The organism is Corynebacterium sp. CCUG 51687, from assembly GCF_024453995.1.
GTDB lineage: Bacteria > Actinomycetota > Actinomycetes > Mycobacteriales > Mycobacteriaceae > Corynebacterium > Corynebacterium pseudogenitalium.
Map to the genome: position 1 here is coordinate 113,692 of NZ_JAGPYT010000003.1, position 113,836 is coordinate 227,527.

The window sequence follows — 113,836 nt, forward strand, 5'->3', positions numbered from 1 at the left end:
CATCCCGGACTCCAAGCCACTCGACGTGCTGCTGCAAGAGATGCAGCGGGTGAACACGCACATCGCCATCGTGATCGACGAGTTCGGCAACGTCGCCGGCCTGCTCACAATGGAGGACCTCCTGGAGGAAATCGTCGGCGAAATCACCGACGAATACGACGACGACGAAGACGCCCCAATCGAGTTCGTCGCCGCGCGCACCCTGCGCGCCCAGGCACGCCTGCCTCTCGACGACCTCGTCGACTTCCTCGCCGACAACCTCGACTACGAGCTCGCCTTCGAGGAGGACGTCACCGACTCCGTCGACACCGTGGCAGGCCTGCTGTCCTACGAGCTGGGCCGCGTGCCGCTGCCGGGCTCCGCCATCGTCCACGACGGCCTACGCTACACCGCGGAAGGCGGCCGCGACCGGCGCGGACGCATTAAGACCCGCAGCGTGCTCATCGAGGTCCCCGAACCCGCCGAAGCACCCATGGAAGATTCAGACGGGGGTTCTGAAGACAAGTAGCCGTCAGGTTTGTACGCTTATCCCCATGAGCAATATCTTGTCGATCCAGTCCGCCGTCTCCTACGGCCACGTAGGCAACTCCGCCGCCGTCTTCCCACTGCAGCGCATTGGCCACGAAGTGTGGCCCGTCTACACCGTCAACTACTCCAACCACACCGGGTACGGCTCCTGGAAAGGCCCAATGATCCCAGCCACGGAGGTTGCGGCCATCATCGACGGCATTGAGGAGCGCGGGGCCCTCCCGCGTGTCGACGCCATCCTCTCCGGCTACCAAGGCGGCGACGACATCGCCGACGTCATCATCGATACCGTCGCCCGCGTCAAAGCGGTCAACCCTGACGCCATCTACGCCTGCGACCCAGTCATGGGCAGCGCTAAATCCGGCTGCTTCGTCTCCGACAACATCCCGCCCCTCCTGCGCGATCGCGTCGTCCCCGTCGCCGACCTCATCACCCCCAACCAGTTCGAGCTCGGCTACCTGGTAGAACAAGACGTCACCGACCTCGACTCGACACTCCGCGCCGTCGACGCCGCCCGCGAAATGGGCCCCTCCACCGTCCTGGTCACCTCGGTTGAGCGCGCCGACGCCCCCGCCGACACTATCGAAATGATCGCCGTCGACGACCACGGCAAGTGGATCGTGCGCACCCCACGCCTGCCATTCAAGCGCAACGGCTCCGGCGACGTCACCGCAGCCCTCTTCACCGGCCACTACCTGCGCGGCGGCAACGCCGCCGACGCCCTGGTCAAGACCGCCAGCTCCGTCTACGACCTGCTCAAGCGCACCTACGACGCTGACTCCGCCGAACTCCTGCTCGTCGAGTCCCAGGACGCCTACGCCAACCCGCAGCTGCAGTTCGAGGTTGAGGCGCTCTAGCCGTTTGCGCCCGCGTTTTTCGCACGCTTCCACCTCCATTTTGCTTAAAGCGTGCGATTAAAAGCGTGCGATGCAGGTCGCGTATTTTCTCCCAATCCGGCCGATTTCACTGACCAGCATCGCACGCTTTTAATACCTCGACCGGAACGTTTTCGAGGTGAAGCCGGGTGCACCCGGATGCACACCATGGTGTGCAAAGCACGGAAAACCCTGATGCCGGGACCGCATGCCTGCCACAATGAGGCACATGGATATGGGGGACTGGAAAACACGGTTGCGCTCCGAGTTTGTTGACATTCGGAGCTGCGTGAACGTGAGCCGCGAGGTGCGGGAGCGCTTGGATTCCGGCGAGCTGGTGAGGTTGTCGTCGGGGTTGGCGGTGCCGGCATCAATAATTGAAAAGGTCCCGAGGTACCAGCGTGATTGGGCGAGGAGCTTCGCTGTCGGTGCGGTTGCGCAGACTGCGGTTGTGACGGGGCGGGCGGCGGCGCACCTGCTGGGGATGTGGACGGTCAATCAGCCGATGCCGCAGGTCTCGATGTTGACGCACAACCCGCCACCGAAGCCAACGCGGCAGCCAGGTGTGCGCTACGTCCGGTCGCGATTCCGGCCGGATGAGGTGGTGCGAGGCCAGCACCTCAACACGACTACTCCGTACCGGACCTTTTTGGAGATCGCACGGGAAGCCGGGTTCAAACATGCGCTCGTAGCTGCGGACTGGCTACTCTATTCACGCACGCTTATTGCGCCGCAGCTAGCGCATTTAATGCGCACGACTCCCCGGTTTCGTGGGATTGGTGCAGCTCGAAAGGCTGTCCAGTACGCTGTGCTTGGTCCGGAGTCTGCGCCGGAGTCCTATGCTCGGGCAGTGCTGCTAGATGCAGGCTTCAAGAATGTGTTGCCTAACGTATGGATCGATTCGACGCGCTACCGTGTGGACCTTCTCGTTGAGAATGCGCTGATCATTGAAATCGATGGGAACGTGAAGTACCTCGGCTCTGACGTGGACACAGCGGATGTGCTCTTGAAGGAGAAACGCCGCGCCGATACCTTGCGCAATCTCGGCTACGAGTTGGTCCGCTTTTCGCCCACTGATGTCGAAGGCAACCCCGCCACCTTCTTATCGACGGTCCACTCCGCCCTGAACCGCGCCCGCCGATAGTGTGCCGCCTGTTTCGCCGCCTTCTTCGCGAGCTTCTCGCGCCCATTTTGCTCAAAGCGTGCGATTAAAAGCGTGCGATGCAGGTCGCGCATTTTCTCTCAACCCGGCCGAATTTCACTGACCAGCATCGCACGCTTTTAATACCTCGGCCGGAACGCAACCTCCAGGAGAGCACTGCAAAATGAGGTCGTTTTGTGGCCGTCTTGAGGTCACAACTGTCTTCAGTTTGTGCCCGTTTTGCTCAAAGCGTGCGCTTAGAAGCGTGCGATGCAGGTCGCACGTTTTCACCTACCCGGGTCGATTTTCGGCGACCTGCATCGCACTCCTTTAACACTTCGACCGGAGCTAAAACGAAACAAAAACCGCAGAAACCCTTTGAAGATTGTGAATGCTTTTGAAAGTTTTGAAGTTTGTGAATTGTTTTGAAGTTTGAACAGCGACAACACGGCACTGCCAACCGCACCGCACAGGGTAGACTTTTGCACCATGAGCGAAAACTTCCCGGAGTTCCCAGACCTGTCCAACGCACCAGCTGACACAAACGCGAATCCAGGCGCGAACCCAGTACCAAGTACCAGCGACTACGCCGGCTTCACGCAGACCCCGGAGGGGTTTCGGTCGGGCTTTGTGAGTTTTGTGGGCAGGCCGAATACGGGCAAGTCGACGCTGATGAATGCGTTGGTGGGGGAGAAGATTGCGATTATGGCGGATCAGCCGGAGACGACGCGTCGGCCGATTCGTGGGGTGGTGAATCGGGAGGATGCGCAGGTGATTGTGGTGGATACGCCGGGGGTGCACCGGCCGAGGACGTTGTTGGGGCAGCGGCTGAATGAGATCGTGAAGGATACGTACCAGGATGTGGACGTGATTGGGTTTACGGTGCCTGCGGATGAGAAGTTGGGGCCGGGGGATCGCTACATTTTGGAGGAGATTCGGGCGGCGAAGCCGAAGACGCCGATTGTGGGCATCGTGACGAAGTTGGACAAGGTGCCGAAGGACGTGGTGGGGGAGCGTCTGTTGGCGATGCACGAGTACTTGGGGCAGGACGTGGAGTTGGTGCCGGTGTCTGCGAAGGACCGGGTGCAGCTGGACGTACTGATGGATGTGCTGGTGAGCAAGCTTCCGGAGGGGCCGCGGTTTTATCCGGTTGATCAGGTGACGGATGAGGGCGTCGAGGCGCGGATTGAGGAGTTGATCCGTGAGGAGGCGCTGAGTGGGCTGCGTGAGGAGTTGCCACACTCGGTGGCGGTGCAGATTGATGAGATGCATCCGGATCCGGAGCGCCCGGATCGGATGATGATTTATGCGGTGATGTTTTTGGAGCGTCCTGGCCAGAAGCGGATTATTGAGGGGCCTGGTGGGCGTCGTTTGAGTGGGATTGTGCACCGTTCGCGGAAGCAGATTATGGAGCTTGTGGGTCAGAACGTGTACCTGGATGTGCGTTTGAAGGTGTTGAAGAATTGGCAGGAGGACCCGAAGGCGTTGGGGCGTCTTGGCTTCTAGGAGAGGTCGCGGCGCGGGGAGGCCGTCGTGGCGGGATCGTGCGTTTGTGGTGCGCACGTACGATTTCGGGGAGGCGGATCGCGTTGTTGTGTTGTTGACGCGCGATCATGGCTTGGTGCGGGGGGTGGCGAAGGGGGTGCGCAAGGCGCGGTCGCGGTTCGGGTCGCGGTTGCAGCCGTTCGTCGAGGTGGATGTGCAGGTTTATCCGGGCAGAGGCTTATCGACGATCACTAGCGCCGATACCGTTGCGTTTTATGGTCACGCGATCATTGATGACTTCGATAGGTACGCGGCGGGTTGCGCGATGTTGGAGGCTGCGGAGAAGCTGTCCTTTGACCAGGAGGATCCGGAGTTATTTGCGCTGCTACAGGAGGGCTTTGAGCGTCTGCAGTCGCCGACGCACCCGACCTTGGTGCTGGACGCGTTTTTGTTGAAGGCGGCGGCGCACGCTGGCTGGAAGATGAGCCTGTTCAACTGCACGAACTGTCAGGCGCCGGGGCCGCATAAGGCGTTTCACGCGGGGACGGGCGGCGCGGTGTGCACGCTGTGCAGGCCGCCGGGGGCGATGGATGTGGACCCGGAGGTGCTGCATTCGATGTGGCTGTTGGAGCATGACCATGTGTGTTCGGAGGAGTTCGCGGAGCAGGTGCACCGGGCGACGTCTGCTCACCTGCAGTTTTATTTGGGGGCGGGGTTAACAAGTTTGCGAGTGATGAAGCAGGCATAATGTTTCCCATGAGCAGACCGCAGATTTCCCCGGAGTTTATTCCTCGTCATATCGCGTTGGTGATGGACGGTAACGGCAGGTGGGCGCAGGAGCGTGGCATGAAGCGCACCGAGGGCCACAAGCGTGGTGAGGCGGTGCTGCTGGACTGCGTGGATGCCTGCATTGAGATGGGGTCGGTGGAGTGGCTGTCGGCGTACGCGTTCTCGACGGAGAACTGGCGCCGCGCGGCGTCCGAGGTGAGGTTCATCATGGGCTTTTCGCGCGATGTGCTGCACCGGCAGCGCGAGGAGCTGCACGAGAAGAACGTGCGCATTGTGTGGGCGGGTCGACGCCCGCGCCTGTGGCGTTCGGTGCTTCGCGAGCTCGAGGCCGCCGAGGAGCTCACGCAGGACAACACGGGGCTCACACTCGCGATGTGCATCAATTACGGTGGTCGCGCCGAGATTATCGACGGCGCCCGCCAGCTGGCCAAGGACGCTCGGGACGGCAAGATTGCGCCTGGGGATATTACGGAGAAGACGTTCGCGAAGTACATGTACCGCCCGGATATGCCGGACGTGGACCTGTTTTTGCGGCCGAGTGGGGAGAAGCGGACGTCGAACTTTTTGCTGTGGCAGTCGGCGTACGCGGAGATGGTCTACCAGGATAAGCTTTTCCCGGACTTCACTAAGGACGACATGTTCGACGCCGTGTACGAGTATGCGAAGCGGGACAGGAGGTTCGGAGGGGCCGTCGATAAGTTTGATTAGGCCTGGCAGTTGCTGCAGATGCCGTAGATTTCGGCCTCGTGGGCGACGAGCGTGAAGCCGTGCTTTTTGGCCGTGGCTTCGGCCCAGGACTCGACGGGGCCGCCTTCGATCTCCTCGCTGGTGCCGCACTTGACGCACACGAGGTGATGGTGGTGGTGCTCGGTGAGGCAGTGCCGGTAGAGGGTTTCGCCCTCTGGGCTTTGGATGACGTCGACGGCGCCGATTTCCGCGAGCCCCTGCAACGTGCGGTAGACGGTGGTGAGCCCGACTTGCTCGTTGCGGTCGACCAGCGCTGCGTGGATGTCTTTGGCGGGGCTGAACTTGTCAATGTCTTTCAGCGCGTCCACGACGGCCTGGCGCTGGCGGGTCATGCGCGGGCCGAGTTTCCTGACGGGGTTATTCGAGCTTGGCATAGTGCGTCCCAGAGTAGCGGACGGCGCCAATGTGGTGGGGTAGATGCTAAGTGTCTGGGGGATTGGCTACACTAAGCGGGTAGTTTTTGCATCACCCATATATGAGGAGTGTTCATGTCAGCCAGCAAGATCGATACCGTTGTTAACCTTTGCAAGCGCCGTGGCCTTGTATACCCGGCCGGTGAAATTTACGGCGGTACGCGTTCTGCATGGGACTACGGTCCGCTCGGTGTCGAGCTGAAGGAAAACATTAAGCGCCAGTGGTGGAAGCACATGGTGCAGTCCAGGAAGGACACGGTCGGCGTGGATACGTCGATTATTCTGCCGCGTCAGGTGTGGGAGGCGTCGGGTCACGTGGAGGTGTTCACGGACCCGCTGGTTGAGTCGCTGTACACCAACAAGCGTTACCGTGCGGACCACCTGCTGGAGGCCTACGAGGAGAAGCACGGCCACCCGCCGGTCAACGGCTTGGCGGACATCAAGGACCCGGAGACGGGCCAGCCGGGCAACTGGACTGAGCCACGTGAGTTCTCGGGCCTGATGAAGACGTACCTCGGCCCGGTCGACGACAAGGAGGGCCTGCACTACATGCGCCCGGAGACGGCGCAGGGCATCTTTGTGAACTTCAAGAACGTGATGACGTCGGCGCGTCTGAAGCCGCCGTTCGGTATCGCGAACATCGGCAAGTCCTTCCGCAACGAGATCACGCCGGGCAACTTCATTTTCCGTACCCGCGAGTTTGAACAGATGGAGATGGAGTTCTTCGTCAAGCCGGGTGAGGACGAAGAGTGGCACCAGTACTGGATTGATAACCGCCTGCAGTGGTACATCGACCTGGGCATTAACCCGGAAAACCTGCGTCTGTACGAGCACCCGAAGGAGAAGCTGTCGCACTACTCGAAGCGCACCGTCGACATCGAGTACGCCTACAACTTCACCGGCTCCAAGTGGGGCGAGCTCGAAGGCATCGCGAACCGCACGGACTACGACCTGCGCACGCACTCCGAGAAGTCCGGCGAGGACCTGTCCTACTTCGACCAGGCCGCCAACGAACGCTGGACGCCGTACTGCATCGAGCCAGCAGCCGGCCTTGGCCGTGCGATGATGGCCTTCCTTGTCGACGCCTACCACGAGGAAGAAGCCCCGAACGCCAAGGGTGGCACGGATACCCGCGTGGTGCTGAAGCTGGATCGACGCCTGGCGCCGGTGAAGGTTGCTGTGCTGCCGCTGTCCAAGAAGTCCGAGCTTGCCGAGCCCGCTGAGGAGCTCGCCGCGAAGCTGCGCCAGCACTGGAACGTCGACTTCGACACCTCCGGCGCGATTGGTCGCCGCTACCGCCGCCAGGACGAGACCGGTACGCCGTTCTGCGTGACCTTCGACTTCGACTCGCTTGAGGACGGCGCCGTGACCGTCCGCGAGCGTGACACGATGGAGCAGGAGCGCGTCAAGATCGACGAGCTCGAGGCATACCTGGCTACCCGCCTGATCGGCTGCTAGGAGGCACTCGCCATGCATTACGTAAGCTGGGACCGCTCGCAGCGCGACGCCCCGAAGCTGTTGGCTGAGGCCGGCCCGGAGGTACTCGGCGAGTTTACACACGAGTCCGCAACGGTGGGCGGGCAGCAGTGGGACCTGCTGGTCGCCCCTGAGTCCGGCGCGGTGGCGAAGTGTAACGGTGAGACAGTGGTGGAAGCCACCGCTTCTTTGGCGCGCGCGAAGGAGATCCCTGTGCATATCGGGGAGCGCTCCTACGTGCTGGTCAACGAGTGGGGCAAGAACTGGGTGGTCAACGACGCCGCCGGCGAGAAGGTCGCGCAGTTCACCCAGGACCACAACGGGGTGCGCAAGGCAATCCTCGAGTTCGAGGGCGAGACCACCCTGCCCGCCACCGACGTGGCCGGCCTGGCGTGGGTAAGCCGCGAGGTCCTGGAGGCGAAGAAGCTCGGGATTTCGAATGCGCTGATCGGCACGCTGTTGCTGTTCTCGGGAATCATCGTGCTGGTGATGTTCCTCTAATGACCACGTTGTGGTGGCGCGGTGCGGCGCTCGAAGGAACCGATGCGGCGGTGGCAACCGTGGAGGGCGCCACGATCACCGCGGACGGCCACCGCATCACCATGGTGTCGACGTTCCCCGCGTCGCTGCGTGCAGTCGACGAGCGCGGCCAGCGCTACCTGCTGCGCAAGACCAGCCTGACCGTGGCGCGCTACACCGCCGAGTGCGGCGGCAGGCCATACACGGTGCGCAGGACCCGGGGGCGCCGCCGCGACATTATCGACGCCCGCGGCACCACCGTCGCAACGACAAACGGCCACCTCAACGGGGAGTTAGAGGTGACCGTTCTAGGGGACTGCGCCTCCGAGGCGCTCGTGGGGGATCTGCTGTTTATAACGTGGGCGCTCACGTACGTGGATACGCCCACGCGTAGGCTGCTTTACTAGGGCTACTAGCCGGTTAGAAAGTGCCGCCGCGGGTGTTCATCCCGCCGCCACCGCCGCCACCGGAGAAGCCGCCGCCTCCACCGAATCCTCCGCCCCCGAAGCCGCCCCCGCGGTTGCCGCCGCCGGAGAGGATCGATCCCCACAGCACGGCCTGCGCCATGGAGTTCGCGGTATCGCGGGCTTGGGCGCGGCGGTACTGATCCAGATCGTCCTTGGCGGCCTGGATCGCGCGACGCGCGGTGGTGGTTGCCTGGCGGGCGTACTCGATGGCCTCGCGGGTGTTGCTGGTGCGGCGCTGCTGGGCCTCCGCGTACTCGCGCTGTGCCTGGGCCAGCAGCGTGCGCGGCTGCGAGCTGATGATGCGGCCGCGGGAACGAATCATGTCCTCGGCGGACTGGATCTGGGTGGTGGCCACCTGCATCTGCTGGTCGAACATGGTCAGCGCCCGTGACTGGTCGTGGGCGGCGCCCTCGGCGCGTTCGATCTCGGCGTCGAGCTGGGCGTCGACGTCGCTCAAGTCGGCGTACAGGCTCAGCGGGTCGGTGGTGTCGCGGTCGCCGATGTTGGCGATGGCCTCGCGGGCGGTCGCGGTGACGCGGTCGAGGGCGGCCACGTCGATGTCAGCGCCCTGCGCACGTGCGCCCTTAAGCTGCGCGATCTGCTCGATCTCGTCGCGGATTTCCTGGATGAGCGAGGAGAGGTTCTCCTTCGCCGTGCGGATGTTCGCGTCGGCGTGCTCGATGGCGGACAAGTTATGGTCGGAAAGCTCGACGGCGCGGGTGGCGGAGGAGAGGACGTCGAGAAGCGGGCCCTGCTCACCGGCCGGGCGTGTGGCGAGCCCGCGGGCCTTGTCCAACTGCGCCTCGGCCTCGTCGAGGGACTCGGCGGCGAGCTCCACGTTGCCGTCGATGGAGTGCAGCATCTGGGCGGGGTACTGCTCCCGCAGCGCCGCCAGCTGCTGCTTCGCCGGCTCCAGCCGCGAGCGCAGATCCACGGTGCGCTGCATCACCTTCTCGATCTCCTCCGGCGCGCGCATCAGCACACCGCGCATCGAGTTGAACTCCTCCGTCTTTGCGCGCAGCGACGCCTCAGCCGTGCGGGCGGACGTAATGATGTCGATAAGCATGGCGCGGCGCTCCGGCTCGGTCTCCGGGATGGCGTCGTGCAGCGCCTGCTGGGTGCGAAACGCGCGCTGCAAGGCGGTGGTCGCCGAGTTCATCGCGGCGGTAAACGGCCGCACGCGGTCGGCGCCGAACTCAGAGGTAGCCAGGCGCAGCTCCTCCTGGCCCTGCTGCACGGACTCGTCGGCAGCGACGAGCGCCTCCTGCGCCACCGCGTCCAGGGTGGCGGTAGGCAGGCGGTTCAGCGAATCAGCATCGCCGGGTGCAAGCTCGCGTGCCGACGCCACCTGCGCCTCCCTGTGCTGCTTATTCTTACGACGCGACACCGCCCAGTACCCGCCACCGGCAACCGCGGCGAGCCCGGCACCGCCGGCAATCAGGCCAGTTGCCTCGCCGCCGTCTGAACCCGAACCCGTGCCACCCGAACCAGCACTAGCGCTGCCGGCCGCCTCAACCGCGGCCAGCGCGGCACCCGCCCAGTCAGACTGCACCAACCTCGCGTACGCCGCCTGGTCAATCGCGTCCGCCTCCGCAGACGACCACTGCTCCCCAGTAGTCACGCTGTAGGCGCGCTCATCCGGCGAAATCGCGATGACTGCCGTGTTCGGCCCGTTGGCCCGCACCGCATCCTCCGTCCACTGCGACGGCGGCGTGCCCGCAAAAGAATCGAGGAACACCACCCGCACCGAACGGCCCTTCTGCGCGCTGACCTGCGCGATAGCGTCCTCAACCTGGGAAATTTCCCCAGGAGTCAGGACGCCAGCTTCGTCGGTGACTGGCGTCGTCAACAAGCTGGGCTGAAGTGCCAGCACAGACACGGACGGCGCTGCAGCCTGCGCCACCGGGGCGACGGCCAACAACGCGCCCCCAACGAACAGCGGGGCAGCGGCCAAGAGACGGTAGTTGCGCTTAGTCATGCCAATGAGGGTAGTCGCTCACGCAGAAACGTGCCGGAACCGTTTACGCTCAGAAGGCGTGTACACCTATAACGCCGCAGACGTCGAACGCCGCGCCCCCGAAGCCCCCAAAGGGGCCCAAACCGCGCCCCACGCAGACACCCGCGACGCCTTCGCCCGCGACCGCGCCCGCGTTCTCCACTCCGCCGCGCTACGACGCCTCGCCGACAAAACCCAAGTCGTCGGACCCCGCGACGGCGACACACCACGCACACGCCTGACCCACTCGCTGGAAGTCGCGCAGATCGCACGCGGTATCGGCACCGGACTCGGCCTCCACCCCGACTTGTGCGAAATGGCCGGCCTCACCCACGACATCGGCCACCCGCCCTACGGCCACAACGGCGAAAACGCCCTCAACGAAGTCGCCCCCTGCGGCTTCGAAGGCAACGCACAAACACTGCGCATCCTCGCGCGCCTCGAACCAAAAATAATTATCGACGCCACCACCTACGGCCTCAACCTCACCCGCGCCAGCCTCGACGCCGCCACCAAATATCCGTGGACCCGCACCAACCCCGACGGTTCCACCAACCGTAAATACTCCGCCTACGACGAAGACGCCGACATACTCGCCTGGGCACGCGCCGGGCACACCGATTCGCGCCCACCCATGGAAGCCCAAGTCATGGACTTCTCCGACGACATCGCCTACTCCGTCCACGACGTCGAAGACGGCATCGTCTCCTCTCGCGTGTCCCTCCAAGTACTTTGGGACTTCGTCGAGCTCGCAGCCCTCGCCGAGAAAGGTGCCGCCGCGTTCGGCGGCACCGCCGACTCCCTCATCGACGCCGCCGACCGCCTCCGCGCCCTGCCCGCCATCGCCGCAGCCGCCGACTTCGACTTCACCCTCCAGTCCTGGACCCAACTCAAAGCGCTGACCTCACAGCTGGTGGGCCGTTACGTCGGTGGGGTCACGCAGGCAACGCTCACCGACGAAGCAAACAACGTGCTGGGCAGACAGCACGGCAACCTCGTGGTCCCGCGCGACGTGGAGGCAGAGGTCCGTCTTCTCAAGACCGTCGCCGTGCTCTATGTGATGGACGAGCCCGCGCACCTCGCTCGCCAGGACCGGCAGCGCGACCGCATCTTCCACGTCCACGAGTACCTGCGCGCCGGCGCGCCGGGCACCCTGGACACGATGTTCCAGCAGTGGTTCGAGGCCGCCGAGACGGATTTGGAGCGCGAGCGCGTCATCGTGGACCAGATCGCCTCGATGACGGAGTCGCGCCTCGAGCGCACCGCGAAGAAGGCCGCCGCGTTCGACGGCTTCTACTAGAGGTATGCCTCGCGAGATTATTCGGGAAATCGTGAACAAAAGTGCAGTTTTTGTGACTCAGCACACAAGCAAATCTGTTCACAAAATTCCGACTCCGCTCGAGACGACACCTTCTACCTCTACGTGGAGAGGAATCCAGCGATTTGCTCGAGCGCATCCCGCGTGCCAATTTCGCCCGGAAGCCACGGAAGCTCAAGGATCGGCACCGGCAGGTCCAGCAGCTCCAGCGCTCGCGTTTCTACCGCGCGGCGTCCCGCCAAAAAAGAGCCGGCCTCATTTGGCGTGCGGCGGTTCACCACGGCCCCTCCGACGTGCACGCCGTGGGAGGTGAGCTCCTCGTAGAACTCCATCGACTCCATCACGGGAAGGCGTTCGGCGGTCAGCACGATGTGGAAGACGCACTGGGCGGGATCGGTGAGCACGGCGCGGAGGTGCTCGAACTTGCGGCGGCGCTTCAGCAGCGTGGAGCGGATCTGCTGATTGCGGCGGTCGACGGGGGAGCCGCTGTTCCCGGAAGTGCCGCCCATCCCGCGGACGAGCTCGCTGAACTTATCGGACTTATCGCGCCGGGCCAAGAGGCCGTCGGTGTAGGCGGCCATGACCTCGGGAAGCGCCATGAGGCGGGAGGTGTGGCCGGAGGGGGCGGTGTCGAAGATGATGTGGTCGTAGTCGCCGCGCTCTGCGACAAGGTCCGCGATGCGTTCGAGGAGTGCGGCCTCGTGCATGCCGGGGGAGTGCCGTGACATCTCCAGGTGGCGGTCCACTTCGCGGTGGAGGCGTTCGGGCATCATGGCGCGCATCGATTCGCCGACCGCGCGCAGGTGCTGTGAAGTAATGGTTGCCGGGTCGAGCTCGATGGCGTGGAGGTTCGGTTCGAGGGCGGTGGGGGCGTCGTCAAGCGTGGTGCCCCAAATGTGCCCGAGGTTGTGTGCGGGGTCCGTCGAAACTAAGAGGACGCGGCGGCCGCGCGCGGCGAGGCGCACGGCTGTGGCGGCGGAGATGGTCGTCTTGCCGACGCCACCTTTCCCGCCGAAGAACATGACTGGGGCGTCTAGCAACATGAGATCCCGTCGAGTGGTGAGTGTTCCATGCCCATGCGGGTGTGCCAGGCGTGGAAGTCGTCGTAAAGCAGGGGGAGGAGTTCGAGTGTGTAGTAGCTGGCGGGGTTCGGGATGCCGAGCATTTCGGAGGCAACCAGCAGGGTGAACAGGTCGTCCTCCTCGCGCGCGGCGCGGGCGAATTCGCGCCGGTAGGGCGCCTGGTAGAACTCGCTGAGGCCCGCGCCGAGCGCGACCAGCTTACTGCGCAGGCTCATGGACCGGCGTGTCCTCCCACTCGACGGCTGGCTCGCGGCGCGCCTTGCTGATCGCGGTGATCGCCTCAACGATGACCCAGATCGCGCAGATAATAATGACGACGTCGATAGCGAGCAGCAGCCAGTTGCCTGCCTCGAAGAGGGTGCGCAGCTGCAGCACCGCCGCCCACAGTGACATGAGCGTGACGAACGCCAGCGGGATCAGCAGTGGCAGCGTTGGGCGACGCAGCCTGGTCAGGATGACCACCAGGACTGCCAGGGTCAGCCCGGCCATCAGCTGGTTCGTGGTGCCGAACAGCGGCCAGATGATCATGCCGCCGGACCCGTCGAGGCCCGTCGAGAACGTCAATCCCAGTGCGGCACCTACCGCGATGATCGTGGCTGCCAGGCCGGAGAGCTTCACTCCCATAATCTGGCCGATCTCGCCGACGACCATGCGCTGCAGACGCACACCAGAGTCCATCGTGGTCGCAGCGAAGAGGACAGCCATGGTGGCCAGAATCGTGGCCGACAGGGACGTCGGGATGCCCAGGCCCTGGTTCATCAACGCACCGCCGCCTTCGACGAAGGCGTTGACGCCACCGGCGTTCCACTCGTTGTACACGTTCTCCCAATCCGCGATCGTCTTGTAGCCGCCCGTCGTCGCCACAATCGTGCCGAGGGCCAGCAGGCCCTCACCAACCGCACCGAAGTACCCGACGAAGCGCGCGTCCGTCTCCTTATCCAACTGCTTCGCCGACGTACCCGAAGCAACAATGCCGTGGAAGCCAGACACCGCACCACACGCAATCGTCACGAAGAGCAGCGGGAAGATACTCGGCGTGCCCTCCGGCACCGCCTCATTAATCGACGGCGCCACAATCTCCGGACGCACAATAAAGAACGAAGCGTACAGAATAATCAGACCAACAAACAGCTGCAGACCATTGATGTAATCACGCGGCTGCAACAGCACCCACACCGGCAGCATCGACGCAATGAACGCGTACACGAACAGCAAAATGATCCAGATACCGCGGTCCGGAATGCCCATCACCGTCTCCGGCAGCGCGAGCGGCACGCGGTCACCAATCACCATCAGCGCGTACAGCGCCACAACACCAACCACCGACACCAGCGGCAGATTCCACTTCAGGCGGTAAATCGCCTGCCCAATCAGCACCGCGACCAGGATCGCGCCCCACGTCGGAATCACCGCCGACGGCGTCGCGATCAGCAGGTTCGAAATCACCACCGCGAACGCAGTATTCACCATCAGCAGCAGCAGGAAAATCACCACGAGGAAGAGATTGCGCCCACGCGCGCCGATGTAGCGCCCAGACAACGTGCCAATCGACTGGCCCCTATGCCTTTGCGACGCCCACAACGCCCCCAAGTCGTGCATCCCCGCAAAGAACACCGTTCCCAAGGTCACCCACAGGAATGCGGGCAGCCAACCCCAAATCACAGCGACTGCCGGGCCGATAATCGGCGCGGCGCCCGCCACGGAAGTGAAGTGGTGGCCCCACAGCACGTACTTGTTGGTGGGCACGTAGTCCACACCGTCTTCCATAGTGTGCGCCGGGGTCTCATAGCTCTCAGAGAGCTTATAGACCCGCTGGCCCAGGAACTTTGAATAGAGCAGGTACCCGGTGAGCAGCATCGCCAGCCCGATGAGTACGAGGAAGAGCGAGTTCATGCGGTCGCCTTTCTATTAGTGTCTTGAGTCACAACTATGGAAAGTATGCTACACCTCACAGCTCATTTCCGGCGTTTTCTGAACTCTCCCGGAGGTTCTCCTCGGCGACGGCTCGCGTGGGGTGGGTATATGCCTCGCGAGATTGTTCGGAAAATCGTGAATAGAATTGCGCATTTTGTGACTCCAACCACACGCAATTTTGTTCACAAATTCCCGACTCCGCTCGAGAGCGCACATGCCACCCCCAAAATCACCACGCGGGAAGGAGGCCTTCGGGCCGCTCCTCGTCGGGGAATCGGGTCAATTTTGCGATGAAAGCTTCAATGCTCGTGTCGCAAAGGAGGTCGTCGGGGTATTGGAGTGGTTCGCGCGGGCCCCGGCAGATGTCGCAATGCGGGCGGCCGCGGTAGGTGGCGCGCACGGTGTCGGCGATGAGGTTGATCGTGCCGCGGAGGTCTCGGTGGAGTGCTTCCACGGGGACGTGCAATGTGCGGACCCAGCTGGTTTCGGTGGGGGCGCAGTGGTCGTCGAAAAGTGGGGCGTCGGTGAGTGCGAGGGCGAAGTGGGTGCCGTACATGACGCGGTGCGGTTGGGTGTGCCAGTAGTGCGCGGGGAGTGCGTGGTGGGAGAGGAGGGCGGTGGCGAGGTAGCTGAGCTCGGGCGCGATTGGGTGGTGGGTGGCGCGCTCCCAGCAGAGTTGGAGGGTGTTGCGGTCGCGTTGGCGGGGCAGGGCCCAGATGGCTGCGGTGATGGTGTCCTCGTGGCCGCCGATGTGTTTGAGGTGGTTAAGGACTGGGTAGAGCTGCGCGCGTGGCTCCCATTTGAAGATGCCCGCGATGGTTTCGGGCAGGGGTGCGACGCGGATTCCGGCGATGGTGTCGGTGGTGTGGAGGATTTGGCGTCGATAGTGGAGGCCGGGGCGCCATTTGCTGCGGGTGATGGAGGTGCCGTTGGGCAGCGCGACTTCGGTGAGTTCGGGCTGTCGGCCGAGGTGTGGCACGGGGAGGCGGTGGAGGCGCGCGGCGGTGCGCCCAACGATGGCGGCTTTGCGGTTTTCGCGGCCGTGGATGAGAGCTCGTGCGATGCGGCGGGTGTCGGGGTCTAGCGTGCCCCACCACCGCTTTTCGACGGCCCCATACCTCCCAATCCCCACCATAGTCCCGCTCGCGACGGCCTGTTTGTGCCGCTGAGCTAGTACTGTGCGTCCCCGAAGGCTGTGAATGTGTGCGCTGAGCGCTGCGAATTCCCCCATGCGTTGGCAGTGTAGCAATTTTGTTCACAATTTCCCGAGTGTGCTCGAGACGCCACCTTCCCCCAGTTGGTTACCTCGGTTGCACCTCGCAGAAGGTGTCGTAATGGTTGTCGGTGTAGTACCACTCGTCGACGACGCCGTCGGCTCCGCCGCCAGTTACGATCCGTCGCAGCCCGCGGTGGTGGACGCCCGGCGTGTCCACGGTGTATTCGCGGTAGTAGCCGAGTGGCTCTTCGGGGAGGGTGCGCTCGTAATTGCCAAAGCGCGAGTCGTCCTCTGGGTGTGGGTAGGGTCCGCCGGATTCGATGAGGTCGATGGTGTCCCAGGCCTCTGCGGGGAGGTTTGGGCAGGAGGTGGGGTCTCCCGACGCGGCGCCCTCGTTATTGTTGGGCAGGAACGTGTTGATCAGGAGCGCCGCGGCGACAACGACGGCACCGACGGCGGTGTTCTTCGATTTTCGGCTCACGCTGAGTCATTGTGGCACAGGCGCTACGATGTGCGTATGGCTAGGGGCAGAATTCCGGATAGTGACATTGAGGCTATTCGTGAGCGGGCGGCGATCGAGGACATCGTTGGCGAGTATGTGCAGCTCAAACCGGCTGGGTATGACTCGCTGAAGGGCTTGAGCCCGTTTAAGGATGAGAAGACGCCGTCTTTCCACGTCCGGCCGGCGCGCGGGTACTACCACTGCTTTTCCACGGGCAAGGGCGGGGACGTCTTTTCGTTCCTGATGGAGATGGAGCAGATGTCCTTCCCGGAGGCGGTGGAGGCGGTTGCTCAGGAGATCGGCTACCACATTAATTACCAGGGCGGGACAACAGGTGGGCGTGATGTGAAGCCGGGGACTCGCGCGCGCCTGTTGGCGGTGAATAAGGCGGCGCACGAGTTTTACCGTGAGCAGTTGGAGACCCCGGAGGCGGAGGTCGGTAGGAATTTCTTGCTGGAGCGCGGGTTTTCGAAGGAGCTGATTTATCACTTCGAGTGCGGGTACGCCCCGGATGGTTGGGACACGTTGACGAAGCACTTGCTTCGCAAGGGTTTCGACGCCCAAGAGCTCCAGGATGCTGGCATTTCGAGTATGGGGCGTCGTGGGCCGATTGATAAGTTTCGGCGCCGCCTGATTTGGCCGATTAAGGATGTGGCCGGCAACGTGATCGGGTTTGGGGCCCGCAAGCTCTTTGATGATGACCCGATGGGTAAGTACATGAACACTGCGGACACGATGTTGTACCACAAGTCGAAGGTGCTCTTCGGGCTGGATTTGGCCAAGAAGCACATTGCTACGGATCACCAGACGGTGGTGGTGGAGGGCTACACGGACGTGATGGCGATGCACGCTGCGGGGGTGAAGACGGCGGTGGCGTCGTGTGGTACGGCGTTCGGTAAGGATCACATGGCGGTGATCCGCCGCCTCATGCTGGATGACAACTACTTCCGCGGCGAGCTGATTTACACCTTCGACGGCGACGAGGCCGGCCAGAAGGCGGCGATGCGCGCGTTCCAGGGGGATCAGCAGTTTTCGGGGCAGTCGTTTGTGGCGGTCGCCCCCGACGGCCTGGACCCTTGTGACCTGCGCCTTGAGCGAGGGGATTCCGCGTTGCGGGACTTGGTGGCGTCGAGAATCCCGATTTTTGAGTTCGTGATCGAGTCCCTGCTGAAGGACTACTCGTTGGACACGGCGGAGGGGCGCTTGCAGGCGTTGCGACGCACCGTTCCCGTCGTCGCCGGGATCAGCGACAAGGTGCTGCAGACGGAGTACGCGCGCAGGCTCGCGGGCTGGGTGGGCTGGCCGAACCCGGATGAGGTGCTCCAGCAGGTCCGCGAGGAGGCCCGCCGGCCGAAGCAGCAGCAGCGTACCTGGCAGAAGCCGCAGCGCAGTCAGCAGCAGGCCGCGCCGGGTCAGCTGCCCGCGTTGGTGCCCCCGAACCCGCAGGATCCGCTGCTGTGGCCGCAGCGCGAGGCGCTCAAGATTGCGCTGCAGTACCCGGAGAAGGCCGGCAGTTACTTTGAGGGCATTTCGCCGGAGGCGTTTACGAACCCGGCGTATCGGCAGGTGCGTGACGCGATCGAGAAGGCTGGTGGAGTGACCGGCGCGCATGTGGGACCGCAGTTTTTGGCGAAGGTGGCGCAGGAGATGCTGGACCTGGTGGGCCGCAACTTCGTCTCCGAGTTGGCGGTGGAGCCGATGCACCCGGACGACATTGACCATTACGTGGATTCGGTGCTTTCACGCCTGCAGGAGACCCGCGTGGGGGATCAGATCGCGCTGTTGAAGGCGCAGCTGCAGCGCATGCGCCCCTCTGACGACGAGGCAGCCTACAACGCGCTGTTTTCCGACTTGGTGGCGTTGGAGCAGGCGCGCCGCGAGCTCAACGACCGCGCCCTGCGCGGTGGGGCGTACGGGCCGCAAAGCTAGTTGCCCTTAGCTTTGGCCTCCTGCCACAGCCGGTCTTGGGTTTCGGCGTCGACGGGGCCGGAGCTGCCGTCGAAAAGGTAGGGGGAGCGCGCCTTCATCTTGTCGACGAACCCCTGCGCCACCCCCGCGAACCCGAATGCGCCGCGCTCTGCTGCGATTTCGGCGTGGAAGAGGACCTGGAGCAGGACGTCGGAAAGTTCTTTGCGCAGGGCTTCGTCGCCTTCGTTGTCGGTGATGGCGGCGGCGAGCTCCTCGGTTTCCTCGTGGAGGTAGGGCAGGAGCGTTTCGTGCGTCATGGAGCGTTCCCACTGCCCGCGCGTGCGTGCCACGTGCATGACGGACACTGCCTGGTGGACGGGGTCCTCGAGCGAGGGCACCCGTTCGACGTGCTCACCCTTCGCGATGCGCTCCCGCACCACCTCGTCGTCCTCGTTCGTGGTGAGGAGCCAGGGGGAGGGGCCGTCGGGGGCGTCGGCAAGGTCCCACCGCACGGAGACGGGCACTTCCATGGTGAACTGCACTGGTCCGCGGATGCGCTGCGCTACCGAAACGGGCAGCATGTCGGGCCAACGAGGGTCAAGCACGAGGATGGTCATAGTGTGTAACAATAGTCCGCATGACAAACCAGATTGCAGAAGCCATCAAGGCCGTTTCCCCAACCGCGGAAGCCGTCGCGCAAGAAACCGTCAGCTTTTCCCCGATCCGCTGGAAGACCGGCTGGCCGCACAACCTGCGCCGCGTCCCACCCTTCCGTGACGACGCCACCGCGACGCTGACCCGCCGCGAAGTCTTCGCTTTCGCGCAGGATGTGGCGGATTCCGAGTTCGCCCGCGACCAGATCATCGACTTTTTGGGCGCGTCCTTCGCGTTCCAGGGCGGCAAGAACGCGCAGGCGCAGTTGAAGCTGCAGCAGTTCCTGCGCAACAAGGGCAAGGCGAACGCACTGCTGCAGGCGCTGCGTAAGGTCGGCTCCGGGGAGCTCACGCCGGTCCAGCAGTACGAGACCGTCGTGGCTACCGGCCTGCCTGCGAAGTTCGCGTCGGGCCTGATCTATTTCCTGGCCGGCCCGCAGGAGGCCGCCGACGAGAAGCCGCTCATCATCTGCTCCAACCGCGCGAAGGGCGCCGGCCTGGACGTAACCAGCGACTGGTCCGCCGACGAGTACGGCGCCTACCTGGCGGCTATCAAGGCCGGGCGCGACGAGCACGCCCCCGACCTGCCTCTCGACGCGGTAGAATTCGCGTTACGTGAGCACGCCCGCCAAGGATAGGAGACCATCATGAAGGCGCGTACAACGGTTCTTGCTGGACTTACACTGAGCTGCGTGGCGCTAGCCGGGTGTTCGACAGGGAAGTCGACGGACCTGGGCTTCGCAGCCGCAGCGCAGGAGGGCGCACCGTTTACGGTGTCGCAGGTTGCCGGCGAGCAGGCCGAGCGCGCCTACCTCTTCTGCCCGTACACGGACAAGGCGCAGGCTGAGGCCCTGGGGTTTGATCCCGACGATGTCTACAGCATCAACGACAACTCACAGCGCTGGGAGACCTGGAGCGGCATCGGCGTCATCTTCAGCGATGATCGCACACCCGCCATCGAGTGGTTCGACCCCTCAATTATCGACGCCTGCCCCGGCGCCACCACCGGCGATCCCGTCGATGTGCACGCCCCGATTACCCCCACCGTCGAGCCCGTTGAGTTCGCGGGCGACGAAGGCCCCACCGACGTGATCAAGTTGGTGGTGGAGTAGGGGCTTCTTTGGGGATTGTGCGCTAGCGGGGGTGCGCACCACATTCCCTCACAGGTTTTGTCCGACCTGGGCTTTTGCCGCGCTCGCCGATCGGAATCGTGGAATGTGGTGCGCGTGCTGCTTGGACTGACACCACATTCCCTCCCGTGCTTTACGTGACCTGGGGAAACGCAAAAGTCGGCGAAGAAAAACGGGAATTTGGTGCGCAAGCAACGGGGCGAGCGCCTAATACCTAGCGTGCCAGGAGCTGGCCCAAGTCCAGGTTGGAGGACAGCTGCTGCAGCTGCGGTGGGATGTTGGTCTGTGAGCTGCCGAGGAGCTTCGCCCAGTCCTGTACTGGGTCCGGCTTCACGATGCCGCACTCCAGCGCACGGTCCGCAACCGCCTGGACGGTGCCGCCGGACATGACGCGAAGGGCGATGGAGTCGCCGATCTTGCCATTGAGGTTGTTGACCAGCTGCTGGCGGGTGGTGTCCTTGCCGGCGACGCCGGTGCCGTTGAGGGTGACGCGCAGGGTGTTGCAGTTCATGGTCTTGACGTTGCCGTTGACCAGCTGCAGGAGCGAGGTGGCGTCCTGTGCCTGTGCTGCTGGTGCTGCGAGGCCTGCCAGGCCGGTCAGGGCTGCGACGCCGATGGCTGCGATACGGGTGGAAATGCGCATAGGGTGCTCACTTTCAGGTTGTAAATAGGTGCTTGAAAAACAGAACGGGATACACCATACCTGTTACTGGTGTGACGCAAGTGAAAATTGGGGATTACGGGGGTAGTGTAGGATCTTCTGCCATGACGTTTTCTGGCCGTCCCGGCAGGCGTGCGCGCGGGTGTGGGTGTGTGGCGCTGCTTGTCGTTGTCGGCGCGGTGGTGATGGTTGTTGCGTTGGTGGCTTTCCTGCTCAGTGCGCTTGGTGGCCCCGAGCAGTTCGTGCAGCGCCAACCCGTCCCGGAAGACGTACCCCCGGCTGCGACCACGCCACCACCTGCTATCGACGTCCACGCGCCCGGCCGAACCGCCAACGAACTCCACGCGTGGGCTGCCCCTATTGCAGAGGAGATCGGGGTCGACCCGCAGGCGGTGCGTGCTTACGGCAACGCCGCCTTGATCGCGGCGGAGGCCTGGCCTGCCTGCAATCTGCAGTGGAATACGCTCGCTGGCATCGGATGGGTGGAGACCCGCCACGGCACCTATACGGGTAAGAAGTTCGACGCTGGTCGCCTCGACGAGAACGGGGTGGCGCAGCCGCCGATCGTCGGCCCGGCGCTCGACGGCACGGGCAACTTCGCACTCATTTCGGACACGGACGGCGGCGCCCTCGATAGTGATACCGAGTTCGACCGCGCGGTGGGGCCGATGCAGTTCATCCCCGGCTCGTGGGCGATCTATGGCCGCGACGCCGACGGCGATGGGGTAGCAAACCCGCAGCAAATTGACGACGCCGCCCTGAGTGCCGCGAACCTCCTCTGTGCGAACGGGCGCGACCTGTCCACTGCGGAGGGGTGGTCGGATGCGGTGCTGACGTATAACCACTCGCGCGAGTACCTCCACAACGTCCGCGATGCCGCTGCGAACTACGCGCTCACCCAGCGCGCCACCCGGTAGGCGTGCCGCGGCCATGCCGAGAAAGCCACAAAAGTGGGCGAAACCGGGCATGGGCAAAAGGTTTGACGAAGATCACATTCCGAATGGTGTGACCTTAAATGGCGTGGTTGTGAGCCTATCGCTGCACGGAAACGCAGGGAAAGCGCGAGTGTGACGAACACCAACAAGCATTTTTTGTTGCGATCTGGAACAATCGGTAACGGAAATTTGGTTTGGCCAATCTCAAGGAGATGAACTGTAGTGGCTGATATTATGCACGTCTTTGCTCGTGAAATTCTGGACTCTCGCGGTAACCCAACCGTTGAGGCTGAGGTTTTCCTCGACGATGGTGCGCACGGCATTGCGGGTGTTCCTTCCGGTGCGTCCACTGGCGCACACGAGGCGCACGAGCTGCGTGACGGTGGCGATCGCTACGGCGGCAAGGGTGTCCAGAAGGCTGTCAAGAACGTCAACGAGGAGATCGCTGACGCACTGGCTGGCATCGAGGCTGACGATCAGCGTCTGCTCGACAAGGCAATGATCGAGCTCGACGGCACGGACAACAAGTCCCGCCTCGGCGCGAACGCGATCCTGGGCGTGTCCATCGCTGCGGCGAAGGCTGCTGCTGAATCCGCTGGTCTGCCGCTGTACCGCTACATCGGTGGCCCGAACGCTCACATCCTGCCTGTTCCGATGATGAACATCGTCAATGGTGGCGAGCACGCTGACTCCGGCGTTGACGTCCAGGAGTTCATGATTGCTCCGCTGAGCGCTGAGTCCTTCGCTGAGGCACTGCGCATGGGTGCAGAGGTCTACCACTCCCTGAAGTCCGTCATCAATGCAAAGGGCCTGTCCACCGGCCTTGGCGACGAAGGCGGCTTCGCTCCTTCCGTCGACTCCACCCGCGCAGCGCTTGACCTGATCGTTGAGGCAATCGAGAAGGCTGGCTTCAAGCCTGGCGAGGACGTCGCACTGGCTCTGGACGTTGCTTCCTCCGAGTTCTTCGAGGATGGCGTGTACAAGTTCGAGGGCGGCGAGCACACCGCTGAGGAGATGGCCAAGGTCTACGAGGAGCTCATCGCTGAGTACCCAATCGTCTCCATCGAGGACCCACTGCAGGAAGATGACTGGGAGGGCTACGCAAACCTGACCAAGACCATCGGCGACAAGGTCCAGATTGTTGGCGACGACTTCTTCGTCACCAACCCTGAGCGCCTCGCACGCGGCATCAAGGAGCACGCTGCGAACGCCCTGCTGGTGAAGGTCAACCAGATCGGTACCCTGACCGAGACCTTCGACGCTGTGGACATGGCTCACCGCGCTGGCTACCGCACCATGATGTCCCACCGCTCCGGCGAGACCGAGGACACGACCATTGCGGATCTCGCAGTGGCTCTGGGCTGTGGCCAGATCAAGACTGGTGCACCGGCTCGTTCCGAGCGCGTTGCTAAGTACAACCAGCTGCTGCGCATCGAGGAAGAGCTCGGCGACGCCGCTGTTTACGCTGGTCGTTCCGCATTCCCACGCTTCAAGTAATCGCTTGATTCGTACGCACCCCCTGCCGATCGCGCGCTCGCGCGTGGCAGGGGGTGTCGCGTTTTTCCCTGCTGTACACTAATGAGCACTATGAGCACTGGCACGCCCCAAGACAAGCACACAGCGAAGCGCCGCAGGAAGCGGCTGGCTCGCACTGTGCCCGTGGCGTCCCGCGAGCAGCGCAAGCAGCAGCTCGCCGAGCAGAAGGCAAACAGGGAGTCGCGCTTCGCCGCCCCCAATTTAGCGACGCTCGCCCTGCTCATCATCGTCCTCATCGCCGTCCTCGTGGCAGTAGCAGCCCCACTTCGTAATTTCTACGAGGGCCGCAACGAGATCGCGCGTGCCCAGGCAAACATTGAGCACTTGGAGCGCCGCCAGGCGGACCTTGAGCGCGAAATCGCGAAGTACGAGGACCCTGAGTACCTCAACGAGGTCGCCCGCCGCCGCCTCGGCGTGATGGAGCCCGGCGAGTCCGCCTGGCGAGTCATCGACCCCCGCATGACCCACGGCACCACCATCACCTCCGACGAAACCCCCGACGACCGCGGCTGGGCCGTATTCCTCTGGGACTCGCTACGCGAGGTCCCCGAGGACGTCCCCGCTGACGCTCCTGAAGAATTGCCCGCCCCGGCAGAATCGCCTGCTCCCGAAGCGCCCGCGGAAGCACCTGCGGCGCCTGAAGCGCCTGAAGCGCAGTAGCCCGAGCCTAAAAGGTAGCAACAGGATTACTGCAATCCACTTTTTGCGCGCTCCCACCTGGATTATTCCAATCCTTTTACTCCCATTTGGAGAATCACCAGGCTGCCAGCCCCACCCCACCCCGAGCGCTCCCGTTGACCGACTAACAGCGTGCTATTAGCAGCGTGCGATTAAAGGAGTGCGACGCTGGTCGCCGAAAACCGCCAAGCCCGGCCCAAACAGCGCGACCTGCATCGCACGACATCTAGCACACGCTTTTTACGCCCACGCTGGGGTCCAACAAGCGCAATCAAGAACCAGAACTGTGTAGCCTGAAACCAACCCAACGGCTTGCGACAACGAGAGGAGCAGTGGCTGATTGATTACCTCACGCTCCCGAAAAGAAAGAAGCGCTCGAAGCTCACTGAGTTCTTCGGCTGGGTCCTTGGGTTTTAACGTTTAACCAGGCAAGTTAAAGTATTCTCAATTCTGTTGCGCCGTTTTCATTACCAAGATTGAAAGGAGGGAAGCGATGGGGGTTCTGCGTGTTGATATCGAACCGTCTGTGCTGGACTGGGCGCTGCGACGTACAGGACTCAGTGACGAAAAGCTCCGTGCCACGTTTCCCAAGGTAAACGATTGGCGCTCAGGGGAGGAGCGTCCGACGCTCAACCAAGCGAAGGAACTAGCGAAGAAGGCACGAATCCCATTTGGAAGGCTCCTTCTTCAGGCGCCTTCTGGCGAAGAGACTGATGTACCTGATTTTCGTACTGTCAGAAATGAGCGTCTCGATGGGCTGAGTCCTGATCTGCAGGAAGTTATTCACTCCGCCGAGGCGCGCTTGGGGTGGTACTCGGATTACGCGGAGGAAGTTGGAATTCCTGGTCCTGAAATTCTGCGCTCTGCCCAAGATTCCACCAGTTCCATCCTGGCTGCTCGCCAGGCTCGCATCGCGCTGGGGTTTGACGAGGCTTCTGCAATTCCTGCGCCAGAGAGAGTGACGACACTAGCGCATCAGATGGAAGATGTAGGGATTTTAGTATCCCGAAATTCCATTGTCGGAAACTCTACGCAACGTCATTTCAGTATTGATGAGTTCCGCGGATTCACCCTGATTGATGGGGAATTCTGCCTGGTGTTTGTGAATACAAGTGACGCTAAAACTGCGCAGCTCTTCAGTCTCGCCCACGAGTTGGGTCATGTTGCTTTGGGGAAGGCTGGTATTTCTGACCACAGCGATCACCTGCGGGTAGAGCGCTGGTGTAACGAGTTTGCAGCGGCATTCATTGCCCCAGAGACTGCAGTGAAAGAACGGTACAACAAGAAGTGTTCTTTGCTCGACAACGTCACGTCTCTGGCAAGCGTGTTTGGCATCAGTAGGGAAGCGATGCTGTTGCGCTTGAAAGATATTTTCCTGATCGAGCAACAAGAGTTCGACGAAGTTATGCGATTGGTCCGTGTCAGGAAAGAAAAGAAAGCTACACAAGAAGGCAGCGGCGGTCCTTCGTTCCATGTCCTCGTTCGGTCTCGCGTCGGCGAGCGGTTCTTCGAGACGATCACCTTTGCCGCAAAGTCTGGACAGATTCCTGAGAGAGATGCTGCGCGGCTTCTTGGCGCTGCCTCGTATAAGTCCTTTGAGAACCTGGTGAAGAAAAGCGATTGGGCTAGCAGGGAGGCAGAGTACTTAGGAAGCAAATTTCAGCTGATCGGGGATTAGGTTTTAGAAAGCGCAGGCAGGACAGGGTGCGCAGCGAAACCAAAGGGATCGATATTAGAACGTCTTTGCGTATCGATTCGAGTAAACTTTGGTGATATGTGTATCGATGAAGGAAACGAGCAGACAATTACCCGCTTGCTGGATAAGAGTGAGGAGGCGTTTGTTCTTGCTGTCGAACTGTACAATCGACCGAGCTTAAAATACGGTGCGGAAAGTTGTTCGATTTTGTTGTGCAATGCTTGGGAGCTGATGCTGAAAGCTCACATGATCAGAAAGTGGGGCATTGATTCAATTTACTTCAAAGATGATCCTAGTAGGACTCTTGCTCTTTCCGATTGTTTGAAGAGGGTTTTTACGAATGAGAAGGATCCTCTTCGGGTAAACATGAAGAATGTGATGGAGTTTCGTAATACGAACACGCACTTCATTACAGACGAGTACGACTTGTTTTATGGGCCCTTCTTGCAGTCGTGCGTGGAAAACTATGCGGACAAGCTTTGGGAATTGCATAACCGTTCGGTAAGCGAGCTCATCCCAGACAATCGGTTGGCCTTGGCAATGAGAAGAGGTGCAATCGTTCCTGACGTTATTCGGACAAAGTATGACGCTGCAGTTGCGCAGGAACTACTTGCCCGGCGGAAAGATGTTGCGGATGCTATCGGGGCTGAAGGAAATCAGAGGATCGCGGCGACTTACGAGACCTCGTTGAGGCTGGTTAAAAAGAAGAATGATGCAGATTTGAATGTTTACATTCAAAACGGATCGGAGCATGGCATCGCCATCGTCAAGGATGTGAAAGATGCCGTTAGCTTTTATCCTTATACTGCTGGTAACGCGACTAAAAAGATCGATTCTTTGTTAAAGAAAAGAGGCATTACTTTTTGCTTCAATGGTTCAGTGAAAGAGAAGTTTACTACGTATGCTTTCCAACTCTTTACCAAAGCGTACGAGATGAAAGGCGATGAGCGCTTCTCCTACGACCGTAAGACTGCGGGAGAGAAAACGAGCAATTGGATATATTCCGAGGCAGCAGTCGAATTTATCGCGCATCAAGTTGAAAAAGACCCTGGTCACTGTCTTGATCAGTTAAGAAGGAAAATTAATACAAAATAACTGAGCCGCAAATCGCCTTCGAAAAGTAAAACACCAACCCTTGGAGCAAAGGAATTCTCAGGTCGTTTGACCTTACTCCCATTCGGGAACCCAGCTGTATCCTTCTCGGGTTGGTGCTGTGATACACATTCTACGCAACCTTAGTCAGTTAGGCAATGCCCCCATGACTGATTGTGCAAGAAGCAGCTGAAGCCTCAACCCACCTCCGCCGCACCGTTCCGCCACCGCCCACCTCGTGTGGAACAATGTTGCTCATGCAACCGACTCAAGAGGATCTCAATATCATTCAGGAGCAGCTCGGCCGCCCGCCACGCGGTGTGCTGGAAATTTCCTACCGCACGCCCGACGGTCAGCCTGCGGTGGTCAAGACTGCACCCAAGCTTGACGACGGCACTCCGTTCCCCACGCTCTACTACCTGACGGACCGCCGTCTCACGGCCGAGGCTTCGCGTTTGGAGGGCGCTCAGGTGATGAAGTGGATGGAGGCCCGCCTGGCCCAGGACGAGGACTTGCAGAAGGATTACCGCCGCGCCCACGAGTACTTTTTGGCGAAGCGCAACGAGATTGAGGACTTGGGTACGGACTTCTCCGGCGGTGGCATGCCGGATCGGGTGAAGTGCTTGCACGTGCTGATTGCGTACGCGTTGGCGGAGGGCCCGGAGCACTTCCGTTTCGGTACGGAGGCTGTGGCGCTCGCTGCCGAGCACGGCAACCTGCGTGGCACCGCGATTCCTGCCGACTGGCCGACGCTCGAAGACCTCGGCATCACGCTTGCTGAGGCGGGGGAGCACCTCGCATGAGCCAGCCGGTAACGCTCGCTGCGGTCGACTGCGGCACGAACTCCATCCGCCTGCTGATCACCCGCTTCGACCCCACAACGAACACGTTCGAGGAGGTGTGCCGCGAGAACATCATCGTGCGTTTGGGCCAGGGCGTGGACGAGACGGGCGCGTTTAACCCGGAGGCGATTGAGCGCACCCGCAAGGCGCTCGCTACTTACACCGAGCGCATGCTCGCCGAGGGTGTGCAGCGTGTGCGCATGGTCGCCACCTCTGCGACTCGCGACGCCTCCAACCGCGACGTCTTCTTTGACATGACCCGCGAGCTGCTCAGCCAGATCCAGCCCCGCGCACAGGCTGAGGTGATCACGGGGGAGGAGGAAGCCCAGCTTTCCTTCATCGGCGCCACGATGGACCTTCCCACAGGCGACGGCCCCTTCTGCGTCATCGACTTAGGCGGCGGCTCCACCGAGTTCGTGGTAGGCAACGGCGACGCAATCGAGGGCCGCATCTCCACCCAGATGGGGTGCGTGCGCCTCACGGAGCGTTTCTTGCGCTCGGATCCGCCAGCGCCCGAGGAGCTGCGTGCGGCCCGCGACTACGCGCGTGAGCAGGTCCAGCACGCGGCAGCGGTGGTCAACATGGCGAAGGCCCGCACGGTGGTCGGCTGCGCCGGCACCTTTACGACGCTCTCCGCGCTCACCCAGCGCCTTCCCGAGTACGACCCAGCCCGCATCCACCTCTCACGCCTCTCCTTCGAGGACCTGCGTGCCACCATCGCGGAGATCCAGGCGTTGAGCGTGCAGGAACGCAAGGACCACCCGGTGATCCACCCCGGGCGTGCCGACGTCATCCCCGCCGGCGCTGCCGTCGTTGAGGAAATATTAAAAGCCGCCGAGGATCTCACTGGTCTTGACTCGATTGTGATCAGTGAGAAAGACATCCTCGACGGCATCGTGGCCTCGTTGGCAAGCCACGAGTAACTATCTTAACGTATAGCGAAGTTAGTCCTCGTCCGGCTCCAGGATTTGGTCCTGGTGCCCCCGTTTGCCCCGTAAATCCTTGATCTCGCGCATACGGGGCTCCGGATCGATCTTGTTCGCAATGGCCTTACGGGTGGAGGTCACCACCTGTTTGGCAACCGGCGAGTTCACCGCCTTCTGCGTGGCGTTGACAATCTGGTGATAGCGCTTGCGACCGGCTTTCGTGCCGAACACGTACCCGGCGGCTGCTCCGACAACGAATTGAATCATGGGTGCCATAGTACAGAGGATTACGATCTTGCTTCAGTACTGCCACAATTAAGGTTTTAAGAAAGCTAACCGTTATCCTGGAAACCAAGGCACACGCCGATATTGCGATGACTGTTGGTGCACTCTGTGAGAAGGGAATGAAGTTGGCTCGTATTTTGGTGCTATCGCATTATTGGGCGCCAGAAAATGGGGTCCCACAGCGGAGGTGGACGTGGCTCACTGAGATGCTGCACGAGCAGGGGCATTCCGTCAGTGTCATCGCGCCACCGCCGCATTACAATCGCGTGAATGATTGGGCGGAACGCGCCAAGGACGCAAGAGTGCGCACTCGGCGCCGCATTCGGGGGGTGAACAAAGTCGAGTGGGGACCATCGGGGGAGCGGATCTTTCGGACACAGTATCTGACTGGTGGCTCCGGGCTGACAGCGAAGGCTTTGAACCAAGGATTTGTTGCGCTCTCGACGCTGCTGAAAGTCGCCAAACAGCGCGATAAGGCGGAGGATGCGACGCCTGATCTCATCATTGGTACGGTTCCTGCGCTGCCTACGGCATTCATTACTCCGCTCGCTGCGAAGCTGCTTGGAGTGCCGTATGTGATTGATTTGCGGGATGCCTGGCCGGATTTGTTGAAGTACTCGAATGACTGGAACTCTGGACTGGGTGAATCTTCGTGGCGGGAACGAATCTTTGGTAAAGGACCAAAGCAGGTTGTGATCGCCATTGTTTCGCACTTGTTGAAGAAGTCGTTGCGCAACGCTGCCGGTGTGATTGTTACCGCCGATGATTTGGGGGAACAGCTTCAGACAAAGCTAGCTCGCAGAGGCGCAGGCGTTCCGGTGAACGTTTGTACCGTGCGAAATGTGTTTCCAGTCAAAAGCGCATTTTCAAGGGAACATGCAACCTCTGTGCACCATGTGGATAGTGAACGCCCGTACCTCAATGTGTTGTACGCCGGCACGTTAGGTCGAGCCCAAAAACTTGGCAATGCGATCGAGGCAGCAGAGATAGCCCACCGACAAGGTGTTGATGTGCACTTGAAGCTCATCGGCGCTGGAGTGACCAAAGAAGCTCTGCAAAACCAAGCACGGGAACTCGACGCGGATATCGAAATTCTGCCTAGGACCTCAGCAGATGCGCTCGAGCAGTACTATGCCTGGGCTGATACCGCACTAGTACATCTTGCTGATTGGGCACCGCTACAGCGCGCAGTGCCTTCGAAAACGTACGAGCTCATGGAAGCCGGGATCCATATCAGTGGGGCAGTGGACGGCGAGCCTGCTCGTCTAATCGAACAGCTGCACGCGGGACATACTGTGCCGGCCGAGGATCCACAGGCACTGGCACAGCTCTGGGTACGGCTGGCACATAACCGGGAGCAATTGGAAGTCCCGAGTAATGCGGCTCAGTGGGTAGTTCACGAGCGAGACGTCGCGAGTCCAGCCGCGCTACAGAAGTTTCTCGACGCCCTCTCGAACTAAGGCAGTACCGTGAAATCGTTGCTCAAACTTGCGTATCTGCGCCAAGCCATTTTTACTGCGGGATTTATCGCGCAGCAGTGCAGAACTGACGCTGATGCGTTTGCACGCAACGTAGCGCAGCGGCTCAAGCACGTTCAGATCGTGGGTCCGGTACTGCAACCTCGTGTGCTTTCGGATCAAGATGGCGATCGACAGGACATGGCGAAGGCTGCTCGTCATGCTTTCGAATCTGGTAATTTCTCGGAAGCCATCGACTTGCTCGCAGGCAGTCGACGTCACCGGCTGACACGCCAACGTTATGAGTTTGAGCGGGCGAGACTGCATCAAGGCATTGAGTCGTCCTTGCCGCTGCGCGGTGCGGAACGCGTGTTTCACTACTTGACCAACTCGTTGCCACACACAAGCGCGGGATACTCGCTGCGAAGCCACGCAGTACTGCAATGCATGCAGTCCGCGGGCATTCAGATAGCAGCTGCGACGCGGTACGGATATCCGAATATTGTTGGAAAGCTAGCTGCCGGTGAGCATGAGCGTGTAGATAGTGTTGATTATTTTCGGATGCTGCCCTTGTGGCCATCGAACTCCTTTTTTACACAGCAAGACCGAGCTGTAAAACAGCTAGTACGGTATGCAGGGAAGTTCGGTGCTGAAGCACTGCACACTACGACGGGGTTTGAAAATGCCTTGATCGTCAGCCGCGCAGCAAAACGGCTCGGCATCCCGTGGGTGTACGAGATGCGGGGCGCACCGGAACAAACATGGCTTTCAAAGCAGCCAACGGACAAACGCGAGACTGCGAAGCAATCTGAGTACTACCAAGCGGCACACCGCCAGGAACTCGAGGCGGCTCGTCAGGCAGCTGCAGTGGTGGTGCTGAGCGAGATTACAAAACGGTCTCTGATTGAGCGCGGAATTAGTGCTGAAAAGATTGTGGTTGCGCCGAACGGCGTGCCCGATGACGTGTTTCAGCGCCGCGATTCGAAGCTTGAACTACGCCGGGAGCTGCGCCTTCCCGAGGGCAAGACGCTTGTGGGAGCCATCACCGCAGTTGTCGACTACGAAGGTCTGGAGTACTTCCTCGAAGCACTCACAAAGCTCGATGAGTCTTTCTTGGGTGTCGTAGTGGGAGATGGGGTAGCGCTGGAGGGGCTGAAGGAACAGGCTCAATCGCTAGGCATTGAACAGCGAGTGCGTTTCGTCGGCCGGCAGCCTGCGAGCAGCATCCACAAATGGTACGGGGCGCTCGACGTCTTCGTAGTGCCGCGCAAGGACACTGTCGTGTGTAGGAACGTGACTCCTATTAAGTCGGTGATGGCACAGGCACTCGACATCCCTGTTGTTGCTTCTGATCTACCGGCGCTTCGCGAAGTGACCGGTGGTATAGAAACGTACGTGGAACCGGAGAACGCGATGTCGTTGGCGGAGGGAATCCGCGTCGCGGCAAGCCTCGAACATGACGAAAGGCGTACATTATGGGCATGTACCAGAGCCTGGTCGGCTGTGGCGCACCAATACTCCACGCTATACAAGTAGCGAACAAAATAGCGTTGCTACTGCGTGCTTACTAAGCTGTAACAGTTAGGCTTTGAATGACGGAGAGTTGTTGCACCGCCAGTGGAAGGATTGTTGATGAGTCTTGATACGAACAGTGACGAAGAGAGTCACCAGCCTTCCAACACTGTCGTTGTGGATACGTCGTCGTTGAAAAAGCTTTCAGCGCGGCCGCCTATCGGGCAGTACATTGCTGAGATCTGGCAGCGACGCTACTTCCTGCACGCAGATGCCACCGCGAAGGCGTTTCGCACGCCACGTGACGTCTGGATGGGCAAAGTCTGGCTTATCATTTCGCCATTGATTGACGCGATGATGTACGCCGTAATTTTCGGTTTAATCATTCGCACGAGTAATGGTATCCAGAATTTCCCTGGGTATGTGGTGCTCGGTGTCACGGTCTTCCAAATTTTCCAGAAGTACATCACCGACGGTAATGATTTGGTGAAGAAACAGCAGAATCTGATCAAGTCATTCATGTTCCCACGTGCGGCGCTGGTGCTTTCGCAGAGCTTGCGGCTGTTCTATTCGACGATGCTACCTGTGGGAGTTGCGACGGTCTTTACCCTGTTAACGCAGATCCACGAGCCGTTGCACTGGACGATCATCTTTCTCATTCCGCTTTTCTTCCTAGCACACATTTTCGGTACGGGCATCATGTTCATCGTTGCGCGTGTCACCGCCTTTTATCCGGACGCAGAAATTATCTTCCGCCTGGGTCAGCGTTTCTGGTTCTACAGTTCCGGTGTGTTCTTCTCCGTTGAACGTTTTGTCCACCAGCCGGTGCTGAAAGACGTCATGGAAAATAATCCTGGATACCAGTTCCTGATGGCCGCTCGTAATTGTGTTATGTATGGTCAGGTGCCGTCGATGGATCTCTGGGGGCCGATCATTATATGGTCGTTTGCCACCTTCGCTGTTGGATTCCTTTTCTTCTGGAGGGCGGAAGAGCGCTATGTCACAGTCAAATAGCAACGACAGCGCGATGGTTCCTTCGATCGTGCTTCAGAACATCACCATGGACTACCCAGTGAAGTCTGAGGAAAAGCGCTTCGGCTGGGACACAGTTCGCGCACTCGATGGCATCAACCTCGTGATGTATGAAGGGCAGTCGGTTGGGTTCTTCGGCCAAAACGGCTCTGGGAAGTCGACCATGATGCGGATCATCGCTGGGGCTGAGCGGCCGTCGAGCGGTGAAGTGCGAGTGAAATCTCAACCGACGCTCATGGGCGTGCGTGCTGCGCTGCAGCCGCGACTGTCTGGTGCGAAGAACATTCGGATCGGCTGCCTTGCAATGGGGATGACGCCTGAAGAAACCGAGGCTGCATTCCCTGGGATCATCGAGCTGGCTGATATCGGAGATGCGATCGACCGTCCGATGAACACGTATTCCTCCGGGCAGGGAGCACGCCTGGGATTTTCGATTGGGCTGGCAACGAACCCCGAAATTCTCATCGTTGACGAGACTCTCTCTACTGGCGATGCGGCGTTCGCACAACGGGCAGAAGCAAAGATGCAGGCGTTGATTGATAGTGCTGGCACCGTCTTACTTGTTTCGCATTCACCGAAACAGCTGGAGGCAATGTGTGATCGGGGAGTGTGGATTCACGAAGGAAAGATCATCGCTGATGGTGACGTGGAGGGGGTTTCGGCAAAGTACCAAGAGTGGGTCAAGCTGAAAGGGGCGAATGATTTCGCTGCCGCGGACGAAGTCATCGAACAGGTTCGGTTGGGATATTCTAGCCCCAACATTGTTTTTAAGTAGCGGAGAACACGAGTGGGATTGGGAAACATCCGGACAGCGCTTTCGTATGCGCATGATGCGCGCGCGTGGCTGAGGCAGGCTCGCCACGCGGGAAATTGGGTGCATACGAAGGCGGCAAAGGCTCCGATCCTCAGCGTGGTTATCCCTTGTCACAACGCTGCACGCTGGATTGCGACCTTGGTGCACTCGGTTCAATCACAAGGCATCGATGAGCTCGAAATTCTGGTAGTCGATGATGCATCGACCGATGCTTCCAGAGCTATCTTGAATTCGCTTGCGCTGCTCGACAAACGGATCAAGATCATCGACGGTGAAGGGCGTGGCCCCGGTGCGGCTCGCAATCTCGCGATACAGCAGGCACAGGGAGAGTTTCTCACTTTCGCCGATGCTGATGACATCGTGCTTCCAGGTGCGTACTCTTCAATGCTTGATTCGTTGAAAACAACGGGAAGTGACTTTGTCTTTGGTGGGTACGTTCGCCATAAGGGCAGCTCGGTTTCGCGCCCCCAGATTGTTGAGGCGACGCACCGAGAAGATTTAGCAAATGCGACTGCGGAAACGTTTCCTCAGGCGTTTGAGGAACCAGTGCTGTGGAACAAGATTTTCCGCACCGACTTCTGGAATACACGCGTCGGACCAATTCCCGAGGACGTGAACTATGAGGACCAACCTCCAGTGCTGCGAGCGATCTGTGCAGCAACTTCATTCGATGTGCTGAAGCGGGATGTGTATTCGTGGAGGATGTCTGAAGTAGGCACATCACGGTCGAATGACAAGGCGGTTCTACAGGATGTTCAAGATAGAGCGATTGTTACTCGGCAAATGTGGGTTGAGGCTTTTCAGCTAGGAGCGCCTGGTGAGCTCCTAGAGTTCATGTTGGAGCGGTTTATCGCACGGGACATGTATTTGTTCGCTGTTCATCTGCCACACAAAGCGCCTGGGGATCCGTACAGAGAAGTCATGCGAAACTTAACCAGCGAGATGGCTGGGTGGTCCCGGGACTTTCCGGGAGTGCTTCGTCGAATCCCCATACAGCGGCGCACACTGTTCTGGGCTTTGGCTCACGGAACGGATGCGGATGTCAATGAAGAGTTAGGTTTGCGTCTGGATCTCAAACACAGGTATGCATTCGGTCCAGATGGGGCATTGCTTCCTTCTTGTACTCCAGACATTGAGGGTCTTCCTAAGGAATTGCTCCAGGCAGAACCGATAGATGTACCGGTACATGCTGTAGTCCAAGAATTGCGCTGGACAGGGCCATACGACGTGTCTGTTCAGATCAGAGCTTTCATGGTGGGCGTTAACAGCGCGGAAACAGAGATTGCCATTTATGCGCTTGAAAACAAAGGAGAGTTACCTCCCGTTCCGCGGATTGAGGATTTGGACGGAGCAATACGGTTGGATACTCGGCGAACTGCCGATACCCGCAACAATGCTGAAACCCAAGACCCTTGGTTTGATCGGGAACGCGATTCGTACGAGTTTTCTCTAGACCTTCGGCAACACCAGCATCTTGGCATCCTGGTGGTCGCTCGGTGGAACGGCATCGTTTTGATTGATTATTTGAAGCAGAGTAGAGAACCAGCTACAAGGGGCGCTGGACCAGTTGGAAACCAAGAACGATGGTACGTTCAGTCTGAGCGTGCACCCGGAGGACCACGATTTGAACTGCGTCGTCGCCAAGTACAACCTGATGCACTGCTGCTTAAGAAGTGGCGTGCAAGTCTTTTAGCGCTTTATGGGGCGACCACAGGCTTCGGGACTGCTAGTTCGGAAGTGACTGATTTTGTACGTTATTTGAGACCAACCGGTTATCGTGCCCTGTTGGGGTGGTCGAGAAGGACGCCATTACAGATTGGAAGGCGAACTACTGAGTATGTATCTATATCCGAAGACAATGCAGATGACTTTGCCAGCACTGTTATTCGCTCGACGCCGGATGGGCATGCATACATCGATCAGAAATTAATCCGAGTCGTTGCTGATTCTGCAAGTCTGCATGATGGAGTATTGATAGTTGAAGGCCGGTGCACTTCATCTTCAATAAAACCCACTATTTGGCTTCGCTCGTCTCGCGATGTACTTCTAGGGACGACAACTTGGAATCGTCAAAAGTTCAGGACTCATTTCAAGGTACAAGATGCCCGGGATCGAGCATATTTTCTCAGGTTTTCACTCGTACCGAAAAATCGATCGTCACGTTTCGCTATCGAAGCAGGCGAATTGAGAAGCAACACATTCCTGAATGGTTCTGTGCGCTCAATACGTATCGAACCACGCGAGAATGGTACTACAGCGGTCTACTTTCTCCCTCCGACTACGCTTGCGCATTCAACATCATGGGAAACGTATCAAGGCATTCCAGAACAAACTAAGCCATTGTTGGCCGGAGTATTCTTCGAATCATTCAGCGGGAAAAACACTGCCGATAATCCGGGCGCTATATGCGAATACCTGCTTTCCGTGAATTCTGACTTTCCGATTTGGGTGTCCGTACGCGATGACAGGGTTGTGGTCCCCGACGGCGCTATTCCTGTGATCACTGGCAGTGATGCGTGGTACGACAAACTTACTCGAGCCAAAGTTATTGTCGGAAACGACAACTTCCCACTGTGGTTTCGGAAGCGACCGGGTCAGTATTGGTTGCAAACGTGGCATGGTTGGCCTATCAAGCGGCTGCTCTTTGACGCACACCCTAATTTTGTTGGTCTTTCATATAGGCGTTTGATGAAGCGCCAGGCAAGTGACTGGGACTTGTTGCTTGCACAGTCCGATGAAGCAGCTCAACGAATTGCAGGTTCTGCGTACTACACAGGCCCGGTACTGAAAGGAGAGTACCCGAGGAACCTTGCTCTAGCTCGGGCGATGCAAAAAACAGCAAGCATCAAGGCGAAGCTGGGGATTCCTCCGGGCAAGCGAGTGATTTTATGGGCTCCTACATGGCGTTATTTAAGTGAGGATCTAGCTTTTCCAGCGGATAGGATTGCGAAAGATAATGATGCGGTAGTGCTTGTTCGCGGCCATCATATGAAGGCAGTGCACAAAAAGGGCGAGAACGTGAAAAATGTCAGCTCCTACCCGTGTGTGGAGGAGCTTCTTGCCATTGCAGATCTACTAGTTTCGGACTACTCTTCGATCTTCTTTGACTACGCGCTCACTGGTAAGCCATCGATTGTGTATGCACCGGATTTAGAGGCGTACAAGACTCAAGAGCGCGGGTTCTATAGCGATTGGCCTTATGACTCTGGGCGACCAGTTGCACTCACCACCAAGGAGCTTGAATCAGAAATTACGATGATGCTGAGGCAAACCACGCAGTTCAAATCTGATGAATCAGCTCAGCAAGCTGCGATTCAAAAATCTGTGCTTGAGAATCTTGAGCAGATAGAAACCTGGATAATTCAAATGTTGAAGTCCTAGGCTTCTACATGCGCTTCATTCAAACCAAATGATCGAACTTCACCTTGGGCAATGAACTCTGCATCGGAGAGTTTCCAAGTGTGGTTGTTGCCACGCACCTGGATGAAGTTAAACCGGTCTGCGGAGTAGATGTGTCCATTGGCTGCGAGTATCGATTTGAGAAAGGCGGTATCCTCCCCGGTGGTTCTATCTTCAAATGGGTGTTGCTCAAAAGTTTCGCGCGGTCCGAACAACGTTGGGCCTGCAACGAAATTTGTCCACAGATGCTCTTGGTTAGGTCGACGTAGAACAAGGGCATTAGATCCTTCTACATAGGCATATGCTGCTTGTTTCCCAACGAGATCAGCCCCGCTGTACATCACTGCATTGCGCATGTCCTCGAGGTAGTGCGGCAGATAATAGTCGTCGTCGTCGAACTTAGCTATGAAGTCTCCGCTCGACTGAGAAACTGCCGCATTCAAGCAGTTACCGAGCGACCAAGTTTGAGGCGCTTCCAACTTTGTCACTTTGGAAGGGTCGATGCCCAGGTCGAGGCATAGTTTGTTTAGCTGCGCCTGCTTCAGTTCATAGCCATGTGTTATGAGGATGAGTTCTCGCTCTTCTATTGACTGCCTTGCAAACTGACCCAATAAATGTGGCATATTGTCTGGCCGGTTGGATGAACAAATGACTGATACGAGGCCGGACGAGCGAGAAGGGGTTTGAAGCCCAATAGCAGTGAAAAGCTGCTTTGTTCGGTGACTGTAGCAGTGTTCGTTCCAAATGGTTCGTTGGGCACGGTGTACCATTTTTTCGCGGTACTCGGGAGAATTAATCAGTGTAGTGATTGATGCAGCAGCTTCTTCCACAGACTGCACCTCTGCCAAAGTATCGGGACAGAAAAAATTCGTTGTTGCTGGGCTCGGGGTAGTGACGACTGCAGCACCACTAGCTGGAAGCTCAAATAACCGCCGGGCACACATCGAAGGGCTAGTGACCACTGAGTTCACGTTCAAGAACACTTTGTGTTCCTTGTTCGCGGAGAGCATTCGCTCCGGTGGCAAGCTCCCTACGATGTATCGGCGCATCTGCTTCGGGAAACGGTATCGTTTGTCCACGTTTCCAAGCCGAGAGAAGATGCAGAAGTTGAACCCGTTCTTTGACGCCGCGGTGGCAGCTGCCTCAAGGAGGAGATCGAGCTGTTGGCGGCGCTCCGGATATTTGTGATTGAAGTAAGTGCCCGCAAAAGCAATATCACCACGTTGCCAACGCTTATCCCGGATACCTGGCATATTTGGCTGGTTACGAGCAGGGTTATGAATTGCAGGTTGAGCCGCAAACGGCATGACTCCTACGACAGCATCCGGCGCGATCTCACGGTACCGTTCAACCATGTCCGAATCGGTGGTGAAGATGTAATCGAACAGCGACGCGGTGGTAATGAAGTCATCAAAATGTGCAGGGTCTTCTTTGTTCCAGAAGACGGTGGGAATCTTTCTAGCATTGCACCAATGAACCAATCTTGCGATTGCGTGATCAGCTTCAGATGCCGTATTCAAACGACTTCGCCAGCTGCCGTGATTTCCCGAATGTGCTGATTCTACAAGCAGAAAGTCCACGTTCTGATTTTCTAGCTCGATCTCCCAATTATCGGGAGTAGGTACTATCACTTTAAATTCTTCAGACCAGCAGGCTAGTGAAAAATCATCAAGTATCACGGCGCCGGTATATTTCGAAGAATGCTGGTTAAAGGACCTTGAGATGAACTTTGGGCTGGATTCAGGAGAAAAGGCCGCTGACCCTAATTGGGATTGACCAAGGAAAAAGCTTCGTCGGAGGCGGTAAGGAAAGTTGAGCTTCGAAGCACTTTTCTCCAGTTCACTCGATGCTCTATTTGCCAGATACTCAAAATCACCATGCAGGGCTAGTTTAAAAACAGTCCGGACTTTTTTTACGGTAGGGTTCAAATTCATCTCGTGTTTTGCCACTGAAGCGTATCCTTAACAAAATTTGACGGTGTTGATCGTACTCGTAGACGTGGGCAACAATAACGGGTTTTATCCTAATTCGCATCGGTAGCTTGCAGATTTAGTGGACCTTTGCCAAGTTAAGCAAGTTTGAATCTTGAGGGTCATTTAGACAATTTTCTAGGGAGATCGGCTGGTCGGAAAAGGCGTTTACGCGCAAATCGAGCTAGAGCAAGATTTTTAGTAAAGTAATCTGCATGCGCAGAGTAATAACTTATGGGACTTTTGATTTGCTCCACTATGGACATATTCGACTTCTAAAAAGAGCTAAGGAGTTAGGCGATTACCTAATCGTTGCTATTTCGACAGACGAGTTTAATGAAGGTAAAGGTAAGTCGGCGTACTTCTCCTTCGAAGAGAGAAAAGGCATGCTCGAAGCTCTCCGATTCGTTGATCTTGTTATACCTGAGAATGATTGGCGACAAAAACCGGACGATATCAAAAATTACCACGTAGACGTTTTTACGATGGGAGACGATTGGGCTGGAAAATTTGACGAGCAACTCGAAGGTCTTTGTGAAATAGTCTACTTACCGCGAACACCTAGCATTTCTACCACGCAAATTAAAAATGAACTTTCTAAAAAGTAGCCACGGTCCGGCAGATCGGCGGCATTTCATCTCATGAACACCGCTTTTGTAATCAGAGTACCTGGCGAGTTTTGGAAGCAAAACTGCATTACTCAATAGATTCTAGGCAGCAGCGAGCGCATGAAACTAGGGTAGAAACTTAAATGGTAAAAATGAAGAACATCATCTCAGAAATGAAGAACATCCGTCTCAAATCTAAAAGTATTGAAGATAAAGCCAAGGATGCCCTGTCTAGTGACACTGCAGTGAATGCTGCCAAGTATTTGACACCATTTGCACCATCAGCAGCACGCGAAGTTACTGTCAAGTACTTCGATAAAGTTCATGAAGAAGAAATAGCCATCGCCGAGGCAGCTAGGTGGACAAGGGAGCAAAAGACGAATCCTGAAGCGTGGAGACGCTTTGGCTTCCTACTCCAAAAAGCAAAACGATTCGAAGAGGCCATTGAAGCTTACGAAAAAGTTTTGTTGTATTCTCCAAAGTCTGACCTGACTTCTCGAGACTTTGCTTTCTATAATCAAGGGCTTTCGGACGAAGCGCTGGGACGTTACACGTCAGCAATCTCGAAATTTTGGGAGATAAGTGAAGACTCGCCGTTAAGAAACAAAGCGCTATTGAGAATTACTGCGTGTCTAGATAATAGTGGCGCATCACTGGCAGATAAGCGAGTGGCTCTTACTCAAATAGCTTCTGAAATACAGGTTTTAAAGATACATGAAGATCTCGCCAAAATTGAAAATCTACTAGGTAATGATGATAGAGCGTTACGAGTTCTTGAAGAGGCTGATAGTTTCCAGCCACTAACCTCTGGCGCGCTCTACCTGAAAGCTCAACTTTTAGAAGCGGCTGGAGAGATTAGCAAAGCTAAACGCGAATATGATCGCGCACTTGCACGCCTGCCCAAGAACAAGAAAAATTATGGATTGGGTGCCCTGCACTCTCACCATAGGAACTGGGGCGCTGCACTTGATGCGTTTGATAGTGAAGCAGCAATACGAGATATCAGTCCAGATGACTTTCTATATGAGAAGGGAGTTGCTGCAGAAAGTGCGGATCAGTGGGAAGCCGCGGTCGGGAGCTATAGCGCAGCACTAGTTTTTAACAGTAATAGACGATATACCGCATTCAGACTCGCGGTTTCCCTTGAACGATCTGGCGAAATCAATCAAGCAGTTGAGGCGTACCAGTATTCGGCGAGCATCAATGGACAGGATAAGCATGGGGCGTTTTATCATGCAGGTAGACTGTTGAATTCGCTGAAGGAGCATCAACAAGCCTGTTTGTGTTTCTTCAATGATCCGCTAGGCGATGATTGGCGTATTTTCTTCCAGGATCACGAGATAGTCCGCGCTAGCAACTTTCCTGGGATTTCTGGAATCATTCGTGACCAATCGAAACTCAATCTTTTTGAGTTGGAAGCCAAATTGCGGTATTTACTCCAGCTTGGAGAGTACGAGCCTGCACTGAAGCTCGCAAAAGAATTGGTGTTCAGAAACGCTAATCATTCCCCTTCAGGCTGCTGGCTGGTTGGCTCACTACTCTATCGCTTGGGAAAGTACGAAGACGCATGTCGCTACTATCTGCGTATGCGCGTTCCGCGCTGCCCGTATATTGAGCGCACCCCTAAGCCAAAGAATGGCTTGCCTAGTAGGCTTGATGATTACATCGCCTACCGAGAAGGACTACCGATTCAGCCTCATACAGTCCTTTACGAAGTTGGCCATGGATCGAGTATTTCGTGTAATCCCCTGGCAATTTACCGGCGTATGCAGGAAAGGTTTCCCGAGGGTGATTGGCGCCACGTTTGGGTCGTTGATGGCGAGATCCCTGCCCCCAGCGATGTCGCAAATGCAAGGAATGTAGTATTTGTTCAACGGGAAACAGATCGGTATTTTAGGGAACTCGCAACCGCCAAGTACTTAATCAACAACACCTCTTTTGGAAGCTATTTTGTGAGGAGGTCCGGTCAGCGATATGTGAATACGTGGCATGGAACGCCTATTAAAACGCTTGGTGACCAGGTGAAGGGTGAGTTCCTCACATACGGCAACATTTCAAGAAATCTTTTGCAATGTACTGACCTGGCAGTGGGAAATAAGTGGACTGCTGAGGTCATGCTCAAAGATTTTGGGGTCAAGAATCTATTTTCTGGCCAATTGCTAACCGAGGGCGTTGCACGAATTGATGAGCTCGTTACATTGTCGGAGGATGACAAGGAGCAGCTCCGAATTCGACTGGTTGGGGAGGCGGAAGTACGTCCAATTTTGTTGTACGCGCCCACATGGAGAGGGGAAGTCAACACAGACATAGCTGACTCATTCAATCTTGAAGCAGAGCTCCAGGTTATAAAGCTAATGGAAGCTTCAGGCTATCGAGTCTTCTACTCTGCTCATCGCTTCGTTAAGGAACTCGCAGTTGATTCGGAACTTAGTGGATACTTGTTGCCACCAGGTATGAATTCGTATGACGTTATGCCTCTTATCGATGTACTCGTCACTGACTATTCGTCAATCTTTTTTGATTACCTGGCTCTCCGCAAACCTGTAGTCTTCTACACGTATGATCTAGACGAGTACTCAAGCACACGTGGACTATACGACATTAGTTTTCCTGGACCTGTGTGCAGAGATTTGTCTGAGTTTCAGGTAGCGCTTGAGGCACTGCGAGAAGGTGTAGATGAGTTTCAGGCTGAAAGAGAAAAGTTCATAGAAACATATTTGCCGGATGAGGACGGCGGAGCGTGTGACCGAATTATTGATAAAATGATAGCTCCACTGCCGAGACCGAATGCTAATGAGCCTGCATTCGTCTTTCGTCTTTCTTTTCTTCCGAATGGAATCGCTTCATCATTCAGAGCACTAGCCAAGGAGTTGGCTGAGGAGCACGGGAATGGAGCCGTAATAGCGTTTACTGATCGATCTGCCTTGCTTCGCGACGAAACGCGGTTGGAGCAGTTTTCCCTTTTAGACGAGAATATCAGGGTTCTTCCTCGCGCTGGCGGGATTCTTTTGAACGCAGAGGAGAAGTATCTCGATGGTATGCGAAATTCTGGAGATTGGGCCCTGACCACTCGGCAACTTGAGGTGCTTGACGCTGGGTATAGGCGTGAATGGCAACGTAGTTTTGGTGAGTCACGCCCAGAAGCTTCAGTCGAGTTCGATGGGTACACAGGTTTTTGGGCACATATTATGGGTTCAGCACCCGAAAGCACGTCGAAAGTCATCTATTTGCATAATGAAATGGAAGCCGAAAGAAAAACTAAGCACCCGCAGCTGGATGTTGTTTTTGAAGACTACCGTCTTTTCGACCGAGCGATTTCTGTCTCAGAGTCGGTGGCATCTGCAAATGAAGAGTATTTGGCTGGTAAAAAACAGCCATCTGAACATCAACCTCGATTTACGTGGGCAAACAACCTGCTAGATTCAGCTAAAATTGACGCAGCGCTAGAAGCTCCTCTGCCCCGAAAAGTACAGGAGCTAGTCGAAGAGGGTGAGGAATTCATTGTCATCGTCGCCCGACTCTCAATTGAGAAGGCTCATTTGAGGACTCTTGAAGCGTATTCCGAAATACCTAGGGAGGAACGTAAGAAATTAGTTCTCGTTGGAGAAGGGCCGCAGCGACCAGTTCTTGAACAACGGATTAGGGATTTAGGGCTCGAAGATGATGTGTTTTTGGTGGGTTTCTTAAAGAATCCATTGGGGGTAGTGCTTCATGCGCGGGCGTTAGGTTTATTGTCGAAATGGGAGGGGCAAGGGCTGACGCTACTTGAAGCGATGGCCATTGGCGTACCAGTTGTCGCTACTGATATTCCAGGGCCGAGGAGCATTATTTCAGAGTTTGGTGGTTTGATCGTCGAAAATAGTCTGGAAGGCGTAAAGAAAGGCCTACAGTTGATGAGTTCGAGCAACATTACTGCCGTAGACTTTGACTGGAAAGAATACAATCGACAGGCCCTTGCTAAATTCGAGAGTATTTGCGAGTAAACGGTCTTTTTCAAAATGAAGGTGAGCTTTCTGACGTGAGAGTAACTCTTGGTATAACGACTTATGAGGCAAGTGACTATGTCGAACGGTGCATCAAAAGCATTGCTGATCAGCAAAATTTTCCACTAGAAGAGATGGAAGTGCTTATTGTAGATGATGGTAGTTCTGATGACACTGTAGAGAAAGCGAGAAAGGCCATCCAAGAACTTGGCCTTAACGGCAGAGTCCTAGAGCAACAAAATACAGGTAGCCCGAGCACGGGACGCAATCGCATTTTAGACAGTGCAAACGGTGAGTTTCTTTTCTACATCGATGTCGACGACTATTTGGGTGAACATGCTATAAGCTCAATGGTTGAGTTGGCTGACGTTGATAAAGCGGATGTGGTTCTTGGTAAGTTCAAAGGAATCAATCGTGGTGTTCCAAGAGTTCTGTTTAGGAAAACCTTGTCACGGACTGATATTGAATCTTCGCCTCTTGTTGATTCATTGAACGTACTCAAAATGTTCCGGACTGAGTATGCAAGAGGACTTGGATACCGATTTAACCCAACAATCAGCATGGCCGAAGATCATCCGTTCGCACTATCTGCGTATACGCAAACTGACCGTGTTGCCATCCAATCAGACGTAGACTGCTATTATTGGGTCCGACATTTAAGCGAGAAGAGCAAGGCACAACATCTCACTGGACATATTTTACCGGTTGACAAATTTTACAGGTAATTTGATGAAACTTTTGAAATGCTAAACCGGCTTGACCCTGCTTCAACTCCTTTGTTGGAGACCGCAAGGGGTAAATATTGGCACAGGCTACTCTATCTTGACATTCCGAATGAGTTTCGCCGTGCACGCACCCCCGACGACTTTCACTATTCATTGTTAGTTGCAAGTAAGAAGGCGGAAAAATACAGCGCTGCAAAGTACACGGAGTATTACAGCTATGGGACAAGAGCAATGCTTCGAGCGCTAGAGCTAAAAGACGACGTTATGGCTAAAAACCTTGCTAAAATCCTTTAGCAGAAATCGCTGCTGGATGAGTGAATCTTCCAGATACCTGGTGAGGCCATCGCCAGGTGACATGACGCGAGAGTTGTTGGAATTTGCAAGCGATGGGTTTAATTCTGCTCAACGCTCAGATGTATCGCACTAGCTTCTTGTTAGACCCCGGGTATCGATAACGTGAGGGTGTTGAGAGATTTCTTTTGCACTTAGGCGGAATTGATAGTGGTCAACCAAGACGACAAGAACGTCTGCCTGTTCTACGGTTTTTGCAAGGCCCGTGTGACGAATATTCGCTAAACTCCTTAATTGCTGTGGCAATTGACTCAAGTTTGGTTCAACAACATCCACGTGTGTTTCTGGATGCTTCGATGCAATCTGCTGAGCAATCTGTAGAGCGGGGGATTCCCGGACGTCATCGATATCGGGTTTGAATGTAATTCCAAGTATGCCGATACGCGGATACTCAGATTTAGGTTCGATTTCTGCTAACGCAGTGTCAATCTTGGAAAGTACATAATCAGGTTTGGAATCGTTGACTAGCCTGCTTGTTTTGATCAGCTTGGCTTGATCTGGTGCAGAATGGACGATAAACCATGGGTCAACTGCGATGCAGTGGCCTCCGACGCCTGGACCCGGTTGGAGTACATTTACACGCGGGTGCCGATTCGCGAGGGAGATCAGCTCCCAAACATCGATATCCAGTTCATCGCAGATCAATGAAAGCTCATTTGCGAAAGCAATGTTGACATCGCGGAAAGCATTCTCGGTAAGTTTCGCCATTTCTGCGGTTCGTGCATCCGTAGTAAGAACGTCATTTTGGCAGAATCGCTCGTAAAGCTTCTTCGCTCGCTCTGAAGACGTCGGGTTGATACCGCCCACGATTCGCGCGTTAGTTGTCATTTCTTCCATAATCTTGCCCGGGAGCACGCGCTCGGGGGCATGTGCAGCATAAATGCTGTTTCCGTGATCAGGGGACAAAGTCATATCTGCGCGCTCAGACACTAGAAGATCTGCCACTTTTTCGGTTAACCCGGGAGGGCTCGTCGATTCAAGGATGACAAGTTCATCACCCTGGAGTAGCGGAGCAATTGATTTAGCTGCTTCGAAAACGAAGGAGGGATCAACCGATTTGTCTGACGAGAGAGGAGTCGGGACAGAAATGATGTAGACATCTGCAGGCTTGAGCACTGTCCCCACGGACAAAGATTGAGACTCGACTACATTCTTGAGCAATTCGTCGAAACCGGGCTCAACAAAAGGGACCTCGCCTTTCGCGATTGTCGCTACTCGATCCGCGTTGATGTCGTACCCGAAGACCTGCAGGCCTGTGGATGCGAAAAACGCGGCAGTCGGGAGCCCGATATATCCGAGACCGATTACGGCAATGTCGAAGTGGTCGCGTCGATCAACGGTCATGGTGCTCCTCAGCTGGATTGTGGGGTGATGCCGTTGATAGTTTAGCGTGTTTGCCTGCCGAACCTACAAGAGGCTAGAACGATGAGTGAAGCTCAGGTGCCTGAGAATCGATTGTGAGGCTGAATAGGTCACCGAGAGCCTTCACGGTGCGCTCAGCTGCGTGGCCGTCACCGTAAGGATTCACTGCGTTTCTCATAGCGGCATGGGCATCCGGGTTGTCGAGGAGTTCCGTGGCTTCCGAAATGATGGTGTCAGGGTCAGGGCCAATCATCTTCACAACGCCGGCTTCAATGGCCTCTGGGCGCTCCGTTGTGTCTCGGATTAGTAGTGCTGGTAGTCCGAGCGCTGGTGCCTCTTCCTGCACTCCACCAGAATCAGTGATGATGAGGTCAGACTGCTTCATCAGGTGAATGAATTCGTCGTAGGGGAGTGGGCCGGTGGCTACTACGTTTGGGAGATGTTCAACCCCTGGGAGGAGACGTTCCCGAATCCGAGGATTCAAATGCATGGGTACGAAGAAAGCTGTGTCGCTGTACCGCCCTGCAAGGGTCCCGAGGGCGACTCCAATCTTTACGAGAGAATCCAGGTTTTCCCGTCTGTGAGAGGTGAAGATGACTCGGCGGTCGAAGTTACGAAGCGCATCTTCAACTGAGGCGTTAGTAAAGCGGCTTTCTTTTGCTGCAGTCTCAAGCAAAGCGTCAATAACGGTATTCCCGGTGACAACAATCGAGTCTTCCGAAATGCCCTCGGCGATGAGGTTGTTTTTCGCACGGTTCGTCGGAGTGAGGTGCAGCGATGCGATCGCGGAAATGATCTTGCGATTCGCCTCCTCCGGGAATGGGGAGCTCAAGTCGAATGAGCGGAGGCCTGCCTCAACGTGAACGATCTTGGCTTCGCGGTTAAATCCTGCGATGGCAGCGGATGCCGCGGTTGAGGTATCTCCCTGAACGATGAGTGCATCAGGTTTGAACTCTCTCAAAACCTTATCTAGGCGCTTGAGTGCTCGCGACATAATCCGGTTCAGCGGTTGCTTTCTGTGCATCAGGCCGAGATCTATATCCGGCTGAAAACCGAAAAGCTCTGTCACTTGGGCGAGCATTTCGCGGTGCTGCCCAGTGGAGACGACCAGTGACTCAAACTCATCACGAGCGCGCAGTTCCTTAATGACTGGTGCAAGCTTGATGGCCTCCGGGCGTGTACCGTAGACAACCATGATCTTTGCAGGGGTCATCTGGATTCCTTATCTGGCTCTAGAAACTGCTGAATTTGCTGATACCTTAACTGTTTGATGGTAGCAACTGTAAGGGCCGTTTCAAATTGCTTTGGGCATGTTGTAATGTGTTTCCGGAACTGGTGCATTTGAGCCCTGTTCAAAGAAGGGGCTATAGCTCAGTCGGTTAGAGCCGCGGACTCATAATCCGCTGGTCGCGGGTTCGAGCCCCGCTGGCCCCACAAGAATTTAGAAAAGCGAACGCGCCGAGAAGTGGGCGCACCCGATTACACAAATCCTTGCTTGCGAATGACCGAGCTGCGTTTGCGGAACGCAGCGGTGAGCGCAGAGACATGGTGGTCGTGGAAATCGTAAACCGTGGCAGTAGTCCCTGCACCGCGGGTAACGCGGCCGATCTGCTGGATGACGTTTCCTTTGAATGCGACAGGGGCGGCCAGGACGAGGGCGTCGAGAACTGGGAGGTCTACGCCTTCACCCGCGATCTGAGACATGGCGATAAGGATGAACTGGGGCGTGCTGTCGAGGGCCTTTCGGGTGGCTTTGCGGTCCTTGGAAGACTGTGCGCCGTGGAGCGCAAACACCGGCACGGGGAGGTCGGGGTGATCGCGCGTAAGAAGGGTTTCGAGGGCGCTGATGTGCTCGCGGCGCTTGACCAACACGAGGACGTTGCTTCCATTGGCGGTGGCGCGGGCGATGGTCTCGGCGATGAGTGCGTTGCGGGCGCTATCGGCGGCGAGGGCATTGTCGAGGTCGGGCCAGTAGAGGTGGGGCTCGTCGTAGGTGAACTCTGTGGTCTGCACAACGTAATGTTTGGGGCCCGCATGCTCGAGTTCCATCGTGTGGCGGATAGGTCCGCAAATGAGAGGTAGGAGAGCGTCGAGGCCGTCGGAGCGGTACGGAGTCGCGGTAAGGCCGTTGATGAATCGGACATTGAGGTCTGCGAGGACGCGGGTGAGGCCGGCGGCGCCGACGCGGTGGCATTCGTCGATGATGATGTAGCCGTAGTCGGCGAGGAAGTCGGTGCGCGAGTCGGCTCGGCTGATCGACTGGGCCGTGACGATGTCGATGTCTCCGCTGAGTTTCTTGGAGTTGCCGCCGTATCGGCCGATGGTGGGGCCGTCGAGAAACTTTGTGAGTGCTTCGCGCCACTGCGTGGCGAGCTCTACATTGGGAACGATGATTGCGGTCGGTACTTGGCGGTGTGCGATCAGCGCGCAGGCCATCACGGTTTTGCCCGCACCCGGTGGTGCGACGAGTATGCCCGTGGGGTGTTTTCGCATGGCCGCGACGGCTTTGCGCTGCCTGGGGTGCAGCTCGCCGGTGAATTCTGCCTGCATAGTGCGTGGCTTGGGCGTTTTGCCGCGGCGACTCACGGTGTAACCGGCGGTTTTGAGGATAGCGATGGCCTGATCAAGCGTGCCGCGATCCAGGGTGAGGGTGTTGTCGTGCTCGTCGAAGCGGATGATGAGACGGGGCGTCTGGAAAGTGGAGAGGCGCTGGGCCTGGCGGATGTAGAACTGTGGGTTGGGGATCGCGCCGAGGTGGCGAAGTGCAGTGGCCGTGGTGCCGTCGACGCCTTCGAGTGAGATGTGCACTCGGGAATCGTGTGTGACAAGTACCTTGCCGGTTCGTTTGAGCGCTTTGAGCTCGGCCTTGGTCGGCGGTTGGGGAAGTTGGGTCTCCGGATCCGGCTGCAGGCGAGCGGCAATCTTTTTGAGCTGGGACTTGGATGCTTTGGCGGTGGAGGCGAGCGTGGCGAATTGATCGTCGGTGGGTTCGAAGGAGGCGTCGACAAAGATGGTGCGGTGCTCGGCGCGATGTTGACCCGCGAGCGGGAGCGCGATGAGATTGCCGAAGCCGCGGCGTTTGCCGGGTAGCGTGTCTTGGGAAGGGAAGAAGCGATCGAAGCTGGTGAAGAACTGTTTCGGGCTGGCCTTAGCGAGCAAACCAGTACCCACGGCGCGTGCGAGAGCAGCCGGGACGGGCTCGCTGAAGAAGAGCCACACGTGAGCACCGGTGCCGGAACGGGAGATTTCGATGAGCGGGTCGAGGCCGTACTCGCGACAGGTCTCGGCATACAGGCGGGCGGCGGTGCGGAAGTCGGCGTCGTCGAAATCGCAGGCGAGGAGGAAGCAGGTGTCGCCCTTGCATAGCGGGTAGAGCCCAACGTGGAGGTTGTTGTCGCGGCGGAGGTGCTGCACGAGAACCTGCGGAGTAAGTGGCTTCAGGTTTGGGTTGTTGCGGTCGTAACGACCGTAGGAAGCCGGTGACCAGCCCTTCTTTTCGCCGTTGTTCCATGCGGTGGCGTACACGTCCTCGCGGCCACGGAAGTAGTCGGCGAACAGGCGCAGCTTGGCGTTGGGGGAGGACGAGTTGGTGACTGTGGTGAGGTCTTCGGGTGCTGGTGCATGTGATGCTTGTGGTGGTTGCGGTGGCGTTGTGGGTTTGGGCTGGGACTGCTCGGCTCCGGTTTCGGTGAGGAATGCCTCGAAATCATCGGTGCCAAGGAGCTTCGCGAGAGCACGCTCCAGGAGCTGCACGCGGGCCTCGAGATTGTGCACGTTTGGCATGGTTGGCTCCGGTTTTGGGGAGGGGATCGATGGGGACAGTGTAGCTGGGGCGGGGCGAGTAGGACGCCATTGACCATGAGTGAGTCGGCCCGAGTACCCGCATCTCGCGGTTGATGTCGGTGATAGCTCGCTTAAACTCCCGCTTATCCTCCACACCAAACTTCAAACCAAAAGAGGGGGCAGCCATGAGATGCGTTTCCCCCTCTTGGTTTATGTAGCTTGTAGGCTACACTTGGGTGTGTGCAGATTGTTTCCAGTTGAGCTGAAAGACAAACATGCTCAACGGCGCATTTTGTACGCGGTAGCTCGATGCGAAGCGCACGGAAGAATGATTGGAGACATCAAACCCGTTGGCGAGAAAGTGGACGAGACGAGACTTCATTTCGGACCCGGCTACCGGGTGTACTACACCCAACTAGGCGCAGTAACGGTTTTCCTACTGGCCGGAGGAGATAAATCCAGCCAGGTTAAAGATATTCGAACCGCTCAACAGCTCGCACAACAGGTAAGGGAGGAACAGTCGTGAAGGAAGTAACGTTTTCAGCGTTCGACGCAAGCAAATATCTCGATAGCCAAGAAGCAATGAACGATTACCTGGCTATCGCACTCGAAGACGGCGATACGAAAACCGCACAGGTGGTGTTGCGTGACATTGCCAGGGCACACGGCATGAGCCAGCTCGCTAAAGAAACTCAACTCAACCGTGAATCCCTTTACAAGTCACTGTCAAAAGACGGTAACCCGTCCTTTGCGGCTATCACGAAAATCATGAAAGCCCTAGGGCTCAAAATAACTCTCGCTACACAAAATGCCTAGAAACCTGCTGGAAGCACATCACCATGGATTGGTGGTTATACATGCACACGCAGGACACTTCAAATCGACATTCGGTGGGGAATGCTTCGAAATCATCGGTGCTAGGGGGCTTCGCGAGCGCACGCTCCAGGAGCTGTACGCGGGCCTTGAGGTTATTTGCGTTTGAAATGGTCGGCTCCGGTTGTTCAGGTGGATCGATGAGGTCAGCGTAACTGGGGCGGGCGAGTAGGGCGACGGTATGCTGATTTGCGGCGCGGAGGGAGGCGTTCAAGATGCAACTGGAGCTACGTCGCACGAATGATGCTGAGCTTCTGGAGCGGAAGCACACCCTGATGACTCGGCTCGGGGAGGAGTTGGGAGAGCACCGGCTCACTCCGGGGTGGCTACGATTTCTTGCAGACTCGGGTTCCTTCACGTTACAGGAGCGCGCTATTTACGATGAGTTTTGCCGCGTGAACGCGCTGTTGCAGGAGGGGTAAGGAGGAGCAACAGTAGTCGCTGCCATACGCCGTCGGCCGCAATGGTTTTCGGTCACGAACTGAGTTGGCGATTGAGACTCTCGGCATGCTCTCCCACTCGGCTGCTACTAATGAGCATTACGTTGAGATCATGGCAAAAGTCCCTGAACAGTGCGTAATTCTTTCGCTGGGCAGTTGTAACCGGGTCAAGGGCGACCGCAGTGACCGAAAGGTGGTCCTTGCCAATCTCAAGTGAGGAGTCGTTGTACTTAAGCTTGCCTCCTTCCTGGCGCAGCTTATCGATCTTCAGCGTCCACGCATCGATGTGGGACCGTGTTTTAGCAGGGTTATCTACTTGGAAATTAAATGCCTGATTCAGTTCCAAGACAGTGTCGTCTCGCACGACGGCGAGGTTGAGGTCGAGCTCGCGCCTGGCAACGGAGACATCGGCATCCGGTACTGTGGCTTTCCCGAGTTCCGGGAATGAGCGGTACACAGTGCGGATTTCCCTCTTCAACTGGCGTACTCCCGGCTTGACATCGCTTTGCGCTTGGCCGCCAATCAAAGTGTCAAAAAGCAATTGGGTTGCCTCGGAAATGTTTGCTGCATCCATGCTTTTGACCTGGTCAACCCGGATTATGTTCATCCAATGGCTACTGACAAAAGTTAAGTAGCCACGAAGTGAATAGCGATCCCCAAGATAAAGAGGTTCTGTTGGAGCGGAAAGCTGCTCTAGTTCGTTCTTAAAATTTTGCAGCGCATGTTTGATCGCGTCTCGATTATCAGAATCAGTGAGCGTTCGGTGGGCATCCTTGAACTTGAATTGCGATTCTCCCGTGCGAGGGTCAAGCACGACTACGCCCACACCGATGGTGGTGATTCCCATCGGCTGGGGGACTGCTCGAACCGTCCAGTAGTCGAATTGCATGTCAAATTCCTTCGTGAGCAGCTGCGGATGATTGTCGGAAGCGGCTGCTGGTCAGCGGGCTTTGCCCACTATTCGCAAGCGATTCCGTCGCCGTCGCGATCGAGCTTCCTGCTGTAGCCGGGTTGTCCCTCGTAAATAGGTGCTGCTCCGGCTGCTCGTGCTTCGGAGCAGTTGGCGTAGTAAACACGGGCTGGCGCTGGGGCAGGCGCAGCTGGCACTGGTTGTTCAATTACGGGCTCGGGTGCAGGAGCCTGTGCAGGTTCTTCGGCTGGGATGTCGGCGAATTTGGCGATGCTTGCCGTGGTCTCCTCGGTTGTAACACTGCTCGGGGAAGAACTGTTGTGAGTAGAGCTGGTCGTCGACGTGTGTGTTGTAGTGGTTGCTGCTGAGGTGGATTCACTCGTGGCAGACGTGGTTGTCGTCGGGTCCATGCTGGCCCGAGTGGGCTCCGTGTTTGTGGTGGATCCAGATTCGGGAATGAGGCTACCACCGGCAATAAACAGCACCAGTGCTGTCAGCCAAACAATAGGCCACCTGCGGTTTACTGGGGTGAACTGCGGCGCAGCGCCCATGCTGTTGAGGACCAACGAATCGCGCTGGGGATCGAGTAGCTTGCGCAACTGCTCGTGATTCGCGGCGGCTTCTTGAGTCTCGTTGTAGTGCTTTTTATCTTGGGCCTCGCACCACATCCACCAGGCACCCGGCACAATGAATGCCGCCGCGAGCAGGATGCCACCAATTTCGCCTGAAAACAACAGGATGATGCCGACCGCTATCGCGATCCAAGCGAACACTGTTTTGGTTTTCGAAGAAGACCGTTGCGATTGCGGCTGGGTGGTGTAACTCATGGTTGACCTCTCGATTTCACGACATGGGGATGCGTAGGTATTTCAGGGGGTGGGCAGAGGCTAGGCCAGGTGATCTATCAGCCAGTCTGCAATGGCTTCTGTTCCTAGGGTGTTTTCTGCCACTTCGATCATAAACTCCACGATTTCTTCATCCGCCACGTCTTCCAGGACGAATCCACACTGCTCGAGGTATACGGCTCCGCAAATCCAGGCAGTGCGTTTGTTGCCGTCTAAGAAGGCATGCGCGTTTGTCAACCGCTCTAGGAGTATCGCAGCTCGTTCAACCGGCGATTGGTACAAATACTGACCAGCCCAAGTTCGAAGCGGTGCGGCAAGGGCACCTTCCAACTTGGACTGGTCAATGACATTGAAGTGCTGGCGAATTAGCGATCGATTCAAATCGATTACTGCTGCTACATCCAAACAGTACTGGTTCATCGAGTAGCCAGAATCGTAAGTGCAGTTTCCCATCGTTCTACTGCTCCGCGGAACTGTGCACGAGTTTGGTCATGATTACCGTGAACCAGCATTCTGGGGCGGCAAGGACCATCGACCTTCTTGAGCTCCTGATCGGCATAGAACCTACGCATAGAGGACTGAGATACAGGATTGCGGCTCCGCTCACCAGCCGCAAGACCGGCCCTGGCCTTAAGCCATGGCATTTCTGAATGCGTGCGATTAATAAGCTCTTCTTTTGTGAAGCCACCGTAAAAATCCAGCACTGCATCGATGGTTTCGATGTCTTGTGCAGTGAGCCTTGACACGTCCGACGACGGAAGTTGCGTGTCTGTAATCCCACGTCGGCAATACCGGTTCTCGGTATGAAGCTTTGGCTCAACTGGACCGTCTGCCCAGGCCTGAAATTCTTCCGCGAACAGCGGTTTTCCAAACCAGCCTAGACTCCATGCCTGCACGTAGTAAGTGAGCTTGGCTAGCTTCCATGCGTCCATCCAGCCCATTTTGTTGTAGATATACTGGGCGACATCGATCGAAGTTGCCATGAGCCCTCCTCAAGTATGCCGTGAACTATATAGGTGAATACTACCAGGGCAAGCGAAAGGCCCGAGGATGCGGAATCCTCGGGCCTTTCGCTTTGCTCCTCCAACTGGGCTCGAACCAGTGACCCTTCGATTAACAGTCGAATGCTCTGCCAACTGAGCTATGGAGGAATACGCAGTAGGTGCGAAAGACACTCTAGCGTATGTTACAGAACAATGGAAATCTGCAGCTTGCGTATCTGGGAACTGGCGTAAAGGTGTGTGAGTGGGCGTCGAAAAGTGGGAAGAAGCTGTAGCGTGGGGCCATGGCTACGACATATCGAGTACAAAATCCGGCGACGAATGAGATCGTCGCAACGTATGAGCAGACCACCGACCAAGAGCTGCAGGACACCCTCCAGCGCGCCGACGCTGCGTACAAGACATGGAGTGCCCTCAGCTACGAGGAACGCGCCGCGTACCTGCGCAAAGTCGCCCAGCTTTTCGACGAGCGCCGCGACACCCTCGTGAAAATCATCGCCGAAGAGATGGGCAAGGCCATCAACCAAGGCGACGGGGAAGTCAGCGAATGCGTGGAAATCTGCAACTACTACGCAGACCACGGCGCCGAATTCGGCGCGGACGAACCGCTGCCACACGACGGTGGGGACATCGTGATCCGTAAGGTGCCGCTCGGCGTGATCGTCGGCGTGATGCCGTGGAACTTCCCGTACTACCAAGTCGCGCGCTTCGCGGCGCCGACGCTGATGGCGGGCAACACCATCATCCTCAAGCACGCGTCCATCTGCCCGCGCTCCGCCGAAGCAATCCAGCAGATCTTCGACGACGCCGGCGTGCCCGAAGGCGTGTTCAACTACCGTCGCATTAGCCACAGCCAGATCGAAGACCTGCTCGCGGACCCACGCGTGCAAGGCGTATCGCTCACCGGTTCCGAGGGGGCAGGCAAGGCCGTCGCGAAGGCGGCTGGCGCCAACCTGAAGAAGGCCCTGCTGGAGCTCGGCGGCACCGACGCGTACATAGTCCTCGATACCGACGACGTCGACCGCGAAGTGCGCACCGCCATGAAGAAGCGCATGGGCAACGTCGGCCAGGCGTGCACCTCCAACAAGCGCATCATCGTCATGGACGATATCTACGACGAGTTCGTTTCCAAGATGGTGGACGCCGTGTCCGAGCTTCGCCAGGGCGACCCGTTCTCCCCGGAACCCGGCCACTACTACCCGCTGTCCTCCCGCGACGCCGCCGAAACGCTGCGCGACCAGGTCGCCGCAGCCGTCGACGCCGGCGCCACCCTCCACTGCGGAGGCGAGCTCACCGGGGAAGGCGCCTACTTCACCCCGGCCGTCATCACCGACATCCCGGTTGGCTCCGACTCCTACTACGAAGAGTTCTTCGGCCCGGTCGTGGAGATCTACAAGGTGTCCTCCGACGAGGAAGCCGTGGAGCTGGCCAACAACTCCCGCTACGGACTCGGCGGCGCGGTGTTCTCCACCGACGAGGAACGCGCGAAGAAGGTGGCGAACCAGGTTGTCACCGGCATGATCCACGTCAACATCCCGCAAGCCCGCGGTGCCGGACTGCCGTTCGGCGGCGTGAAGAACTCCGGCTTCGGCCGCGAGCTCGGGCCGCTCGGGATGGACGAGTTTGTGAACAAGCAGCGCTACTTCGTGGCGAAGTAACGCTGGGGGACGGGGTCTCGCGGGAATAGTCGGGATTTTGTGAACAGAATTGCGTCTGCTGCAGGCGGGGTTAACCTCGCTTCAGCGGGCGCACTTCCAGGTTGACGCCGACGGGGCCTGCCACGGACTCGATTTCCACGGTGCGAGGTCCCTCGCCGCGGAAGTCCAGGGAGGAGAGCGTCTCCGTGGCGTCCGCGGTGAACAGCTCGATGGAGCCACGGTCCAGGTAGATGTCCAGGGCATCGCCCGGGACCCACGGCATGGATCGGTAGCCGCTGTCGGCACCGTTGCCTCGCGCGAGCACCAAATGGATGCGCTCGGCAAGGGTGTCGAACACGATGTGGGCGCAGCGGGCGTCGTCACGAATGAGGTGGAGGACCACCTGCTCGCAGGTGTTTGTCTGCAGCGGGACGAGCTGCTCCAGGTCGGGGGCGACGCGCAGCCATGCCTCCTCGAGCGGGGCAAGGGTGGTTGTTTCGCCTGCTTGGAGGGTGGCGTCGTGCGTTTCGGCGGGGCCGAAGAGCCCGGCGATTTCGGGGGCGGGCGCGCAGTGGAGCGTGAGGGCGTCGCTAAGAGAGAGCTCCCGGGGGAGGCTGAGTTGACCGGACCAACCGTCCTCGCGCGAGGCGAGTGGGTGAGCGAACTCGCCCATCCAGCCGAACGCCAGGCGGCGATTGTTGGGAGCGGCGAAGGACTGGGTGGCGTAGAAGTGGTGGCCCCAGTCGAGAAGCCGGAAGTCGGTTTCGGGCACGAACTGCGCGCCGGGCTCCCACGAGCCCACGACGTAACCAACGTTATGGCCATTGCGCAGCGCATACCCCGAGCGGATCGGGGTGCGCACCATCGGGCCGTAGATGAGCACCCACTTGCCGTCGAGGAAGAAGAAATCAGGGCACTCGACCATGAAGACGTTCGGGTCTGGGTCGACAAAGAGGGAGCCTGCCTCGGACCAGTTGTAGAGGTCCTCGGAAGTGTACAGCAGCACGTGGCCACGGCCGTCGACTTCTGCGCCGATGGTCATGTACCAGCGGCCGTCGTGGGAGAACACTTTCGGGTCGCGCGCGTCCGCCTTGACGGGCGGGACCACGGCGCCGTGCTTCTCAAAGTGGATACCGTCGGTAGAGGTGGCCAGCATCTGGGTCTGGAACTTGCCGTCCTTGTCATCGACGCCGTTGACCCAGCGGTTGCCCGTATAGAACGCATACAGCGTGCCATCGTGGACGACAGCGGAACCGGACCAGATGCCGTCGGCGTCATCGGATCCGGGATCACCCGGCGCTAGAGCGATAGGCTCTTCGCGCCACTCGAGCAGGTCCGCGGAGGAAGCGTGGCCCCAGTGCATCGGGCCCCACGCTGGGCTGTACGGGTGATGCTGGTAGAAAGCGTGGAACCGGCCGTCGAAAAAGCAGAGGCCATTCGGGTCATTTATCCAGCCACCAGGGGCTGCGACATGGAACGAGGGGTACCAGCGGTCATTGGTGTGGTGGAGGGGTTGCATGATGGAACCTTTCTTGAAACGTTGCGGGTTAGCGATTTGGGATTTCTTCGGGATTGACCACGGCTTCGTCGTCGCGCTTGAGCGCGAAGACCGCAATGAGGCCAGCGACGAAGACCACGCCGGAGATGACGAAGAACGTTGGCTGGTAACCAATCTGGTCACGGAGCGAGCCCAGCGGGGTCGACAGAATCACGTTGCCGAGCTGCGCAGTCAGCTGGAATGCCACCAGGTACAGGGTCGCGGAGAGTGCCTTGTTGAAGTGGATAGCGAAGTACTTGAAGATAGCCAGGATGCACAGCGGAACCTCAAACGCGTGCAGCATCTTCGCAATACTGATCAACACCGGGCCTCCGAACGCCGCGCACAGGAAGATACGGACGAACATGACGCCGATACCCAGCAGCAACGTATTGCGGGCGCCCACCTTGCGCATCAACAGCGGGATGAGGCCCATCATGATTGCCTCAAGGAAGACCTGCACCGAGTTCAACGTGCCGTACGCACGCTGGCCGACCTCCGGCGAACTAAACAGGGACGTGTAGAAGTCCGGGAGCATCTGCTGGTCAAACACGGTGTAGAACGTCCAGGACAGCAACACAATCACGATGACCTTCCACACATGGCTGTCCTTGAGCAGGCCAAGCATCTCGGAGACCGGCGGGGTCTTCGCCGTGACCTCCTCAATCGAAGCCTCCTGCGCCGTGCCCTTCGGGTGCCAGAACAGCTGCGTGCACAGCAGCAGCGCGCCGAGCGCGGAACCGATCCAGAAGTTCAGCATTGGGTTAATGGTGAAGAAGATACCCGCAAGCAACGCGACGATCGCGTAGGCAAACGAACCCCACATGCGGGCCTGGCCGTACTCGAAGCCGGTGCGGTTTGCCATCCTCTCCACGAACGCCTCCATCAGCCCGGCGCCAGCCACGAACCCGGCCGAGAGCACCACGCTACCCAGGATTGCGCCGACGATGAAGTGGTCGCGCAGCAACGGGTGGTAAATGAACTGCGTGAACGGCCCGATGAGGGTTGCGCTCGCGCCGATGAAAATGGTCAGCGGGCGCTTCAGGTCCAGCTTGTCCTGAAGCACGCCGTACACCAGCATCAGCGCCATCGTGATCGCGCCCTGGATGGCGTACACGGTACCTACCTGCGCGCCGTTGAGCTGCAGACCGCCAGCCTCAGACGTGAGCCAGATTTGGTAGAAGGACCACCAGATTCCCCACGCTGCGAAGAACAGGAAAATCGTGGCGGAACCGAAGCGGTACGCGGGGTTTGAAAACTGCGATCGAAGCATCTCCATCGCCGAATGTCCTTTCTGTGAGGCCCGGGGATAGCCGGGCACGACAATGGCTTCGCAGGGATATGTGCAGGTGCGCGTGGTGCGCTTCTCGTTCTTGGTCCTTGCAGCGACCCTGCTTAAACCTTTAAGCACATAGTATGTCGGGGGTGTGCGAAAGGTGGGGAAGTTGCTAAAACGATTTAGCGAGCTTGGGAAACGCTCCCACGCTCAACCACTTTCAGGGGGAGCAATGTGGGATTCTCGGCTTCGGGCTGTCCGCCGGACAGAAGCTCAACCAACATGCTCGCCGCCCGCGCACCCATCTCCTGATACGGCAGCCGGAACGTCGTCAACCCCGGCCGCACCAGCCCCGCCAAATCCTCATCATCAAAGGACAACACCGAAATTGTCGACGCCACATCCAGCCCCGCGTCCTGCATCGCCTGATACACGCCCAACGCCAAACGATCGTTCGCCGCCAGGACCGCGGTGGGGTAGTTTGCGGGATCGTCGTTAAGAATCTCCGACATCCGCGCATACCCCGACGCCGGCTCCCACACCGACGCGTAGCCCTCCGCGTGCAGACGGATCCCGTGATGGGCCAGGGCGGCGTCGATACCGCGCATGCGCTCGCTGATGCTGAACGAAGGCGTCGCGGCCTCTGGGAACCTGCCGATCAACGCAATCGAACGGTGCCCCCGCGCCACCAAATAGTCAATCGCGTCCCGGCCCGCCGCATAGTCATCCGGCAAAATCGCAGGAAGATCACCCGCTTGTCCGTTGCAGATCACGAGCGGCAAGTTTGTCTTTGGCAGGTCGAGTTCGCGCGACGCCATTAGCCCGACCACCACGCCATCCACGTTCCGCGACTCCAACGTACGCAACGCCGGAGCAAACCGATCCGAACGGTGGCCAGTCTCCGCCATCATCACCGCGTGGCTCAGCTGCTCAGCCTCGTCCACGATGCCCGTGATCATCGGGGACGCGAAACGGGTAGTCGTGACCTCGTCGGAGAGGAAACCAATCGTGTGTGTGCGTCCAGTCTTGAGCGCCCGCGCCAAGGTGTTTGGGCGGTAGCCCAGCTCGCGGGCCGCCTCCCGGACCTTCCACGCCGTCTCCTCTGGGATGCGTGAGCCGGGCTTGCCATTGAGCGCGAGGCTCACCGTGGCCGTGGAGACGCCGAGATGCTTCGCGATATCCGCGAGCGTGACACGATGCGAACTTCTGGACATTTGAAGCAGTATAGCGGGGACGGTCTGGTCTTGGTTGGGATGGGAGTGGTGGGAAGCGGTGGGTGCGGTGGGCGCGGTGGGGTGGAAGGTGTCGTCGAAAGCTGACTCGGGATTTTGTGAACAGAATTGCTTTTGCTGCGGGCGCTTGTCGTTCGAGTAGAAGCGAAATCTGGTGTAACGCCGGTTAAGGACGCAAATAATGGAGAGTGGCAGGACGGTCGGAAGCCAAGGTCCTGTCACTCTTCCTCATAGGGTCTGGCTTAGTTAAAGCCGTTTGCAGAGGGTTACTCGCAGGCGACACCGTCACCGTCACGGTCGAGCTTCGAGCGGTATCCAGGTTCGTGGCTATAGATCGGAGCTACTCCCGCACTGCGCGCGGCGGCGCAATTGGCGTAATAACCATTCGCTGGCAGCTTGCCGCTACGTGCAGGTGCTGGCTGTGGGGCAGGTTTCGGCGCCGGTGCTGGAGCCGGGGCAGGGCGGGGCGCTGGCTTCGGTGCCGGGGTGGGCTTCGGCGCAGGCTTGTGCACTGGGCGTGGTGCTGGCTTCGGCGCGGGCTTCCTTGCTGGTGGATTAGGGAGAATGCCCGGGAGCGGATTCTGAATCAGGCGGTGCTGCACAGCCCAGTGCGTGATGCCAAGGCCGATGCCTCCATAGAAGAGCACGGTAAAAACTGCGGCTGTGGCCACCATGCCGGGGGTTAATTCCAAATCGTCTTCTGGGGTGGTTGTAGCCGTAGGCCCTGTGGTTTCGGTGCTAGGCGTAGCAGTTGCTGTTGTAGTTGCTTCAGCTGGTGTCGTTGGCTCAGCCAGAGCGGTGTTGGGAGCACTCAGCGTGAGCGCGCACGCCAGGCCCAGTGCAGTTGTTTTCTTCATGTGTAAAGGATGCCATGGTCATGTGAAAAAACTGAATTGGGATGTTTCGATTAGGGCAAGAAATGCTCGGTACGGCAGAAAACAGGGATCAATAACTTGCGAGCATGCCCAATCATTCCGGTCGATCTTCTAGCGTCCATCAACGCAGTTCAGCGCGGTGGTTTCGATGATTTGGTGGCTATTCTGCGGATTTTGCGCTGACCTGTGTTGGTCAACCGGAGTAGGTCGACGGGAGCGGGCGATGGCTGTTCCGGATGAAGTACTGCATCCGCTAGGGCTCTCCGTTGCGGACTCAGGTTTTGAAGAGCTGTGTGTTTGCTAGATACCGGCATCTGAGCTGGCGCGATCGCGAATTGGAGTTATACAGGTTCTTGCCGTGTAGTCATCGCAAGCTCTGGGTTAGCCGATGCATGTGTTCCTAACCCTCGTAGTGGGAAAACAGCTGAATACAGCTGATGGATTGAAGCGAGTTTAATATCCATTTTTGGGGCTCTGATGGGAAAACCGCGAATGTCTTCGTAAAGCAATTCGACTGTGTGGTTGGTGTAGCGGAAGTCATCAAACCATTCCTCGGGGGCCCAATTTGGATATCTATTGGTGGGCTGTAACTCATTGCCCAGGAACTATGCCGCATCAAACGGGTTCATCACGAGCGACTCCTGCGGAAACGAGCCTTGCTTGTCAGCTACGTGGGTGGGGCCTTCCAGGGAGAGCGATATTTGGGCGGTTGAGGTGGGGACGATACCGGGCCAAGCCTGCCTAGTCGATTTTGTCGTCTTCGACGTGGCGTACAGTTCTGACGAACTTGCTCATGAACTGCATGAGGGGTGGTGCTAGGAAAAGGCCCGCAAGGAATTCGGAATGACCAATAAAATGAACTGCGAGCGACGCAGCGATACAAGAGGAAAACATGAAAAAGCTCAGCAGTTGTCCTCGTTTCAGCGACTCGACGTCTCCCTTCGCCAGCCACTCCTTTTCGTTGTTGGATGCCTGCACGCTTTGCTCGGCCATACGCATTGCACGATCGGCAAAAGTGGGATCAATCCGGTTGTATGCTTCTAAGGTTTCCGGTGATGGAGCAGGCGCACTCCATAGGTAGGCGCTGAGCCTTTGAGATACGGCCTCAACAATCTCAGCGTCAACTATTTCGTTGTCGCCAACTTCTGAATACTGTTCTCCATTGCGTTGAACGTCGTTTTCCACCCGTTGTAAATTGTCACCCGCGGATCGTTGGCTTTGATTCGTCTTGCGTTGCGGAGTGGCCGGGGATTGGTCTCCATCAGATCGACCCCCCGACGATGGGCTCGATTCATGGCTGCGGTCGTTTTGGAGCTCATCGTCCATGCACCTCTTCCTTCCTAAGCTGTTTTCATTCCGTGTTGTTGTGGTGACACATGTTGAAAGTAATTCAACCATAAAACGGAGTGTTTCCCTATAAAAATGTCACTTAAGTAATAATGGTAGCCGGAAACGCGAAAACCCGAGACGAACGCCTCGGGTTGTAGTTGCTCCTCCAACTGGGCTCGAACCAGTGACCCTTCGATTAACAGTCGAATGCTCTGCCAACTGAGCTATGGAGGAATACGTGCTTGAAAGCAACGAGCAATACTTTAACCCGGATGTTGGATTTTGAAAAATCGCCAGTTCAAGGCATGTTTCGTGGACATGAACAGTGGGCGGTTGTAGGGTAGTCGCTATGAAACACTCACTGCTTGCACTCACTGTAGCTTCGGCTGTGTCCGTGACGGCCGTCCAGGCGCCTGTCGCGTGGTCGGAGGAGAACTCGGCGGGGGAGAATACGCAAGGGGCGCAGCAGACGACAACGAAGGACGGTAGCTCCGGCAGCTCCGACGGCGAGGAACTGAGCCCGGCTGCAATTGCGGGGATCACGCTTGGTGTCCTGGCCGCTGTTGGTGCGGGCGCTGCGTTCGCGGTGTCGCAGGGGTTGATCCCGAACGTGGACCCGAAGGTGGTTGCTGGGCTGACGGGGTTGTCGTCGACGGTGCCGGGGTTGGCGGCGTTGGGCTTCGGAGGGGCGTCGATAAATAAGTGCTCTCCGCAGGCCTTTGATGCGGCGATGCCGGGCTGGCCAGGCGTGACCGGGACGACTGTGCTGTACTGCGAGGGTCAGTGGGCCGTGGCGGGGCAGAAGCAGTCGGATTGGATTGTGCCGTTTGAGCGCAAGGGGGATCGCTGGGTGGCGCTGCTGCCGGATGGGACGTCGAAGCGCGGGCTGAACTCCGCGTGCTACAACGGTGACGCGCTGCGAGGCCGCGGTGCGCCACAGCAGTTTGTTGACAAGATCCGGGTCTGTGCCCCCGATGAGATCGGGCGGTAACGTGCCGCTGTAGTCTTGCAGCGTGGAAAAAAGAGGATTTCGAGTAGGCGCGCTGGTGCTTACTGCGCTGGTGATTGCGTTGGTCACCGCGTTTGCGGTGTTGAAGTTTGTGGTCCCGAACGGCCTGCAGGTCGGTCGGGAGGAGATCAGTGAGGCGTCGATAGGGGCGTCGTTTAGGCAGGTAGGGGAGCTCTCTGTTGAGGAGTATGCGTACTCGAACGTGGGCAGCTACGACAACAAGGGCCTTGAGCTCGCGGGTGTGAAAGTGCCGCTGACCGGGCGCAACTTCTTGCTGAGCTACAGCGGGACCGTCAAGGCGGGCATCGCGGACGTCGAGGCGATCGGCGTCAACATTGACGACGCCGCCCAGACCATCACGGTGCGAGTCCCGGAGGTGAGCGTGACCTCCTCGGAGATCGACGATACGAGCGTGCAGGTGTACAAGCAGTCGATGAACCCGCTCAACCAGGTCAAGGTGGAGGACGTCACCGGCTTCCTCGCCGAGGAGAAGACGCGTGCGGCGGACCGCGCGGTCAAGGAGGGGCTGCTGGATCGTGCGCACACGCGCGTGGAGGAACTCATGACATCGCACGCGGAGGCGCTCAAGCAGGGCACCGCGATGCAGGACTACGACGTGCGCGTCGAGTGGGTGCGCAAGTAGCTATCATGTGGGCATGATTTTAGAAGAGCACCTTGCGTCCTGGCCGGTGAAGCACTGCGCGGCGGCGCTCGTCGGTACGCATGGGGAAACCTACGGGGACCAGCACCGTGTGTTTGAGCTGGCGAGCGTGACCAAGCTGCTGGCCGCGTACGGGGTGCTGCTGGCGGTGGAGGAAGGCGCCTTCGACCTGGACACTGCGTGCGGGCCGGATGGATCCACGGTGCGTCACCTGCTGTCGCACGCGAGCGGTGTTGGTTTTGATAGCAGGCGCCTACAAAAGCCGGTCGGGGAGCGGCGGATTTACTCCTCGGCGGGCTACGAAATTCTTGCGGACTTCGTGGAGGAAACCACCGGCATCGCATTTCCGGAGTACCTGCGCGAGGGGGTCTTTGCGCCGCTCGGGATGGAGACGGCGGTGCTGGAAGGCTCCGCGGGCCACGGGGCGCGCGCGAGCGTCGCAGACTTGAGCAAGTTCGCCGCGGAACTGCTGCAGCCCACGCTGCTGCACCCGGACACCGTCGCGGGGGCGTTCCGCAACCAGTTCGGGGATTTGCGTGGGGTAGTGCCCGGCTACGGGATGCAAAAGCCATGCCCGTGGGGCCTCGGATTTGAGATTAAGGGGGAGAAGTCCCCCCATTGGACGGGGGACACCATGCCGGCCGACACGGTGGGGCATTTCGGTATGGCGGGGACCTATCTGTGGGTTGCGCAGGGCCAAGCCATGGTCGCGCTCACTGACGAGCAGTTCGGCGAGTGGGCGAAGCCCTTGTGGCAGGAAACGAACACTGCCATCTGGAACGCCCTGCTTTAGACTCGGGGGCATGCACGATACACACACGCCACCCCCGGAAGCAGGCCACCGCCTGCCGCCTGGCCAGGTTTGGCCCCTCATGCTTGCCCTGTTAACCGCCGTCTTCGCGTTCCAGCTGAACGCGTCCATGCTGGCGCCCGCGCTGGCGACGATGGAGCGCGAACTCGACGCCACCACTTCCCAGATCGGGTTGACGCAGACCGCGTTCTTTACCGCTGCGGCCCTGTTTTCCCTGTTTATGCCGCGGTGGGGAGATTTAATTGGGCGTCGAAAAGTGCTGGTGGGCATGATGGTGGTCACCGCGATTGGCTCGGTGGTTGCGGCGCTGGCGGCGAATGTCACCATGCTGTTCATCGGGCGCGTCATTCAGGGCGTGTCGGGGCCGACGGTCGCGCTGACGTCCGTGATGCTGCGCCAGGAGGTGCGCGAAGAGAAACAGTTCGCGCTGCTGATTGGCATCTTGACCTCGATTAACGGTGGTATCGCGGGTATCGATGCCATCATGGGCGGCTGGCTCACAGCCGCCTTCGGCTTCCGTTCCCTGTTCTGGGTCATCGGCGCCTTCGCGGTCGTGGCGGTGTTCGCCGTGCACTTTGGTGTGCGTGAGACGAAGTCCGACGCCGGCTACGCCATGGACTGGAAGGGTGTGGTCCCGCTGGTCGTGGCTGTCGGCGCGATCCTGACCGCGCTGAACGAGGCCGGTGCGTTGGCAGCCGCGAACTGGTTCATGGTCATTGTCCTACTCGCGGTCGGCGCGGTGGCGCTGGTGGTGTTCTGGCGCATCGAGTCCTCCACGGAGCACCCGCTCGTCGCCCCGCACCTGCTCAAGGAGCGGCGCACGTGGGCACTCTTGACGACGACCACCCTGACCATGACCGGCATTTTCGCCGTGATGAACGGCCTGGTCCCGAACCTTGCCCAGGACGAAACGTTCGGGCCGGGGATGTCGGCGGGCGTGGTGTCCTGGTGGACGCTGACCCCGTACGCGCTGGCCGGCCTGGTGTTTGGCCCGATCGCCGGGTTCTGTGCCGGGCGGGTGGGCTACAAGCTCATGCTGCAGATCGGTATCGCCGGTGCGTTCCTGTCGGTGGTCTTCGGCACGTTCGTGGTGTCCAACCCGACGAAGGGCCTGCTGTTGGCGCTGTCGGTTGCCGCTGGTGTGACCTACGCGGGTATCGCGAACATCATGCTCGGGTCGCTGCACGTGGTGCTGGCGCCGAAGACGAACCAGGGCTACCTGCCTGGCCTGAACGCGGGCGCGTTCAACCTGGGCGCCGGTATCTCCTTCACCGTGATCTTCGCGGTGGTGGCCACGTTCGCCGACCAGAACGGCGGCTACCGCGCCGGCATGATCGCGGGCGCAGTCCTGCTCATCGGCGCGTTCTGCACGTCGTTCCTCATCCCGCGCCCCGAATCGCTTCCGGACACGATCGCCGCAGAAGACGCGGCACGAAAGAAGGTGCAGTAAATGACAACCAAGATCATCCTCGACTGCGACCCAGGCCACGACGACGCCGTGGCCATCCTGCTCGCAGCCGGAAACCCAAACATTGAACTCCTAGGCGTGACCACCGTCGGTGGCAACCACACGCTGGAGAAGGTCACGCGTAACGCGGCGCAGGTGCTGACCGTCGCAAAGCTCACGGACGTTCCGCTGTACGCGGGTGCGACCCGGCCGATCCTGCGCGAGGTGGAAACCGCCGAGGGCATCCATGGCGACACCGGCATGGAAATCCACGGCTTCGAGCTTCCCGAGCCGGCGCTGTCGGTGCAGGAGAAGCACGGTGTGCAGTTCATCATCGACACGATCATGAGCGAGCCCGCCGGGACCGTCACCCTGGTACCAACCGGCCCGTTGACTAACATCGCGCTTGCAGCCCGGCTCGAGCCGCGCATCGTCGAGCGCGTCAAAGAAGTCGTGCTGATGGGCGGAGCCTACGGCGCTGGGAACTGGACTGCGAGCGCAGAGTTCAACATCATCGTCGACCCGGAAGCCGCCCATATCGTCTTCAACGAGCAGTGGCCCGTCGTCATGGTCGGCCTGGACCTGACGCATCAGGCGCTGGCAACCAAAGAGGTCGAGGAGCAGTTCGCTGCGCTGGGCACGAATGTTGGCGACTTCGTCGTGGGGCTCTTCGGTGCGTTCCGGAAGAATTACCAGGACGCCCAGGGGTTCGACGACCCGCCAGTCCACGACCCGTGCTGCGTCGCCTACCTCATCGACCCAACTGTGGTGGAGACGGTCAAGGTACCGGTGGACGTCGAGACGCAGGGCCTGCTCACCACCGGCCGCACCGTGGCGGACTTCCGTAGCCCCGCGCCCGCCGACTGCCACACCTCCGTGGCCACGAAGCTCGACGCCGAGCGGTTCTGGGCCATGGTGCTCGACGCCGTCAGGGCGCTGGGGTAGCAGCCAGGTAGCTCCTGACCCTCAAGTAGAGCTTCAGTAAACAGGGGGATCAACCAGTTGTTGAGGGTTGCCCGGTGTGGCTCGTGTCATGCAAAGTGATGCGAGAGGCCGTTGGGGAAGACGAACCTCGTCTCGCACGAAGATGTGCTCGCCTAGTCAGCGGGCGCGGAACCGACTAGTCACCGGGCGCGTGCGCCGCACTGTCACACACAGAAGGGTCCCCACAATGACAACAACACTCGTTGCTCCGCGTACGTGGCGCTCTGTCTGCGCCGCGCCGACGACCTCCGTCATGAGCATCCAGGACATGCCCGCCGCAGCGCGCATGCACGTCGAGGAACTCCTGCTCCTGCTCCCGGACGCGCCCGTCAACCCCGAAGCGCTCTGGGACGACGCCTGGTTCACCCGCTGGCGCCGGGACAGTACTGGCACCTACCAGTGCCGCGAAACCTTCCGCGCGACCCCGGACGTCACGCGCAGCTTCGCGGACGCGCTCGCGGCGCTAGCCGCCGAATACGGCTTCAGCGCCAGCGTCGAAGCGGCAGGATAGGGCTAGCTGTACGCGCCGTCGCCGAAAGGATCGGTGATGACGTCCACAAGCTGGGCAACGGAATCGATCACCTTCGTTGGCCGGTACGGGTAGCGGGCGATCTCGGCGTCATCCGAAATTCCCGTGCGCACCAGCAGTGTGCGCATGCCGGCCTCCAGGCCGGACTTCACGTCCGTATCCATCCGGTCACCAATCATGACCGTGTGCTCCGAGTGCGCGCCGATATTGTTCAGCGCCGAGCGCATCATCACCGGATTCGGCTTGCCCACGTAGTACGGCTCCATCCCAGTCACCGACGTAATCATCGCAGCCACCGCGCCCGTCGCCGGGAGAATGCCGTTCGGGCCGGGGCCCGTCAGATCTGGGTTAGTACCGATGAACCGCGCACCCTTCAAAATCAGGTTGCAGGCCGTCGTGATCGCCTCAAACGAATAGGTGCGCGTCTCACCCAGCACCACAAAGTCCGGATCCTGGTCCGTCAGGATCCACCCGGCCTCGTGCAGTGCCGTGGTCATCCCGGCCTCGCCAATCACGTATGCCGAGCCCTCGCCGACCTGCTGCGACAGGAAGGTTGCCGTGGCAGTCGCGGACGTCCAAATCCGCTCCGGCTCAATCTGCAAGCCCATCCGGACCAGCTTCGCCGAGAGGTCCCGCGGGGTTTGCATCGAGTTGTTCGTCAGCACCATAAACGGAATCGATTCGTCATGCAGGCGCTGAATGAAGGCGTCCGCGCCAGGAATCATCTGCCCTTCCTTGTGCAGCACACCGTCCATGTCGGTGAGATAGGAAATAGTCACGCTACGCTCCTTTGTAGTCCTCGTGCCCTTCAATGTAGGCGCACAGCTCACCCAGCGTCGAGTGCTGCCGGTAGGTCTCCTCATCAATCGGCACGCCCAGCTCTTGCTCGATGCGCACCGCAAGCTCAATACGATCTAACGACGCCACCCCGGCGCCATCCAGCGTGGTCTCCCGATCCAGCGCTTCAGTGTCCTCGCCGGTCACGCGCTCAATGAGGCGCGTGAGCTGAGCGAACGCGGAGGCATCCTCGGTGTTCGCGGTCGGGTCGGAGGGGGCGTCGTCAAGCTTGAGGGCGCTTAAATCTAAGCGTTGTGAGAGTTCCATACCCACATAATAAGGTGGAAGCATGCTGCAAACAGTTGCCTACCTCCGATCGCTGACGCCGAAAGCGCGCCGACAGCTCGTGGAAACCCGCGAACTGCTGCACACCGGCGACGGCGAATACGGGCTCAAGCCCGACCGTGAGGGCGTCCTTGAAGTCGACGCCGGGGGAGAGCGCGTCAACATCCACTGGTACGAACTCGGCCCCGAGGACCCGGATGCCGTCACCGTCGTCTACGTCCACGGCTTCAACATTGCCGCCGAGGAATTCTTCCTGCAAACCGAAGCGGTTGCAGGCCACGGGGTGCGCCAACTGTTGCTTGACCTGCGCGGGCACGGGCAGACCGGCAAAGTCGACCCCGAGCTTTTAACTATCGACGCCGCCGCCGACGACGTCGCTGCCGTCATGCGTGAGCGCAACGTGCGCGGCCCCGCCATCGTGGTCGGGCACTCACTCGGCGGCCCGATTTCTCTGTCGATGATGCGGCGCTACCACCACGAGTTCAACCTTGCCGGCTCAGTGCAGATCTCCAGCGCGGTCGAACCATTCACCGTCCAGGGCCTGCCGCAGATCCTGGCCGGGCCGATCGGGCGTTTCATCGAAGGCGTCGTCGCCGTGACCCCGCACTTCGCGGAAGGCGTGCGCCAAGTCGTCACTGACATGCTCACCCCGGTCCTCGCGCTCGGGTTCTACTTCCGGCCTATGAGCTACCAGCTGGTGCAGTTCCACGCCGCCATGATCCGCGAAACCCCGCTGGAAACCTACGCAGGCTACTTCGAGGACCTGCTGCACCACTCGGAACTCGACGCCGGCGAGGTGCTTGGCACCATCCCCGGCTACATCCTCGTCGGCGACCACGACGCCGTCACCCCGGTGTCCCAGAGCGCGAAACTCCACGAGATCTGGCCGCGCGCATACATGCAGGTGCTGCCTGAAAGCGGCCACATGCCGCCTCTCGATGCCCCCGGCGCCGTCAGCACCGCCATCAACCGACTCATCCAACGCATTACCGAAGACGTGAAGTAACCCATGAATTACAAACTGCTCGCCGTCGGCGTTGCTACCACCAGCGCCATCGCCTGCGCCCCGCACGCGGTGGCTGCTGATGTGAAGGACGCTGACCGCTACCAGCCGAGCTTCCACACCGAGCCCCGTTACGTACCGCTGGTCCCAGGACAGCTCTACACAGAGAGCACACGTTTCACCCCGACCGGGGCGCCGGAGGGGACAACGTTCTGGGTCGCCGGCGGGGGAGAAACGCAAGGGGTGCCCATCGTTGCCACGATCGAAAACGACACGACCCTTGTCGTGCGCCTCCAGTTCTTCAACTGCGACCAAGTCGAAGCCGGGCAGCTCTACGCACCGAGTTGTACCACCGTCCAACGCGGCGAAAACACCCGCAAACTCGACATCGGTGTGAAATACCCAGACGGGACCACGGAGTACATCAGCGTGCCGGTCTCGCTCGTTGCCGACCAGCGCCTGATCTACGAACCCGTCTACAAACCAGTCGAGGTCGCCCACGGCACATCGTTCACAGCGACGCCGTTCAACCTTCGCGATCGCGTCGAGCTCCCAACCGACGCGAAGTTCGAGCTCATCGATCCACCAGCCGGGTGGGACCTCTCCATCGACCCCGTCACCGGCACCGTCAGCGGCACCGCCACCGACGCCGCCCGCACCCCCTCGACCGTCGAGGTCCGCGCCACATTCGAAGACGGCACCGCCCGCACCGCTGACCTCCGGCTCAACCACGACGGCCCCAACCTACCAGCACCGGCGCAACCACAAACACCCCCAGCGGACTCGAACGGCTCCTCGGGTTCGAGGGCGCTCGTCATCACGCTAGGGGTGCTCTCTACGCTCGCGGTGGTCGGGGCGCTGTTCGCAGCGTTGGCGCCGAACATTCCGGCGCTCGCCCCGTACCTGCCGCGCTAGCCCTTAGGCTTCGGTTGGGTCGTCGATCTTCAGGTCCTTCGCGGCCTGCGCGGCAACATCTATCTCGATCTTGCCCTCGTTCGCCAGGCCCATCAGCGCCGCAACCACCATCGACTCGGCGTCAATGTTGAAGTAGCGGCGTGCCGACTCACGCGTATCCGAGAAACCGAACCCATCCGCGCCAAGCACCAAGTACTGGCCCGGCACGTACGGGCGGATCTGCTCCTGCAGGTCCGTGGCGAAGTCGGACGTCGCAACGTACGGGCCCTCCGTCTGCTTCAGCTGACGGGTCACGAACGCCTCGCCGACGTCCTCACCCGGGTGCAGCAGCTGCTCGTTGGCAACACGCGCACCGTCGCGCGCACACTCCACCCAGGACGTCACCGAGTACACCGAGGCGCCCACGTTGTAGTCCTCCTGCAGGATCTTCTGCGCGCGAAGCGCCTGCTGCATACCAATGCCGGAAGCAAGCAGCGACACGTTGTGCTCGTGCTTCTCGCCTTCGTCGAACAGGTAGATGCCCTTGTGCAGGCCCTCAACGTCGAGGTTCTCCGGGCGCGCCGGCTGGTGCGTCGGCTCGTTGTAGACGGTGATGTAGTACATCACGTCCTCGCCGTGGCCGTCGCCGTACATGCGCTCGATGCCCTTGGAAATCAGGTACGGCATCTCGTACGCAAAGGCAGGATCGTAGGTGACCACCGCCGGATTTGTCGACGCCAAAATCGGCGAATGACCATCCATATGCTGCAAGCCCTCACCAAACAGGGTGGTGCGGCCAGCAGTCGCGCCGATGATGAAACCGCGCGCCATCTGGTCGCCAGCGGCCCAGAAGTTGTCGCCCGTGCGCTGGAAACCGAACATCGAGTAGAAGATGTACATCGGGATCATCGGCTCGCCGTGCGTCGCATAGGACGTACCGGCCGCGATGAAGGACGCCGAGGAACCGTCCTCGTTGATGCCCTCGTGCAGGAGCTGGCCGTCCGTCGCCTCACGGTAAGACAGCTGCAAGTCGTGGTCCACCGGGACGTAGTTCTGGCCCTGCGGGTTGTAAATCTTCAGGGTAGGGAACCAGGAGTCCAGGCCGAACGTGCGCGCCTCATCCGGAATGATCGGCACCACTCGCTTCCCGATCTCCTTATCACGCATCAACGCCTTAAACGTACGCACCAGCGCCATCGTCGTGGCAACTTCCTGCTTACCCGAGTCCTTGAACATAGCCTTGTAGGCCTTCTCGAAGTCCTGCTGCTGCTCCAGCGGCGTGAACTTCACACGACGCTCCGGCAGGTACCCGCCGAGCTCCTCGCGGCGCTCCTTCAAATACTTGATCTCCGGCGCGTCCTCGCCCGGGTGGTAGTACGGCGGCAGGTACGGATCCTTCTCCAGCTCCTCGTCGCTGATCGGCACGCCCTGCTTGTCGCGGAAGCGCTTCAGGTCCTCCAGCGTGAGGTTCTTCATCTGGTGCGTCGCGTTACGACCCTCAAAGTTGTGGCCCAGGCCGTAACCCTTAATCGTGTGCGCCAAAATGACCGTCGGCTTGCCCTTGGTCTCCAGCGCACGCTTGTACGCCGCATAGATCTTGCGGTAGTCGTGGCCGCCGCGGCGCAGCGCCCAGATCTCCTCATCCGACATGTCCTCGACCAGCTTCAGCGTCCGCTCGTCGCGGCCGAAGAAGTGCTCGCGCACAAACGCGCCATCATTGGCCTTAAACGTCTGGTAATCACCATCCGGAGTGGTATTCATGACGTGGACCAGCGCACCGTCCTTGTCCTTCTCCAGCAGCTCATCCCACTCGCGGCCCCACACAACCTTGATCACATTCCAGCCAGCGCCAATGAAGAAGGCCTCCAGCTCCTGGATGATCTGGCCGTTGCCGCGGACGGGGCCGTCGAGACGCTGCAAGTTGCAGTTGACCACGAAGGTCAAGTTATCCAGGCCGTACAGCGACGCCATGTGCAGTAGACCGCGCGACTCCGGCTCGTCCATCTCGCCGTCGCCGAGGAACGCCCACACGTGCTGCTGATCCGTGTCCTTAATACCGCGATCCTGCAAGTACTTGTTAAAGCGAGCCTGGTAAATGGCGTTCATTGGGCCCAAGCCCATCGACACCGTCGGGAACTCCCAGAAGTCCTTCATACCGTGTGGGTGCGGGTACGACGGCAGACCACCCTGCGGACGCGAATGCTCCTGACGGAAACCATCCAGATCATCCTCAGTCAGACGACCCTCCAGGAACGCACGCGCGTACATGCCCGGGGAAGCATGACCCTGGTAGAAAATCTGGTCGCCGCCCTGCTCAGCGTCCTTGCCGTGGAAGAAGTGATTAAAACCAACCTCATACAACGCCGCCGCCGACGCATACGAGGAAATATGGCCGCCAACCTTCACACCCGGACGCTGCGCGCGGTGCACCATGATCGCCGCGTTCCAACGCATCCAACGGCGGTAGCGCTTCTCAATCTGCTCATCACCAGGGAACTCCGGCTCCATCTTCGTCGGAATCGTATTCACGAAATCCGTCGACGACAACGCAGGCAAATCCACCCGCTTCGCCGACGCCCGCTCCAACAGGCGCAGCATCAAAAATCGAGCACGCTCCGGCGTGGACTGGTCCAGAATCCCATCAAACGAGTCAATCCATTCTTGGGTCTCTTCCGGGTCCGTATCATGCAGATACGAAGCGACACCCTCGCGGATCAACGGGATGTTGGAGTCATTATTGTGTTCAGCCAAGGAACGTCCTCCTAACGTTTCGGGCCTGCAACCAGCGAGGCACAGGCGGGAATGAAAACCTGCAAAACAGGATACGTGGTTTCAGCCAATTGCGTTGAACGTCACAAAACTCGAGGGCCCCCGGAGGCCGTCGCATATTTGTCCGGTAATGTGTAACCCGCAGATGTAAACTAAACGGCATATTTGCATACAACACTCATCTCATTGGGAGGAATAAGAACGTTGGGCGCCAACGGTGTCGATACATACGCTGACCGACTAGGGGTCAATCAAGGCGAAATCGTCCAAGAAATCGGTTGGGACGACGACGCCGACGCAACCATCTCCGAAGCGATCGAAGACCGCATCGGCGACCAACTCCTCGACGAAGACGCACAAGACCTCTGCGACATGATCCTGCTCTGGTACCGCGAAGACGACGGCGACCTTGTCGACGTCCTCGTCGACTGCTCCCGCAACCTCGACGACAACGCCCGCATCTGGCTCATGACCCCAGGCGCCTCCAAGCCCGGCGGCGTACAACCCGGCGTCATCTCCGAATCCGCCCAACTCGCCGGCCTGGTCCAAACCACCGCCGACCGCTTCGGCGAATGGCAAGGCTCCTGCCTCCGCTCCGCCGGTGTACCAAAATAGGCGTTTACCTGCCTGTTTGTTGTTAATTTTGCGATCGGTAGAAGCTTTGTTAAAGTCTCTACCCAGCGCGCCGTTAGCTCAGCTGGAAGAGCAACTGGTTTACACCCAGTAGGTCGGCGGTTCGAGCCCGTCATGGCGCACCAGGTCAAAGGCCCTTTCCGAGGAATCGGGGAGGGCCTTTTTCACGTCGCCACGACATTTCCACGACATTTTGAAAAAGTGTCGTCGAGTCGTCGTTCCGCCACGACATCCAGGCTTAAGGGACATTTTGTGTGTTTTTACGGCGTGTCGCGATAAGGGACATTTTGTGTGTGTTTAGCTGCGTCCAGCCCACCCTTTTCTCACGCCTAAGCTGGGGTTCCACTGATGATCAATGCCGGTATCGAATTCTTTCGGCCCGTCGACCTCTTCCCGTCGACCTACTCCGGTTTACCAACGCAGGTCAGCGCAAAATCGGCAAAATAGCCCCAAAATCATCCAAATCACCGCTGACCTGGGTTGGTCGACGCAATGAGGTCGACCGGAACCCCCGATACCTCTATGCGACCAGAACTGTGCACGTCAAGGGCTTTGCTCGTCCCCCTGGCTATATGCGACCGCCCAACGCACAGGCGGCTGGTTCTAGTCCCCCCTAGAGCACTCGATCTCGCTGGGGTCCCTGCGCTACCCGCAGACTTCATACCACACACCAGACGTCATTTGGTGTTGGTTTCTCGAAACGGGCGAATGGAACTGTTTTGAAAACCATATCTGGTTGTTGTCCGAGGTCATCCCAGGAAACCAGATAGATTTATACACACAAAATGTCCCTTAAGCCGACATCCAAGTCACCATCAAACAAATCAGCGTAAACGTTGAGTGTCATTGCTGCCGAAGCGTGGCCCAATTGTCGTTGTACGACCTTCACGCTCGCCCCGGAACCAACCATGAGCCCGGCGGCGACGTGGCGTAGCCCGTGTGGGGTGAGCTTCGACGGGAACGACGTGTCCTTGCCTTGGCAGCGTTTCACTGCGTGCGCGAAGAATGATGTGTGGCCCAGGGGTCGCAGTGGCCCGCCGTTGGTTGCGGTCCACAGCAGGGCGTCTTTCGTTTTGCCGCGCGTGCGCTTCTCAAGCAGACCGGCAACCCACTCGGTGATCGCTACGGTGCGTTGCTCGCCGGTTTTTGGGGTGCCGTAGATAGGGCCGGCCGTGGTGTGGCGGGCGTTGCGTTCGACGCGTATGCGGCGGCGTAGGAAGTCGATGTCGCCGACGCGCAGGGCGGTGGCTTCGCCGTAGCGTAGCCCGGAGGTGCCGAGTAGGGCTATGAGGTCACCCATGTCGCCGCATTCACGCACAAGGGCTTGTAGCTGGCCTGGGGTGAGGTACACCTTTATGCCGGGGCTCTTTTTGGGGAGTTTCACCCCACGCGCCGGGTTTGATGGGATCATGCGGTCTTGTACTGCCAGGTCCAGTATTTGGGCGAGGACCATGTGGCAGTTGCGTACGGTGGTTGGGGATGCTGGTTCGTTGGTTGGTTCGGGGTGTTTGCCGGAGGTGTGTTTTTTGATGGTGCCGAGCCATACCTGTATCTCGGATTGGCGGATGGTTTTGATTTGGCGGTCGCCCCACATGGGTTCGACGTGGATGCGCCATGTTGATTCGTTGATGCTTTTGGTGGCGGGTTTGAGGTGCGCCCAGGATTGTTTCCATGTGTTGGCAAGGTCGTTGATGGTGGTGGTGCCGAGTTCGGGGGCGATCCAGTCACCGTCTCCCATGGCGGTGGTGTTTTTCGCGGCCCAGGCTTGGGCGTCTGATTTTCTTGCGAAGCCTTGTTTGGTGCGGCCTTTTCCGGTGGGGTCTCGGTATTGGACGCGCCATTTGCGGCCTGTCGTTGTTTTGTATGGGGTGATGCTTGCCATAATGGGTGTGTCCTTCCTTTGTTGGGTTGGATTGGTGGCCCCCTGGCACTTCTGGTTTTTCTGCATGGCCACATTGGGAAAACCCTTCGGCCATACCTGAACCGCAGGATTGGGAACACTCAACCACATGTCCAAACTGCGGCAACAAACTGACCTGGGATTTTAGCGACCCCATAGCAACAGTTATCCATACCGGATATACGGAGGAAGAGATTAGCTAAAATCGGCTCTAGTACACCCAATTCAATTAGAGACGAAACATGGCCACGAAGAACCGGACGATTTTCTACTACTCACCAAAATGGTGGGATAAGGATGACCAACCTATCGATATCCCAAGTACATTTTGGAACGATATTTGGGATGAGATTAATGCTTTAGATGGGTCGAGCTTTTCATTTAAGCACTATGGGAGGGACTATATTGTCCAGGCAGCAAGTATAAAATCTCCTTCCGTAAAGTTCCTGTATATTGGAAAGGTTCGTTCTAAAGACGATTGGCCTGACCATCGAGACCAGGGCAGCGACCAAATTGAGAGGCTCGCTCAAACTGGTATCGGTGGTCATCTCATCGAAGGTGCCTACCTGACCGCATCAGGGCACGAAAACGTAGTAGCAATATCGAGAACTCAGAATGGAGCTACAGTCTCCGCCATTAGCGCAGCAATTTCTCACCATTTCAATACTCTTCAAAGCGGAAATCGCTTCGAATTAACCCCGTTTGTCCGTAGGGACCAACTCAGACGTCTGCAAGAAGCTGATGGTGCAACTAGACTTCAGCTCACGCTCGACAATGATGTAGACCTTGCAGAACTTGATGGGGATGACAGTGTGAGTAAAGCTTTGGCGAAAGCTAAAGAAATCGACACCGGAAATCAGATGACGGTAGGTATCACTCTAAGCTTTGGCAATTATACGGTCTCCCCCTCAATACAGGATGATATTAAGACTGCGCTTGTCAACCTGTTTGGTAAGGAAACGGATATTCAGAAATTCAAAAAAGCTGAGGCCACCTTGACCAATTGGGACAAGGATGGAAAGCTGCGCAAAGATTCGATTGACTTCATCTCCGATCGAATCACGATTAAAGAATCGTTCCAGAACGAAGAAAATGAGCAACCAGGGCCCGAGCATATTCTTCAGGGAATGCTTGAAGCAAACAGTAAATTTCGCGAAAAACTTCGTAAACTTTAGAAGTTATCCCATAGAAGGCAGAGAGGCATACAATGAAGTGGGGAAAGACACGGAAGGAGATACTTCGTTCTTATCCACGTCTAATTGATGCAACGCTGCTAACACTCACTATGTTACATGCGCTGCTTGCTCTGACGGGTCAAATACCTGATATCTGGCATGCGTTGTCAGACTCTGCGACCCCAGATCGAACTGAGTCCCTCTATACCGGCGCGCTTGGGGCTGCAGCTACAGTATCGGGTTTTTCTGGTGTAGTAGTAATATTTGCTCTGACTGCCAACGGCAAACGCTTTCAAAATCTCCGAGTACTTGGAGGGAAAGCATTAAAGTCCAATTGGATAAGTTCCACATCATCTGGATTTTTCGCAGTCCTTGCTTTCACACTTGCTAATCTTCTTAGCCTTCTCAATTGTCCGAGTATTGCCCCATACATATTTCAAGCAGGATTCCTGTTACTCGCGCACTCTTCAATTCGTTTAGTTTGGCTACTTGGAGAACTCACCGAAATTGTCATTGCTGCAGATCGCGATGCTATTAAACAAGCTCGGCAAGTTTCCTCTACCCGCGAATTGCATGGCTGACCGGATAAAATAAAGAGCTCTATTATTGAGAAATCGAAGTTTCTCAGTCTAGCTGGAGCATTAAACATGCTGCGCCGCCTGGCCCCGCACAACCTCGTGCAGGGGCCATTTTTAATACCCAAAACCACCCAACCACTGAGGAGAAACCACCCATGAAAAACTGCGAACTCAAAATCGCCACCGCCACCACCCGCACCTCCTCCCACTGAACCAACCAACACACCACCCTCCAAGACCTACAGACAATCATCGGCTTCTACAAAGGAGAAGGCAATGACAGATGAAATGATGACCGCGACCGTTTACAGCCGCCCACACTGTGTGCGGTGCACCACCACGATCCGCGCACTCACACGCTGCGGGGTCGTCGTGCAGGTCTGACAGCTCGACGACTACCCCGTGAAGATTGTGGAGATGGAAATGAAGGGCTGGCAAGAGCTGCCACTAGTGGAGGTCCACGACGCACGTGGTGAGCTGGTGGGCATGTGGTGCGGGTTTAGCCAGGTACACATCGACCGACTCAAGGAGGGGCAATGACCAAGCTCAGGGCTTTAGCCCGTGAGAGTATCTGGTGCCGGGTTCAAAGCATGGGCTTTAAGGAGTGCGATGCTGGTCGCTGAAAATCGGCCAGTCTGGGCAGAAATGGTCGACCTGCATCGCACGCTTCTAACACCTCGACCGGAACGGAAACTGACTGGTAGTTCATCAGTGAAACCGGGAACAATCTTTGTGGACATCCGTCGCGACCTGGGAAGACGTGAGTGGTGGTCGACGGGAACAGGCCCAAAACGAAAAATAGTTCCCGAGCCCGGGAACTATTTCAGTGGTAGAACGAGAGCGCAAGGGGTGGCGCACCAAAATCTAGGATTTTCGCGACGCACCTTTGCATTTGCTCAGGTCGTCAGGGGTCGTAATGGATTGTGGTGCACAGCGAATGCCCAGGAACGTGCAGGACCTTCTCTAGTGGTCCGCAACCGCCTCAGTAGCACCAGACTCAGCAGCGCGACCTCGCTCCAAGAACAGGAGCAGGAGCCCAACCACGATCCAGATGAGCAATACCCACCAGCTCTGGGTTGCTCCGAGGCCATCGAAGTAGGAAAGGGAGCGCACGAGGTGTCCGGTGGCGCCGATTGGCATCCACTGGCCGAGCGTCGACCAGCCGACGGGGAGGAGCCACGGCCCGGTGGCCAGGCCGGAGAGCGGGTTGGCGACGAAGATGGTCAGGATCGCGCCGAGGCCCACGCCGGGCAGCCCGATGACTGCGCCCAAACCGGCGGTGAGCAGCGACGTCGCGAGGATGCCGCAGCCGATGCCGAACCACTCCATCCCGAAGCTGCCGGTGAGGGTCCCGTAGACGGAGTGCAGCATCCACGTCGCGACCAGCGACCCGAGCGCAGCAATCCCCACGAGAACGGCGAGTTTTGTCCACTTCTTTCCGCGGAATCCGAGTGTCGCGATGACGGCGGAGACAATTCCGCCGAACGCCAGCGGCAGTCCGAGCAGCGCAAGGCCGGTCGCTTGCGGGTCGTCCGGGGAGGTCGGCGCGAGGTCTTCGCGAGTCACGTCCATGCCCTGAGCTTCGAGTTGTCCCGCCATGCCCTCGATCATCTGCGCATACGGTGCGCCGTTGCCGGAGGCGGTGTATGCCGTCGCACCCTGCGGGGTGACCACGAGCCCACCCACCGCTTCACGCTGTGCGATCGCATCGCGCACTTCCTCGTCGGAATCGCGTACGAGGAGGGTGGGGCCGTCCTCGCTTAGTGTTGCTTCCATCTTTTCGACGAGCGGTCCCGGCGCCGCAACCGCCAGCGGCACATTGCGCGGGCCTGATGCGAAGGTTGGTGCGAGGAATGCGAAGAGCATGAGCCCAATGATGATCGGGATTCCAATGACGGCGCCGACCGCCTTGACTGTTGAGTTGTTCGTTGCGTTCACGGGAACCTCCTATATGGAACGCAGTGTTTCACTTACACAAACCGAACATAGTGTTCCATTTGTTAAGCTGTCAAGCATGAGACAAGACGCACGCGACAACCGCGAGGCCATCGTCACCGCAGCCCGCTCACTTCTTATCGACGTCGGCCCCGGCGTTTCCATGCGCGCCATCGCGAAGGAAGCCGAGGTTGGAGTGGCGACAGCCACGCGACATTTCCCGGAGCGCATCGACCTCCTGGATGCCATTGGCGAACACGCGGTGGAGGACATCAACCACGTCATCGATCGCCACCTCGACGAATTTGCCGACGTCCCCCGCAACGCCTGGCGCCAAGCCACCCACGAAATCGGGGACCTCAAACACGCGGCGCTTGCGCAGGCGATCTTCGCCGATTCCATGAGTGACCCCGCGACTATCAAGCGGCGCGAACCCGTGATCGAGAAGCGGATTAGGGAGATCCGTGCCTGCTACAACCGCCTCCTCGACCCTGCCAAAGCTGCCCACCTATGCCCCGAAGATCTAGACCCCATTGAGTTCCACATCGGCCTTGGTGTGGTGACCCGTCCACTGCCAGCCGGGGTGCCGGTCAATAACGTGGCAAAAAACCTGGTTCCGAACCTCATCGATTTATTGCTGGACGGTCTCGAGCAGCGCGCGCAGGGGTAGGAGGGTGAGCTGCCTAAAGGTCCGAAAGAAGTTCCGGTCGAGGTATTCAAGGAGTGCGATGCTGGTCGCTGAAAATCGGCCAGGCTGGGCAGAAATGGTCGACCTGCATCGCACGCTTCTAACACCTCGACCGGAGCAGAATCGGCATGGTAGCCCAGGAAAGTTCCCCGAAGGCGAACGCCCAGAAACCCCTACAGCTCCGCCTCGATGGCGGTGAAGACGGCCTGCATGCTGGCCTGCGGCGTGCCGGGGACGACGTCGGCGAGGACGACGCCGACTCCTTGCGGGGCCTGGAAGGTGACGGCTTCGGCGTCGAGGGGCATGAGGGCGCCGATGATGGCAAGTTCGGCATCAGCGATGCCAGCAGAACCAGAAGAACCGGCCGGGATGTCGATGTCGGTGACGTCCCATTCGCCGACGCGCAGGCGGAGGGAGCCGGTTTCGATGTTGTCGGGGTCGGGGAAGACGGCGACTTCGCGCAGCTCGGCGCGCAGGGCTTTGGCGGCGAGGGCGATGTAGTCGAGGAGGTGGACGAAGGCGTTGTCGGTTTGGGGGACGCTGTGGACGACGGAGTCGATGAGCGGGGCGTTGTGGGGTCCGCGCAGGCCGAGCAGCGTGGTCATCGGGGCTTCGCGGAAGGCGTCGAGGTCGTCGAGGATGGCGTCTTCGATGTCGGCGGGTTCGGCGGCGGCGTCGAGGTGGATGTTGGCGTCACCGAGCAGCGTGAGGCAGCGGGCGAGATGTTTGACGTCGCGTTGGGTCAGCTGGTGGGGCATTAGCGTTCTTCTTCCTTTTCGTATGATTTGGCCCAGGGGTTGCGCCGTTGGGTGCCGTAGCGGGACCGCGCCTGAGCGGGAGCAGCGGGAGCAGCGGGGGCGGAGGCGGGAGCAACAGGCTCGGCGGGTTCGGAGGGGGCGTCGAGAAGCTCGGCTTGTTCTTCTTTGAAGCGGCGGCGTTCGCGGGTTTCGGCCCAGATGAAGTAGATGAGGCCGGCGGGCGCCATGATGCCGAAGGCGATCCACTGCAGTCCGTAGGAGAGGTGGTTGCCGGTCTCGAGCATGGGCAGGGGGATGGCGGTGAGGTCGCCGGGGGAGTCGCTCAGGAGTTGGACGTAGGGGCTGGCCAGGGTGGTGTCGGTGAGTTCGCCGACTTGGCCTGGGCTGATGGAGTAGACCATGGTGTAGCCCTGGTCGTTGAGGGGTGCGGAGGGGTGTACGCCTTCGTCGACGCGCATCATGCCGGAGATGGTTTGTTCGCCGGTGGGTGGGGCGTCGATGTCGGGGACTTGGGTGGAGCCGATGGCGGGGACCCATCCGCGGTTGACGAGCACGCTTTGTCCGTTGTCCAGGTGGAATGGGGTGAGAACTTGGAAGGAGGGGGTGCGGTCGATGGGGCGCAGGCGCAGCAGCACATCGCTGTCTTGGGCGTAGGTGCCGGTTGCGGTGATGCGGGTCCACTCGGCGTCGGGAGCAAGGGCTCCCTGCTTGTCGACGACCTCTCCGATCGGCACCGGGTCATGCTCGAAGGCGGTCTTGATGTGGTCGTTGCGCTCGACGAGTGCCTCGTTTTTATGGAGCTGCCAGGGCGCCAGCAGGGTGAACGCGAAGTAGGAGAACAGCACGATCAGGATGGCGACGATGACCCACCCGGGGGTCAGAAACGTTTTCCACCATGGTTGTGCACCTGTTTCAGGTTGCATTGTTGCTCCCGCTTTCACAGATCCCTTGTTTACTCCGGCTAGTCTAGCTGCGCTTTGACCCAGCTGATAATACCTGGGGCGGCGGCTTCGATTTGTTCGCGTGTGGTTTGGAATCCGTCGGCACCGCCGTAGTAGGGGTCTTCGACGCCGGCGCCTTCGGGGGCGACTGGGTCGAAGGAGCGCAGCAGGCGGATGCGGGACTCGGGGACGCCGCGGGCGATGAGTTCGGAGACGTGGTTGGTGTCGAGGGCGACGATGAGGTCGGCGTCGATTTGGTTGGCGCCGAACTGTTGGGCGCGGTGGCGGGTGCCGTCGTAGCCGTGGTTGGCGAGTTCGGCGACGGCGCGCGGGTCGGCGGGGCCGCCGACGTGCCAGCCGCCGATGCCGGAGGAGGTGACGCGGACGTGGTCGGCGAGGCCGGCGTCGGCAAGTTTGGCGGCGATGATCACTTCCGCCATGGGCGAGCGGCAGATGTTGCCGGTGCACACGAAATCAATATGCATAGAGGATCTCCTTGAGCTCGGTTGCGGTTTGTGCGGTGTGGGTGGCCTGTGCCCACTCCTCGGCGTCGCCGTAACCCCAGGTCACGGCGACGGACGGGATGTCGAAGTGGGCGGCACCCGTGAAGTCGTGGGTGCGGTCGCCGACCATGATGGGGCGCTTTGGTGCGAAGGTGTCGTGGACGTACTCCAGCACCGCGATCTTGGTGCTGCGGCCGTGCTCGTGGTCGGCGGCGCCGAGGAAGTCCAGGTGCGGCCAAATGCCCGCGCGCTGCAGCGCAAGGGTAGCGAAGGTTTCGCTTTTGGACGTCGCCGTGCCCACCCGGAGCCCATCCCGGTCAAGCTGGGCGATCAGTTCGGCCATGCCGTCGAAGACGGTGAACTGCTGCCACCCGTCGGTGCTCATGAAGTCGGAGTAGACCTGCATCGCGGCGTCGACTTGCGCGGGTGTGCACCCGGCCTTCTCGTAGGACTCGCGCATGGGCGGCCCCGGGATCTTCGCGATGAACGCTTCGTCAGGCGGGGCGATGTCGATGGCGGCGAGCCCCCGCAGGAAGCCTTCGCGGATTCCTGGGAAGGAGTCGAGGATGGTGCCGTCGACGTCAAAGAGCACGGTCGGGCGGTTTGTTTGGAGTGTCACGCCCACCAGCATTCCAGGTTTGTAGGCTAGTTGCCATGACGACGAAGACTGTAGGAGACATTGTCGCGGCACTCGAGGCCGCCTACCCGCCCGAACTCGCCGAAAGCTGGGACCAGGTCGGCTTGATTTGCGGCGACCCGGACGAGCCTGTGCGCAAGGTGGCGTTTGCCCTGGACTGCACGATGAGCGTGGTGGAGCGCGCGCTGGAGGAAGGCGCGGACATGCTGGTCGTCCACCACCCGCTGCTGCTGCGCGGGGTGCACTCGGTTGCGGCGAACACGCCGAAGGGCAAGGTCGTGCATACGCTGATCCGCGGCGGCTGCGCGTTGTTCGCGGCGCATACGAACGCGGACTCGGCGCGCCCGGGGGTCAATGACAAGTTGGCGGAGCTGGTCGGGATTCGGCCCGGCAGGCCGATTCGCCCGGTGGGGGATGTGGACGTCGATACGCCGGGGGCGCTCGAGCGAGCCACCGGCCTTGGGCGAGTGGGCACCCTGCCTGAGCCGATGACCCTGCGCGAGTTCACCCAGCGCGTGGCCGACGCCCTGCCAGAGACCGTGTGGGGCGTGCGCGCCGCAGGCGACCCGGAGCAGATGGTGCGCACCGTCGCCGTCTCCTCCGGCTCGGGCGACAGCTTCCTCGACGACGCCAGGGCGCTCGGTGTCGATGTTTATGTCACCTCGGACCTGCGCCACCACCCAGTCGACGAGCACCTGCGCGCAGGCGGGCCCGCCGTGATCGATACTGCGCACTGGGCGAGTGAATTTCCGTGGACGCAGCAGGCAGAGGGTATCGTGAACCCGCTAGGCGTGGAAACGTGCATCATCCCGGTGCGCACGGACCCGTGGACCGTTTCCGCCCACCCGAATCAAGCCAAGTAAAGGAGCAGTGCTTCCCCGTGAAACTTGCCGTAGAACTCCAGCAGGTACTACTGAATCTTGCCAAGGCTGACCGCCAGGCCGCCCACCCCGAGGCCACGAGCGAGGAGGAAAAGGAGCTGCAGCGCCTCACCGCGGAGCTCGAGCGCATGCGCGGTGCGGCGTCTGCGGCGCAGCTCGCCGTCGACGACATGGAGCTGGAGATCCTGCGCATCCAGGAAGACGAGCGCAAGCTCAAGCGCCGCGACCTGGACAACAAGCGCATGCTCGGCGCGGAGACAGACGAGGAGCGCCGCAAGGACCTGCAACACGATCGTTACACCACGAAGTCGCGCATCGCGGATTTGCAGTATGAGCTGAAGGAGGCCCACAACGAGATCGCGGCGCTGCGCAACAACCGCGACAACCATGGGGCTCGCCTGGACGGGCTCGAGCGTAAGGTCGAGGCCGCGCAGCGCGCTGTGGACGCTCTCCCGGCACGCGAGCGCGTGGACACCGAAGCACTGCGCAGCCAGCTGCCCGCGGACGTCCTCGAGGCCTACGACGAAATCGGCGCCGCCGCGTTCAACGGCCGCACCTGCAACGGCTGCTTCATCGCCCTGCCCGCCACCGAGCGCAACCAGGTCAACGCCACCCCGGCCGACGAGGTCCCAATGTGCCCGAACTGCGGCACACTGCTGGTACGCACCCAGGTACAGGAGTAGGCGCATGAAGGTAGCCATGTTTTGCGACGGCGGCTCCCGCGGCAACCCCGGCGTGGCCGGAAGCGGCGCCGTCGTCTACGGCCCGGACGGGGAGACGCTGGCGGAAGTCGTCTACGCGGTGGGCAAGAAGTCCACGAACAACGTCGCGGAGTACCACGGACTCATCGAGGGGCTGAAGGCCGCCATCGACGCCGGCGCCGACGAAGTCGCGGTGTCCATGGACTCCAAACTCGTGGTCGAGCAGATGAACGGGCGCTGGAAGATCAAGCACCCCGACATGCAGCAGCTGGCGCTGGAGGCGAAGCAGCTCGCGCGCACGTGCACCAAGGTGACGTACACGTGGGTGCCGCGCGCCAAGAACAAGAAGGCCGACGAGCTGTCCAACGTAGCCATGGACGCCGCCGCGAAGGGCAAACAGGGTCTCGTTGCACACGAGGCGCCCGCGCAAGCACCGAAGCAGGTCGCCTCGGCAGCACCAAAAGAGGCACAGCCCCACGAGACGGCCAGCCCCGGCCACTGGTCCGGCACCGACGCCCCGCGCACCCGCTTCGTGCTGCTGCGCCACGGCCAAACCGAACACTCCGCCCGCCGCGTCTACAGTGGGCAGGCCAACCCGCCGCTCACCGAAATCGGGCAGGCGCAGGCGCGCCGGGCCGCAGCCGCGCTCGCCGAGATGGGGCACATCGACGTGATCGTTGCCTCACCGCAGGCGCGTGCCCAGCAAACCGCGCAGGCCTGCGCGGACGCGCTCGGGATTGCGCACGAGGACATCGTCACCGAGGAGGGCTTCCGCGAGGTGGACTTCGGTGACTTTGAGGCGCTCAACAGGCAGGACGCGCAGCAGCGCTACCCCGAGGAGTTCGAGGCGTGGCAGGCCTCCGCCGCCACCGCGCCGCCGAACGGGGAGTCGCTGGCATCGCTGCACCGCCGCGTCACGCGTGCCCGGCTGCGCGTCCAGGAACGCTACGAAGGCAAAACCATCCTCTTGGTGGCGCACACCACGCCGATCAAGTCGGTGATCCGCCAGGGGCTGAACGTGAGCGCTGAAGTGTTCAAGCACCTGTTTCTGGACTTGGCGTCGATTTCTGTGGTGGAGTTCTACGGGGAGATGGGCGTGGTGCGCTGCGTCAACGACGTCGCCCACCACCGAAAATAAAGCGCACCGGCCGCTGTGTTGTAGAGTGGCACAGTGCGAATGAGCCGGCCGGGCGACCGCGTCGCCCCGAACCGCCACACGCGTTGTGGCTGGCGGGGACCGAGGAAAGTCCGGACTCCACAGGGCACGGTGGTTGCTAACAGCAACCCGGAGCGATCCGCGGGCAAGTGCAACAGAAAGTACACCGCCAACCCAGGCAACTGGGTGGGTAAGGGTGAAAGGGTGCGGTAAGAGCGCACCGGCATGCACAGTGATGTGCGTGGCCAGGTAAACCCCACCGGGAGCAAGGCAAGAACCGCAGCCGCAAGGCTGGGGTCGTCGGACGTGATGAGGCTGCCCGCCCAGTCCGAAGGTAGCTGCTTGATGCGCCCAGCGATGGGACGCACAGATGGATGGTTGCCGCCCGCGCCTACGGGCACGGGTACAGAATCCGGCTTATAGGCTGGCTCATTCGCCTTACACTTCGATCCTGCCAACCTCACCCGTCGTGATCGGGATGACCAGCAGGTTCTCCTTCATTCGGGAGGCAAAGTTTTCGGCTTTCGACGTCGGCACCAGCGCCAGCACCGACTGGGAGACCCCAGGTGCGGCTGGTCTTGCGACGCTCGCTCCGCACTCGCACGCGAGCTGGCTCAGCAGCGCCGGGGTTGCCAGGGCCTCATCGGCGGCGTCACCCGCGTGGGGGCTTAGCGCGTCGACCAGCGCATCGATCTGCTGCGAGCGCAACGCCTGCGCCGCACCCAGTGCGCGTGCCGTTTCGTCCTCACAGCGCTGCAGCACTGCGCGTGCGCGCCTCGGATCCGGTGCGGAACTATCGCCAACGGTGTGGCGGGCCTCCACCCACTGGACCACGCGCGCGGTCGCGTCAGGTAGTTGGCGCAGCGAGGTCACGCCGAAGTTTGCTGCTGCCGTCTCGATGAACTCCTGGCGTCGCCGCATCGACTCCGCGAACGCGTCCGGCTGCGGTGCCTGCTCCTTGGCCACCACGAACATTCGCAGGCCAAGGCGCTCCGGGTGGGTGATCTGCGTGACCGAGCCGTCTGCCTGTTCCACAAGGTTCAGCGTGGTGCCGTGGCCGCGAAGCGCCGCGGTGTAGCGCGCCTTCAGTGGGCTGGACGTGGCGTACGCGGTGGCGGACTGTGCGCAGACCTCCGCAAGCTTCGTGCGCAGGGGAGGGGCGTCGATATCGTCGTGGGCGCCGGCGCATGCCAACGTGATGGCGGCTTCTGCCGCGGCAATCTCGCCGAGGCCAACTCCGTGCGGGACGTGGGAGACCACCGAGATGTCCATTCCCGTGGTCTCGCGGGAAAGCACCTGGCGGTGGATCAGCGTATGGATCAGCCCGGTAATCCGGTGCGCGAGCTGCGCTTCCTCGGTGCCCGCGGTAGGGGCGTTGAGCGCCGCCAGCGTGCTGGTCGCGGCGAGAATCTGGCCGTCGGCACGCGTGAACTGGAGCGAAATGACATCGTCCGACCTGCGGCTCACCGCGGCACACACCCGCTGTGGGCCAAGCCCGATGATGCTCGCCCCGCCATAATTATCGACGCCATCACCAGCCACCACCACCGTTGCCGGCGCGGAAGCGACGTGGTCGGGGGCGCAGCCAGCATGGTGGGCATGTGCAGCACGCATCTCCTGTTGGACATTCATAGGGCACAACCATACCCGTGGCGCTAAGGTGGGCGCCATGAGCGGAAACTTCTATTACAACCCGACCACCGGCGAGATCACCGAGGGCAAAGTGCAGTCCTGGGAAAACCGCATGGGCCCCTACAAGACGCGCGAGGAAGCCGAGGATGCGCTGCGCATCGCGGCCGCGCGTAACCAGCAGGCGGACGCGGAGGACGCCGCCGAGGACAACTGGGGTACCCCACCTTCCTGGGAGAAGTAGCCCCTACTGCACGTACAGGGCTTACAGGGCTTTCTGTGCCGCCTTCTTTACTTCGCGGATCGCGCCGAAGTAGCCGCGCAGTGCCTTTTCACCGTCGCGGAGTTCGCGTTGGAAGCACATGCCGTAGGCGAACACGTCCTCGTCGCGCTGGCGCGCCAGCTTCGCAAGCACCAGCAGCTCCTCGCGCGAGGTCGCGCAGTCCTGGAAATCACCCAGCATCGATTGCAGGCGCTTGCAGGCCTTGATAAGGCGCTTGAACTTCGGGTCGCCGGTGGCTGCCGCTGCGTAGCGCAGCCGCTTGGCTGCCTTGCGCACGTCGTGCACGTAGGCCTCGCGCTTCGCGCGCGGCAGTGACGTGTCGTGGTAGCGGTCGTCGACCTTGGCGTGGCGCTTCATCAGCTTCTTATATGCCTTGCGCACGTGGCGGGCCAGGGCTTCGTCGTTGTCCTTGATGCCCTCGCGCACCTGGGGAGGGTTCGCGATGAGTTCATCGATGGCGTCGAGAAGGTTGAGGTAGGCGTCGCTGTTGCACATGTTGACGATGTTGCGGTGCGCGAGCTTGTACACGCTGTGCATATCCTCGCGCAGGTGGGCTGCGGCAGCATCATCCATGCAGCCGGAGTCGTCAGTGTCGAGCAGCTGCAACCACCGGGCGTGCACCACCTCAGCGTCTCGCGCCACCCCGAGCACGCCCGCGACGTGCTTGAGTTCCTTCTCGATCTTCGAAAACGCATCGCCCTGCACGAGCCCGTCGAAGGTGCGCAGGATGGAGCGCAGCTCCCGGATTGCCACTCGCTGCTGGTGCACCGAGTCCCACTGGTCGGCGCGTACGGCGCGGTCGCCGTGGACGATGGTGTCACGAAGCGTGCGTACGGAAGTTAACAGCGAATGCAGCGGGGAATCCGCAGGCAGGTGTGCCTCGGTGAGGTGCGGAGGCAGCGGAGCTTTCGCCAACGAGTCCCCGAGCGCGGACGTCAGCTTCGACGGCGAGGAGGACGGGCGAGCGCCGGAGGAGAGCAGGTAACGCTCCGCCTGGCGCAGCAGGGACGCACCTGCGTTGGTGCCCGCGACCTGCTCCGTGAGTTCGAGTTCCCACTCGCGCCAAGTGGTGTGCGAACCCCCTGGTAGCAGGGAGCGGGCGGAGACGTGGTCGTCGCAAAACTCGGCGACGGGCTGGCCTTCCTCGTCGGCGAGGATGGTTTCCACGCGGTGGTTGTCCACCTGGGCAATGGGCTGCAGCGGGTGGCGGCGCACGATGGCGCGGACGGCGTCGACAAGCTCCTGCGGGACCGTGTGCGGGTCCTGCAGTGGGCAGCGTAGCTCGGTGCGGCCTTGACCTGCTGGAATCTTCATGTGCCAGCCGTCGTCCGGGCCTCCCGTGCGGCGGCGCAGCGTGATCTTCTCGCGCGTCAGGCGCAGGTCAGCCGTGTCGTAGTAGATTGCGGAGAGCTGCTGGTGGCTCGTGCTCGCGAGCGCGGACACCCCCGGCAGCTGCCGCATGTCGGGGACGGCGGTGGAGTCGTCGACAGCTAACTTGATCTCAATTTCTACGTACTCATGTGGTGCAGCCACGGCGAAGCCCTACTTTCAACACGAAGCATGTGCGGTCACCGCAAAGTCTAACGCGTTCGCCCACTTTCGCGGCGGCATGAGCGCAGGCGCAGTAGGGTACAACACTATGGACACGCAACAGGAAAACGTACTTCGCATGGTTGAACAGCGCGACATCGCGTTCATCCGCCTGTGGTTCACTGACATTTTCGGATCCCTGAAAACCGTCATGATGAGCCCCGCCGAACTTGAGGCCGCCTTCGACGAGGGCGTGGGCTTCGACGGCTCCTCCATTGAGGGCTTCTCCCGCATCTCCGAGTCCGACACCTTGTTGCGCCCGGACCCCTCTACCTTCCAGCCGCTGCCGTTCGACGAAGGCACCGGCCTGCAGACCGCCCGCATGTTCTGCGACATCACCATGCCGGACGGCGACCCGCTCTACGCGGACCCGCGCCAGGTACTGCGCCGCCAGATGACGCACGCGCGCGAGCTCGGCTTCGAGTTCAACGCCAGCCCCGAGATCGAGTACTACGTGCTCAAGCAGAACATGCCTGGGGAGGACCCGGTGCCGGCGGACAAGGGCGGCTACTTCGACCAGGCGAAGCGCAACGAGGCGCCGAAGTTGCGCCGCCAGGCGATCGCCGCGTTGGAGTACATGGGCATTGTCACTGAGTTTTCCCACCACGAGGCCAGCGCCGGCCAGCAGGAGATCGACCTGCGGCACACCGACGCGCTGACCATGGCCGATAACGTGGTCACCTTCCGCTACATTGTGAAGACTGTCGCGGAAGCCAACGGCGTGCACGCAACGTTCATGCCGAAGCCGTTCGCGGACATGGATGGTTCCGCGATGCACACCCACTTCTCGCTGTGGGAGGGGGAGACCAACGCCTTCCACGACCCGGACGATGAGATTTCGCTGTCCAAGACGGGCCGCCAGTTCATCGCGGGCATCATCGAGCACGCCAACGAGATCTCCGCGGTGACGAACCAGTGGGTCAACTCGTATAAGCGCCTCCAGTTCGGCTCGGAGGCGCCGACCGCGGCGACGTGGGGCGTGTCCAATCGCTCCGCGATGGTGCGCGTGCCCACCTACCGCCTGCACAAGGCGGACTCGCGCCGCATCGAGGTCCGCTCGTTGGACTCCGCCTGCAACCCGTATCTTGCGTACGCGGCGGTGCTGGCAGCGGGCCTGCGCGGCATCGAGGGGGAGTATGAGCTCGACGAGCCAAGCCGCGACGACGTATTCGCGCTGACTCGCCGGGAGCGCCGCGCGATGGGGTACCGCGACCTGCCGAACTCACTCGACCAGGCGCTGCGCCACCTGGAGCGCTCCGAGTTCATGGCAGAAGTGCTCGGGGAGCAGGTCTTCGAGTTCTTCCTGCGTTCGAAGTGGGACGAGTACCACGCCTACACCTCCCAGATCACCCCGTGGGAGATCGAAAGCGGCATCGACCTTTAAGGAAACACCATGTCTGCAGATGCACCCTTGCCGAACCCTGCGAAGCTCGGGCTGACCAGCCCCCGCGCCGCCGAGGACTTAGCCACGCTCGGCATCACGGATGCGAAGGTGCTCGCAGCGCTTGCCGACGCCGGCGATCCAGACCTGGCGCTCAACACGCTCTACCGTCTCTTCAGCGCGCTTGACGACGCCCCATCCTGGCAGGACGTGCAGTCCCACCTGGCGGCCGACGGCCAGTTCCGCACCCGGCTGTTCGCGCTGCTCGGCGGCTCCACGGCGCTGTCCGACCACCTGGTGGCGCACCCGCAGCGCTGGTGCAGCCTGCTCGAGCCGCTCCCAGGCAGCGAGGAGCTCTTCCGCACGTTGCTCGCGGCCGTCGACGCCGCGCCGGCGGGCCTCGAGGGCGACACAGCAAGCGAGGACCTGACCACCCCCGGCACCTACCGCGCGGGGCAGGAGTGGTCGCGCCACGCCAGCGCCACCGCACCGCTTCGCGAGCACTACCTCACCCTCATGATGCGCATCGCCGCCTCGGACCTCGCAGGTGAGGTGGGCTACCGCGAGGTGACCGAGTACGTCACCACGCTTGCCGACGCCGCCCTGACCGCAGCGCTGGCCGTCGCCATCCGCGAAACCTACGGCGACGACGACCCCGACTCCTGCCTCGCGATCATGGCGATGGGCAAGTGCGGCGCCCGCGAGCTGAACTACATCTCTGACGTCGACGTCATCTTCGTCGCCGAACCAGCCACTGCCCCGGCCACCAAGACCGCCAGCACCGTGATGCAGCTGGGCACCGCGTGCTTCTTCGAAGTCGACGCCAACCTTCGCCCCGAGGGCAAGTCCGGCGCGCTCGTGCGCACCGTTGACAGCCACCTGACGTATTACAAGCGCTGGGCGCAGACCTGGGAGTTCCAGGCACTGCTCAAGGCCCGTCCGATGACAGGCAACGCCGAGATGGGGCAGCGCTACATCGCGGCGTTGCGCCCATTGGTCTGGGAGGCGTCGCAACGCACAAGCTTCGTCGAGGACGTCCAGGCGATGCGCAGGCGCGTGCTCGAGCACGTGCCGAAAGACCTGCGCGAGCGCGAACTCAAGCTGGGCAGCGGCGGGCTTCGCGACGTCGAATTCGCCGTCCAGCTGCTCCAACTAGTCCACGGGCGCATCGACCCGAGCATCCGGGTGAAGAACACCGTCGACGCGCTCCAGGTGCTTACCGACGGCGGCTACATCGGACGCGAGGACGGCGCCAAGCTGATCGACGCCTACGAGTTCCTCCGCCTGCTCGAGCACCGACTGCAGCTCACCCGCTTCAAGCGCACCCACCAGCTGCCCAAACCGGACGACGCGAAGGCGCTGCGGTGGCTCGCGCGCACCTCGGGCTTCCGCACCGGCCCGCGCGCGACCGCCACTGAGGCGCTGCGCGCCCGCCTCAAGCAGGTCCGCTTCACCGTGGCCAACCTGCACGAGCGCATCTTCTACCGCCCGCTGCTCAGCGCTGTGGTGAACCTGAGCTACGGCGAGGCCACCTTGAGCGCCGACGCCGTCAAGGCCCAGCTGGCCGCACTCGGCTACCGCCACCCGGCCCGCGCCCACGACCACCTCACCGCGCTGGTGAAGGGCACCTCGCGCCGGGCGAAGTTGCAGGCGATCCTGCTGCCGTCGCTGATGCACTGGCTGGGTGGCACCGCGGACCCGGACGCGGGCTTGTTGAACTACCGCAAGCTTTCGGAGGCCGCGGAGGACAAGAGCTGGTTTTTGCGCATGCTGCGCGACGAGGGCGTGGTTAGCCAGCGTCTCATGCAGATTTTGGGCACCAGCCCGTACGCCTCCGAGCTGATCATCGCGGCTCCTGAGGTGGTCAAACTCTTCGGCGACGGCTCCTCGGGGCCGCGCCTCCTCGAGGCTGCACCCGACCAAGTGGAGAAGGCGATCGTCGCAGCCGCCGGGCGCTACGAGGACCCGGACCGCGCGGTGTCGGTGGCGCGTTCGCTGCGTCGGGCGGAGCTCGCGCGCATCGCCGCTGCCGACCTGCTCGGGTTCATGGAGGTGCGACAGGTCTGCGAGGAGCTCACCTACGTGTGGGACGCCGTCTTGCGCGCCGCGCTCGCCGCCGAGATGCGCGCCCAGCACCAGGACCCAGAGCGCCCAGCGCCGGCGCGAATAGCGGTGATCGGCATGGGCAGGCTCGGCGGGGCAGAGCTCGGCTATGGCTCGGACGCAGACGTGATGGTGGTTGCCACAGCCAACGAGGGCTACGACGACCACGAGGCAACCGTGTGGGCCGCCAAGGTCATTGAGGCGATGCGCGCGCGCCTGGCCAAGCCGAGCGCCGACCCGCCGCTCGAGGTCGACCTGGGGCTGCGCCCCGAGGGGCGCTCTGGCGCGGTGGTGCGCACGGTGGAGTCCTACGAGCGTTACTACACCGAGTGGGGCGAGGCGTGGGAGCGCCAGGCGCTGCTGCGCGCCGTCACCATCGCCGGTGACCGGGACCTCGGCGCGGACTTCCTCCGCGTTATCGACCCAGTGCGCTACCCGCCGGAAGGTGCCAGCCAGCGGGACATCAGGGAGGTCCGCCGCATCAAAGCGCGCGTGGATAACGAGCGCCTGCCGCGAGGGGCGGACCGCGCCACCCATACCAAGCTGGGCCGCGGGGCGCTCGCCGACGTCGAGTGGACTGTGCAGCTGCTCACCATGATGCACGCGCACACCCATCCTGCGCTGCACACCACCTCCACACTGGAGGCGCTCGACTACCTCGCCGACCCGGAAGACGACCTACCGCGGGTGATCGAACCGCAGCAGGCCTGCCAACTGCGCGAGGCATGGCTGATGGCCACCAGGGCCCGCAACGCCATCGTTTTGGTCACCGGCAAGCGCACCGACCAGCTGCCCGCGCCGGGCACGCAGCTCGGCCCCGTCGCAGGCTCCGCGGGCTACAGCCCGGAGCACCAGCAGCAGTTCCTGGAGGACTACCGGCGCACCACCCGCCGCGCATACCGCGTGGTCGAGGAGGTGTTCTGGGGCGAGGCCCCGTCGCTTGAGTTCGAATAACTTATGCTGGTGCCCATGGCTGTACAGATCTCAATTGACCTTCATAATGCAACGTTCGCGGACCTCGTCGCGCTTGTCGACGCCGCCCGCGTCGCCGGCGTCACCTCCGACACTGCACTCGAGCTGGAAGATTCCACGCTGAGCATCGCCGTTGAACCAGATAGCGTGGATGCCCACCAGCAGCGCGTGCCCGAGCGCGCCCACGAGGAACACCCGACGACCTCTTCTCCGGGCGCCACGGCGCTGCCGCAGCTTGGCGACGCCGCCATCCGCTCCGTCGTGGACATCCTGACCGGGCGTCAGGAACCGCCGCGGCGCTAGCGGGGTGTTCTTAGTTCGCAGCCCGCGGTGGCGCCTGCTCGACGATCTTGAGTCGGCGCATCTGCGGCTGCGCCTTCGCCCGTGCCACGAGCAGGCCCACCATCAGCAGGATTGCTAGCACGTAGACCGCGATCCAGGCGTACTGGAAGTCCTCCCACGTGTACTGCACCGAATCTGCCGAGTGGTCCAGCAAAATCCCCACCGCCTGGGCTGCCACCATGGAGGATGTGAAACCGCCCATATTGGCCAGGCCGGTGCCGGTCGCCACCATGGCGGGTGGCACGTGTTCGCGCACGTTATCGAAGCCGAAGTTGGACGCGGGCACCACCGTGCCCATCACGATCACCACCGCCAGGATCGCGCCGAAGCCGCGCGGAGTGGACGTCGAAAAGAACCACAAAAACATCAGCGGCGTCAGCGAGCACAGCACGATGACCGCCATGTCACGGCGCACGCCCAGGCGTGCAGAGACCGCACCGAGCACCGGCGATGCGACGATCATGCACACCGTCAGCACGATGAGCACCGTGCCGGCCTCCTGCTCGTTCAGGCCCATGCCGAGCGTCATCATCGGCACACCCCACAGCAGGGTGAAAGTGACCATCGGGAAGATGGAGAACCCGTGGATGAAGAAGGCCTCCCAGCACACCGGCGAGCGCACCACCGTCGAGAGCGTGGTGCGAAGCGGCACCTTTGCACTTTTGGCCACAGCCTCCTCGCCAGGCTTCGTGGGAGCGTCCGCCACCGCGACCACCGCGGCGAGCGCCACGAACACCCCGACCGCACCGAGCGAGACGAACGCGACCTGCCAGCCCTTCGCGTGCAGCAGCGCCAAGAACGGCACCGCGGACAGGAACTGACCCATCTGCCCAATCGCAGTAGACAGCTGCGTAAACAGCGGCGTCTTACGGGGCGGGAACCAGCTCGGCAGGATGCGCATCACTGCCAGAAACGCCGTGGCGTCGCCCGCGCCGATGAGTACGCGCGCCGCAAGCGCGACAGGGTAGGAGGACGTAAACCCGAGCAGGATCTGGCCCACCGCCATCACGAGCGCGCCGACGATCAGCATGAAGCGCGGACCCTGCCTATCGATGAGCACCCCGGTCGGGATCTGCGCCAACGAGTACACGCCAACCTGTACTGCGGTGAACACGGCGATGCGAGAGGCGTCGATACCAAAGCGGTCGATCGCCTCAACTCCCGCGACGCCGAAGGACGTGCGGCCCAAGATGGCGACCACGTACACCGCGACCGCGCCGAACCACACAAACAGGGCGCGCCGGGTGACGCGCTGCTGTGGATCGTTGGTCTGGGAGACAGGGGAGTTGGAATGGGGCATGCGGTACAAGGTACTCCCCCGGCTAGGCAATCCGGCATGCGGGTCCGGTGCGTCACGTAGACTGTGCAACCGTGGATTACATTTCAACGCGCGATACCGCAGGCACAACCTACAAGTTCACCGACATCCTGCTCACGGGCTTAAGCCCGGATGGCGGCTTGTTCCTTCCCGTGGAGTACCCGCAGCTGAGCCCCGAGCAGCTCGACAGCTGGCGCACGCTGCTCGCCGAGCGCGGGTACGCGGCACTCGCCGCCGAAGTGCTCAAGCTCTTTATCGACGACATCCCGCACGCCGACATCGAAGCGATCACCGCCCGCGCCTACCGCACCCCCGTATTTAACGACGCCGCCATCGTCCCCGTAACCAAACTCGAGGACGACCTGTGGCTGGCACACCTCTCCGAGGGGCCAACCGCGGCGTTTAAGGATATGGCGATGCAGCTGCTCGGCGAGCTCTTCGAATACGAGCTGGGCCGTCGCGGCCGCCACCTGAACATCCTGGGCGCTACCAGCGGCGATACCGGTTCCTCTGCCGAGTACGCGATGCGCGGCCGCGACAACATCCGCGTGTTTATGCTCACCCCAGCTGGCAGGATGACGCCATTCCAGCAGGCCCAGATGTTTGGCCTGGACGATCCGAACATCTTCAACATCGCCCTCGACGGCGTCTTCGACGACTGCCAGGATGTGGTCAAGGCCGTCAACGGCGACGCCGACTTTAAGGCGAAGTACGCCATCGGCGCCGTCAACTCCATTAACTGGGCGCGCCTGTTGGCCCAGACGGTCTACTACATCTCTACCTACCTGCGCGTGACCGAGAACAACTCGCAGAAGGTGAGCTTCTCGGTGCCGACAGGCAACTTCGGCGACGTGTGCGCGGGCTACATCACCAAGCGGATGGGCCTGCCAGTTGACCGCCTGATCGTGGCTACCAACGAGAACGACGTCCTCGACGAGTTCTTCCGCACCGGCCAGTACCGCCCGCGCAGCGCGGCCGAGACTCAGGCGACGTCCTCGCCGTCCATGGATATCTCGAAGGCGTCGAACTTTGAGCGCATGATGTTCGACGCCGTCGGGCGTGACGCCGCGCTGACCAGCGAGCTCTTCGGCACCAAGGTGAACGACGGCGGCTTCGACGCCGAGGACTTCGGCGGCGCAGACGTCCTCGACCGCATCCGCGACGCGTTCGGCTTCTGCTCCTCCTCGTCCACCCACGCTGACCGCGTGGCGACCATCCGCGAGGTCCACGAGCGCTCCAGCGTGCTGATTGACCCGCACACCGCCGACGGTGTCCACGCCGCTCGTGCTGTCAGCGGTGACGTCAACACTCCTGTCGTCGTGCTGGAGACCGCGCTGCCGGTGAAGTTCGCCGAGACCATCGTCGAGGCCACCGGCACCCAGCCGGAGGTGCCTGAGCGCTTCCGTGGCATCATGGACCAACCACGGCACGTCACCGAATTGCCGAATGACGCCGACGCCGTGAAGGCCTTTATCCAAGACTCCATCGAAGGGAAGTAGCACATGGCACAGGAACAGTTCGCAGGCCCGGAGTACTTCACCGAGTTCGACCCCGAGAAGTTCATCCGAGACATGAAGATTCAGAAGGAAGAAGCTGCCAAGGGCGACCCCGCCTTCGCTGACGATGAAGCGGGCGATGAGCAGTAGCGGCGACCTCGCCAAGAAATACCAGCCCGAAAACGGGCAACAGTGGACGTTCCCGGAGCCGGTCGCCCCAGTAGGGCAGCCGGCGCCTCGTCGCGGGCTAGGTGGTGCCGCGTGGTTTACCGTCATCGTCACCGCGCTGTGCTTGGTCGGGATGGTGGTGTGGCTGGGCCTGCACACCTCTGAAATAGACACGCGCACCGCCGAGGAGCGCCAAGCCCAGGAAGCCGTCCAGCGACCCGGGGAGCAACCGCCTGCCGCGGCAACGGGCAACCGGATCCTGGTGCCCGAGTTCGCACCGTGGGCGCCGGGCTCCCTGATCCAGTCCACGGACCACTACCCGGAGCCGGGGGAGCGCTTCACCGCGCAGTCCTGCACCGTCGCGTTCACGTTCTCGGGTGCCGACGGCCGCTCCTACGCCGTCACCGCCGGGCACTGCGGGCGTGAAGGCAACCTGGTGTGGCCGAAGGGGGCCTCGGACACGAACGACTACTCGCAGGAAGTCGGTAGGTTTATCTACTCCGGGCTTTACACCCCTGATGTAGAGGACCCAGAGGCGGAGCGCATCGACGTCGGCATTATCGAGATCTACGACACGGACCGCGCCGTGCCGCTCGTCGGCGACCCGATCCCAACTGGCATCGGCGCCGACATTGGGCCCGTTGACCGTGTTTGCAAGACCGGCGGAACCACCGGCTACACCTGCGGCCACTTCGAGGCCGCGAGCCGCGTTCAGATCGTGACCGCCCACGACGACGAAGAACAACGTGAGTCCCGCGGCGACATCGCAGGCGTCTGCGCCTCCTCCGGCGACTCGGGTGGCCCCGTCTTCGCAGACGTGAATGGGCGCGCCACCATCATCGGCGTGGTCTCCGGGACGGAAGCCGACCGTTCAGGAGAGGATTGCTGGGAAGGCATGGAGGACCCGATCATGATGTCCTACTCCAACGTTGATCAAATTCTGAGCGTCATCGAGCGCGTCGTGCCGGACGCCCAGTGGGTCGAACAGCAGTGGTGAGCTACTGCGTATCGGGCGTCGGGTTCGTCTGCAAGTCGTGCTTGCCCTTGTCATCAATCTCGAGCGTGGTCACTTCGCCAGCTCCGTAAGCCTGGTAAATCACCTCGACGAAGCCGTCGGGGAGGCCAACGTCTTCCCACATTGCGATGAGGCTGTCGCGATCAGCCTCGTCGGCCACGTTCATCCACGTTACCTTGACTTTCTGTCCGAACGGGTAGTGCAGGAACCCGACGAAGTCGGCGTCGTAACCTACCGCGAGGCGAATGAGCTGCGCAATCGATTCTGGTGCGGGAGCGTCGTGGCAGTAGTCCCACAAACTCATGTTGAGGTTGCTGCCCGTGCGCAGCTCGACGCCGGGGATGCAGTTCTGCTGCAGCAGGCGTGAGAGGTGCCCCGCGAACGAGTCCACGTCTTGCACCGCGGTATCCGTGATGTCGCCGCGCAGCGCTGCGCCGCGATGCGCCTCGCGCACCTCTGCATCCGCGATCAGGTACGGCCGGATGCTCGCTTCTATCGACGCGATGTCGGCCTGCGGTGCCTCGGGCTGAAACACTAGTTCGCGCTGCAGCCGAGTCTCCTGCGGAGCGTTGTGCTGGTAGGCGTACAACGCGACTGCCAGCGAGGCCAGCACCACCACGAGCGCTCCGTACACCGCCACAAACAGTGCAGTTGGCACCCGGCGAAGCAAAGCGACAGACTGTGCGGAGTCATCAGTGGTGGTGTGCAACATGCCGTAAATAGTAACCGAAGTACACTTGAACCCATGCCTATACCCGAGTTCATCGTGCAGACCCGAAAGAAGATCGGAACCGACCCAATGTGGGTTCCCTCCGTATGTGCCGTCGTGCTGCGGGACTCCACCGCGGACACCCCGTGGGCAGTCCCCGAAGTGCTCCTCGTCCGCCGCGCGGACAACGAGAAGTGGACGCCCGTGACCGGCATCGCCGACCCAGGCGAGGACGCCCACGACGCCGCGGTGCGCGAGGTACTCGAAGAGACCGGCATCAAGGCCACCCCGGCTGCGATCCTCGGCGTCGGCGCCATCGGCCCCGTCACCCACGACAATGGGGACATCGCAAGCTACATGTCGACGCAGCTCCGCCTCGAAGCCGTCGACCCCTCCCAGGAGCCCGTCGTCGGTGACGACGAATCCATCGACGTCGGCTGGTTCCCGCTATCCCACATGCCGGTCACGGACGCGAAGTGGCGCCTCGTCATCGGCGACGCCGCCGCCCAGCGCAAGCGCCCCGAGGGCTTCCAGCCACGCATGGGCTTTAGCAAGCGCAACTAATGCGGTTCGGCGTCGACGTATCCGAGCACCAGGCAGGCTTTGACTTCACCGCCTGCCCACTCGACTTCGCCATCATCCGCACCACCGACGGCACCTACCAGGACCACGCGTTCCCCACCCTGTTTGTCGACGCCCACTCCGCCGGCCTCAACGTATCCACCTACCACTTCCTGCGCAGCCCTTCCGAGGGAACCAGCGTGGCCGAGCAGGTGGAGGCCAGCGTCGAGGTACTCCAGCGCGCCCCCGGCGCCATGAATTGCCCGATGTGGCTCGACGTGGAAAGCCCTGCCGGGCTCGCGCTTTCCGACGTCCGCTCCGCCTACGACACCTTCCAGGGGCGTGGGGTGCGCGTTGCTGGCGTCTATACGAATGCCTGGTACTGGCGCCGATACATGCGCTTGGCCCGGCCCACCCAGTTCGGTGCGCTCTGGCTCGCAGACTGGGGTTCCGACGAGCCAGCATTTCCAGGTGCCGACGCATGGCCGACCCCACTCGGCATGGGCACACCCGAGGTGTGGCAGTACACTTCCCGCGGCACCATCGGGGGATTCACGGTGGACCTCAACGCGTGGAGGGACGTCGCATGAACGCTGTGCGCGTGGTGATGGCAGCCGTGGTGTGCGTTGCGTGCGTTGTGGTCCCGTCTGTGGCACCGCCAGCTCAGGCGCAGTTACTGGGGAAAGGCGATAGCGAGCCTTTGCCCGAGGCCCCGCTCGAGGCGTACGAGCGCAACATCGCGGCCCCACCGCAGCGCTGCACCGATTTCGAGATTGTGATTGCCGCCGGCACCGGCGACTCCAACCAGGGCGACGACCCGCTGCACGTGCGCGGACTGCGACCTGGCTCGACCCTGATCGCTGACGTCGAAGCGGCTGGCGAGAGCGTGTCTGCCTGGCAGGTGCCGTACACGGCCTCGGTTGGCGTGCTCGGCACGCTGGGGGAGACCAGGACGAACATGGCCCTGCCGTACGGGGCGTCGCTAGATACGGGCAAGCGTGCGGTGCGCACGCACCTCGCCACGCTCCACGACGCATGCCCGGACACGAAGGTGTTGTTCCTCGGGTTTTCGCAAGGGGCTGGCCTGCTCGGGGACCTCGTGGCGGAGTCCCCCGACCCGAGCCTTGTCGCGGCCTACCTTATCGCGGATCCGGGGCGCAGCCGCACCACCTACCACACGGCGGAAACAGTCACCGGCGCGCGTGGCGTCCGCGGCGAGAACGGCGAAATCCTCATCCCGCTCGACGGCGTACGCCTTGCTAGCGATGTCTCGGGTCTCACCGGGCCACGCCGCACCAGCTTCCACGACGCTGAGGCTGAGGTACTCACGTTTTGCCACAGCAACGACCTCGCCTGCGCCACGCAGCACGACGGGTTGGCGCAGCGCGTCGGCGTGCGCCTCGCCCAGCCCGCCGCGGTCCCGCTGCACAAACTAGCCGGACGCGGCTTCAAGGACTTCGGGCACAACCCCATCGCTACGATGCTTGCCTTGGCGTGGGAACTTGCTGCCGTGTCTCATGTAGTACAGGAATATGCGGGGGAGACACCGCCGTTTTCGGGAGAAGACATCACCGGGTTGGGCGTGCTGCTCCACGTGGCCGCGCAGGAACTGCTGCCGATGGCCGCCGGGCTAGGCGTTCCTCAGATCCCGATGCCACTGATTGACCTCATCCCGCACGTGATGAACATGATGCCCCACCACCTGGCCTACTTCGAGGGCGGCGACCACCCCGCGTGGACCATCGACGGCGAGTCAGTAGAGTCGTGGATCGCCCACGACATGGTCGCCCGGATGCAGGCGAGCTAACTATTCCTTATGGTGTACGTCTTACCGGGCACCGGCTGCGGCACCATCTGATCCAGGCTCGCCGGCCGCAGCCCCTTCGCCCGCAGGCCGTCGATCACGCACTCCACGGCTTGGGCCGTCGTCGGGTGGATGTCGTGCATCAACACGATCGACCCGGCCCGTGCCTGGTCAACCGCAGTCTTGCACGTCCGCGCCGGGTCGCGGTGCTTCCAATCCAGCGTATCGACGTCCCACAAGACCACCGCCTGACCCTGCACCCGCGCTGCCTCGGACACCGTCGCGTTGAGCGCCCCATACGGCGGGCGGACAAACCGCGGGGAGGCACCAGTGGCATCAGCAATCGCGCGGGAGCCCTCCTCCACTTCGCGACGCACCTCCGGCTGCGAAAGCCTCGTCAAGTCACGGTGCGTGGCAGTGTGGCTGGCTACCGTGTGACCGGCAGCCCGCATCCGCTTCACGACGCCCGGGTTCGCGCGGACCTTCGGCGCCAGCATGAAAAACGACGCCGTGGCGTGCTTGCGCGCCAGGATATCCAACACCTGATTCGTGGAGGCAGCCGGACCGTCGTCGAACGTGACGGCCACGCAGTTGGAACAGTCCGCAGGTTGATCCTGGGTCGGAGCCGACGCGCTGGGCGCAGGAGCCGGAGCAAGCTGCTGTGCCAACGGATGGTTGCGCGCCTGCGGCGGAAGCGCCCGGTAGATAGCCGTACGGAGCTCCTCACCAGCCTGGGAGCTGGATTGAGAGAACGCCTGTGAGCTGCCCACGAGCGGGTTCGCGACCGCGTTCGGCGCAGTACACAGCACCGCCACCGCAACGAGTGTGGACATTACTTTGCGCATTGCTACACCACCATCCAGAGTCAGTACCCGTGTCAGAGTACCCGGTCTTCGGATTGTGCGAAATTGTGCCGCAAATACTCTGCTGCGGGCACTACCTTGAACTCTTCCAACTGTTGGTTATGTTCGCCACGGTAGACCACCCAGCGTCGTGCCGGGTCAATGTTCAACTGGCTCCCCACCGTGGCGAGGTTTTTACCGTGGCGTGAGCGGAACGTCACGGAGGACTTTATTGCCACAGCGCGTGGCTCGTGCGTCATATCGAGGAGATCTACTTCAATCTTGCTGTCATCACGATAGAAATACAGTTCGGGAGCGACCCCTTGGTGGTGGTAGCACTTGGCGGTTTCTGCCACGATAAGGTTCTCCATTACAGCGCCCAAAGCCGGAGATCTTACGAGGTCTGCTTTTGTGCGGAGGCCCAAGAGGTGGCAAAGCAGGCCGGTGTCGTAGAAGTACAACTTAGGGGTTTTCGTGAGCGTTTTGCGGGAATTGGTGTGAAAAGGGCGTAGCGCGAACACGATGAAGCTGGATTCCAGGATGCTTACCCAGTTCTTCACGGTTGCAAACGCGACGCCGAGTTCACGAGCCAAGCCGGTGTAGTTGATGAGGTGCCCTGCGTTCAGCGCTAACAGCTTCATCATCTTTTGGAAGGCCTCCGCGTTCTGGACATTGAGTAGCTGCGTGACGTCCCGTTCGACGTATGTGCGCAGATAGTTCTGGTAGTAGATCTCTGGTGGCATATCTACTTGATACAGGCGTGGGTAGCCACCACGAACCATGAATTCTTCAGCGCTTATCTCTGGTCGTGCGGTGAGTGCTTCTCGGAAAGAAAGTGGAAGCAGGTGAGTGATACCTACTCTTCCAGCCAGGCTTTGTGAGATCTTCTCCATTAAAAGGAAGTTCTGCGAACCGGAGAGCACGTATTGTCCAGGTGTGCCTCGTTCGTCCGAAATTACCTGCAGGGACGAGAATAGCTCGGGCGCATATTGAGCCTCGTCGATGATGAGGGCAGAGCCACGATCATGGATAAAACCCGTGGGATCCTCGGTGGCGAACGCGCGTAGCGTGGGGTCTTCGAGATTGAGGTATGTGAAATCAGGGAACTGTTCACGGATCAACGTCGATTTTCCGCTTTGCCGTGGTCCGGTCACGCTCACGATCGGAAACCACGAAGCCAGTTTCTCAAGATGCTGTCCCAATTCCCTCGGAATGAACACTATTTCACCAAATCCCTAAAGTGCGACTTACCAAATCCCTAAAGTGCGACTTACCAAATCCCTAACATGTTGACTGTTATCGCTGGTCGTGGTGGTAGTGGTGTCGTCGGTGGAATCGGCCTACATCTGTTGCAACGCGCGCTGAGCCCAGTCAAAACCAATCCTTTCTTGTTCGATTCGCAACCACGTGTTGTCCGCATGGGTATGAAGGAATTCAAGCGTGGCTTGCTCATCGTCGCTGAGCGTGATGGGTTCGAAGCGTTTGGAAGTAGTCTCTTCTACGCCGTACGCGGCATGCGCGCGGGCGGTTGCGAGGTCCATGAGTACTGACCGTGTGCGGGGGAGGTTCATTCGTACATGGTCGAGGATGTAGAAACCGTTGGAGTCTAAATCTCCCCAGTACAAGACCTCCCTGTCGTGAAGCCAGGTGGCGTCGCGGGAAAGCGAAATCGCGTTCATTCCCTGCCCATAGATCGCAATGGTGTCCGGCATTTCCGGCAGAGCTATATAGGTCTGGTAGTTCTCTACGATGATGGCTCGTGACCCTGGTAACTGGTGGTGACGGACCTCATCGAGCTCACAGCAGACTCGATGGAGCCCGAAGAGATCGCAAGATGGGTCGAGGCTGCGCATGTCCATCATGGCAGGGGCCTGTTTGAATTTCAGCGGTCCTGTGAGCGACTCGATGAGGGAGCGGTGCTGGGCTATCCATTTACTATCGATACCGCGAATCGGAAGCTCCCGCTCGTAGAAGCGTGAGGTGTCGTTTGCATTGATCCAGGTGACCGTGTCGATGAACTGCGTCGCTGTTGTGTCGTCGAACTCCTTCCACGCTTTTAGTCGTAGCGCCAGCGGGGCCCGTACGTGCGTGCCAAGTGTCGTCTCAAAGCGGTCCACCAAGGCATTTATTCGTTGCCATTCCTTCAGCTTGCCTGCAGCGCGAGCGGCCACCACAGGGGAAGACAGGACTACTGCCGACGGGACCGTGTGGGTGCCGTAGACGTCCAGGCGTTTGACTGTGGTCTCAGGCTCTAACCAATGCCGTTCCCAGGTAGAAAGCCACTCGCGTACTTGGGAGCCGTCGTCTTTGGAGACTTCTGCAGCAGTGGGTGGGCTCAAGCTGATGCGTAGTGGGCTGAATTCACCGGCTAACCAGCTGCGGTGGTTGCGCCTATAAAACGTCAATGCTCGCTTGTGCACGTCAGGCGGATACTTCACTGTTCGTCCTCTTCTGCAGCAGGGGAGAGTGATGCCGCGACTTCCTCGAACTTCAACTGCGCGGTGCGGGAATGCTTACGGTCCGGGCAGTCGACCTTAAGGATGCCGCCGATGTAGTCTTCCACGGTTTGGAGGAGCTTGAGCGGGGTGGCCAAAATCATGTGGAAGCCGAATCGATGGAATGCCTCCATCGCGGCACGAGTGAACTCCGCGTCGGCGCGGTCGAAAGCCTCGTCCAAAATAACTGAGCCGAACTTGGGATAGGTCGCCCCGTCATGCACCACCGTGGCACGCTTTGCCTGCGCGGTGGTTGTTCCAATTCCAGTCAGACGGTATCGCAGCGCAGCAGCCAGGCAGAACGAGGATAGCTTTTGTGCTTGCCCGCCTGAAAGCCCTTCCGCGGAGTCGTAGACGGCGCCTCGCTCACCATCCGGAGTTACTTCCACTCCAAGAAATTTCACGTGTTCGCGGGTATCTAGACGCTGGATGCGCTGTCGGACAGTAGTTGTGTCGTTCACGGTGATGTCATCGATGACTGCCTTGAGTTTGGAAAAACGAGCTTCGCTGGCTGCCTGGTCGTCGTCGTGCAGGGACCCTTCCAGCGCGTCGTTGAGTTTTGCGATGAACTGGCGAGCCTCAGCGGGCTGGGACTCTTTGACCTCGATCTGGAGGAAGTTCGGGCCGTAGAAGCTGACTTCGGACAAGGATTCGTTGACAGGCCCGATGGAACTGCGGGTTTTCGCAGTGGCTTCCGAGAGTAAACGCCGCAGTCGACCCAAGTGACGGTCGGTTTGTTCACGCAGCAGCTCCCGGAAGTCAGCTTCAAAGCGGGGGAGGTCATCGTCTTCCAGGCGGTCCAGCTCGGCGAGAAAATCCCCACGCCATTGCAGGTCAGGGTGGAGATCCCCGCGACGCTCCGGCCACCTATCCACGTACTTCTCCATCGCAGTGCGAACGGTGTTCTCCAGACGAACGATTTTTGATTGCAGACCAGAGATTTGTTTATTCAGTTCTTCCTGCAAGGTTCGTTGAAGCTCATCGATGTTTGAACGTTGGGCGCGTCGAGTGTGGCGATCAAGGCGTGCTGCGAGCCGTTGGATAACGCTCGAGTCCAGCGGCTCGGTTTCGTCCAAGACGTGCTGTGCCTGGGCATACTCTTGTTTGGCTCGCTGAAGCTGGCTGCTAAGGCCGCCAATTCGCTGGTTGAGGTCCGTCACGCGCGAAGAACAGTCGTTGATCCGTTGCGCAATAACCTCGAGTTCTTTGCGCAGTTGGGCCAGTTCCTGGTTCCCATCAACGAGGCGGTCGAGCGCTGCTTGGGCGACGTTGAGGCTGCTTTCAGCAGAGGGGACGTCGATAGCAGAGAAATCCTCGGTCTCTAGCAGGCGTTCGCAGATGCCCACGCGGCGCTCCAGCCGCTTAACGTGTGCCTCAAACCGGGTGCGCTGTTCCTTGAGCTGCTGGAGCTCGGACTTCTTTCGCACGATGATAGCGGTGAGCTCGTCGATCTTATCGTCGACGTTGCCAGACAACACCCAGCGAGAACGATCGTCAATGCGCCGACGGTCGTCTTTTGTATGCCTAGTTTTGTTCTTGACCTGACCATTGAGGGTTACGGCTTTGGAAGCTGACCGGAACTCGTCAAGCGTTTGTACACAGGCATGGTCGAACCGATCCGAGAGCTGGGATTGTAGCCAGTCATGAAAGCGGCCGCTGCGTACGAACAGTTTTGTGCCAAGAGAACCTTGTACAAACGGGCGTGGCGTCGAGTGCTCCATCGATGAGGTCACCCGCACGTAATCAAGCCGGGCATCGAGGTGCGTGGAATCCACAGCCTTACTCACAGCCTGATAATGCTCTTCTGGGACGATCAACGTTCTGGCGAACCCGCCCACTATGCGTTCAGCAGCCGGTTGCCACTCAAGGTGATCTGGGTGCATATAGATTTCATCGGCCACGAACGGGAGCTCTTTGAGCGCGATGCCAGTGATATCTGCAATTCGCTGGCGGGCGCGGAGCAGGCGCGCATCCATGGAAGAGCGATACTTGCGGATGATTTGAAGCTCATCACTTGCCCGCGCGATGGCTTTGTCAGTTTCATCAATCTGCGGGTAGATCACTCCACGGCGTTGTTCTTGGGTAGCTACCTCGTCGCGAATGTCTCCGGCCTCACGGCGTAGCGAATCCCGGACGAGTGAAAATTGTTCGCTCGTCGTCGGGATTCCGGTGCCGTCGCCTAAGCGATCAAGCAGGCCTTCGTAGACTCCGGCCTGCTGTTGCACAGCCTGCAGGCGAAGTTTGGCATTGTCTCGTTGATTTTGTGCTGCTTGAATGCCTGTATCACCAGTGCCATGGATCTGGGCGTGAAGCGAATCCTTCTCGGTATTGAGGCTATCGAGGATTGCTTCCACTTGGGTCCGCTCGTCCTCCACCGCATCTTTTTGTGCGTTCAGCTGCTCGACGTCTTCTTGGGCGAAGCTCGCTCGTTTCTCAGCGATGAACCGCTCGAGCCCAGCTTTATCTGCGTCGGCCTCATCGAGCTGGCCGAGAAGCTGAGTCGCTTCATTGATGGATTCGCGCATGGGAACCAAGTGCGCAATCTGATCACGGGCAGTAAGTACTGTCGAGTGCGCGGACTTGAGCTCGGTGAACATAGTCGCTGCGGTTTCCGCGACGGCAAAGGTTTCCGGTTCGGGCAGCATGAAGGTGCGCATCAGGTGGTTCAAGTCCCCGAGAGTCTTTGCGGACTGGGTGCGGTGCAGCAATGCCAAAGCACCATCGTCAGGAATCCCCAGCTGTTTTCTCAGTGCGGCGATAAACGGACGATGGCTTCGGTTGATTGCGAAGGCATCTTTGTAGGTGCGCTTGGCCAGGCCGATATCGGCCTCCTGTACGGCAATGGGTTCGAAGTCCGCTAGGTTCACTTGCCCTGGCAGCGCCAAGAATAAGTTCTTCACGTCGGCAGCAACATGGGCGTTGGCACTCAGATACATCAGGTAGACCGCACTGACTTCTCGACCAGCGCCGTCTGAATAGGTGAGATTCACGCCTGACCATGTAGCGCCTGTTCGTAGGAATGAACGGGTGAGCTCGTCGACCTCTACCGAGTGCTCCCGACGCCACGCACCACGGCAATAAGTAATGAGGTTGCGGCCTGAAGCTTTCGCAGTGTCGGAAGCAGCCGCGTTGAATTTCCGCTTTATTGGAGGGACCAAGATCGTCGATACAGCATCGATGAGTGTCGATTTACCCGAACCGGACGCACCTGTGATGAGGAATCCCTTGCGTGCAACGTCTACTGTGTGCAGGTTGTTAAACGTTCCCCAGTTGTACACCTGGATGCGTGATAACCGGAATTGGCCTGCGATCAGATCAGTCATGCGTTGTCCTCCAGAACCTGTTGGTAGCTTGCGGTAACTGCAGCAATTTCTTCGGCAGAAAAGAGGATTCGCAGCACCGGTGAAACTTCGTAGCGGCCAGTCGTCGGGGTCTTCACCACGATGGAGTTCTTCTTGAACTTATTCCATGCGGCTTCGAACCGTTTGCGCTGTTTCGTGTGGTCAGTGCCCTCTGCAGCTTGATACGGAAGCGTGGCTTCGAAGACTTCGTTTTCATCTACGATGGTGCGTTCATTGGGGTTGGTGTGGATCAGTGCTTTGCGCAGATGCAGCAGTACGACAGTGTCGACAAACTTCAGCGGCAGTGTGCGCAGCATCGCACGTTTATCAGGGTGATCAGCTTCCCACGTCTTCGTATAGGCAACGCCGGCATTGTCGTCGATAATCAAGGTCAAGAACAAGTTGTCGAGCTGTTGCGCTAGTACCTCCCGCGAGGAGGAGACGATGCTAAAAATCTCCGGCGAGGTCAGCATCGACACATACGGGCCGCGGATGAGCTCCGCGAGGGCCCTGCGCTGGCCGGAAGTGAGCGTTCCGGTGTCGCCCTCGTACAGAGTGGTGGATTCATTGTCATGCATGGCGGTTTCCTCTTAGTTGGTTCCTTCGAGAGACTGGTCAAAGACATGAGTAGGGAAGCGGGCTTGCCAAGGGTGTCCACTAATCGACGTCCACCTCAGGAGTTCACTGCCTTCAGTCCGCCGACCATGTTTTTCTGCCAACACAATGACGCCTACTACGCTGGCGACTCCTTGCGTAGCAGGGTGATCCTGCAGGACCTCGCTCAACGTGGCTACACCACGGCGGTGAACGGACGCGTTAATGGCATCGGTGAGCTCCTGCCAGTCAATCTCCGATTCTCTGATCTGTCGGCGCAGCTCCTCGAGGTCTATCTCCCCGATCTCAGCCTCTTCTACCGTGGTCTCGATCCGGTAATCCAGCGGGTCCCACAACCTCCAACTAGAGACGGACTTGGCCTGGTGCGTGCTCAGCTCCAGCTCAAGGAAGACGTGTTGCCCGGGGGCTGCGTCGGCCCGCGCAACCTGTAGAGCACATGCGTTGGCGTCATTAATCGCTTTCGTGAGTGCTTGTTGGGACTCGGCTTCCCTCGACTGCACAAAGCGCCGCAGTGACCTCGATAGGCTGGTCATGGAATCATGCACTTGCCCGGAGGAGGCGTCGAGCGTGCTCATGAGCAGGTGCAGCTGGAGGCGCTCCTCAGGAGTGAGCTTGGTCACGAAATCGCGCGACATGACCGCTTCCAGTGTGGCGTCGAAACGATGGGACTGCTCCGGATCCAAGAACAAGTCATAGAATCCGCCGAATGCCTTGCCTGCATCCGACTCGCTGATAAGGTCTACGCCCCGGAACACGTTGTCCAACACGTCTGCGGCGCTGCGATCATCCTCCACGATGGATTGACGCAGCTCTACGTTCACTTTCTCCACCTCAGCCTGTACACGTGCAAAATCGGCAGGCAAGTCACTGACTAGATTGAGAATCTCGCGTGCTCGTTCCACAGCTTCGGCATCGGCGAGGACGTTGACTCCGTGCTGACTAATCGTATCAATCTGACGCTGCAAGCTATCACGCTGGGCTTCCAATCGTGCGATCGCAGTGGCCTCGTCCGGGTCAGTCTCTGCAGCTAGCGAATACAGTGACGCCATCAACGTGCCCAGGCGGGATTTCGTGACCGTGTGCTGGGGGTTAGTCAGATGCATCGCATAGTCCAGCGCCGAGTGTGCATCCGGGGAAAGCTCATACGTTTCATCGTGCAGCTCTTTCGGACTGCGACGAACCAGGTACCCGGCCTTCACCCAATCATTTACATACGCGGTTGCAGCCTTGGGTAGTTCCTCGTCTGTTTGCTCTCGGATGTCAGCAAGCAGGGGCTCGACAGCGGAGATGAAGTCCTGGCCGGCAATGGGTTTATCCTCACCCTTAAACACTGCGCTGAGCACCGTGAGGATAGTCGGAGCATTATGCGCGCGCAGCAGCGTCCAGGCAGGGGACTGCTTGGCAAGGCGCGAGAGCGTAAAAACATCGGCCAGCGACTGAGCTCGGGTCATGTGCAATTCTCCATACTGCTGGATCATCTACTAGGCCCGATCTTAGAGGCGGGGTCCGACATAAAAGAGGCGTTGGCGTACGTGACCAACCAACATTAGAAAAGAGATTCGATTAAAGTGCTTGCCGGAGCGAGAACGACCAGCGGAAAGTGCTACCTCCAGAAGCTGGTCATGCCACGCTTGGTGGCAATCTGGTAGTCAATGAGCTCGCCGAGCAGCTCGAAGTTGAAAGGGGAGCCCCAAGGCTGACGGATGATATTCTTCGTGAAGTCTGCGCCCAGGGCTTCGAGCTCTGGCTGGAAATGCGTGATCGTTGCTTGCTCAGGTGCGATGGCCATGTGTTTCGACGCCACCGAAAATCCGACGATATACGTGCCGCCGAGCGTAAACATTGGCTGGCTCCAATTGATCTGTAGCACAAGATCCGGGTAGTCGCTGTGTACCCAGTCGATGACGTCGGTCATCCGGGCGCGCTTGTCGCCTTCGGGAACGGTTGCTAGAAATTCGTCAAGTGTTTTCAGTGCCACCAGTCCCAACATAGGCGATGGCAGTGCCGTGCACGACACAAGTCCGCCCAGCAACCACCCAAGCAGCGTCAGGCAGCCTGCTCCATAACCCCGATCCAAGGGACCTCTGCGTCACGGGAGTACCCGACGCGTGCTTACCTACAGGCTTTCAAAGACCAGGGTTGCCTGCACGCGGTCGCCTCCGAGCAGCCCTTTACTGCCAGATGAGGTGGTGGTGATGGTGTGCAGGCGATAGCCTTTCGCGCACTGGGTGTTGATGACGTCTTCGAGCTCGGAAAGATTTCGGGAGGCAGTGCCCATGAGCTTTTCTTTGAGCACCACTTGCAGCACAACGTAGGTTGGATTCATGCACGTAATCCTAATGTGATTAGCTCGTGAGTTTTAGGCATTTCGGGGGGTATCCGAGCGCCAGAGAACGCAGCTTCGCATAACAAGTCTTCGTTCTAAGAAATCAAAGCGATCCCGGTAATTAGGCATCGAACTCGGGCAGACGAAGAATATCTGCGACCACATGGGTGCGAAGGTACTCGCGTAGATAGGGGAGAGCGAAGTCTGCGGTGCCGCGGTCGTAAGTGATTAAGTCGGCTTCGCTAAGGCGGCGTCGATAGTTGTAAGCTTGTTGTTCGCTCACTTCGAGGCGGCTGGCGACGTCGCTGATTTTCGAGGCACCATCATCGAGCGACATTGCAGCAAGGAACCTACGATCCTCCGCAGAAAGATCGTTGAGCGCTGGTTCATGAACAAGTTGCCCGAGTTTCTTCCGTGCACGAGTAATCGCCTTCTCCGTAGCCTCCAATTGAATTGTGTCAGAGGATTCAAAGCGCCAAGCGAAGTTGCCAATCAACTGGATCATGAACGGATAACCTCCAGTAGCTTGGACAGCTGACACAAGGGCTCCCTCGTCCCACGAGCGTCCAGCTTGCTGGACGGGAACTGTGAGTCCCTCACGGACCTCTGTACCTCTGAGTCGGCCGAGATCCACGCGATTTGCACGTCTTAGGAAAGTGATTGGATTGCGTCCTTCGTCACTGGCAAGCAGAGGTCTCACCGAACTTGGAATACCGGCCATTACCACGGCGATTTCCCTGTTTTCTCGAACGAGGTGTTGAATAGCCGTCGCGAACTCAACAATTTCATCATGATGTACGAAATGAAGCTCATCGACCGTAATTAAGACACCACTGGCAGAACGGTTAAACCTGTTGTGGTTCGCGAGCGTGTCAAGGACCTCCGTGAGTAGAGTACGGAGTGAACGTGGTCTTTGAGCAGGCCGTTCGAACTCATGCTTGAGGCGCAAAGCGCTCGGACCAACTTGAAAAGAGGTTCGGGTCGGCGCATCGCTCTCGAGAAACTCTGTAAGCTGGTCTCTCAACTTATCGACGAACCCCTCAGTCGCCGTTTCGGAAAACGTTAGCCACCCAGTGTCTTTTGCGGTGTCTTCTAACTCGTTGAGTAGGGCTGTTTTTCCAATACCTCGTGCGCCAACGAGGAGTGAGATGCGTTCGTGTGCACCTGGCCCTTCTTCAAGCCCGAGTCTGAAGTCATCGATTACTTCGTCGCGGCCGACTAGGAGTGGCGGGCTAGTCCCAAGCGAAGCACGGAAAGGGTTTTGCGTGGTCGTCATAGTTACACATTAGCGCTCTTGTGTGGAGTTGTGTGGTTTGTGTGGAAATGTGTGGTTTGTGTGGAGTTATGTATAGCGGGGGATGTCGCTGGTTCTTGCGAGTGAGCTGTGCACCACAATCCGTCCGCGGACTTCGGCCACCTGGGGAAATACTCAAGTCTTTCTGGGGGAAATGGGGAATTTGGTGTCCGGGCCTGAAGCGTAGTGACAGGGGGCGCAAGTTTGAATTTCGACCTCCACGTTCCCGCAGGTCACACAAGGGCTAGATGTTATGTGTTGTGTCTTTTGGCACTGGCACGAAGCGGCCCGCACCAGATTCCTGGGTTTGGGAAGGGGACGTCGGCAAATGCGCAGGTCGCCGATTTCGCGTGAGGGAATGTGGTGCAAAAGTCCGCTGCACAGGAAGAAGACAAAGAAAAACCCACGGCAACCGTGACGGAAACCGTGGGCAAGAGGCCAGGACGAACCTGGGCTCAGAATCTAGCAGTCAAAGTAGAGCGTTAAACCACCTAAAACCATCTTAACCAGCATCAACACCGTCACTCTTGGTGTCATTCTTGCCCGAAATCCCGGAAAAATCCCGGACCGTAGGCAACTTACTCCGCAACTGTTCCCCAGCACCCGGGAACAAATGTGAGTAGATATTCAGTGTCATCGATGCCGAAGCATGTCCCAACGCGCGCTGTACCATTACCACCGACGCGCCCGAATCAATCAACGCCGACGCATAGAAATGCCTTAACCCGTGAAATGTCACATCCAGCCCGCATGCCTTAGCAATGGTGCGGAACCTGGCGCCCACATCGCCGGAAGACAGTGGCTTGCCTTCCTTACTACAGAACACGGTTTCGTCAGGGTTGCGTGGGTGGCGCTGTAGCTGCGCCTCAATGACGTCGACTGTAGATTGACCAATCGGCACGACGCGCCGTGATGACGCGGTTTTCAGTGGTGCAAATGTGCGTGTGCTCTGGTTGATCTGTTCTACGATATGGAGCTCTTTTCGTAGGAAGTCCACGTTGCGCACTCGCAGCCCACAGAGCTCACCGGCGCGGAGACCGGTTTCAGCACCGACTTGGATCATGGCTGCGGTTGTGGGGTTGGGGGCTCTTCCAATTCCAGTGCCAAGCGCGGTGGTTATGAGTAGGTTGATGTCCTCAATGGTGGGGATGCGAGCGCGGTCAGCGCTGATGGTGACGCGCGGGAGGGGGATTCCGCGCATGGGGTGGCGAGTAATCAGGTCATCATTGATGGCTTGGGTGAAGATGCCGTGCAGGATCGCCGCGAGTGATGCGATGCTCGAGTCTGCGAGCGTGGAATTGTTTGCCCATGGCCGGCCGTCGGCGAGCTGGGTGAGCCATGTTCGGATGTGTGCAGGTTTGACTTCCATAATGGGCATGTCGGCTAGGTCGCCGAGGTTGCCTTTGAGTGTGGTGCGGTTTTTGCGGGTTGAGGGTGTGCGGGCTTGGTTGATGCGGTCTTGGGTGAGGTCTGCGACGGTGATGTCGGTGGGTGCGATCCATTCGCTGCGACGGATTGCGCGTTCTTGTTCTTGGATGAAGGCTTTGGCTTCGCGTTGGGTGTTGAAGCTTTTGGAGCGTTCTTTGCCTGTAGGGTCGGTGTAGCGGGCGACCCAGCGGACAGCGCCGGTTTTTGTGGTTCGCTTTTGTGGTTTCATCGTTGGGTTTCTATGCTTCGTTGCTGCCACCATGGGGGTGGTTTTTCACTGGGCTGCCTGGCCGGTTTGCGTGCCAGGTTTGGACTTCTTCGGCGTCCCAGAGGGGTGTTCTGCCGTCGAAGTGGGCAATGGGGGCCGGTGTGCGTCCCTGCGCGGTGTAGGTCGTCCAGGTTGAGGGTTTGATGCCGCAATGGGTGGCGCACTCTTTGACACGCCAGAGCTCGCGTCCGGTGTCGGCGTCGGTAATGATGGGGCGCATCGTTATGCCTTTCGGTTGATGATGAGTGTTCGCGTGTCGAGTGTGAGGCAGAGGATTGCGCATGCGCCGATGGCGGCGAGCGCGCCGGGGTGCCAGTGGAAGATGGCGCCGATGATGAAGAGGGCTACGGTGGCCGTGGTCATTGTGTGGTTCCTTTCTG

At 59.8% G+C, this 113,836-nt stretch carries 106 protein-coding genes, 4 tRNA genes and 1 other RNA gene (1 of these 111 cut by a window edge); 60 read left to right on the forward strand and 51 right to left on the reverse strand.

What is annotated here, in order from left to right:
• From KBX13_RS04160 to KBX13_RS04185, 6 genes are all read left to right on the forward strand, one after another.
• Nucleotides 1–508 carry the end of a hemolysin family protein gene (locus KBX13_RS04160; RefSeq protein ID WP_256020851.1) on the forward strand. Its footprint begins 833 nt before the window's first position, so the window shows 508 of its 1,341 coding nt (coding positions 834–1,341); its start codon lies beyond the left edge, outside the window; its stop codon occupies nt 506–508.
• Between the two features lie 25 nt (nt 509–533).
• Complete coding sequence (pdxY, locus tag KBX13_RS04165; protein ID WP_256020852.1) at nt 534–1,385, forward strand: pyridoxal kinase PdxY; 852 nt, start codon at nt 534–536, stop codon at nt 1,383–1,385.
• Between the two features lie 247 nt (nt 1,386–1,632).
• Nucleotides 1,633–2,547, forward strand: a complete 915-nt coding sequence (locus tag KBX13_RS04170) for an endonuclease domain-containing protein (RefSeq protein ID WP_256020854.1) — start codon at nt 1,633–1,635, stop codon at nt 2,545–2,547.
• Between the two features lie 486 nt (nt 2,548–3,033).
• Complete coding sequence (gene era / locus KBX13_RS04175; protein ID WP_256020855.1) at nt 3,034–4,050, forward strand: GTPase Era; 1,017 nt, start codon at nt 3,034–3,036, stop codon at nt 4,048–4,050.
• Nucleotides 4,040–4,777 carry a DNA repair protein RecO gene (gene recO, locus KBX13_RS04180; protein ID WP_256020857.1) on the forward strand — a complete coding sequence of 246 codons (738 nt, stop codon included), beginning with the start codon at nt 4,040–4,042 and terminating at the stop codon, nt 4,775–4,777. Before era ends, recO begins: the two co-directional genes overlap by 11 nt.
• Before the next feature lie 8 nt (nt 4,778–4,785).
• Nucleotides 4,786–5,526 carry an isoprenyl transferase gene (locus KBX13_RS04185; protein ID WP_240492792.1) on the forward strand — a complete coding sequence of 247 codons (741 nt, stop codon included), beginning with the start codon at nt 4,786–4,788 and terminating at the stop codon, nt 5,524–5,526.
• Here KBX13_RS04185 and KBX13_RS04190 read toward each other — a convergent pair.
• A complete protein-coding gene (locus KBX13_RS04190; protein WP_256020859.1) occupies nt 5,523–5,939 on the reverse strand; it encodes a Fur family transcriptional regulator in 417 nt (138 codons plus the stop codon). The two genes, KBX13_RS04185 and KBX13_RS04190, sit on opposite strands and share 4 nt — an antisense overlap.
• A gap of 114 nt (nt 5,940–6,053) precedes the next feature.
• Here KBX13_RS04190 and KBX13_RS04195 point away from each other — a divergent pair, with 114 nt between their 5' ends.
• Genes KBX13_RS04195 through KBX13_RS04205 form a run of 3 tightly spaced genes read left to right on the forward strand, consistent with a single transcriptional unit; the run spans nt 6,054 to nt 8,380 of the window.
• Nucleotides 6,054–7,436: a glycine--tRNA ligase gene (locus KBX13_RS04195; RefSeq protein WP_256020862.1), complete on the forward strand. Its 1,383-nt coding sequence runs from the start codon at nt 6,054–6,056 to the stop codon at nt 7,434–7,436.
• Nucleotides 7,437–7,448: 12 nt separating this feature from the next.
• Complete coding sequence (locus KBX13_RS04200; protein WP_070478004.1) at nt 7,449–7,955, forward strand: hypothetical protein; 507 nt, start codon at nt 7,449–7,451, stop codon at nt 7,953–7,955.
• Complete coding sequence (locus tag KBX13_RS04205; protein ID WP_256020864.1) at nt 7,955–8,380, forward strand: hypothetical protein; 426 nt, start codon at nt 7,955–7,957, stop codon at nt 8,378–8,380. Before KBX13_RS04200 ends, KBX13_RS04205 begins: the two co-directional genes overlap by 1 nt.
• A gap of 13 nt (nt 8,381–8,393) precedes the next feature.
• On the opposite strand, the gene KBX13_RS04210 is transcribed toward KBX13_RS04205, so the two are convergent.
• The gene (locus tag KBX13_RS04210; RefSeq protein ID WP_256020865.1) at nt 8,394–10,418 is read right to left on the reverse strand and encodes a TPM domain-containing protein; all 2,025 of its coding nucleotides are present in this window, start codon (nt 10,416–10,418) and stop codon (nt 8,394–8,396) included.
• 4 nt (nt 10,419–10,422) lie between these two features.
• On the opposite strand from KBX13_RS04210, the gene KBX13_RS04215 reads away from it, so the two are divergent.
• Nucleotides 10,423–11,736, forward strand: coding sequence for a deoxyguanosinetriphosphate triphosphohydrolase (locus KBX13_RS04215; RefSeq protein WP_256001487.1), 1,314 nt, complete (start codon nt 10,423–10,425; stop codon nt 11,734–11,736).
• A 119-nt stretch (nt 11,737–11,855) separates the two neighbouring features.
• Here the strand turns inward: KBX13_RS04215 and KBX13_RS04220 are convergent, their stop codons facing one another.
• The 5 genes from KBX13_RS04220 to KBX13_RS04240 form a co-directional block, all read right to left on the reverse strand.
• Complete coding sequence (locus KBX13_RS04220; protein ID WP_256001475.1) at nt 11,856–12,797, reverse strand: ArsA family ATPase; 942 nt, start codon at nt 12,795–12,797, stop codon at nt 11,856–11,858.
• On the reverse strand, nt 12,788–13,051 hold the full coding sequence (locus tag KBX13_RS04225) for a cory-CC-star protein (protein WP_256001476.1): 264 nt from the start codon (nt 13,049–13,051) through the stop codon (nt 12,788–12,790). Before KBX13_RS04225 ends, KBX13_RS04220 begins: the two co-directional genes overlap by 10 nt.
• On the reverse strand, nt 13,035–14,729 hold the full coding sequence (locus KBX13_RS04230; RefSeq protein WP_256020867.1) for a carbon starvation protein A: 1,695 nt from the start codon (nt 14,727–14,729) through the stop codon (nt 13,035–13,037). The genes KBX13_RS04225 and KBX13_RS04230 overlap by 17 nt, the downstream gene beginning before the upstream one ends.
• 250 nt (nt 14,730–14,979) lie before the next feature.
• Nucleotides 14,980–15,981 carry a hypothetical protein gene (locus KBX13_RS04235; protein ID WP_256020868.1) on the reverse strand — a complete coding sequence of 334 codons (1,002 nt, stop codon included), beginning with the start codon at nt 15,979–15,981 and terminating at the stop codon, nt 14,980–14,982.
• A 70-nt stretch (nt 15,982–16,051) separates the two neighbouring features.
• A complete protein-coding gene (locus tag KBX13_RS04240) occupies nt 16,052–16,447 on the reverse strand; it encodes a ribonuclease domain-containing protein (RefSeq protein WP_256005337.1) in 396 nt (131 codons plus the stop codon).
• A 36-nt stretch (nt 16,448–16,483) separates the two neighbouring features.
• On the opposite strand from KBX13_RS04240, the gene dnaG reads away from it, so the two are divergent.
• Nucleotides 16,484–18,397, forward strand: a complete 1,914-nt coding sequence (gene dnaG, locus KBX13_RS04245) for a DNA primase (RefSeq protein ID WP_256020870.1) — start codon at nt 16,484–16,486, stop codon at nt 18,395–18,397.
• Here the strand turns inward: dnaG and KBX13_RS04250 are convergent.
• Nucleotides 18,394–18,993, reverse strand: coding sequence for a MazG nucleotide pyrophosphohydrolase domain-containing protein (locus tag KBX13_RS04250; protein ID WP_256020871.1), 600 nt, complete (start codon nt 18,991–18,993; stop codon nt 18,394–18,396). The genes dnaG and KBX13_RS04250 overlap by 4 nt on opposite strands.
• A 20-nt stretch (nt 18,994–19,013) precedes the next feature.
• Between KBX13_RS04250 and KBX13_RS04255 the strand changes: the two genes are divergently transcribed.
• The gene (locus KBX13_RS04255) at nt 19,014–19,667 is read left to right on the forward strand and encodes a hypothetical protein (RefSeq protein ID WP_256020873.1); all 654 of its coding nucleotides are present in this window, start codon (nt 19,014–19,016) and stop codon (nt 19,665–19,667) included.
• 9 nt (nt 19,668–19,676) lie between these two features.
• Entirely contained in the window at nt 19,677–20,141 is a 465-nt protein-coding gene (locus KBX13_RS04260) for a hypothetical protein (protein ID WP_256020874.1), read from the forward strand.
• A gap of 232 nt (nt 20,142–20,373) precedes the next feature.
• Here the strand turns inward: KBX13_RS04260 and KBX13_RS04265 are convergent, their stop codons facing one another.
• Entirely contained in the window at nt 20,374–20,802 is a 429-nt protein-coding gene (locus tag KBX13_RS04265; protein ID WP_070362106.1) for a hypothetical protein, read from the reverse strand.
• Between the two features lie 122 nt (nt 20,803–20,924).
• Between KBX13_RS04265 and KBX13_RS04270 the strand changes: the two genes are divergently transcribed.
• From KBX13_RS04270 to KBX13_RS04300, 7 genes are all read left to right on the forward strand, one after another.
• The gene (locus tag KBX13_RS04270; RefSeq protein WP_256020876.1) at nt 20,925–21,737 is read left to right on the forward strand and encodes a lytic transglycosylase domain-containing protein; all 813 of its coding nucleotides are present in this window, start codon (nt 20,925–20,927) and stop codon (nt 21,735–21,737) included.
• Nucleotides 21,738–21,977: 240 nt separating this feature from the next.
• Nucleotides 21,978–23,252, forward strand: a complete 1,275-nt coding sequence (gene eno / locus KBX13_RS04275) for a phosphopyruvate hydratase (protein WP_256020878.1) — start codon at nt 21,978–21,980, stop codon at nt 23,250–23,252.
• Nucleotides 23,253–23,342: 90 nt separating this feature from the next.
• A complete protein-coding gene (locus KBX13_RS04280) occupies nt 23,343–23,951 on the forward strand; it encodes a septum formation initiator family protein (protein ID WP_256020879.1) in 609 nt (202 codons plus the stop codon).
• Nucleotides 23,952–24,462: 511 nt separating this feature from the next.
• Nucleotides 24,463–25,647 (forward strand): ImmA/IrrE family metallo-endopeptidase, encoded by a 1,185-nt coding sequence (locus KBX13_RS04285; RefSeq protein WP_256020881.1) that lies wholly within the window; start codon nt 24,463–24,465, stop codon nt 25,645–25,647.
• Nucleotides 25,648–25,743: 96 nt separating this feature from the next.
• A complete protein-coding gene (locus tag KBX13_RS04290) occupies nt 25,744–26,760 on the forward strand; it encodes a DUF3644 domain-containing protein (protein WP_070362111.1) in 1,017 nt (338 codons plus the stop codon).
• A gap of 254 nt (nt 26,761–27,014) precedes the next feature.
• A complete protein-coding gene (locus KBX13_RS04295; RefSeq protein WP_256020882.1) occupies nt 27,015–27,560 on the forward strand; it encodes a DUF501 domain-containing protein in 546 nt (181 codons plus the stop codon).
• The gene (locus KBX13_RS04300; RefSeq protein WP_256020884.1) at nt 27,557–28,522 is read left to right on the forward strand and encodes a Ppx/GppA phosphatase family protein; all 966 of its coding nucleotides are present in this window, start codon (nt 27,557–27,559) and stop codon (nt 28,520–28,522) included. Before KBX13_RS04295 ends, KBX13_RS04300 begins: the two co-directional genes overlap by 4 nt.
• A gap of 21 nt (nt 28,523–28,543) precedes the next feature.
• Here KBX13_RS04300 and KBX13_RS04305 read toward each other — a convergent pair whose 3' ends face one another.
• Nucleotides 28,544–28,792 (reverse strand): hypothetical protein, encoded by a 249-nt coding sequence (locus KBX13_RS04305; RefSeq protein WP_070363455.1) that lies wholly within the window; start codon nt 28,790–28,792, stop codon nt 28,544–28,546.
• A 137-nt stretch (nt 28,793–28,929) separates the two neighbouring features.
• Between KBX13_RS04305 and KBX13_RS04310 the strand changes: the two genes are divergently transcribed.
• Nucleotides 28,930–30,270, forward strand: a complete 1,341-nt coding sequence (locus KBX13_RS04310) for a glycosyltransferase family 4 protein (RefSeq protein WP_256020886.1) — start codon at nt 28,930–28,932, stop codon at nt 30,268–30,270.
• Here KBX13_RS04310 and KBX13_RS11505 read toward each other — a convergent pair.
• Complete coding sequence (locus KBX13_RS11505) at nt 30,238–30,645, reverse strand: hypothetical protein (protein ID WP_256021064.1); 408 nt, start codon at nt 30,643–30,645, stop codon at nt 30,238–30,240. The genes KBX13_RS04310 and KBX13_RS11505 overlap by 33 nt on opposite strands.
• Between KBX13_RS11505 and KBX13_RS04320 the strand changes: the two genes are divergently transcribed.
• The 4 genes from KBX13_RS04320 to KBX13_RS04335 all read left to right on the forward strand — a co-directional run bounded on the left by KBX13_RS04320 (nt 30,637) and on the right by KBX13_RS04335 (nt 37,006).
• Nucleotides 30,637–31,803, forward strand: coding sequence for a glycosyltransferase family 4 protein (locus tag KBX13_RS04320; RefSeq protein WP_256021061.1), 1,167 nt, complete (start codon nt 30,637–30,639; stop codon nt 31,801–31,803). The genes KBX13_RS11505 and KBX13_RS04320 overlap by 9 nt on opposite strands.
• A gap of 96 nt (nt 31,804–31,899) precedes the next feature.
• A complete protein-coding gene (locus KBX13_RS04325; RefSeq protein ID WP_256020888.1) occupies nt 31,900–32,793 on the forward strand; it encodes an ABC transporter permease in 894 nt (297 codons plus the stop codon).
• Nucleotides 32,777–33,586, forward strand: a complete 810-nt coding sequence (locus KBX13_RS04330) for an ABC transporter ATP-binding protein (RefSeq protein WP_256020889.1) — start codon at nt 32,777–32,779, stop codon at nt 33,584–33,586. Before KBX13_RS04325 ends, KBX13_RS04330 begins: the two co-directional genes overlap by 17 nt.
• A gap of 12 nt (nt 33,587–33,598) precedes the next feature.
• A complete protein-coding gene (locus tag KBX13_RS04335) occupies nt 33,599–37,006 on the forward strand; it encodes a CDP-glycerol glycerophosphotransferase family protein (RefSeq protein ID WP_256020891.1) in 3,408 nt (1,135 codons plus the stop codon).
• Here the strand turns inward: KBX13_RS04335 and KBX13_RS04340 are convergent.
• Nucleotides 37,003–38,973: a glycosyltransferase gene (locus KBX13_RS04340; protein ID WP_256020892.1), complete on the reverse strand. Its 1,971-nt coding sequence runs from the start codon at nt 38,971–38,973 to the stop codon at nt 37,003–37,005. The two genes, KBX13_RS04335 and KBX13_RS04340, sit on opposite strands and share 4 nt — an antisense overlap.
• A gap of 236 nt (nt 38,974–39,209) precedes the next feature.
• Here KBX13_RS04340 and tagD point away from each other — a divergent pair, with 236 nt between their 5' ends.
• From tagD to KBX13_RS04355, 3 genes are all read left to right on the forward strand, one after another.
• Nucleotides 39,210–39,602: a glycerol-3-phosphate cytidylyltransferase gene (gene tagD, locus KBX13_RS04345; RefSeq protein WP_070362118.1), complete on the forward strand. Its 393-nt coding sequence runs from the start codon at nt 39,210–39,212 to the stop codon at nt 39,600–39,602.
• Between the two features lie 152 nt (nt 39,603–39,754).
• Nucleotides 39,755–43,585 (forward strand): CDP-glycerol glycerophosphotransferase family protein, encoded by a 3,831-nt coding sequence (locus KBX13_RS04350; RefSeq protein WP_256020894.1) that lies wholly within the window; start codon nt 39,755–39,757, stop codon nt 43,583–43,585.
• A 35-nt stretch (nt 43,586–43,620) separates the two neighbouring features.
• Complete coding sequence (locus tag KBX13_RS04355; RefSeq protein ID WP_256020897.1) at nt 43,621–44,310, forward strand: glycosyltransferase family A protein; 690 nt, start codon at nt 43,621–43,623, stop codon at nt 44,308–44,310.
• A 423-nt stretch (nt 44,311–44,733) separates the two neighbouring features.
• On the opposite strand, the gene wecC is transcribed toward KBX13_RS04355, so the two are convergent.
• Both wecC and wecB read right to left on the reverse strand, forming a co-directional pair.
• Nucleotides 44,734–46,005 carry a UDP-N-acetyl-D-mannosamine dehydrogenase gene (gene wecC / locus KBX13_RS04360; RefSeq protein ID WP_256020898.1) on the reverse strand — a complete coding sequence of 424 codons (1,272 nt, stop codon included), beginning with the start codon at nt 46,003–46,005 and terminating at the stop codon, nt 44,734–44,736.
• Nucleotides 46,006–46,078: 73 nt separating this feature from the next.
• A complete protein-coding gene (gene wecB, locus KBX13_RS04365) occupies nt 46,079–47,236 on the reverse strand; it encodes a non-hydrolyzing UDP-N-acetylglucosamine 2-epimerase (RefSeq protein ID WP_256020900.1) in 1,158 nt (385 codons plus the stop codon).
• Between the two features lie 147 nt (nt 47,237–47,383).
• On the opposite strand from wecB, the gene KBX13_RS04370 reads away from it, so the two are divergent.
• Nucleotides 47,384–47,457: transfer RNA gene (locus tag KBX13_RS04370), tRNA-Ile, on the forward strand.
• Nucleotides 47,458–47,502: 45 nt separating this feature from the next.
• Here KBX13_RS04370 and KBX13_RS04375 read toward each other — a convergent pair.
• Nucleotides 47,503–49,806 carry a DEAD/DEAH box helicase gene (locus KBX13_RS04375; RefSeq protein ID WP_256020901.1) on the reverse strand — a complete coding sequence of 768 codons (2,304 nt, stop codon included), beginning with the start codon at nt 49,804–49,806 and terminating at the stop codon, nt 47,503–47,505.
• A 190-nt stretch (nt 49,807–49,996) separates the two neighbouring features.
• On the opposite strand from KBX13_RS04375, the gene KBX13_RS04380 reads away from it, so the two are divergent.
• From KBX13_RS04380 to KBX13_RS04390, 3 genes are all read left to right on the forward strand, one after another.
• A complete protein-coding gene (locus KBX13_RS04380) occupies nt 49,997–50,332 on the forward strand; it encodes a type II toxin-antitoxin system RelE/ParE family toxin (protein ID WP_256020903.1) in 336 nt (111 codons plus the stop codon).
• Nucleotides 50,329–50,622 carry an addiction module antidote protein gene (locus KBX13_RS04385; protein WP_256020904.1) on the forward strand — a complete coding sequence of 98 codons (294 nt, stop codon included), beginning with the start codon at nt 50,329–50,331 and terminating at the stop codon, nt 50,620–50,622. The genes KBX13_RS04380 and KBX13_RS04385 overlap by 4 nt, the downstream gene beginning before the upstream one ends.
• Nucleotides 50,623–50,894: 272 nt before the next feature.
• Nucleotides 50,895–51,101, forward strand: coding sequence for a hypothetical protein (locus KBX13_RS04390; protein ID WP_070362127.1), 207 nt, complete (start codon nt 50,895–50,897; stop codon nt 51,099–51,101).
• Nucleotides 51,102–51,153: 52 nt separating this feature from the next.
• On the opposite strand, the gene KBX13_RS04395 is transcribed toward KBX13_RS04390, so the two are convergent.
• The 5 genes from KBX13_RS04395 to KBX13_RS04415 all read right to left on the reverse strand — a co-directional run bounded on the left by KBX13_RS04395 (nt 51,154) and on the right by KBX13_RS04415 (nt 54,025).
• Nucleotides 51,154–52,008, reverse strand: coding sequence for a DUF3037 domain-containing protein (locus KBX13_RS04395; protein WP_070362128.1), 855 nt, complete (start codon nt 52,006–52,008; stop codon nt 51,154–51,156).
• A gap of 68 nt (nt 52,009–52,076) precedes the next feature.
• Nucleotides 52,077–52,856 (reverse strand): excalibur calcium-binding domain-containing protein, encoded by a 780-nt coding sequence (locus tag KBX13_RS04400; protein WP_256001307.1) that lies wholly within the window; start codon nt 52,854–52,856, stop codon nt 52,077–52,079.
• Between the two features lie 60 nt (nt 52,857–52,916).
• The gene (locus KBX13_RS04405; protein WP_256001306.1) at nt 52,917–53,294 is read right to left on the reverse strand and encodes a type II toxin-antitoxin system death-on-curing family toxin; all 378 of its coding nucleotides are present in this window, start codon (nt 53,292–53,294) and stop codon (nt 52,917–52,919) included.
• The gene (locus KBX13_RS04410; RefSeq protein ID WP_256020906.1) at nt 53,291–53,857 is read right to left on the reverse strand and encodes a Panacea domain-containing protein; all 567 of its coding nucleotides are present in this window, start codon (nt 53,855–53,857) and stop codon (nt 53,291–53,293) included. Before KBX13_RS04410 ends, KBX13_RS04405 begins: the two co-directional genes overlap by 4 nt.
• A gap of 95 nt (nt 53,858–53,952) precedes the next feature.
• A tRNA-Asn gene (locus KBX13_RS04415) sits at nt 53,953–54,025 on the reverse strand.
• A gap of 134 nt (nt 54,026–54,159) precedes the next feature.
• Between KBX13_RS04415 and KBX13_RS04420 the strand changes: the two genes are divergently transcribed.
• Nucleotides 54,160–55,533 carry an NAD-dependent succinate-semialdehyde dehydrogenase gene (locus tag KBX13_RS04420; RefSeq protein WP_256020907.1) on the forward strand — a complete coding sequence of 458 codons (1,374 nt, stop codon included), beginning with the start codon at nt 54,160–54,162 and terminating at the stop codon, nt 55,531–55,533.
• A gap of 70 nt (nt 55,534–55,603) precedes the next feature.
• On the opposite strand, the gene KBX13_RS04425 is transcribed toward KBX13_RS04420, so the two are convergent.
• The 6 genes from KBX13_RS04425 to KBX13_RS04450 all read right to left on the reverse strand — a co-directional run bounded on the left by KBX13_RS04425 (nt 55,604) and on the right by KBX13_RS04450 (nt 61,995).
• Nucleotides 55,604–57,031: a glycoside hydrolase family 32 protein gene (locus tag KBX13_RS04425; RefSeq protein WP_256020909.1), complete on the reverse strand. Its 1,428-nt coding sequence runs from the start codon at nt 57,029–57,031 to the stop codon at nt 55,604–55,606.
• Between the two features lie 28 nt (nt 57,032–57,059).
• Complete coding sequence (locus KBX13_RS04430) at nt 57,060–58,328, reverse strand: oligosaccharide MFS transporter (RefSeq protein WP_256020911.1); 1,269 nt, start codon at nt 58,326–58,328, stop codon at nt 57,060–57,062.
• A gap of 179 nt (nt 58,329–58,507) precedes the next feature.
• Nucleotides 58,508–59,539 carry a LacI family DNA-binding transcriptional regulator gene (locus KBX13_RS04435; RefSeq protein WP_256020912.1) on the reverse strand — a complete coding sequence of 344 codons (1,032 nt, stop codon included), beginning with the start codon at nt 59,537–59,539 and terminating at the stop codon, nt 58,508–58,510.
• A gap of 284 nt (nt 59,540–59,823) precedes the next feature.
• The gene (locus KBX13_RS04440) at nt 59,824–60,414 is read right to left on the reverse strand and encodes an excalibur calcium-binding domain-containing protein (protein WP_256020914.1); all 591 of its coding nucleotides are present in this window, start codon (nt 60,412–60,414) and stop codon (nt 59,824–59,826) included.
• Between the two features lie 759 nt (nt 60,415–61,173).
• Complete coding sequence (locus KBX13_RS04445) at nt 61,174–61,758, reverse strand: DUF2335 domain-containing protein (protein WP_256020915.1); 585 nt, start codon at nt 61,756–61,758, stop codon at nt 61,174–61,176.
• A 164-nt stretch (nt 61,759–61,922) separates the two neighbouring features.
• Nucleotides 61,923–61,995 (reverse strand) — tRNA-Asn (locus KBX13_RS04450).
• Between the two features lie 115 nt (nt 61,996–62,110).
• Between KBX13_RS04450 and KBX13_RS04455 the strand changes: the two genes are divergently transcribed.
• The 6 genes from KBX13_RS04455 (at nt 62,111) to KBX13_RS04480 (ending at nt 67,184) form a co-directional block, all read left to right on the forward strand.
• Nucleotides 62,111–62,752, forward strand: a complete 642-nt coding sequence (locus KBX13_RS04455) for a hypothetical protein (RefSeq protein ID WP_256020917.1) — start codon at nt 62,111–62,113, stop codon at nt 62,750–62,752.
• A gap of 22 nt (nt 62,753–62,774) precedes the next feature.
• Nucleotides 62,775–63,413, forward strand: a complete 639-nt coding sequence (locus tag KBX13_RS04460; RefSeq protein WP_256020918.1) for a DUF4230 domain-containing protein — start codon at nt 62,775–62,777, stop codon at nt 63,411–63,413.
• 13 nt (nt 63,414–63,426) lie between these two features.
• The gene (locus KBX13_RS04465) at nt 63,427–64,224 is read left to right on the forward strand and encodes a serine hydrolase (protein ID WP_256020920.1); all 798 of its coding nucleotides are present in this window, start codon (nt 63,427–63,429) and stop codon (nt 64,222–64,224) included.
• 10 nt (nt 64,225–64,234) lie between these two features.
• Nucleotides 64,235–65,692, forward strand: coding sequence for an MFS transporter (locus KBX13_RS04470; protein WP_070975102.1), 1,458 nt, complete (start codon nt 64,235–64,237; stop codon nt 65,690–65,692).
• Nucleotides 65,693–66,634: a nucleoside hydrolase gene (locus tag KBX13_RS04475; protein ID WP_070975101.1), complete on the forward strand. Its 942-nt coding sequence runs from the start codon at nt 65,693–65,695 to the stop codon at nt 66,632–66,634. It begins immediately after the preceding gene.
• A 226-nt stretch (nt 66,635–66,860) separates the two neighbouring features.
• Nucleotides 66,861–67,184, forward strand: a complete 324-nt coding sequence (locus KBX13_RS04480; RefSeq protein WP_071573470.1) for a hypothetical protein — start codon at nt 66,861–66,863, stop codon at nt 67,182–67,184.
• A 2-nt stretch (nt 67,185–67,186) separates the two neighbouring features.
• Here KBX13_RS04480 and KBX13_RS04485 read toward each other — a convergent pair whose 3' ends face one another.
• Nucleotides 67,187–67,981, reverse strand: a complete 795-nt coding sequence (locus KBX13_RS04485) for an HAD-IIA family hydrolase (RefSeq protein ID WP_255365820.1) — start codon at nt 67,979–67,981, stop codon at nt 67,187–67,189.
• Nucleotide 67,982: 1 nt separating this feature from the next.
• Nucleotides 67,983–68,306, reverse strand: a complete 324-nt coding sequence (locus tag KBX13_RS04490; protein WP_071568086.1) for an acyl carrier protein — start codon at nt 68,304–68,306, stop codon at nt 67,983–67,985.
• Nucleotides 68,307–68,328: 22 nt separating this feature from the next.
• Here KBX13_RS04490 and KBX13_RS04495 point away from each other — a divergent pair, with 22 nt between their 5' ends.
• Both KBX13_RS04495 and KBX13_RS04500 read left to right on the forward strand, forming a co-directional pair.
• The gene (locus tag KBX13_RS04495) at nt 68,329–69,330 is read left to right on the forward strand and encodes an alpha/beta fold hydrolase (protein WP_256020923.1); all 1,002 of its coding nucleotides are present in this window, start codon (nt 68,329–68,331) and stop codon (nt 69,328–69,330) included.
• 3 nt (nt 69,331–69,333) lie between these two features.
• The gene (locus KBX13_RS04500) at nt 69,334–70,242 is read left to right on the forward strand and encodes a Rib/alpha-like domain-containing protein (protein ID WP_256020926.1); all 909 of its coding nucleotides are present in this window, start codon (nt 69,334–69,336) and stop codon (nt 70,240–70,242) included.
• A 3-nt stretch (nt 70,243–70,245) separates the two neighbouring features.
• Here KBX13_RS04500 and aceE read toward each other — a convergent pair whose 3' ends face one another.
• The gene (gene aceE, locus KBX13_RS04505; RefSeq protein ID WP_256020927.1) at nt 70,246–72,972 is read right to left on the reverse strand and encodes a pyruvate dehydrogenase (acetyl-transferring), homodimeric type; all 2,727 of its coding nucleotides are present in this window, start codon (nt 72,970–72,972) and stop codon (nt 70,246–70,248) included.
• Between the two features lie 204 nt (nt 72,973–73,176).
• Here aceE and KBX13_RS04510 point away from each other — a divergent pair, with 204 nt between their 5' ends.
• On the forward strand, nt 73,177–73,605 hold the full coding sequence (locus KBX13_RS04510) for a DUF3052 domain-containing protein (protein ID WP_070362150.1): 429 nt from the start codon (nt 73,177–73,179) through the stop codon (nt 73,603–73,605).
• A 67-nt stretch (nt 73,606–73,672) separates the two neighbouring features.
• Nucleotides 73,673–73,748: transfer RNA gene (locus KBX13_RS04515), tRNA-Val, on the forward strand.
• Between the two features lie 647 nt (nt 73,749–74,395).
• Here the strand turns inward: KBX13_RS04515 and KBX13_RS04520 are convergent.
• Entirely contained in the window at nt 74,396–75,505 is a 1,110-nt protein-coding gene (locus KBX13_RS04520; protein ID WP_256020930.1) for a site-specific integrase, read from the reverse strand.
• A 260-nt stretch (nt 75,506–75,765) separates the two neighbouring features.
• On the opposite strand from KBX13_RS04520, the gene KBX13_RS04525 reads away from it, so the two are divergent.
• Nucleotides 75,766–76,698 (forward strand): hypothetical protein, encoded by a 933-nt coding sequence (locus tag KBX13_RS04525; RefSeq protein WP_070362152.1) that lies wholly within the window; start codon nt 75,766–75,768, stop codon nt 76,696–76,698.
• Between the two features lie 32 nt (nt 76,699–76,730).
• On the forward strand, nt 76,731–77,279 hold the full coding sequence (locus KBX13_RS04530) for a hypothetical protein (protein ID WP_145945240.1): 549 nt from the start codon (nt 76,731–76,733) through the stop codon (nt 77,277–77,279).
• A gap of 960 nt (nt 77,280–78,239) precedes the next feature.
• Here the strand turns inward: KBX13_RS04530 and KBX13_RS04535 are convergent.
• Nucleotides 78,240–79,214, reverse strand: coding sequence for a hypothetical protein (locus tag KBX13_RS04535; RefSeq protein ID WP_070362153.1), 975 nt, complete (start codon nt 79,212–79,214; stop codon nt 78,240–78,242).
• A gap of 76 nt (nt 79,215–79,290) precedes the next feature.
• On the opposite strand from KBX13_RS04535, the gene KBX13_RS04540 reads away from it, so the two are divergent.
• Nucleotides 79,291–79,881, forward strand: a complete 591-nt coding sequence (locus KBX13_RS04540; RefSeq protein WP_256020932.1) for a TetR/AcrR family transcriptional regulator — start codon at nt 79,291–79,293, stop codon at nt 79,879–79,881.
• Nucleotides 79,882–80,072: 191 nt separating this feature from the next.
• Here the strand turns inward: KBX13_RS04540 and KBX13_RS04545 are convergent, their stop codons facing one another.
• Genes KBX13_RS04545 through KBX13_RS04560 form a run of 4 tightly spaced genes read right to left on the reverse strand, consistent with a single transcriptional unit; the run spans nt 80,073 to nt 82,720 of the window.
• The gene (locus KBX13_RS04545; protein WP_256005259.1) at nt 80,073–80,657 is read right to left on the reverse strand and encodes a hypothetical protein; all 585 of its coding nucleotides are present in this window, start codon (nt 80,655–80,657) and stop codon (nt 80,073–80,075) included.
• Complete coding sequence (locus KBX13_RS04550) at nt 80,657–81,580, reverse strand: SURF1 family protein (RefSeq protein WP_256020933.1); 924 nt, start codon at nt 81,578–81,580, stop codon at nt 80,657–80,659. The genes KBX13_RS04545 and KBX13_RS04550 overlap by 1 nt, the downstream gene beginning before the upstream one ends.
• Before the next feature lie 38 nt (nt 81,581–81,618).
• Nucleotides 81,619–82,083: a low molecular weight protein-tyrosine-phosphatase gene (locus KBX13_RS04555; RefSeq protein WP_256020936.1), complete on the reverse strand. Its 465-nt coding sequence runs from the start codon at nt 82,081–82,083 to the stop codon at nt 81,619–81,621.
• Complete coding sequence (locus tag KBX13_RS04560) at nt 82,073–82,720, reverse strand: HAD hydrolase-like protein (protein WP_256020937.1); 648 nt, start codon at nt 82,718–82,720, stop codon at nt 82,073–82,075. The genes KBX13_RS04555 and KBX13_RS04560 overlap by 11 nt, the downstream gene beginning before the upstream one ends.
• A gap of 35 nt (nt 82,721–82,755) precedes the next feature.
• Here KBX13_RS04560 and KBX13_RS04565 point away from each other — a divergent pair, with 35 nt between their 5' ends.
• The 4 genes from KBX13_RS04565 to rnpB all read left to right on the forward strand — a co-directional run bounded on the left by KBX13_RS04565 (nt 82,756) and on the right by rnpB (nt 85,912).
• Nucleotides 82,756–83,601 (forward strand): Nif3-like dinuclear metal center hexameric protein, encoded by an 846-nt coding sequence (locus KBX13_RS04565; protein ID WP_071572405.1) that lies wholly within the window; start codon nt 82,756–82,758, stop codon nt 83,599–83,601.
• 17 nt (nt 83,602–83,618) lie between these two features.
• Complete coding sequence (locus KBX13_RS04570; protein WP_070975120.1) at nt 83,619–84,302, forward strand: zinc ribbon domain-containing protein; 684 nt, start codon at nt 83,619–83,621, stop codon at nt 84,300–84,302.
• A 4-nt stretch (nt 84,303–84,306) separates the two neighbouring features.
• Nucleotides 84,307–85,458: a bifunctional RNase H/acid phosphatase gene (locus KBX13_RS04575; RefSeq protein ID WP_256020939.1), complete on the forward strand. Its 1,152-nt coding sequence runs from the start codon at nt 84,307–84,309 to the stop codon at nt 85,456–85,458.
• Nucleotides 85,459–85,498: 40 nt separating this feature from the next.
• An RNA gene (gene rnpB / locus KBX13_RS04580) (RNase P RNA component class A) lies at nt 85,499–85,912 on the forward strand.
• A gap of 2 nt (nt 85,913–85,914) precedes the next feature.
• Here rnpB and KBX13_RS04585 read toward each other — a convergent pair.
• Nucleotides 85,915–87,108, reverse strand: a complete 1,194-nt coding sequence (locus tag KBX13_RS04585; protein WP_256020941.1) for a galactokinase — start codon at nt 87,106–87,108, stop codon at nt 85,915–85,917.
• Between the two features lie 37 nt (nt 87,109–87,145).
• On the opposite strand from KBX13_RS04585, the gene KBX13_RS04590 reads away from it, so the two are divergent.
• Entirely contained in the window at nt 87,146–87,349 is a 204-nt protein-coding gene (locus tag KBX13_RS04590) for a hypothetical protein (RefSeq protein ID WP_071568562.1), read from the forward strand.
• 21 nt (nt 87,350–87,370) lie between these two features.
• Here KBX13_RS04590 and KBX13_RS11510 read toward each other — a convergent pair whose 3' ends face one another.
• Nucleotides 87,371–88,921 carry a CYTH and CHAD domain-containing protein gene (locus KBX13_RS11510; RefSeq protein ID WP_070477928.1) on the reverse strand — a complete coding sequence of 517 codons (1,551 nt, stop codon included), beginning with the start codon at nt 88,919–88,921 and terminating at the stop codon, nt 87,371–87,373.
• Nucleotides 88,922–89,027: 106 nt separating this feature from the next.
• Here KBX13_RS11510 and glnA point away from each other — a divergent pair, with 106 nt between their 5' ends.
• From glnA to KBX13_RS04610, 3 genes are read left to right on the forward strand one after another with little or no spacing between them, the layout of a single operon-like run.
• Nucleotides 89,028–90,362: a type I glutamate--ammonia ligase gene (gene glnA, locus KBX13_RS04600; RefSeq protein WP_070363460.1), complete on the forward strand. Its 1,335-nt coding sequence runs from the start codon at nt 89,028–89,030 to the stop codon at nt 90,360–90,362.
• A 9-nt stretch (nt 90,363–90,371) separates the two neighbouring features.
• Nucleotides 90,372–93,416 (forward strand): bifunctional [glutamine synthetase] adenylyltransferase/[glutamine synthetase]-adenylyl-L-tyrosine phosphorylase, encoded by a 3,045-nt coding sequence (locus tag KBX13_RS04605; protein ID WP_256020943.1) that lies wholly within the window; start codon nt 90,372–90,374, stop codon nt 93,414–93,416.
• A gap of 15 nt (nt 93,417–93,431) precedes the next feature.
• On the forward strand, nt 93,432–93,737 hold the full coding sequence (locus KBX13_RS04610; protein WP_256020944.1) for a hypothetical protein: 306 nt from the start codon (nt 93,432–93,434) through the stop codon (nt 93,735–93,737).
• 10 nt (nt 93,738–93,747) lie between these two features.
• Here KBX13_RS04610 and KBX13_RS04615 read toward each other — a convergent pair whose 3' ends face one another.
• Nucleotides 93,748–95,076, reverse strand: coding sequence for a nitrate/nitrite transporter (locus KBX13_RS04615; protein WP_256020946.1), 1,329 nt, complete (start codon nt 95,074–95,076; stop codon nt 93,748–93,750).
• A 71-nt stretch (nt 95,077–95,147) separates the two neighbouring features.
• Between KBX13_RS04615 and thrC the strand changes: the two genes are divergently transcribed.
• Genes thrC through KBX13_RS04630 form a run of 3 tightly spaced genes read left to right on the forward strand, consistent with a single transcriptional unit; the run spans nt 95,148 to nt 97,755 of the window.
• The gene (thrC, locus tag KBX13_RS04620) at nt 95,148–96,593 is read left to right on the forward strand and encodes a threonine synthase (protein ID WP_256020947.1); all 1,446 of its coding nucleotides are present in this window, start codon (nt 95,148–95,150) and stop codon (nt 96,591–96,593) included.
• Between the two features lie 3 nt (nt 96,594–96,596).
• On the forward strand, nt 96,597–96,740 hold the full coding sequence (locus KBX13_RS04625; RefSeq protein ID WP_168156175.1) for a hypothetical protein: 144 nt from the start codon (nt 96,597–96,599) through the stop codon (nt 96,738–96,740).
• Nucleotides 96,730–97,755 (forward strand): trypsin-like serine protease, encoded by a 1,026-nt coding sequence (locus KBX13_RS04630; protein WP_256020949.1) that lies wholly within the window; start codon nt 96,730–96,732, stop codon nt 97,753–97,755. The genes KBX13_RS04625 and KBX13_RS04630 overlap by 11 nt, the downstream gene beginning before the upstream one ends.
• A 1-nt stretch (nt 97,756) precedes the next feature.
• Here KBX13_RS04630 and KBX13_RS04635 read toward each other — a convergent pair whose 3' ends face one another.
• A complete protein-coding gene (locus KBX13_RS04635; protein ID WP_256020950.1) occupies nt 97,757–98,485 on the reverse strand; it encodes a hypothetical protein in 729 nt (242 codons plus the stop codon).
• 33 nt (nt 98,486–98,518) lie between these two features.
• Between KBX13_RS04635 and KBX13_RS04640 the strand changes: the two genes are divergently transcribed.
• From KBX13_RS04640 to KBX13_RS04650, 3 genes are read left to right on the forward strand one after another with little or no spacing between them, the layout of a single operon-like run.
• Complete coding sequence (locus KBX13_RS04640) at nt 98,519–99,046, forward strand: NUDIX domain-containing protein (RefSeq protein ID WP_256020952.1); 528 nt, start codon at nt 98,519–98,521, stop codon at nt 99,044–99,046.
• On the forward strand, nt 99,046–99,633 hold the full coding sequence (locus KBX13_RS04645; protein ID WP_256020953.1) for a glycoside hydrolase family 25 protein: 588 nt from the start codon (nt 99,046–99,048) through the stop codon (nt 99,631–99,633). The genes KBX13_RS04640 and KBX13_RS04645 overlap by 1 nt, the downstream gene beginning before the upstream one ends.
• The gene (locus KBX13_RS04650) at nt 99,630–100,850 is read left to right on the forward strand and encodes a cutinase family protein (RefSeq protein WP_256020955.1); all 1,221 of its coding nucleotides are present in this window, start codon (nt 99,630–99,632) and stop codon (nt 100,848–100,850) included. Before KBX13_RS04645 ends, KBX13_RS04650 begins: the two co-directional genes overlap by 4 nt.
• On the opposite strand, the gene KBX13_RS04655 is transcribed toward KBX13_RS04650, so the two are convergent.
• The 12 genes from KBX13_RS04655 to KBX13_RS04710 form a co-directional block, all read right to left on the reverse strand.
• A complete protein-coding gene (locus tag KBX13_RS04655; protein WP_256020957.1) occupies nt 100,847–101,680 on the reverse strand; it encodes a polysaccharide deacetylase family protein in 834 nt (277 codons plus the stop codon). The two genes, KBX13_RS04650 and KBX13_RS04655, sit on opposite strands and share 4 nt — an antisense overlap.
• A 44-nt stretch (nt 101,681–101,724) precedes the next feature.
• Nucleotides 101,725–102,909, reverse strand: a complete 1,185-nt coding sequence (locus KBX13_RS04660) for an ATP-binding protein (protein WP_256020958.1) — start codon at nt 102,907–102,909, stop codon at nt 101,725–101,727.
• Between the two features lie 120 nt (nt 102,910–103,029).
• Nucleotides 103,030–104,127 carry a Wadjet anti-phage system protein JetD domain-containing protein gene (locus KBX13_RS11515; protein ID WP_256020960.1) on the reverse strand — a complete coding sequence of 366 codons (1,098 nt, stop codon included), beginning with the start codon at nt 104,125–104,127 and terminating at the stop codon, nt 103,030–103,032.
• Nucleotides 104,124–107,507, reverse strand: coding sequence for an ATP-binding protein (locus KBX13_RS04670; RefSeq protein ID WP_256020961.1), 3,384 nt, complete (start codon nt 107,505–107,507; stop codon nt 104,124–104,126). The genes KBX13_RS11515 and KBX13_RS04670 overlap by 4 nt, the downstream gene beginning before the upstream one ends.
• Nucleotides 107,504–108,103 (reverse strand): DUF4194 domain-containing protein, encoded by a 600-nt coding sequence (locus KBX13_RS04675; RefSeq protein WP_252932144.1) that lies wholly within the window; start codon nt 108,101–108,103, stop codon nt 107,504–107,506. Before KBX13_RS04675 ends, KBX13_RS04670 begins: the two co-directional genes overlap by 4 nt.
• 12 nt (nt 108,104–108,115) lie before the next feature.
• Nucleotides 108,116–109,591 carry a DUF3375 domain-containing protein gene (locus KBX13_RS04680; protein ID WP_256020963.1) on the reverse strand — a complete coding sequence of 492 codons (1,476 nt, stop codon included), beginning with the start codon at nt 109,589–109,591 and terminating at the stop codon, nt 108,116–108,118.
• Nucleotides 109,592–109,743: 152 nt separating this feature from the next.
• Nucleotides 109,744–110,118 (reverse strand): DUF1801 domain-containing protein, encoded by a 375-nt coding sequence (locus KBX13_RS04685; RefSeq protein ID WP_256020965.1) that lies wholly within the window; start codon nt 110,116–110,118, stop codon nt 109,744–109,746.
• Between the two features lie 138 nt (nt 110,119–110,256).
• The gene (locus KBX13_RS04690) at nt 110,257–110,466 is read right to left on the reverse strand and encodes a DUF4177 domain-containing protein (protein WP_256001216.1); all 210 of its coding nucleotides are present in this window, start codon (nt 110,464–110,466) and stop codon (nt 110,257–110,259) included.
• Between the two features lie 121 nt (nt 110,467–110,587).
• Nucleotides 110,588–111,742, reverse strand: coding sequence for an AAA family ATPase (locus KBX13_RS04695; protein WP_256020966.1), 1,155 nt, complete (start codon nt 111,740–111,742; stop codon nt 110,588–110,590).
• Nucleotides 111,743–112,262: 520 nt separating this feature from the next.
• Nucleotides 112,263–113,417 carry a site-specific integrase gene (locus KBX13_RS04700; protein WP_256020968.1) on the reverse strand — a complete coding sequence of 385 codons (1,155 nt, stop codon included), beginning with the start codon at nt 113,415–113,417 and terminating at the stop codon, nt 112,263–112,265.
• 10 nt (nt 113,418–113,427) lie between these two features.
• Nucleotides 113,428–113,676 (reverse strand): AlpA family transcriptional regulator, encoded by a 249-nt coding sequence (locus KBX13_RS04705; protein WP_070477909.1) that lies wholly within the window; start codon nt 113,674–113,676, stop codon nt 113,428–113,430.
• A gap of 2 nt (nt 113,677–113,678) precedes the next feature.
• Complete coding sequence (locus tag KBX13_RS04710; RefSeq protein WP_256020969.1) at nt 113,679–113,819, reverse strand: hypothetical protein; 141 nt, start codon at nt 113,817–113,819, stop codon at nt 113,679–113,681.
• Nucleotides 113,820–113,836 lie beyond the last annotated feature (17 nt).

Bases quoted from the DNA above. Each gene is read 5' to 3' on its own strand.
- KBX13_RS04185 (WP_240492792.1), top strand. From the start codon at position 4,786: ATGAGCAGACCGCAGATTTCCCCGGAGTTTATTCCTCGTCATATCGCG.
- wecB (WP_256020900.1), bottom strand. From the start codon at position 47,236: ATGACCCCTGCAAAGATCATGGTTGTCTACGGTACACGCCCGGAGGCC.
- KBX13_RS04490 (WP_071568086.1), bottom strand. From the start codon at position 68,306: ATGGAACTCTCACAACGCTTAGATTTAAGCGCCCTCAAGCTTGACGAC.
- KBX13_RS04410 (WP_256020906.1), bottom strand. From the start codon at position 53,857: ATGGCAACTTCGATCGATGTCGCCCAGTATATCTACAACAAAATGGGC.
- KBX13_RS04405 (WP_256001306.1), bottom strand. From the start codon at position 53,294: ATGAACCAGTACTGTTTGGATGTAGCAGCAGTAATCGATTTGAATCGA.
- KBX13_RS04280 (WP_256020879.1), top strand. From the start codon at position 23,343: ATGAGCACTGGCACGCCCCAAGACAAGCACACAGCGAAGCGCCGCAGG.
- KBX13_RS04350 (WP_256020894.1), top strand. From the start codon at position 39,755: ATGAAGAACATCATCTCAGAAATGAAGAACATCCGTCTCAAATCTAAA.
- KBX13_RS04310 (WP_256020886.1), top strand. From the start codon at position 28,930: ATGAAGTTGGCTCGTATTTTGGTGCTATCGCATTATTGGGCGCCAGAA.
- KBX13_RS04230 (WP_256020867.1), bottom strand. From the start codon at position 14,729: ATGAACTCGCTCTTCCTCGTACTCATCGGGCTGGCGATGCTGCTCACC.
- KBX13_RS04380 (WP_256020903.1), top strand. From the start codon at position 49,997: ATGCGTTTCCCCCTCTTGGTTTATGTAGCTTGTAGGCTACACTTGGGT.
- KBX13_RS04605 (WP_256020943.1), top strand. From the start codon at position 90,372: ATGTCTGCAGATGCACCCTTGCCGAACCCTGCGAAGCTCGGGCTGACC.
- KBX13_RS04330 (WP_256020889.1), top strand. From the start codon at position 32,777: ATGTCACAGTCAAATAGCAACGACAGCGCGATGGTTCCTTCGATCGTG.
- KBX13_RS04675 (WP_252932144.1), bottom strand. From the start codon at position 108,103: ATGCATGACAATGAATCCACCACTCTGTACGAGGGCGACACCGGAACG.
- KBX13_RS04285 (WP_256020881.1), top strand. From the start codon at position 24,463: ATGGGGGTTCTGCGTGTTGATATCGAACCGTCTGTGCTGGACTGGGCG.
- KBX13_RS04705 (WP_070477909.1), bottom strand. From the start codon at position 113,676: ATGCGCCCCATCATTACCGACGCCGACACCGGACGCGAGCTCTGGCGT.
- KBX13_RS04225 (WP_256001476.1), bottom strand. From the start codon at position 13,051: ATGAGCCTGCGCAGTAAGCTGGTCGCGCTCGGCGCGGGCCTCAGCGAG.
- KBX13_RS04260 (WP_256020874.1), top strand. From the start codon at position 19,677: ATGAAGGCGCGTACAACGGTTCTTGCTGGACTTACACTGAGCTGCGTG.
- tagD (WP_070362118.1), top strand. From the start codon at position 39,210: ATGCGCAGAGTAATAACTTATGGGACTTTTGATTTGCTCCACTATGGA.
- KBX13_RS04465 (WP_256020920.1), top strand. From the start codon at position 63,427: ATGATTTTAGAAGAGCACCTTGCGTCCTGGCCGGTGAAGCACTGCGCG.
- wecC (WP_256020898.1), bottom strand. From the start codon at position 46,005: ATGACCGTTGATCGACGCGACCACTTCGACATTGCCGTAATCGGTCTC.
- KBX13_RS04625 (WP_168156175.1), top strand. From the start codon at position 96,597: ATGGCACAGGAACAGTTCGCAGGCCCGGAGTACTTCACCGAGTTCGAC.
- KBX13_RS04195 (WP_256020862.1), top strand. From the start codon at position 6,054: ATGTCAGCCAGCAAGATCGATACCGTTGTTAACCTTTGCAAGCGCCGT.
- KBX13_RS04575 (WP_256020939.1), top strand. From the start codon at position 84,307: ATGAAGGTAGCCATGTTTTGCGACGGCGGCTCCCGCGGCAACCCCGGC.
- KBX13_RS04425 (WP_256020909.1), bottom strand. From the start codon at position 57,031: ATGCAACCCCTCCACCACACCAATGACCGCTGGTACCCCTCGTTCCAT.
- KBX13_RS04710 (WP_256020969.1), bottom strand. From the start codon at position 113,819: ATGACCACGGCCACCGTAGCCCTCTTCATCATCGGCGCCATCTTCCAC.
- KBX13_RS04445 (WP_256020915.1), bottom strand. From the start codon at position 61,758: ATGGACGATGAGCTCCAAAACGACCGCAGCCATGAATCGAGCCCATCG.
- KBX13_RS04645 (WP_256020953.1), top strand. From the start codon at position 99,046: ATGCGGTTCGGCGTCGACGTATCCGAGCACCAGGCAGGCTTTGACTTC.
- KBX13_RS04400 (WP_256001307.1), bottom strand. From the start codon at position 52,856: ATGAGTTACACCACCCAGCCGCAATCGCAACGGTCTTCTTCGAAAACC.
- KBX13_RS04545 (WP_256005259.1), bottom strand. From the start codon at position 80,657: ATGCCCCACCAGCTGACCCAACGCGACGTCAAACATCTCGCCCGCTGC.
- KBX13_RS04290 (WP_070362111.1), top strand. From the start codon at position 25,744: ATGTGTATCGATGAAGGAAACGAGCAGACAATTACCCGCTTGCTGGAT.
- KBX13_RS04590 (WP_071568562.1), top strand. From the start codon at position 87,146: ATGAGCGGAAACTTCTATTACAACCCGACCACCGGCGAGATCACCGAG.
- KBX13_RS04210 (WP_256020865.1), bottom strand. From the start codon at position 10,418: ATGACTAAGCGCAACTACCGTCTCTTGGCCGCTGCCCCGCTGTTCGTT.
- KBX13_RS04220 (WP_256001475.1), bottom strand. From the start codon at position 12,797: ATGTTGCTAGACGCCCCAGTCATGTTCTTCGGCGGGAAAGGTGGCGTC.
- KBX13_RS04170 (WP_256020854.1), top strand. From the start codon at position 1,633: ATGGATATGGGGGACTGGAAAACACGGTTGCGCTCCGAGTTTGTTGAC.
- KBX13_RS04530 (WP_145945240.1), top strand. From the start codon at position 76,731: ATGAAGTGGGGAAAGACACGGAAGGAGATACTTCGTTCTTATCCACGT.
- KBX13_RS04255 (WP_256020873.1), top strand. From the start codon at position 19,014: ATGACAAACCAGATTGCAGAAGCCATCAAGGCCGTTTCCCCAACCGCG.
- KBX13_RS04550 (WP_256020933.1), bottom strand. From the start codon at position 81,580: ATGCAACCTGAAACAGGTGCACAACCATGGTGGAAAACGTTTCTGACC.
- KBX13_RS04305 (WP_070363455.1), bottom strand. From the start codon at position 28,792: ATGATTCAATTCGTTGTCGGAGCAGCCGCCGGGTACGTGTTCGGCACG.
- glnA (WP_070363460.1), top strand. From the start codon at position 89,028: ATGGACACGCAACAGGAAAACGTACTTCGCATGGTTGAACAGCGCGAC.
- KBX13_RS04470 (WP_070975102.1), top strand. From the start codon at position 64,235: ATGCACGATACACACACGCCACCCCCGGAAGCAGGCCACCGCCTGCCG.
- KBX13_RS04325 (WP_256020888.1), top strand. From the start codon at position 31,900: ATGAGTCTTGATACGAACAGTGACGAAGAGAGTCACCAGCCTTCCAAC.
- KBX13_RS04630 (WP_256020949.1), top strand. From the start codon at position 96,730: ATGAGCAGTAGCGGCGACCTCGCCAAGAAATACCAGCCCGAAAACGGG.
- KBX13_RS04585 (WP_256020941.1), bottom strand. From the start codon at position 87,108: ATGAATGTCCAACAGGAGATGCGTGCTGCACATGCCCACCATGCTGGC.
- KBX13_RS04440 (WP_256020914.1), bottom strand. From the start codon at position 60,414: ATGAAGAAAACAACTGCACTGGGCCTGGCGTGCGCGCTCACGCTGAGT.
- KBX13_RS04265 (WP_070362106.1), bottom strand. From the start codon at position 20,802: ATGCGCATTTCCACCCGTATCGCAGCCATCGGCGTCGCAGCCCTGACC.
- KBX13_RS04430 (WP_256020911.1), bottom strand. From the start codon at position 58,328: ATGGAGATGCTTCGATCGCAGTTTTCAAACCCCGCGTACCGCTTCGGT.
- KBX13_RS04670 (WP_256020961.1), bottom strand. From the start codon at position 107,507: ATGACTGATCTGATCGCAGGCCAATTCCGGTTATCACGCATCCAGGTG.
- KBX13_RS04475 (WP_070975101.1), top strand. From the start codon at position 65,693: ATGACAACCAAGATCATCCTCGACTGCGACCCAGGCCACGACGACGCC.
- KBX13_RS04235 (WP_256020868.1), bottom strand. From the start codon at position 15,981: ATGGGGGAATTCGCAGCGCTCAGCGCACACATTCACAGCCTTCGGGGA.
- KBX13_RS04635 (WP_256020950.1), bottom strand. From the start codon at position 98,485: ATGTTGCACACCACCACTGATGACTCCGCACAGTCTGTCGCTTTGCTT.
- KBX13_RS04680 (WP_256020963.1), bottom strand. From the start codon at position 109,591: ATGACCCGAGCTCAGTCGCTGGCCGATGTTTTTACGCTCTCGCGCCTT.
- KBX13_RS04615 (WP_256020946.1), bottom strand. From the start codon at position 95,076: ATGCCCCATTCCAACTCCCCTGTCTCCCAGACCAACGATCCACAGCAG.
- KBX13_RS04190 (WP_256020859.1), bottom strand. From the start codon at position 5,939: ATGCCAAGCTCGAATAACCCCGTCAGGAAACTCGGCCCGCGCATGACC.
- KBX13_RS04695 (WP_256020966.1), bottom strand. From the start codon at position 111,742: ATGACGACCACGCAAAACCCTTTCCGTGCTTCGCTTGGGACTAGCCCG.
- era (WP_256020855.1), top strand. From the start codon at position 3,034: ATGAGCGAAAACTTCCCGGAGTTCCCAGACCTGTCCAACGCACCAGCT.
- KBX13_RS04270 (WP_256020876.1), top strand. From the start codon at position 20,925: ATGACGTTTTCTGGCCGTCCCGGCAGGCGTGCGCGCGGGTGTGGGTGT.
- KBX13_RS04455 (WP_256020917.1), top strand. From the start codon at position 62,111: ATGAAACACTCACTGCTTGCACTCACTGTAGCTTCGGCTGTGTCCGTG.
- KBX13_RS04480 (WP_071573470.1), top strand. From the start codon at position 66,861: ATGACAACAACACTCGTTGCTCCGCGTACGTGGCGCTCTGTCTGCGCC.
- KBX13_RS04390 (WP_070362127.1), top strand. From the start codon at position 50,895: ATGCAACTGGAGCTACGTCGCACGAATGATGCTGAGCTTCTGGAGCGG.
- pdxY (WP_256020852.1), top strand. From the start codon at position 534: ATGAGCAATATCTTGTCGATCCAGTCCGCCGTCTCCTACGGCCACGTA.
- KBX13_RS04375 (WP_256020901.1), bottom strand. From the start codon at position 49,806: ATGCCAAACGTGCACAATCTCGAGGCCCGCGTGCAGCTCCTGGAGCGT.
- KBX13_RS04525 (WP_070362152.1), top strand. From the start codon at position 75,766: ATGGCCACGAAGAACCGGACGATTTTCTACTACTCACCAAAATGGTGG.
- KBX13_RS04250 (WP_256020871.1), bottom strand. From the start codon at position 18,993: ATGACCATCCTCGTGCTTGACCCTCGTTGGCCCGACATGCTGCCCGTT.
- KBX13_RS04650 (WP_256020955.1), top strand. From the start codon at position 99,630: ATGAACGCTGTGCGCGTGGTGATGGCAGCCGTGGTGTGCGTTGCGTGC.
- KBX13_RS04540 (WP_256020932.1), top strand. From the start codon at position 79,291: ATGAGACAAGACGCACGCGACAACCGCGAGGCCATCGTCACCGCAGCC.
- KBX13_RS04495 (WP_256020923.1), top strand. From the start codon at position 68,329: ATGCTGCAAACAGTTGCCTACCTCCGATCGCTGACGCCGAAAGCGCGC.
- KBX13_RS04295 (WP_256020882.1), top strand. From the start codon at position 27,015: ATGCAACCGACTCAAGAGGATCTCAATATCATTCAGGAGCAGCTCGGC.
- KBX13_RS04395 (WP_070362128.1), bottom strand. From the start codon at position 52,008: ATGCAATTCGACTACTGGACGGTTCGAGCAGTCCCCCAGCCGATGGGA.
- KBX13_RS04655 (WP_256020957.1), bottom strand. From the start codon at position 101,680: ATGTCCACACTCGTTGCGGTGGCGGTGCTGTGTACTGCGCCGAACGCG.
- KBX13_RS04435 (WP_256020912.1), bottom strand. From the start codon at position 59,539: ATGTCCAGAAGTTCGCATCGTGTCACGCTCGCGGATATCGCGAAGCAT.
- KBX13_RS04300 (WP_256020884.1), top strand. From the start codon at position 27,557: ATGAGCCAGCCGGTAACGCTCGCTGCGGTCGACTGCGGCACGAACTCC.
- KBX13_RS04565 (WP_071572405.1), top strand. From the start codon at position 82,756: ATGACGACGAAGACTGTAGGAGACATTGTCGCGGCACTCGAGGCCGCC.
- KBX13_RS04205 (WP_256020864.1), top strand. From the start codon at position 7,955: ATGACCACGTTGTGGTGGCGCGGTGCGGCGCTCGAAGGAACCGATGCG.
- KBX13_RS04555 (WP_256020936.1), bottom strand. From the start codon at position 82,083: ATGCATATTGATTTCGTGTGCACCGGCAACATCTGCCGCTCGCCCATG.
- KBX13_RS04520 (WP_256020930.1), bottom strand. From the start codon at position 75,505: ATGGCAAGCATCACCCCATACAAAACAACGACAGGCCGCAAATGGCGC.
- KBX13_RS04420 (WP_256020907.1), top strand. From the start codon at position 54,160: ATGGCTACGACATATCGAGTACAAAATCCGGCGACGAATGAGATCGTC.
- KBX13_RS04640 (WP_256020952.1), top strand. From the start codon at position 98,519: ATGCCTATACCCGAGTTCATCGTGCAGACCCGAAAGAAGATCGGAACC.
- KBX13_RS04500 (WP_256020926.1), top strand. From the start codon at position 69,334: ATGAATTACAAACTGCTCGCCGTCGGCGTTGCTACCACCAGCGCCATC.
- KBX13_RS04215 (WP_256001487.1), top strand. From the start codon at position 10,423: ATGAGGGTAGTCGCTCACGCAGAAACGTGCCGGAACCGTTTACGCTCA.
- KBX13_RS04700 (WP_256020968.1), bottom strand. From the start codon at position 113,417: ATGAAACCACAAAAGCGAACCACAAAAACCGGCGCTGTCCGCTGGGTC.
- KBX13_RS04690 (WP_256001216.1), bottom strand. From the start codon at position 110,466: ATGAATCCAACCTACGTTGTGCTGCAAGTGGTGCTCAAAGAAAAGCTC.
- dnaG (WP_256020870.1), top strand. From the start codon at position 16,484: ATGGCTAGGGGCAGAATTCCGGATAGTGACATTGAGGCTATTCGTGAG.
- KBX13_RS04610 (WP_256020944.1), top strand. From the start codon at position 93,432: ATGGCTGTACAGATCTCAATTGACCTTCATAATGCAACGTTCGCGGAC.
- KBX13_RS04200 (WP_070478004.1), top strand. From the start codon at position 7,449: ATGCATTACGTAAGCTGGGACCGCTCGCAGCGCGACGCCCCGAAGCTG.